Source organism: Vibrio gangliei, from assembly GCF_026001925.1.
Lineage (GTDB): Bacteria > Pseudomonadota > Gammaproteobacteria > Enterobacterales > Vibrionaceae > Vibrio > Vibrio gangliei.
The window spans coordinates 230,686-346,028 of the sequence record NZ_AP021869.1 but is presented as its reverse complement, the minus strand read 5'-3'; the positions used below and the strand labels follow the sequence as shown (position 1 = coordinate 346,028).

Here is a 115,343-nt window from a genome sequence, read left to right as displayed (position 1 = left end):
CTTTTAAAACATAAAGTTGAAACCACATCGGCCGTTTAATCGCCGGTGCCACCTCTTCAATAGGACAAACGGAAACTGTCGATAAAGTAAAAGGGATACCTTTATTACTTGCTGCTTTTGCAGCTTGAACTTCACCACGCCGTGCATACATTCCAGTGAGTCCGACGGGAGCAAGTGCGATTGGCATATTTAAAGCTTCACCAAACAGTTGTGTTTTCAAATCCAACTCAGACATGTTATTCAAAACACGTTGGCGCAAAGCAATATCAGATAAATCATCACTATTACGCCTTAAAGTATGTTCTGAGTATGAACCACCATCAATATAGTGAAATAAAAATGGTGGTAGCTTTGATTTAGCCGCAGCACGGTAGTCAGTCGAAGATGAAATAATCATGGATATATTCCTAATATTAGATAATACATTTTATTTACTGAGTTCAGTCCTAATCGTCTTAACCCATTAATACATCGGTCATACCAAAGCCATAGGCAAGAAGAAGACCAATCAATCCTGTAGCAACAAGGTAATAAAGTGTTGGAATGATCGTTTTACGTAGCGTTGCCCCTTCACGACCTAATAACCCAACCGTAGCTGAAGCTGCGACAACATTATGTATAGCGACCATATTTCCAGCCGCCGCCCCTACAGCTTGTAGAGCAATAACCAAAATACTAGAAATATTTAATGCATGTGCCACTTCAAATTGAAACTGACTAAACATCATATTTGAAATGGTATTTGAGCCCGCAATAAAAGCCCCCAATGCGCCAATTGTCGGGCTAATTGCAGGAAAAAAGTCGCCAACTAAACTTGCAGCAAAATTGGCAGTCATCACAGGCATACTGTCCAAGCCGGACATATTGACGCCGGAGTTAATAAAAATCCTCACCATCGGGATAGTAAAAATAAGGACAAATCCGGCTCCAATCAAAGTCTTCGTTGACTCCCCAAAAGCCTGAGCTAAAGGCTTCGCATTCCGCGCTTGAATCAATACGGCTACTAGAGCTGCGAATACAAGTACCCCGCCAGGTAAATAAAGAGGTTCTATCGAAGCGCTAATTCCTTGCTCACCAAGAATATTATTAAAACTCAAGCTAACGCTTAGCAACCAACCTTTAAAATCTGCATTAACACGGCTTAGCACTAAAACGATACCTAGCAATACATATGGAAGCCAGGCTATAGCCAAGCTCATAGGTTTGCCTTTAATATCGTCTAGTTCCATTTTTAATGAACCTAACCACTCTGCAGGCCATTCTTTTTCTGGGCAAAAATCCCAAGATTTTTCAGGTACTAAAAAGCCTTTTTTGGCTGCAGTCACTACAATCAACAAGCCAAACAAACCACCGGCTAATGATGGGAATTCTGGCCCTAAAAATATCCCGGTAAATGCATAGGGAATGGTAAATGCTACCCCTGCTAGTAGTGAAAATGGGAGAATATCCAATCCTTCCTTCCAACTACGATTTTTTCCAAAGTAGCGAGTTAACATAACAGCCATTAATATTGGCATTAAGACACCAACACAAGCATGAATAATGGCGACCGTAGAAGTGATGTGTTGTAAATATTCCCCCCAATTAGAACCTTGGGAGATTAGAACACCATCAATTTTATGAGTATCAAGCCCCTTATTAATACCCACCAAAATAGGGGTTCCAACCGCACCAAATGATACCGGTGTTGACTGAATCATCATGCCAATAAGAACAGCAGCTAAAGCAGGAAAACCAATAGCAACTAATAATGGAGCAACAATCGCAGCAGGAGTACCAAATCCAGAGGCACCTTCTATAAATGAACCGAAACACCACGCAATGATAATCGCCTGTACACGCCGGTCTGGGGAAATATTGGTAAATCCATTACGAATAACCGTGATCGCCCCTGTATACTTCAGTGTATTTAGTAACAAAATGGCACCAAAAACGATCCATAGCACCGTAACGGTAATACCTAAACCTTGTAGTATTGAAGCAATAACTCGATTGGTTGTCATATCCCAAAAAGTCAGCGCAATCATCACCGTTAATATAAATGAAACAGGCATCGCTTTTTTAGCTGGCCAATTTAGTCCAACAAGTAAAATGGCTGCCACTACGATAGGTGAAAAGGCAGCCAATGCTAATTGAGTTACACTCATGGAATCCATCCTTGTCCTTAAGCCCTGCATCCTTATTAGGATTTAACCTGCAATATGTGAAACAGATTAAATGCTTGAGCCACATTATTGAATTGAAGTGATTGTTATGATTTTGTTTTTATCTGGTTAATATATGTCTTTATTTTTTATGCACATAGATAGATAATGAAATTCATTATTTCCAAAAACGACATAATATAATGCGAGTAGATGACTTAATTTTATTCTCTCAAGTTGTTGAGTTAGGGAACTTCAATAAAGTCGCTGAGAAAAATAATCTTACAAATTCAGCAGTTAGCAAAAGAATTGCCCGATTAGAGGATGATTTGGGAGTTCAATTGCTATACAGAACAACTCGAAAACTCACGCTGAGTGAAGCTGGTAAAGTCTTGCTAACAAAAGCAAAAAGTGTGAGGTATGCCGCGCAAGAAGCAGAAGATGCTGTGGCAGGGTTCGGTGAAAACATCAGTGGTCACATTCGAATGTCGGTTCCGGCTATCTCTGGAGATCTACTATTGGCCGACGCTGTTGCTGAATTTTGTAATAAATATTCTGGTTTAACTGTCGACATGTCTCTGGATAATCGTTTCGTCAATTTAATAGATGAGGGTTTCGACTTAGTTATTCGTACTGGATACTTAGAAGACTCAAGTCTTATCGCTAGACATATTCTTGATTCCCAATGGATTGTATGCGCATCACCCTCTTACATCATTAGAAATACAAAACCTCTCACACCACAAGACCTTGTTAACCATAATTGCCTTCAATATAGTTATCAAACAACAGGGGCGACCGATTGGGAATTTAAAGGAAATGATGGCAACTATATTGTAAAAGTATCGGGAACCTTCACGACTGACAACGCAATGGCATTAAGAAAAGCATCACTTGGTGGCCATGGGATTGCTTATGTACCCAAGTGCTTGGTTTATCACGATTTACGTAATGGAGAATTAATCGATATCTTCCCGGAACAAGTTGGTAAAAAGCTTGGTGTTTATGCTGTATATCCTTTTACTCGGCAACCGCCTCATAAAGTTCGATTATTAATAGAGCATATTCGTAATCGTTACCTTGCAATATCTCATTATTTTGAATAACAAAAAAGGCTCACTACCTAAGCAGTGAGCCTTCAATTTTAAGCGTTTATAGGGTCAGATAAGTGCTGATGTTTAAGCCTAAAGGTGGATTACATCATGCCGCCCATTTATAAAAAACCGAATAAATTCAGATGTTAAAAAACAAAAAACTATTTAACACCCTAAATAACACCCTAAAAAAATAATTAGGGCTCACAAACCATCAACTTAGCTTGCCTTGCCAGCTCTCTTGATTCAATTCTTTCATCTATTGAACGTTTTGTAATATCGATAATCCTTTGTCGTTTAGCTATATCTCTAGGTACTGGAATAATCAGTTCCAGAATGCGTTTCCCTAATGAATCTATAATGTCCTGTGTAAATCTCTTCGACTGAATTTGATCTATAACTAGAGGATTAGATAGGGCGGCTAAAAGCATATAAGGCGACATTACAGCATCATCGTTTATTCTTATCTTGTAAAGATGACTCTGGTACAGCATTTTCGTATCGTATCGTTCAATCTATTTAAGCAACAAAGCCGGCTAAAGTGTAACTGCGAACTCATAAAGCCAATTCATTAAGTATTACGTTTTCCTCAGCAGGAAAGTGAATAGCCTAAGTCCAACTCCCATTATCTAATGGACCGTAAATCGATATTTGTCGCAAGATCAGTCAGCTTACTGGTATCGTAACTTACAACAGGGAGTTTTTGATTCTGGTGATTAATTCCGAAACACAAACATGCTGGTTCACAGAACATCAATATCAACGTTAATGTCTGGGGAGTTTTCTGTTTGCTTAATCTTGTTCATCTTCCTCAAATTCAATTCAGGAAGAGTCAAAAACGTCACGTCGTTCAACTAGAAAATCGCTATCCGCCTTATCAGCATCTTCCGAATAGACCCCAATCTTTTTCACTTGTAGCCGCGAGTTCATCCGAGTGTGCTGTATGACTTGTTAATCCCTCTAAAAGGTCTTTTTCTGACAACCGCTTTTTACTCATAACTTACTTCTCGATTCGAAAATGGCATTAGAAAATTTATTGCATAACGGACCACAAGCCGTAACGTAATATCTGAGAGAAAAGCATCTGGGTTGACCAAATCCGAATTAGACTCATCAATATCATCAATTCGATTAGCCATGAAATCCTCTGAAACCCTTTCAACATCAGAGAAAGGCAACCAATATGGCTTTGTTTCGGGATTGGCAAAAGGCTTAGACAAAAATATATTCAAGCCTTTTTGTTTTTAGGGCGTGATGGCGCTTATTTGAACTGCACAGTAATCATCTGACAACCTAGTTCGATCACACAAAGCGAAATAGCTTGCACCCATCGCTGCTTTTTTTGTTTCTTGGTGGTATGAAAATCACCACTTTATGCTAAGACTTTGGCTTTTCTGCTACTAACTGCCAGAGGCTTGAGTAGCGGCACCATTTTGTTTCCCTTTTCTGTTTTTCTTGCCATTTTGTTCGCTTGAGTGCTTTTGCTTTCTTTTTCCTGCTCGCTATAGTGCTATAGAGCTTTCCAATCATACGAGGTTAGAAAACATGGTGACGATTTTCCTGAACTAAGCCGGAGGTGACGCACTTCCGGTTCAATGCACTGCAATTATCTGTAAGACAAGGCATTAAGAAGGAAAATATCATGTTTGAACGTTGGTTCACTGCGTACTGCTTGGCGCTGCGAACTTGGTGGTTAACCAGTCGCTTTTTAACCTATCAATCACCACTAAGATTATTGTCGCTGTTTGAAGCTTACGAACAGCAAACCCAGTGTCGCAACTTAGCCCGAATTGCGATTGGCGACACCGTTCGCTTAGTGGATCTTGACCGCTCATATCAATATCGCATGACGTTAGTTGATTCACGTAAGAGCCAACCTCTTGCGGGGATGCTAGCTGTTGACTCGTACTTAGGTTCCCGATTGTTGGGACGTTCTCAGGATGATGTCTTAGAACTCGAGATATTCAACCAGCGCCGCTGCTTTGTGATTACCGAAATCATTCATCAATCATAGCCACCGACACCGCATCTGGTGTGTAGCTGTATGTTATGTCAGTAAAATAGAGGTGAAGTCATGAGTAAAAAAGACAAGAAGCAACCCCAGTTAAGCTTGAAAGAAAAACGTAAGTTGAAGCAAGAGAAAGCGGCCGAGCAAGGGATGGTGAAAGCGCGTAAACCATCTCGCAAATAAAAATTGCGGCTTATAAGCCCACCGTAAGAGGTGGGCTTTGTATTGTTGTCGCGTAGGAAAAGCGAGCTTAATTTGAGGTCTTTGATGGCGCGTTGAACGTGCAATTAAGCCGCTGGTTATTGGCAGAAAAAATTGGCTGTTCTCGACAACTGCAAATGGCGCTGAAGCGAGCGCGATGCTTTACAGCATCGTCGAGACAGCGAAAGCCAACGGCCTTATCCTTTACGACTACATAGTCAAGTGCATGAAAGAGCTAGCGAAAGCAGAACCTGATATCAATGCACTCCTGCCTTGGAACTTCAAACATTAGTAATATCGCCCGTGGGTTCATGGGGCAGATACTAAGGTTTAGCCTATGAGTAGACATTAAATAATGTCTACTTCCACCAGAACCCCAAAGTGATCCGATACAACCGGATAAAAATCGTTATTAAAAATCACCTGATGCTGCTTTACCACCATCGTTTGATTACTAAGAACCAAATCAATACGTAGCGCTTGGCTATTTTGTTCCCAACCATCAATATTTTTAATTACAGTAGTTCCGGAGTCTTTTATTTCTGCTATTTCATAACAATCTATCAAGCCGCACTGTAATACATAATCATAACCTTCATTGCGTATATGGCTTGGGTTATTAAAATCACCTAATAGAAAGCTCAACTCTGTTGACAATGTTGCCTTTATTCTGTTGAACTGGTCCTCAAATGAGCTCTCTGAGTCACTCCACCAGCCGCAATGACAATTATAAAGATTGAAATCACCTCGTTGAGAAGTGACCTTAATACGCACTGCTCGCCTATGTTTCCAAAAGCTCACATCATAGTTATCACTTAGGTCAATGACCTCATGTTCTACAATCGGCAGTCGCGTCAAAAATGCCAGTCCCTCTTGATATACATCATAACTTTGATGAACGAAATCCCATGTAAGTTGGTAGTGATAACCGTATTCCATGAGTTTTTTCTGTAATAAATATCCATAGTTATCAGCGAGCACGGTGTGATTAGTTAATATATTGTCATCAACAGCCGGGCTATTTTGATGTTGATTCACTTCCTGTAATGCAACGACATCGCACCCTTGATCGATAATGGCTTGCGCTACCACATCCAACTTTTCTAGTTGTTTCTCTTCTTGCCAACTATGGGTATTTAGCGTCATTAACTTCATTTATTATTCACTTATTAATTGTAGTGAGTTAAACGCAGCGCAAGGCTGCGTTTCTCGAGGATATTTTATCTAAGATAGAGAATGAATTACGCAGATTGTGCTGAAAACTTCTCAACTAATCTAGATTTAATGACATCTACTCCTGGACCATAAATAACTTGTACTCCCTGTTCTTTAATTACAGCACCAAGTGCTCCTGTCGGCTTCCATAATGCATATTCAGCAACCAACTTCGGGTCATTAACTGTAATGCGCAAGCGAGTCATACAAGCATCAATCTCAACAATATTGGCACGGCCACCTAAATTCTGAATAATAATGTCCATCTTCTCATCTTCTGACATGGATTTTGAACTTTCATCGAGGTAGTTACCCATACGGCCCGGTGTTGGCAATTTAAATTTGACAATGAGAAAACGGAATAATCCATAGTTAACACCAAAGAAAACAATAGAAACCAATGCGAAACGAACCAAATCACCACCGATTCCTGCTGAAACCATCATAGGTATACGAGTGAGTAACTCAATCAAACCAAAGGCATGTATACGTAGGTCCATCACATCGACTAACGCAAATGCAACCCCTGTTAATACCGCATGCGCAACATACAAAACAGGAGCAATAAACATAAACATGAATTCAATAGGCTCTGTCACACCGGTTAATAACACAGCAAGACACGCAGATAAAAACATTGGCTTGTATTGTGCACGCTTATCACTATCAACGCAGTGATACATCGCAAGTCCAATACCAATCAATGAAGACGCTGCGATAATAACTTGACCCGCTTTAAAACGTGCTGGATGCACCGTATCTAATAGATGTTGGTAAGTTGTCGGATCGCTTAATTTAAGATTATTTAAATCGCTAACCCAAGCAAGCCATAGAGGATCTTGACCATAAACACTTGAGCCCGCATTCATCCCAGTCAAAAGCTCATAAGTACCACCCAACTCGGTGTAATTCATTGGAATAGTTAAAGTGTGGTGTAAACCAAATGGCAGTAATAAACGCTCTAACGTACCATACAAGAAAGGAGCAGTGATCGGCGCAGTGTCTTTAGAGGTTGCAATCCATTGGCCAAAATCATTAAGTGCACCTTGAATTAAAGGCCATACGATTGATAAAACAAACGCAATAATCATCGAATAGAAAATAACAACAAAAGGTACAAAACGCTTACCGTTGAAAAATGCTAATGCCTGAGGTAAACGAGCGAAGTCATGATAACGGTTAAATAAGTTGGCACCTAAATAGCCAGACATAATACCGATAAACACACCCATATTTAGAGCAGGAGCACCCAAAATATTAGTGAAGAATTGAGAGACTGGTAGCTCAGAACCAAATAGGCTCATCACAACCGCCTCGGGATCACTGAGCATAGTGTTATCCACGCCTAATATAACCCCAGTGATACGGTTAATTAAAATGAAGGCGATCAGTGCGGCAAATGCTCCTCCTGCGCGTTCTTTAGCCCATGATCCACCAATAGCGACAGCAAATAATAGGTGAAGGTTAACTATAATCCCCCAGCCTATGTTTTCCATAATAGCGCCTAGTGTTTCAATGGCACCAATACCACCGGCATACATTGTGACAACTTTACCGAGTGATATCATGATACCAGCGGCTGGCATCACCGCGATAACAACGATAAGGGATTTTCCAAATCGTTGCCAAAAATCAAAAGATAGTAACTGACTCATAAATGATTCCTTGGTTTAAATGCAGGGCACCCTTATCAAGAGCCTGCGATAAATATAATTTAGTGTTTTCTTGCAAATACATAGGCAGCATAAGGTGGGGCAATTTGCGTCGCTATAAAATCTGAGCGAACGTGTTCATTATTGATATTCTGATTATCAAGTATTAACTCGCCTAATTGCATGAGGTCTATATCAACGATGCTCTCTTGTGGACTTAAATTGGTAATAATGGTCCATGTAACATCTTGTGCAACACGTTGATAAGCATAGATATTATGATCGTTAGGTAGCAGTAATTGATAGCGGCCAACCACTAAACTTACATTTGACTTACGCAGAGCAATCAGTTGCTTATAGAAACTCAAAATCGAATTTGGATCTTTCTGTTGTTGCTCAACATTGATATCTGCGTACTGTTGATTGACTGAGAACCAAGGTTGCACCTCAGAAAAACCGGAAAAATCCTGCGCATTCCATTGCATTGGCAAGCGACTGTGGTCGCGAGATACTTGATTTAACAAGGTTAAGATGTCTGCATCGCTTTGACCTTGTTGAGATAACTTTTGAATTAAATTTCTAGCAGACACATCATTAAACTCATCAAGAGAAGTAAACTGATGATTTACCATACCAATCTCTTGGCCCTGATAAATAAACGGAGTCCCTTTCATCAAGAAATAGCAACTCGCTAACGCGGTAGCACTGGCATACCTAGAGTTAGGGTCAGCAAAAGTATCAATGCTGCGAGCTTGATCGTGGTTTTCTAAATAAAGAGCATTCCAGCCTTTACCTTCTAATGCATCTTGCCAACGCGATAAAATGCGTTTGAACTTCACTAAATCTAAAGGCTCGTTGCTTTGCTCTTCCGACCATAGTTTCATGTGTTCAAACTGAAAAATCATGTTGAAAACACCGCCTTGATCGTGCTCGGTCGCTTCAGCAACCCAAGGTAATGCATTGTCGGCAGTCACCCCATTAGCCTCACCAACTGTCACTATATTAAAGGGATCAAACGCCTGCTCTTTTAACTCATGCAGATGCTTTTCAATCCCTGACACATTCATATGATAATCAAACGAAGAGACATACTTTTCACCCTTTGGATTGGGTAAAGAAGGTAAACCTGGTTGTTTCTGAATATGGCTAATTGCATCCACACGAAAACCATCAATACCACGCTCCAACCACCAATGAATCATTTTAAATAGTGCTTGTTTAACTTCAGGATTTTCCCAATTCAGATCAGGTTGTTTTTTTGAAAATAGGTGCAAGTAGTACTGTGCAGTTTTTTTATCATATTCCCATGCACTGCCATGAAAAATACTTTCCCAGTTGTTTGGGTCGCAAGTCGGTTTTTCAGCGGTAGGCTCACAACCATCACGCCAAATATACCAATCGCGCTTAGGGCTATTTTTGTTATCTCGAGATTCAATGAACCATGGGTGCTCGTCGCTAGTGTGGTTGATCACTAAATCCATAATAATGCGAATGCCACGTTTATGAGCAGCACTGATTAGTTCATCCACATCCTCAAGGGTTCCAAAGTCAGGATGAATCGCTTGATAGTCACTAATATCGTACCCGTTATCATCATTAGGTGATGCATAGAATGGGCAAATCCATATTAAATCAATGCCCAAATCAGCAAGATAATCGAGCTTAGCAATGATGCCATTGATGTCACCAATACCGTCCTGGTTTGTATCATAAAAACTACGGGGATAAATTTGGTAGGCGGTTGCTTTCTTCCACCACGCGAGTGATTTTGAGTGCATATTAGGAGCGAGTGTCATCGGTTATACCACATGTGTTATCGTTAACACATATGGTTAAATAGAACCGATTTGGACTCAACACAATTTCAGAGGAATTGTGAGCTTTCTCTCATCTTTATGTCGAATGTGCCTTCAACCGAACTGAAATCGCGCTTGAGCAATTTTTTGACAGCTTGGTAGCCCACTTGATAGTAGTTAAAAGCGACAGTCGTCAGGCTCGGGACTAACAAATCGCTGTAGTCATAGTCACCCATGCCTACAATCCATACGTTCTGACCGATCTTGAGTTGCTGTTCTTTGGCGCGACGATATAAACGAATGGCAATATTATCGGTGGCACAAAAGTAGACATGATTAGGCTGTAATTGAACGGCCTGATAGCCAGCGTTGTCTTCAGAGTTGACTAGGGCTTGTAGTGATAAATCCAACTCAGGGACGATGTCGGTAATCGTGGCTTGCATCGACTTAGTGCGGCTAGAAAGCATACGCTCATCATAAATATAATGTACGGCGGCCAGCGGTGCCTGCTGCTGTTTTAACTGAGCGATGGTGTGGGAGACGAGGGCTTTAATCGCTGCATGATCTGGGTAATATAAACAGCAATGGTGGGGGGTATTTTTGCCAATAAATACCACATTGTCTAAGGTTCGATAAAAAGTCTCTTCGACACTGTGCTTTGACGCAATAATAATCGTGCCCAATGCATTTAAGCCGTTAAACTCTCTCACAGCTTGGCATTCTGACTCATGGTTAAACCCTGAAGCATGAAACAGCATTCGTACTTGTGATTCATTGGCAGCAGCCAGCGCCCCTTTAATCACTAAACTGGTCGTATATGACTCAATACGAGGAGCGATGAAACCAATAATATTGGATTGGCTACGAATGGAGCGAGCAAATATATTAGGAGTGTAATGACTCTCTTTAACGATAGCATCAATTTTAAGGCGGTTCTCTTCCGAGACATAACCGCCATTAAAGTAACGCGACACAGTCATTGTTGAAATTCCAAGCTGCCTTGAAATCTCAGCCATGGTCATTTTTTTACTCATTACCTATTTCCTTCAATAATGCACTATTGCCATATTTCCAAGTGACTTCAAAATACAGGATTCAGAGTTGAGTCACTTGGGCATAGTATCCAATATATTGACTAACAACACAGTAAATAAAACTGGGTGGACGCATGAGTGTTTGATTTTTACTCACAAGATTTAGACAAATATTTTTCATTAGGTATCAGAGTTGAGGTGTCTAGCATAGATTAATGCACAGAAATGAAATTTCAAGTAACTCACTAGATAGTCATATTTCACATTTTTGTTTCAAAACAAGCTGAACGTGATACTGAAGCTCACTGGCTGTAAATAATATCCTTGTGAAAGACGTGATTATACCTCTTCAATAAAAAACCTTATTTTCTATATTTTGTCATAGGACAAATGTCCTACGGTATAGAGTTATTATATCTATTACAGGTCTGTGAAAGAGAATAATACTGGTTGGAATATTCCAACCAGTATTTCTCTTTTTTGGAACGAATTTAATCGTCTAGGTGGGATGTCCTGAACACTCCAGTTGAGCTACCATCCTTTCATTCAGGGGATGGTTTAACAGCCACTCTTTATGAGGTCACCATTAACCTTAGTTAAATCAATAACTAAGAGACAGTCAGCACGACTCTTGTCGCACTACATCATTCCACCCATACCGCCCATTCCACCCATGCCGCCCATATCAGGCATTGCAGCTGAGTCTTGTGGCTTGTCTGTCACCATTGCTTCAGTTGTGATCATTAGACCTGCAACCGATGCCGCAAATTGTAGTGCAGAACGAGTGACCTTAGTTGGATCCAAGATACCCATTTCTAGCATGTCGCCGTATTCACCTGTTGCTGCGTTGTAACCATAGTTACCTTCGCCTGCGCGAACGTTGTTCGCCACAACAGATTCTTCATCACCGGCGTTCTTAGTGATTTGACGGATTGGTGCTTCCATCGCGCGAAGTGCTACGCGGATACCCACGTTTTGCTCTTCGTTATCACCTTCAAGACCTGCCACTTTAGACGCTGCGCGGATAAGTGCTACACCACCACCTGCAACGATACCTTCTTCAACCGCTGCGCGAGTTGCATGAAGCGCATCTTCAACACGGTCTTTCTTCTCTTTCATTTCAACTTCTGTTGCTGCACCGACTTTGATTACTGCTACACCGCCAGCCAGTTTCGCTACGCGCTCTTGTAGTTTCTCTTTGTCGTAATCAGACGTTGCATCTTCGATTTGTTGACGAATTTGCGCTACACGGCCTTGGATCACTTCTTCTTCGCCCATGCCGTCAATGATAGTTGTTGCTTCTTTAGTGATGGTGACGCGTTTCGCTTGACCTAGATCTTCTAGGGTTGCTTTTTCTAGCTCTAGACCAATCTCTTCAGAAATCACAGTACCCGCAGTTAGAACCGCGATATCTTGTAGCATCGCTTTACGACGGTCACCGAAACCAGGTGCTTTAACCGCTGCTACTTTCACGATACCACGCATGTTATTCACCACTAGAGTTGCTAGCGCTTCGCCTTCTAGATCTTCTGCGATGATCAATAGTGGGCGAGAAGCCTTAGCAACTGCTTCTAGTGTTGGAAGCAATTCACGGATGTTAGATACTTTTTTGTCAACCAATAGGATGAATGGATTATCTAGATCCACGCTACCCGCTTCTTGGTTGTTGATGAAGTATGGTGATAAGTAACCACGGTCAAATTGCATACCTTCAACTACATCTAGTTCGTCTTGAAGTGCTTGACCTTCTTCAACAGTGATAACACCGTCGCGGCCTACTTTTTCCATCGCTTCGGCAATGATTTTACCGACTGAGCGGTCTGAGTTAGCTGAAATAGTCGCCACTTGCTCGATTTCAGTGCTGGTTGAGCAGTCTTTAGAAAGACCTTTTAACTCTTCAACTGCTGCCGCTACGGCTTTGTCGATACCACGTTTTAGGTCCATTGGGTTCATACCCGCAGCTACCGCTTTAAGACCTTCAGTGATGATAGATTGAGCCAGTACCGTTGCTGTTGTTGTACCGTCACCCGCTACATCGTTCGCTTGAGAAGCCACTTGCTTCACCATTTGTGCGCCCATGTTTTGGAATTTGTCTTCCAATTCAATTTCACGAGCGACAGACACACCATCTTTAGTGATAGTTGGTGCGCCGAAAGATTTGTCTAGTACCACGTTACGGCCTTTAGGACCTAGCGTTACTTTTACTGCATCTGCTAGGATGTTGACACCCTCTAGCATTTTTACACGTGCGTCGTTACCAAATTTAACGTCTTTAGCTGCCATGTTTTTATTCCTTATAAAATCTAATTGAATGCTTTGGTTTTGAATTCAGAAGTTAATAAGTCAGTACTTATTCTACGATCGCTAGAATGTCATTTTCAGATAGGATCAATACTTCTTTACCATCGATTTTTTCAGACTTAGTGCCATAGCCTTCTGCGAAGATCACTGTGTCGCCCACTTTGACGTCAAGTGGCTGCACGTTACCATTTTCTAAAATACGACCTTTGCCGACTGCTAGAACTTTGCCGCGAGTTGATTTTTCCGCAGCTGAACCAGTTAATACGATGCCACCAGCAGATTTCGATTCTACTTCTTGGCGCTCAACGATAACTCGGTCATGTAAAGGACGAATGTTCATCTGTGCATCTCTCCTGATTAGATGTTCATAGAAAATAATTTAAAGGTACCGAGCAATTCTCCTCGGTCTGTTTGGATATGTGGGGTGAGAGTGGCCAAAACCCAAGCCCTACAATGAAAAAAAGTGTGATAAAGATCAGAAAAAGAAAGTTACGAAAGCCGAATATACCTCGAATCTAGTTTCGGACAGAGGCTCTCCTTCGCTATACAAAACTCGCAACAACCTTGTCCTAACCTAGTCATAAGAAACAAAAAGGCTTATCCTACCCCCTTGCTTATCAATGAAAGATCCCGATGCAAGATAAACACGGCTTACTCACGGCTCCTATCCCCAAAACACTTCAAACCATGACTGTTCCAATGGTTATGGGTTTGCTTGCGATACTCACATTTAACCTCGTCGATACCTTTTTCATTTCACTTCTTGGTACCGAAGCGCTTGCTGCCGTGAGCTTTACTTTTCCAGTCACTTTTAGCGTCAGCTGTATCACACTTGGTATTGGTATGGGGCTTTCTGCCAATGTTGGACGCTTTTTAGGTCAAGGCGATACCAGTATTGCCGCGCGCTTTTCATGTCATGGGCTTATCCTCGCAGTATTGCTGGTGATGAGCGCATCCACTCTTGGACTTTTTACCATCGCGCCTTTATTTCATTCATTAGGTGCCGACGACACGCTTGTACCCCTCATCGATCAGTATATGCAAATTTGGTATCTCACTATCCCATTACTGGTCATCCCTATGGCGGGTAACAGTGTCATCCGCGCAACAGGTGATACCAAAACACCAGCCAAAATCATGATGACGGCTGGCCTTATCAACGGCATGCTCGATCCATTATTGATCTTTGGCTACGGTCCATTCCCTGAAATGGGAATTCAAGGAGCAGCGATCGCTAGTGCGGTAAGTTGGTTTGGGGCATTAATCGCCTCGCTTTATGTGTTAACCAAACGAGAAAAATTACTGGCCCCCCCTAAGCTACAATACATAGCGCAAGATTGGGCGCAAATCTTAAAGATCGGCACACCAGCCGCGTTTTCTAGCGCGATGAACCCATTATGTGGAGCGGTATTAATGATGATGCTCGCAAGCTATGGTACAGAAGCGGTCGCAGCCTATGGCGCAGCGCAGCGTGTTGAATCCATTATGATCATCGTATTGATGTCACTTGGCTCAGTGTTAACGCCATTTATTGCACAAAATATTGGGGCCAATAATCTACAGCGCAGTTTCCAAGCCTTATTCACTGCCATTCGTTTTGCTTTGGTCTTTCAATTTGGTCTCTTTATTTTAATGGTGCCACTGAGTATGCCCATCGCTAGCGCCTTCAGCCAAGAGCCTAAAGTACAAGATCTACTGTGGCATTTCTTAATCGTGGTGCCAATCAGTTACGGATTTCAAGGCACTGTGATGATGCTCGTCAGTTGTTTAAATGCCATGCACTTACCTGTCAAAGCCTTTGGATGGAATTTTTCACGCTTATTTATTTTTACCTTGCCGTGCGCTTGGGTAGGCAGTCAAATGCAAGGCGTTGAAGGGCTGTTTATTGGGATTGCAGTAGGAAATATCATTGGTGGATTGATGGCATATGGGTATGCATTAAGGATGCGACGAAGTGCCTTGTCTCTGGTGTCTAACTCCTAGAAGAAGCAAAACTGTTTCGGGCTGCTAGTTGCATGAACGCTTTGCTCCGTGTTGCTGGTAGCATCTGTTCTATGCAACACGAAACTGTCTTTATCTTATAATGTCTCTAGTACTGTTTCTCCAAAGCCCAACTTCAAATCCCCGCGCCATCTATCAACTTATGACCATTACCATTAAAGTCTTGATCCATATCTTCTGAAGGCTTGGCACTTTGTGGACGACCTACAATACGAGCAGGTACGCCTGCAACAGTTGTGTGTGCCGGTACCGCTTGCAGCACCACAGAGCATGAGCCAATTTTTGCGCCTTCTCCGACTTCTATATTACCGAGAATTTTGGCACCCGCACCGATCATCACGCCTTCACGGATCTTAGGATGGCGATCGCCACACTCTTTACCCGTACCACCCAGTGTCACGTCTTGCAAAATCGAGACATCGTTTTCGACTACTGCGGTTTCGCCAATCACAATACCGGTCGCATGATCGAGCATGATCCCCTGACCAATACGTGCCGCTGGGTGAATATCCACCTGACAAGCTACCGAAATTTGGTTTTGTAGATAAGTAGCCAAAGCATAACGGCCTTTTTTCCATAACCAGTTTGCCACACGATAGCCTTGCAGCGCATGGTAACCTTTTAAATAAAGAAGAGGGGTTGAATACATAGAAACGGCAGGATCTCGGCTCACAATGGCACAAATATCACACGCTGCGCTGTCAGTTATCGAAGGATCATCTCGAAAAGCCTCTTCCACCACTTCACGTACTGTCATCGGAGGCATGGTCGCCGTACGCAGCTTATTCGCTAAAATGTAACTCAGCGATGCCGCCAAACTATCATGATTAATGATGGTGGAATGATAGAAACTCGCCAACATTGGCTCTTGTTCTGCCTGCTGGCGTGCTTCTTCAACAATCGTGTCCCAGACTTTTTGTTTTTTGCAGTGTTTCATATGTGTTCCTAGTTACTGTCCCTAGTGCCTAGCGGGGTAAGTGTTTCGCATAACGCTAAAATATGTTTCGAGTTGAGCGAGCGCTTCATTCCGTGTTACAGCTAAAAGCCCAAGCGGTTGCGTGCTCCGAGTACGCTTCGCTTTTGATTTCTCCAAAACACGCTGTTCGCAACTAGCTTTAACAACGCTCTTTTACCCTTCCGCTTTTTTCTGTCTTGCCAACAAATCTTGCGCCGCTTGTCGAGCGTCTTTTCCTTGATATAACACTTGGTAAATTTGTTCAACAATCGGCATTTCAACGCCCATGCGATCCGCTAATAGCCACACTTCTTTGGTATTACGATAACCTTCAACCACTTGACCGATTTCAAGTTGAGCGGTATCGACATCTTTACCTTGGCCAAGCGCTAAACCAAAACGACGGTTTCGTGATTGATTATCGGTACAAGTGAGGACAAGATCCCCAAGACCAGCCATCCCCATAAAGGTTTCAGCTTGTGCTCCCAGCGCAGCGCCTAGGCGAGACATTTCAGCTAAACCACGGGTGATCAAGGCTGTACGTGCGTTGGCACCAAAACCAATGCCATCTGACATACCGGCGCCAATGGCAATCACATTTTTAACCGCACCACCAAGTTGCATACCAATAAAATCATTGTTGGCATATACACGGAAACTCTTGCTGCAGTGGATGGTCTCTTGCAAATCTTTTACAAATTGCTCATCAGGTGATGCAACAGCAATTGCCGTTGGCATACCCAACGCCAATTCTTTCGCAAAGGTTGGCCCTGATAAGACGGCTAAGGAAATATCATCTCCTAATACATCATGAGCGACATCTTTTAATAAGCGACCAGTTTCTGGCTCTAACCCTTTGGTTGCCCAACAAATACGAGACTCTGGGCGAAGATGGGGTTTTAAACTATTAAGAACGATACCAAACACATGACTCGGTACGACAACTAATAAATCACGCGTTGCAGCGACTGCTTTAGCTAAATCTGGCTCAATGATTAAGGATTCAGGGAAATCAATGCCCGGTAAAAACTCTTCATTGGAACGATCTTGTTCTAGAGACGCCATATGCTCAGGCTCGTGGCCCCACAACATCACTTTAGATCCATTACGAGCCAAGGCAATGGCTAAAGAGGTTCCATAAGATCCTGCGCCGATGACCGTCATTACGATATCATTGTTTGGATTTGAGTTTGGCATGGTTTTGACCTTTAAAATAATGAATAGCGTTGCTCGGATGCTTCGCATTTCGTTGCTCGTGTCTCGAAAAAGATAAGAGCAAGCACAAAAATAGATTGTTAACTATATTCGAGCTTCCAAGAAGCGCAGCGCCCTAGAACAAACAGCGAAGCGGCTGCTCCTAGAAAAAACAAAGAGCGAAACACTAAAACTAGTCTCCGCTCTTTTTCATTTTACTGCAATATCAAAACAGATTAAGCGTCAGCTTGCTCTGCTTGACCAGCTTGTTGCTGTAAGTAGTTCATGAACAATGCATCAAAGTTTACTGGTGCAAGGTTCAATTGTGGGAATGTACCTTTCACTACTAGGCCTGAAATGGTTTCACGAGCGTATGGGAATAGGATATTCGGGCAGAAGGCACCTAGGCAATGCGCCAATTGACCTTGTTCCATGTTTTCAGCAGTGAAGATACCACCTTGTTGAATTTCGCATAGGAAAGCAACGTCGTCTGCGTTTTTAACCGTTACTGTCAAACGTAGAACCACTTCGTACACGTTTTCACCTAATTCACGGCTTTGCGTATCAAGATCCAGCTTCACATCTGGTTCCCACTCTTTTTGGAACATTTGTGGAGAGTTTGGCGCTTCAAAAGAAAGATCTTTTAGAAAGATACGTTGAATTGTGAAGTTTTGTTGTTCTTGAGGTGCTGCTTCAGCCATGATGAATTCATCCTTATTAAATTAAAATATCTATCGATAGAACACTTCGCTACTTGAACGCTGCGCTTCTAGTGACTCGAGTAATGAGGTTCGAGCCATCGAGTACCGTGATTATTTCTTACCTTTCTTACTTGCGGCTTTATCTGATACAAGTGGTAAGTTGTTTTCGTTCCAAGCTGTCATGCCATTTTTAAGCATGTTTACTTTCTCAAAGCCAGCTTTCGCTAATAGGTTGGCACTTTCGTGTGACGTTTGACCTGTTTTGCATAAAACAATGATTGGGGTCGCTTTGTATTTTTCAATAGCTGAAATAGCGCCTGACTTAATGTCTGATGGTAAAATGTGAACTGAGCCCGCAATATGACCACGTTTGAACTCGTCTTTTGAACGAATATCGACCACGACACCATCTTCACGGTTCACTAAATGGGTCAATTGACTCGCAGTAATCGTTTTGTATTTCGCGGTTGATGATTTAAAGATCGTCCCGATCAATGCTGCTAGCACAGCAACCCAAACTAAAGACAAAATCATGTTTTGTTGGAAAAATTCAATATATTCTTGCATGCCCTACACTCATACTGCATTCGCTGGGAAAACCACAGCCATTAATTGGAAAGGCAAGAGTATAGCGGGCAAAGCCGCGAGTGGCGAGAGCAAAGGTAGAAAAGACGATTTAGATAGCAAAAAACTGAAAATAAATGCCTAGTCGCTAGATGGCGAGTTAATACGAAAGATAAGAGCATGACGACTCTAATAAGTATCGAGCCTGATCCATTAACGCTCTTCTTTTCTCGAAACTAAGAGCTAGAGACTCGGAACACGCCCCGCTTTACCACCTATTAATCCCATCGATCATTTCGATTTTCATCTAGACTAAATATTAGGCATAATGGGCCACATCAAGTGAAAGTTAATACCAGATAAATGTGACACCAAAAGGGTGAACGTCAGTTAAATTGATCTTCCCCTACTGTTTAGAGCGAAAAGTGTAGTAAAATTACGCTCAGGTAAGATTTTAAATTCTTTGTATTTTTAAACGAGGTTTGAACATGTCAAATAAGAAGCCAATGGCTCTAGTGATCCTTGATGGTTGGGGTTACCGCGAAGACAACAGCGACAACGCTATCGCTAATGCCAACACACCTGTATTAGACGGTTTGTTTGCTAACCAACCTAATACCTTAATTTCAGCTTCTGGCCTAGATGTTGGCCTACCTGACGGTCAAATGGGTAACTCAGAAGTAGGCCACACTAACATCGGTGCCGGTCGTGTGGTATATCAAGATCTGACTCGTATTACCAAATCTATCGCTGACGGTGAGTTCAAAGAAACGCCAGCACTGGCGAACGCTATCGACAAAGCGGTCGCTGCTGATAAAGCGGTTCACATCATGGGTCTTATGTCTCCAGGTGGCGTACACAGCCATGAAGATCACATCTATGCAGCGGTACAAATGGCTGCAGAGCGTGGCGCTAAGAAAGTATATGTTCACGCTTTCCTAGATGGCCGTGATACTCCGCCACGTAGTGCGAAAAACTCTCTTGAGCGTTTCGCTGAACTATTTGCACAACTGAACCTAGAAGAAGGCCGTATTGCGTCTTTAATCGGTCGTTACTTTGCAATGGACCGTGATAACAACTGGGATCGTGTGCAAAAATCTTACGACTTGTTAACTCAAGCGAAAGCAGAATTCACTTTCGACTCAGCGGTTGAAGGCCTAGAAGCAGCTTACGCTCGTGAAGAAAATGATGAGTTCGTACAAGCAACTGAAATTCGTAGTGAAGGCCAAGCTAGCGCAGCTATCGTTGATGGTGATGCCGTGATCTTCATGAACTACCGTGCTGACCGTGCGCGTGAAATCACTCGTTGTTTCGTGCCTGATTTCGCTGGTTTTGAACGTGAAGTTTTCCCAACTATCGATTTCGTAATGTTGACTCAATACGCAGCGGATATCCCACTATTGTGTGCATTCCCACCAGCATCTCTGGACAACACTTACGGTGAGTGGCTATCGAAATGTGGCAAAACTCAGCTACGTATCTCTGAAACAGAAAAATACGCACACGTTACTTTCTTCTTCAACGGCGGCGTTGAGAACGAATTTGAAGGCGAAGAGCGCCAACTAGTCGCTTCTCCTAAAGTTGCGACTTACGATCTACAGCCAGAAATGAGTGCACCTGAGTTAACCGACAAACTGGTTGCAGCGATCAAGTCTGGCAAATTCGATACCATCATCTGTAACTACCCGAACGGCGACATGGTTGGCCACACTGGTGTCTATGAAGCTGCGGTGAAAGCTTGTGAAGCGGTTGACGAATGTATTGGTCGTGTCGTTGAAGCAATCAAAGAAATGGATGGCCAACTACTTATCACGGCTGACCACGGTAACGCGGAAATGATGATCGACCCTGAAACCGGTGGCGTTCACACTGCACACACTAACCTACCAGTACCACTTATTTACGTAGGCAACAAAGAGTTAGAATTCAAACAAGGTGGTAAGCTATCGGATCTAGCGCCAACCATGCTTGAACTAACCGGTATGGAAATCCCAGCAGAAATGACAGGTCAAGTGATTGTCAATCTGAAATAATTGGGGCAATTTCCCTATCAATTGTATGTTTGTCTGATATATCATTAAACGCTATCAGATTTCATACAGTTTTGAACGAGGCTCATCGCCCAATCGGGTATTTATGGTGAGCCTCATTGTTGGGAAATGTTTCATCTATGACAATGACTCAGTCACCATCGACTTTAAGCGCCAGCGTACGTTTTTCGTTTTCACGATTACTTCACTCTGGCGCTTTTCTCTGGGCGCTATGTGCTAGCCTCCTCATCATCACGAGTACTTCACAAGCCGCGACCAAAGACGAATTGAAAGGCGTTTCTGCTGAGATCTCTCGTCAAACCTCTTCTATTAGCAATCAACAAAAGAAGCTCAACCAACTGCAAAGCGACTTGAAAACCCACGAAATTGCTATCTCTAAATTAGGGCAAGATATTCGTAAAAATGAAAATGAGTTATCGAAAGTCCAATCAAATTTGAATGAGCTAAAGGCGCAAAAACGTCAACTTGAGCAAAAGAAAAAACAACAAACCGAAACCCTTGAACAACTGATCAAAACTTACTACCTCACGAGCCGTAGTAATAATCTTCCGCAAATCATTCAAGGCGGAGATGCTGAAAAAAACGACCGTATTAGCCAATACTTCCAACACCTTGCTAAGGCCCGCACCGAAGCGATTGAAGCCCTAAGTCTGACCCAACAACAATTGACAGAAAAACAACGACAACTGTCTGAAGAAGAAAATCGTCAAGCGAGCTTATTGGCTGAGAAAAAAGCCAAACGAAATGACTTATTAAAAGCGCAGAACCAGCGCAAAGGCACCGTAAACCAAATCCAAAGCAATATTCGCAGCAATCAAAGTAAGCTAGCGGAACTGCGTCGTAATGAAAACCGTTTGAAAGCGGAAATTGCGAAAGCGGCCAAGCGTAATATTTCGCCAATGAACGGACTGGGTTCGTATCGAGGAAAGCTACCTTGGCCATTACAAGGCAGCGTATTGCATAACTATGGCACATCACAAAGTGGTCAAATTACCTGGAAAGGCATGGTGATAAATGCCAAGCAAGGTGAAGCGGTCAAAGCCGTACATTCAGGAAAAGTAGTGTTTGCCGAATGGCTTCGTGGTTACGGTTTGGTGATCTTAATCGATCATGGTAAAGGCGATATGACCCTATATGGTTATAACCAAACGCTGCTGAAAAAAGATGGCGACGTAGTGCGTGAAGGTGAAACCATTGCTCTTGCCGGTAATACCGGAGGTCAATCTCGCCCTTCTTTGTATTTCGAAATTCGCCGCAATAGCCAACCACAAAACCCTAGAAGTTGGTTGAAGTAGTCGCTTTTATATAACAACCATAAATAAACACAACGGGAGATAAGCTAGCTCCCGTTTTTATCCTACCTTTATCATGTTTTCTATGCTTGAAAGTGTTTTTATTTTAAATTCAAATAACTTTATATCCATTTATGATCACCGCATAGGATATGCAAGCAGATGACAGTGAACGTTGTATCAACCGACTCCTCTATCGATGAACTTCATCTACTGCAAGATGATCCCAACTTAGCTCGCGCCATCGTGACTCGCTTTGCGCTCGTATTCACTTTGTTTCTCGTGATCTTTACTGCGCTCACCATTGCTGTTTATCAAGAGTACACCGCCAATTTAGAGCAAAAACTGCTTGCTCAAGAAGAAGCCTTTGTGACTTCATCTAGTAATGTGCTGCAAAAAGAAATGCATACCCTTTGCTGATCTTAAACATGACGTCAAAATCTAAAGTGCTGTCTGACTACCTAGAAACCGGTAACGAGAAAGACAAAGCCGGCTTAGTGAGTTTATTTAAAAACCTAATCATGACCTTTCAAGATTACGATCAAGTCCGTCTACTCGACTTAGATGGCAACGAAAGGATCCGAGTTGACCATACAGAACGCGGTAAATCGAAACTGATCACAACCGGCTTACAAAGTAAAAGAGAACGCGATTACTTTCAGCAAGCACTCAAGCTCAAACCACAGGAAATTTATGTCTCTAAGATGGAACTCAATGTCGAACATGGTAAGGATGAAGTACCCCACTTGCCAACCATTCGCTTCATTACCCCGATCTTTAATACCAATGGGGAAAAGCAGGGGGTACTGATATTAAACTACGATGCTAGAGAATTACTGCAAAATTTTCGCCATCAAATCACCTTGCGCTTTAATGGCCAAGGCATGCTGATCGACCCGCAAGGGTATTGGCTTAGTAATCACGTTCGCAGTAATGAATGGGGCGCCGATTTAGGTCATCCTGATCATCACTTTAAACAAACCTACCCTAACGCTTGGCCGACAATTTCATCTCACGATAGTGGCACTCTGAAAACGCCTAAAGGTCTATTCCGTTATCAGGCGATCTTTCCATTAAACTTCAATAAATTGAAAGCCCACAAAATCAGAGTATTCGCATCAATTTGATATAACACAAAACTCAATTAGCAATACCAATTGGAAAATGGTGATTTTTCTTCCTAACGACACCATTCATGCCCAGTCCTTTTTCTACAAGCCTGGTGGGCAGGTCATCATCGCGATATTGGTTATCTCAATTGCAGCCATTATGTTGCTGTTAATTACGTTATCGGAACAACGAAAATCTCGCGAGAAAAGAAACCGTAAAATAAGCGCGGAAATGAAAGATCTTTATGAAAATGCGCCATGTGGCTATCACTCTCTTAATTCTGATGGCACCATTACGCGCATTAACAACACAGAACTAAACTGGCTTGGCTATTCACGTGAAGAAGTGATTGGTCATTCTTACAAAAAGTTTTTAACGCCAGCAAGCCAAGTAATATTTGATGAATTTTTATCTACCTTGCTCAACAATCAAAATATTGAAGGTACGGTACTGGAAATTCAAACGAAGAGTGGCAAAACCTTCTTTGCTTCCACATCCGCTGTTGTGCTACTCAATGAAGGTAACTTTGCTTTAGCACGAGCCTCAACTTTTGATATTTCAGATCGTATCAAGTTAGAGAAACGATTAGAGTTTTTAGCTAATACTGATGTCCTTACAGGGATCAGCAATCGACGTCATTTCTTTGAACAAGTCGAGCCACTATTTACATCAAAAGTGCAGCAACCGATGTCATTGTTGATGATAGATATAGACTATTTTAAAAAGATAAACGATAACTATGGTCACGATGCCGGTGATGAAGTGCTCAAACAAATCGCCAAAATCATTAAGAAACAGCAACATCATACCGATATCTTCGCACGCTTTGGTGGTGAAGAGTTCGTCATATTCACGAAACAACCTATAGGGCAGGCGGCAGAGTTGGCAGAAAGAATTAACCAATGTGTGGCTGGCTCGCCAATTAAAGTCACCTCAACTCTGACATTACCTGCAACGCTCTCTATCGGTGTAGCTTCTTGCAAAGCACCGGAATGCGATATTGATGACATATTGAAACAAGCCGATATTGCCTTATACAAAGCGAAAGAAAATGGCAGAGATCGGGTGGAAGTGGTGAGATAGGAGTAAAGTCCCTAGACCTAGATTCTGGTTCCTAGGAAAAGCAAACAGCGATCGCTTTGCTCTTCCACGAAACACGCGCTATTCGTAGCAATCTTTAAGCTTTCAAAAGCAAACAATAATGAACTAACAGTTGCTCTAGATCCTGCTTTTTCTGGGCTATAAGGTCTACCACAACCCTCTCACCTTTAATGCGGTAAAGGACTCTAAAGTTATTAACGTGAAATTCACGAAACTCAGTAACACCTAACTCGAGTAAAGAAGGTGAAACACTGACAGCAAAAGGATCGACAGAAATAATTGACTCAAAGCGCTCAATCACTTCCTCCACTCTTTTAATCACCGATACTTCATCCGAGAAATCCGACAAGTATGAAATTAAGTAATCTAATAATTGCTCAAAGGTTTGAGTATAGACAACCTCAATCTTCACGGTTTCTTTCCGCTACATTCTGTTTACGCTGAGCAAGCTTCTCTTTTAATGATTGGCTAGAAAGAACTTTACCCGACAGTTCATCTTCAACCGAAAATGAAAGTAACTTCAACATCGCGACCGCTTCATCTCGTCGTTTTCGAGAAGCATAGCTTTCAATCACATAGGTCGGCACACCATTTTGCGTAATGCACATAGGTTCATTGAGCTCTAAAGTAGCCGCATTCTTTTTAAGATAACTTAACGTTTCAGTCTTCATATTACCCACCTTTTAGTGAGCTAAATATAGTTCATAAAAAGACCGATAGCAAAGGCTGTCGCGAGATCCGAGTGCGCTTCGTGTTTCGAGTAAAAGATCACTGAATCTCGTGGCCCGCTACAATCTTTTCGGCCCCCGAGTGAAACGTACTCGACACTCGGCTCTGACTTTTACACATTTTTACGCTATTCACACCCCGAAACCCGCCACTATATTCTCAGCACTTATACTGTCCAGCCATCACCTGAATAAATCGCTCCAGCTCTTCAACTGGTAACGCATTGATCCCCGCAGCCGCACGTCTTCCACCACCAGTTGCAAACTGATTGCACACTTCATCTGCCCCTTCACGGCGATTTAATGGTGCTCTCACACTCACGGTATAAGAGCTTTCATCTGTATTTAATGTCAGCACAGCACACGCTTTATTCGGCTCTTGATTGGCAAGTTGATTACCAAAAACGCCACTAATACGACGAGCCCAGGCCGCATTAGGCAATAAGTACACTTGGTAACTTTCTTTATTTAAATACGGAGATATCGAAGCTAATTGCTGGTGATCGGATTGATACCCTGAACGCAAAGAATAGAAAAGAGAAGACGTATCTTGCTGAAGTAAGAACGGGTCGGGAAAATTGAGTAATGTGCGAAACACATCAACAGGTGCAATATGCAAGTCATCCAAATTTGCACCATAACCATTGTAATTGAGTAGCGTGCCAAGTTCTTTTAAAAAACCAACTTGAGAATCGCTAAGCCCCGATTGCTCAGACAAAGCTAACGCCCGTTTTGTCATATTGTCGCCAAACGCACCGGCAATGGCCCAAGCCTGAAACTGCCCTTTTAAATGCTGATTAATCAACAAACTCGTGCAGATTTCTGAATCAAGATTAATAAGAGGGGTTAGATAGGGAGATTGAGGAATATCACCACTTTGATGATGGTCGCAATAAAAAACACAAACGCCCTGCTCTAATAATGACATTAAAGCAGGACGATTTTTATCCAGCGATATATCCAGCACAGTAACCGAACTCACATCGCTTTGCTCGGCAACTTGAGAGAGCAATTGAATATCACGCTTCACACCCGTGATCAGCTTACTTGGTTTCGGCTCTGCCAATCTCAACTGTAGTAGCGCTATGATGCCATCTGCATCACCATTGAATACATCGTAATGCATGAAAGTCCTTTTCCATCAAACCGCGACTTGTATCTCGACTGCTTCGCTCCTCGTCTTTCGAGTAACGAGAAGCGTAGCGCCCTAGACTCGAGAAACGTCTATCAGTCCGACCCAAACAAATCGCGAGTGTAAACCTTATCCGAGACATCAGATAGTTCATCCATCATGCGGTTGGATACAATCACATCGGAGATTTGTTTAAACTCATTCAGATCACGGATCACGCGAGAGCGGAAGAAATCATCTTCTTTCAGCACTGGCTCATAAACCACAACCTCAATGCCCTTCGCTTTCAAACGCTTCATGATGCCTTGAATACTCGATGCACGGAAGTTATCGGAGCCCGCTTTCATGATTAAACGATAAACGCCCACCACCTTTGGGTTGCGCTTGATAATAGAGTCCGCTACAAAATCTTTACGAGTACGGTTAGCATCAACAATCGCACCAATGATGTTATTCGGTACAGAGTGGTAATTCGCAAGCAGTTGCTTGGTATCTTTCGGCAAGCAGTAACCACCATAACCAAAAGATGGATTGTTATAGTGGTTACCAATACGCGGATCTAAGCCAACACCTTCAATGATCTGACGAGCATCAAGACCATTCACTTCCGCATAAGAATCAAGCTCATTGAAGTAAGCCACACGTAAAGCAAGATAAGTGTTTGAGAACAACTTCACCGCTTCTGCTTCGGTAGAATCAGTAAACAAAACTGGAATATCTTGCTTAATTGCACCTTCAACCAGTAAATCGGCAAACACTTTAGCGCGCTCAGATTGCTCACCGACAATAATGCGAGACGGGTGTAAGTTATCAAATAGCGCACGACCTTCACGCAAAAACTCAGGTGAAAACATCAAATTATCACATTGCATTTGCTGTTTAATCTCAGCCGTGTACCCAACAGGTACCGTGGATTTAATCACCATCACTGCATTCGGATTGATAGCCATCACATCACGGATCACCGCTTCAACCGAGGAAGTGTTGAAGTAATTAGTTTGAGGGTCATAATCGGTTGGAGTGGCAATCACCACATATTCAGCGTCTTTGTATGCGGCTTCTTTATCTAAAGTCGCAGTAAGATTCAGCTCTTTTTCCGCTAGAAATTGTTCAATTTCAGCATCGACAATCGGTGATTTTTTATTGTTAATCATCTCTACTTTTTCAGGGATGATATCGAGCGCAACAACCTCATGGTGTTGAGATAAAAGAACGGCATTTGAAAGGCCTACATAGCCAGTACCCGCGATGGTGATTTTCATAATTTTCTCAATCAATAAAAACAATACGACCTTTAGGTTTATCATTGATAAACCTAAAGGGATTAAATATAAACTAACCGGATTTGAGGATCTTTCACAACCCCTAATCCCTATAAGGAGCTCTTATAGTTACCTTTATTTGCAGATAACTCTGGATCGTTAGTATGAGTTTCAAGGTTAAACCAAGCTCTTAACTTCGCAGTAACTTTCCATACATAAGAAAGCAATAAAGCATACACACCAAAAAGAGCTAAGAAAGCGTAAAACATCACAGCTTCCGAGATTTGCATCACTTCACCATAAAAACCAAATCCAGCGAATAATGCAGCCAAGCCACAGATAGCTAATAACGTTTGAGTAGGAGAAAGTCCTAATCGTTGGAAAATATGGTGAAGATGTTCACGGTCTGGTTTAAAAGGAGAATCTCCTCGACGAATACGTCGTATCATAATCGCCGCCATATCCATAAGTGGAATGGCAATAAACCATAAAGCAGTAACTGGTCTAATTAGTGGTTCAGGGCTTATTTGACTGGTGCAAAGTAAAAGCCAGACCACCATGAAACCAATCATCATACTGCCTGCATCACCCATGAATATTTTATACTGACGCCCAAAGACCCCTAAATTAAATAAAACATACGGCAACATGATAACAACAATAAGAAGTGCAACATAAGCGGTAGTTGAGCGTCCCTCAGAAAAAAGCAACATAGAAATAGAGCCGAATGTCACCATGGAAAGACCACCTAGTAATCCATCAATCCCATCAACCATGTTGAAAGCATTAATAGCACCTACCACAGCAAAAATAGTGATCAAGTAACCGACCCAGCCTAAATGGATATCACCAAAACCAAGGATATTCCCTAAAGAATGCAACTTCACATCAGCAAAATACATCATGGCCAATGCTAGAGCTCCTTGCACAACAAAGCGTATTTTAAAGCTGATATCAAACTTATCATCTAATGCGCCAACAATAAGAAGAAGAGCAATAGAGGCAGCAAAATGATAAGAGTAAGGAACAGATGTTGGGTTTAATAAAAGATAGTATAAAAAAGTGACCCCAACGGAGATCCCTCCGACTAACGGAACTGCACCCTCATGGTTTTTTCGCCCAGAAGGCCTGTCGACTAAATCGATCTTTTGGGCAATCTTTCTAAAAAAGAACAACACGACAAAAGATAAAAAGAACATCAGTATTAATTCAGTTGAAATCTGGAGCAAAATATTATCCCTATATTCATCCATATTATTCGATAAGCCAGTTTCTAAGAGTATTGCTACCAGCTAGTTTAATTGCACTGCTCGAAACACAATCAAAGATAACTCAGCTCACATAGTAGTTCCAAGTGACGACAGAGCTTTTGACTGGTTTACATTATATCCAATGACTGTAGTTTTTCTTTTACAAATTGATTACTTTTCTACTTTAAATCTCACGCCAACCATCATTGTTTAATTATCATACAGCTAACTATCCAATAGTGGAGAAACATCATGTTTATTCATCAAAAATTCACAAAAAAAAACATCTGTTATTCAAACGAAAACACATTCACCCCACTTATATACCAATCAATCTAGTAAGACTCAAGAAAAATCAGCGCCTTTACAAGCTCACTTAACCCATTGTAAAAACGAGCAACACAAACAGAATCTAGACAAATAGTTACATGGGGATATCTACTTGTTTATTTATCTTATTAGTTCGAGTATTATCGATTTGCAGAATATTTGTACGCATGATATTCGAAAGCTTTCCAACTAAAAACCGCTCATCCATTTTGGGGCGAGAATACCGATAAACTGGTGATGGTTTTATTTGTTTTAATTTGATGACTAGTTGCAACCGCTAGACAAGAACACACGATGGACCGTATGAAAATAACGAAAAAATCACTCCCGCTAATCTTAGCTAGCATATTGCTTTCCGGCTGTACTATGCCAGGCTCCCATTTAAGTCTTTCAGGTAAAAATGTTGTAGAACCTAGCACAAATTCAGACTCTTCAAGTGATGAATCAGATGATGACATTTCAAGTAGAGTCAATGTTTATAAACTGTCACCAAGTACGGTTGTTGGATTTAAATCATCACAAATCTCATCTCGTAGTAATCCAACCCTTGATGAGCAAATCGCCAAATACAAATATTACATTGGTCCTGGCGATATTCTAAACATTACCATTTGGGATCACCCCGAGTTAACCATACCAGCTGGCTCATACCGTAGCTCAAGCGAATCAGGTAACTGGGTTCACTCCGATGGCACTATTTTTTACCCTTATATCGGCACCGTTCATGTTGAAGGGAAAACCGTTACTGAAATTCGTGATGAAATTGCTTCTCGCCTAGCGAAATATATTGAAAGCCCTCAAGTCGATGTCAATGTTGCCGCTTTCCGAGCACAAAAAGCTTATGTCACGGGTGAAATCAAACAACCTGGACAGCAACCTATTACCAATGTGCCGTTAACCATTTTAGATGCAGTTAATCGCTCTGGTGGTTTAAGTCCTGATGCTGACTGGCGCAACATTACATTGACTCGTAACGGCCAAGAAGAAAGCATATCTCTTTACGCGTTAATGCAGCGCGGCGATCTAACTCAAAACCGACTCTTGCAAAATGGTGACATCATTCACGTGCCACGTAATGATGGTCAAAAAGTTTTCGTTATGGGTGAGGTTAACGAGCCTAAGCTCCTGAAAATTGATCGTTCTGGTATGAGTCTCACTGAAGCATTAAGTAGCGTTGGTGGCATTAACCAACTTGATGCCGATGCTACCGGTGTCTTTGTCATTCGCTCAACGAAAAATGATGCAACCCCGTCTTCGGTCTCGTCAGCAAACCAGTCGGAGGGTTCTCAAACAACATCTGTTGAGCCAGAAACATCAGAAAAAGACCAAACGCAAGAAAAACCACCGATTGCGAATATCTATCAATTGGATATCAAAGATGCGACTGCGTTGGTCATTGGTACAGAATTCCAAATGCAGCCTTATGATATTGTCTATGTGACCGCCGCGCCTATTACGCGCTGGAACCGAGTTATCATGAAACTATTACCAACAATTAATGGCTTCAATAACCTATCTGAAGGTCTGAACTACTACACTGACTTGAAATAGTAGATCTAACCACTAGGGCTATGTACGATATATTTCGCCACAGGCCCTTTTGACTTTGGCCATGATATGACGTTGATGGAAAAGTATGTTTGAAAAAATTCTTGTCGTGTGTGTAGGCAATATCTGTCGCTCACCGACTGGAGAAAGGTTACTCCAAAAACATTTACCGCATAAGCACATTGCCTCAGCAGGTATCGGAACAGAAAAAAGTGGACTATCAGGCAAACCAGCAGAGAGCAACGCATCCGAGTTAGCCAATGAGCATAGCCTTTCATTAGAAGGACACTGTGCACAACAGCTTAACCGAGCTCTTTGCCAAGAGTATGACTTGATCCTCGTGATGGAGAAAAGGCACATTGAAGCCGTTTGTCAAATAGCACCAGAGGTAAGAGGGAAAACTCTGTTATTTGGGCATTGGTTAGATCAAAAAGAGATCCCCGATCCTTATAGAAAAAGTCGAGAAGCATTTGAATATGCGTTTGATTTACTCGATAAAGCCGCCAAAAGTTGGGCTGAAAAAATAAAATAATACTCATTGGCTTCTTAATAAGTGAGCCAGTGACTTACTATTCACCTTGATTAGCAGTTGGAATACACATGAGTGTAAATAGCAGCACACAAGCAAAAACAACCGGACAGACCGCCAGTAGCCATAGCGACGTTATCGATCTTGGAAAACTGTTTGGAATTTTACTGGATCATAAATGGTTTATCATCATCACCACCTTCATCTTCGCAGTACTCGGTGTCAGCTATGCCCTTTTGGCTACGCCTATTTATAAAACCGATGCCCTCATTCAAGTTGAACAAAAAAGCACTGGCCTGCCTGCTTTAAATAGCGACATGACGGATCTTTTTGATACCGAGTCGCCAGCAGCCACCGAAATAGAAATCTTAAAATCTCGTATGGTCTTAGGTGAGACGGTCGATAATCTCAATTTAACCACCGTCAGTAATGCAAACCATTTTCCTGTTGTAGGTAAAGGCCTTGCAAGATTATTAGGCGATACTCAGCATATCAAGATCAGCCGTTTCGAAGTACCTGAAACAGAAGAGCCTCAAGCCTACACTCTAACGGTAACAGATCAGGAGCAAGGATTATTCACTTTATCAGATGGAAACGAACACCCCATCCTTGAAGGCAAAGTCGGTGAATTAGCCAAAGGAAAAGGCTACCAACTTTTTGTTGTTGATATCGAGGCAAATACCGATGATAGCTTTACCATTGCAAAAGTCAGCCGTTTAGATGCTATTCAAGACTTACAAAATAACTTATCCGTCAGTGAGCGCGGTAAGCAAACCGGTATTTTGCAGTTATCACTTACGGGTGAAAATCGAGCGGATATTCAAGCTATTTTAAATGATATTAGCCAAAACTATTTCATGCAGAACGTTGAGCGTAACTCAGCTGAAGCAGAAAGTAGCTTAGCGTTTTTGAAAAAGCATTTACCTTCTGTAAAAGAGAAATTAAATACAGCAGAAGATAAATTAAATCATTACCGACAAGCGAATGAGTCTGTTGACCTTACAATGGAAGCACAGTCTACTCTAAATGTAATGGTATCGTTAGAATCTCAACTCAATGAACTTACGTTTAAAGAAAGTGATATTTCAAAGCTCTACACCAAAAATCACCCTGCATATCAATCTTTATTGGCTAAGCGTAAAACCTTGCTAGAAGAAAAAGCTCGCTTGAATAAACGTATTGAGAAATTACCTAAAACACAGCGTGAAATCCTACGCATGACGCGTGATGTTGAAGTTAACCAGCAAATTTACGTGCAACTACTCAATAAAGTTCAAGAGCTTAATATTGTAAAAGCAAGTACAGTTGGCAACGTTCGTATCATCGATGGTGCCCAGAGTTTCTCACAACCAGTAAAACCGAAAAAACCTTTAATTGCCGTTTTAGCAACTTTACTAGGTGGGATGATTTCAGTTGCTCTAGTACTCCTAAAAACGGCTATGCATAGAGGGATAGAGTCAGCAGAAGTTATTGAAGAGATAGGCCTTCCTGTTTATGCATCAGTTCCTCTATCTCAATGGCAGGAAGAATTAGAGAAAAAACAAGAAAAAAGAAAGAAACAACTTTCTATTGAGCAATCTTTGTTGGCAGTTTCACACCCAACTGATTTATCGATTGAGGCTCTTCGCAGCCTAAGAACCAGCCTCCACTTTGCAATGATGGAAGCAAAAAATAATATATTGATGATTTCCGGCCCTAGTCCTTCATTAGGAAAATCATTTATATCAACGAATATGGCAGCAGTTATTGCTCAATCTAATCAAAGAACACTATTGATTGGTGCTGATATGCGTAAAGGACATATACATAAAACCGTTAATTGTAATATATCCCCTGGCCTATCTGATTTCTTAAGTGGACAATCTAGTATTGAAGATATTATTCAGTCATTACCCATAGATAACTTAAGTTGTATTAGTCGTGGTGAAATACCACCAAACCCTTCGGAGTTACTGATGCATCCTAGGTTAGGTGAATTACTTGAATGGGCTTCAAAGAATTTTGATTTCGTCCTCATTGATACACCGCCAATATTAGCTGTAACTGATGCTGCGATTATTGGCAGACATGTTGGAACATCATTGATGGTTGGACGCTTTGAAAGAACAACTGTCAAAGAAACTGAGTTAGCGCTACAACGATTTGAACAAAATGGAATAGAAATAAAAGGCTTTATACTTAACGCTATAGAGAAAAAAGCTGCTGCAGCCTACGGAGGTTATGGTTACTACCATTATGAATACAAAAGTGACAAAGCATAAGCTAATTGTTCGTGGTATTAAAAATAGCACGAACATCACTTTAAGTTCATATATTTGTAACTATCCCATTGGTTGGATACTAAAAGCATTCATACATCAAATATTTTACAACAAAAAACCGTTGCGCTATTTACAATATTCCAAAAAATACACTAAAGTATGTAGTTGTATATTGTTCTAGATGCTTAATCACATCTATACACTTTAATTTGAAAATGTTTATGAGGTAAGGATGAAAAATCATAAATCGAAAATTTTAGCATTGTGTATCACCAGTGCATTGCTATATGGTTGCGGTAGTGATAGTGATGATTCAAGCTCTAACACTATGGAAGTTCAGGCTTATGATGGCCCAGTACGAGGCATGATTGCTAATTATAGCTGTGATGATGACTCAACAGGAACAAGTAAAGCAACCGATGATGATGGTATTGCAGTATTATCAGGCACTTTTGCCGATGCACCAGAGACATGTTCAATCACTTATACCGGTAATAGTGATGCGGTCGATATGGAAAATGGCCGTGATATGTCTGGTGTAAAATATTCAGCTCCTAAAGGCTTATTTACAAAAGGAGAACCAGCAACAGTATCTCCTCTAACATCTCTAATCGATAAGCAATTAAATGGTGCAACATACGATGAGTCAACGGCGCAAGAAGTACTAGCTAGTCTTGGTTTAGATGAAATTGCTAATAATGGCATATCCATTAAAGAGTTACTTTCAGATACGGAAGCTTCCGTGAGTAAGTTGAAGGAAAGCAATAAAACTTTATTCTCTAAGCTAGCTGCGACTAAAATGATTTTATCCGATGCTGTGAATGCACTACCAGATGCAGACCCAAGCAAAATTGCAGCCGTGACTAAAAAGCTCTCTGAAACCTTAGTTAAAAATATCCCTGAGTTCCCTATTAATGATTCAGGTAAAGAAATTGTTGTTAATCTAAAAGAAAAGTTAAAAGAATCAGGCTTTGCCGATAAAGTTGAATCCGGTGAAATTTCTGACGAAGATATTGAGCAAGCTCTAGAAGACAATATTGCCGACGCAACTAAGCCTGAACCAAGTAATCCTGACACCCCTGCGACAGGTGGAACTGGTGGGACAGGTGGAACAGGTTCTACCGGTACTGGCGCATAATCCCCCCCACTCATTTTAATAACATCAACGCCGCACTATTTATGCGGCGTTATTTTCTTTCACTGCATACTGACAAGGAAAGCGTATGGTCATGCAGGTTATTTCAGAGAGATCCGGTCTTCTCTCTCCAATAACGCTATCACTAGCACTGTTATTCACATCTGACTCCATAGCTGATACAACATTCATCAATTACGGTTCGGTCCAACCTTTAGCATCACATCAAAGTTTCACAGGCTTAACCAATACCCCTAACGCCCAAGTTGTACAAACTGGCGATTTTAGTTTCTATTATGGTCAAGGCGTTCCTTACCGTCAGGGTATCGGTGATTTAGATAACTGGGTTGGCAGCTTTGGACTATTTCCAGGTCTAGAAGTCGGTGGTCGTGTGGTCACAAAAACTTATGACTGTAACATTTATACTGAGTCTGGCTGCGGTATACGTGATCTCTCTGCCTCAGCCAAATACCAACTTCCTTTTATTTATGACTACACCGGCTTCAATCTAGCCATCGGTGCTCAAGATATAGGTGGCGCTGCCAATAACTTCCAAACAACGTATATTGTTGCCGACAAAGCCTTCGAGTTTATACCTATGCGTATCAGCGCCGGTTACGGACAATCTAAGATCGCATCAGGCATTATGGACGGCCCATTTGGTGGCGTTGAAATCCAACCACTGTCATTTTTGCAGCTAACCGGTGAATACGATGCTACTGAGTTTAACTCCAGCATCAAAGCCATGACACCTGAAGGCCTGTTGCCTTACGATATTCAAGTCAGCGCTAATTACCAAATTTATACGACTCGAGAAGATACCGATCATGATATTTGGGGGGTCAATGTCACCGCGCCAGTAATGGGATATCAAGACTCTCTGCCGTATCGCTCTAACGATGATAAAAAAACCTCTCCGCAAGACTTAATTGGCGCAGAGCTTTCTACAGCAGACTCAGCGAGCCTCACCCGGCTGACAGCCGTACTAGAAAAAGAAGGGTTTGTTAACATTCAAGTTGGTAAGCGTGGTGAGACCATTATTGTCGCTCTTGAAAACCGTCGCTATAACCGTAACCAAATGGACGGTGCTGGTGTCGCCTTGGGGCTCATTACCGCCAACACCGGGCAAGCATTAAAAGACAGTTTAGATATCCAAACACCGGAAACCACGGTTAACTTGGTTATGCTTAGCAATGGCATACCGATGATGTCAATATCAACTGAAGCCCAATGTTATCGTGAATTTTTAACCACCGGTATCCAATGTAAGCAACTTAGCTTTTCTACAACTGCGCTCAATCACGCCCTCGATAACACCGCATGGCAGCACCATAAAATCAACTCAGGTGTTGGACGAGCGCAAGTGATCGTTTCCCCTGCTACTCGCTACTCACTAGCGACTGAGTATGGTGTTCTTGACTACTCTTTAGCACTCGCGACCAATGCTTATGTGCCTTTATGGAAAGGTTTTGCTGTTGATGTACGCTATTTATTACCGATTGATAATAGCGACGATTATGAAGAAGGCCGTATTTGGGGCAATAACCAGTTTGACAATGAAATCGATCGCGCAGTTGTACACCAAGCATTTCGTCTACCTTTCAACATGATGACCCAATTCTCTGCTGGCTATGTTTATGGCGGTTATTTGGGTGGCGCCAATGAAACCACTTGGGTATCGCCTGAAGGCTATCACTCTGTCAGCTTTCAAGCGAGTCAGTTCACCTACAAAGATGATACGGATGAATATGGTAATGTCATGAAAGATAGGAGCACTTTACTTGGCACTTATTCCTTATCCATCCCACAATTTAATTGGCAACTCGACTTAACCGCTGGCGAATTCTGGCAAGGAGATCGTGGGGTTCGCGCCACCACCAACCACTGGCTAGGAGATGTAAAAGTTTATGCCTCTTACCTAAACAGTGAAGATGAGCAATTTGTTACCGCAGGCGTGTCCTTCCCTCTGACCTTCTGGCGTGACATGAAACCTGGCTATGTCCAATTACGAGGAACCGATGAGTTCAATCTTTCGGTTCAAACCCGTATTGGTGAAACGCATAACCAGCTCAACACAGGTCTAGGCGCCTCATTGGACTTCCAACATAACTTAACAAGGCAGTACTATAATCGTGACCGCTTTACGCCAAGCTACTTTGCAAGCAATAGCATGCGATTAAGAAATGCTTATTTGAGGTACTTGGAAGAAAGGTAAAGTGAAATTTTAAAGGCGTCATTTTTGTTAAAATGGCACCTTTAGTGACTAACTGCTGAGCAAATAACCTATAAATATTTATCTTTGGTTCTTTTTATCCCATTTATCGGCCACGATATACATTACACCGAAAGCGATAAACAAAACGGTAATACCAATGAGTAGTGGTACGAGACCATTTGCAAGATTAATCATATCGACTCCAACCTAATGCACAACAGTATAGTCTCATTCAATACTATAGTTTATCGTAACGATAATTACTAAAGATAAAAAGTGTAGAGTTAACGATTTACCTCATCTGTAGATTTAATCTAGATACTCTCGGGATAAATTTGAGTCATCAGAAACTGGCACGATTGCTCGAGATCAAAGGTCTGAATCATCTATAAGATGAGCAATATTATTGTAACAACTCAGTCATTAACCCCTTGAATTGGGCACATCGTATGGTAAACAGTTTTTACACCACCAGTAATGGATAATACGTTCAAATTATCAATAAAGAATCGGCTAGTCATTGTATGCTTACCGCCATTGATAAAGATCTCGATCACTGACCTATCGACATAAACTTCAATGGTTTGTTTAGTGCTCAACCTCGGTACCTTTCTCATTGTTCCAAACTTTTTCGCATAGAGTTGAGACATTTTACTACGGTCAAGAATGAACTCCTTTTCTGTAGCCCTGAACACGATGTTATCGCCCGCAGCATTGGAAAGTGTTAACTCAAAGTCGTCAATTTCTGTTTCAAGTTGAACCATGAAGCTGGTTGTATCCAATTCAAGCTCGCTCTCAACAGCAAAAGCTTCACCTTGCAACGCTTTCACTTCAGGTAAAACCGACTGCACCAGATAGCCACCTTGAATATGAAGCTCACGTGGTAAAGACAGCATGCCCTCCCACTGATTCTTGTTAGATGGTGTATTAATATCAGGTAAGCCAACCCAAGCAATCATAATACGACGACCTGTATCATCTAAATAAGTCTGTGGGGCATAAAAATCGAAGCCATAATCTGGCTGAGCGATGTCTTGGTGGTTTTCCAATTCCACAGAGTCTAGATTTAAGCGCTCACCTATAATATAAGCTACAGAATATATATTTTTGAAATCGTATGAATTTTTACTCGATACACCTTGTGGAGAGAACAGCATCACCGACTGGTTATCTATTTCAAAAAAATCTGGGCATTCCCACATATATCCAAGCTTGTTATAACGAGTTTGAATAGGGCCTTTATGTTGCCAATTAATCAAGTCACGACTGCTATACAAAACCATTGAACCGATCTCTTGAGGAGTTTGAGCTCCCACAACCATCAAATAATCATCCCCCTGCTTCCATACTTTTGGATCGCGGAAATGTTCGGTGTAATGTTCGTTTTCGATAACAACACCGTGCTTTTCTATTTTACCGTCGCCAGACATCTTGGCTAAACATTGAGTTGGAATTCGTAACCAATGTTCATCACGCTTGTTACCAGTAAAGAACAACAGTACATGATCCTTTTCAACCAACGCACCACCAGAGTAAACGCCATGAGAATCGTAATCTTGGTCCGGGTGTAGGCCTATGCCGTGGTCTTGGAAATGAACGAAGTCTTTGGTTGAAAGGTGGTACCAGTACTTCATACCATGGACAGGGCCAACTGGCGTCCATTGGTAAAATAGGTGGTGTTCACCATTAAAGAAACACAGACCATTCGGATCATTAAGCAGACCAAACTTAGGCGCAACATGGTAGCTTGGATAGCCAGAGTCTTGTTTGCGAAGCTCTACCATCGCATCAATACTCTCTTGAGAAATATCTTCTATACGACGATATCTTTGCTCTACTGTCCAGTTCGAGTTCAAACTCATACGCTCTCCTCTACGGCATTCGTATTTGAAGAGTTTTTTTGAATAAACTGAGTTAGAGCTTCTTGCGTTGGAAGTGCGGTCATTGCGCCTTTTTGCGTTGTCGCCAGTGCACCACACCCATTCGCCCACTGAATTGCAGAATCGACGACTTGTTGATTGTTCCACTCATCATGTTGAGAAAGCTTTGCAAGCAAGCCGCCAACAAAAGCATCGCCTGCACCTGTGGTATCCACTGGCGTCACTGAGCGGCCTGAAATCAACACACCTTGGTTTTCAAATACTCGCCAAACGCCTTTCGCGCCCTGCGTAACCAAAACAAGCGTGTTGTTAAGATCTGCAATGTTAGCCAAGCCTTGTTCCATCGAAGTTGAATCGGTTAAGAAGTCCAGTTCTTCTTCTGAGAATTTAACCACATCCGCCAACTCAACCGCTTTCATGACCACAGACTTAATTTCAGATGGGTTTTGCCACACTTCATCACGAAGGTTTGGATCGAAGCTGATGTAACCGCCCACGGCTTTCATGCGTCGGATGGCTTCGAAGGTGCTGCTTCGGCTTGGTTCATTAGCCAAAGAGATTGAGCAGACGTGCAGCCACTCGTTTTTCTTAAATTCGGGAATGTCTGCAACAGACATAAACTGGTCGGCACTTGGTTTAACCATGAACGTAAAACTGCGCTCGCCTTGGTCATCAAGATCAACCACCACGGTTGATGTGCGTTGTTCAGGGTCCTTCACCAAGCGATCGGTATTCACACCTTCCTTTTGCAGAGTCACTTCCATAAAAGTGCCAAACGGGTCGTTACCCACTCGGCCGAAAAATGCGCTTTTGCCTAAAAGGCGAGAAATCGCTACCGCGACATTAGCAGGAGCACCGCCCGGACATTTCAATAATGTCGAGTCAGACTCCGGAATGAGGTCGACGACGGCGTCTCCAGTTACCCAAACTTGATTCATCTTTCTTACCTTAAAACTGAAAATCATGACAACCGAAAGCAGTAGCAACCGAAAGCAAGGTGAAACTTCACGCTGTCATGTAAAAATATAAAAAGGCTAGCTAAGCCAAATCACCTAGCTAGCACCCCAAAGCTTAGGAAATGAAGTGAAAAGGGGGGCTTCACTTCTAGGGATAAACGTTAAGCTGTTGTTTTAATGTTTTGCTTGCTGCTCTCACGCAAACCTAAAACAAAGGTCAGAGCAAAGGCAGTCACGAACGCGATAATCATACCTACCACGTAGTAACCAATTTTTTCCGGCGATATTGAGATGATGCCAGGAATACCCGCCGCACCCAGTGCTTGTGCTTTCACATTGAACATAGTGATAAACGCGCTTGAAACCGCAGCTGCACAAACCGCAGCAATGAATGGGTAGCGAAGCTTCAAGTTCACACCGAACATTGCAGGCTCAGTAATACCAAGCAAACCGGTCACACCAGAAGGAATCGCGATACCTTTCATTTTCTTATCTTTACTCATGAAACCAACCGCCAGTGCCGCTGCACCTTGTGACACGTTAGACATCGCCGCGATAGGGAAGATAAACGTACCACCAGTTGTTGCAATATCCGCAAGCAACTGAGTTTCAATCGCGATAAAGCTATGGTGCATACCAGTAATAACAAACGGCGCATAAATCAAACCAAACACCGCACCGCCAATGAAGCCAGCACTGTTGTATAACCAATTTAGGCCGTCACCAAGCAGGAAGCCGATATCACGAGTAAATGGACCAACAATCGTGAATGTTAACAAGCCAGTTATGAAAATCGCCAATAGCGGCGTTAGCAAGTTATCCAGAACCGAAGGAATAACTTTACGCAGCCCAAGCTCAACTTTCGCTAGAATAAACGCAGAAACAATAACTGGTAGTACAGAACCTTGATAGCCCACTTTTTCGATTTCGAAACCTAAAATGTTCCAAACGGGAATACTGCCCGATACCGATGCGCCACCGAATCCCCAGCCATTAAGTAGGTCTGGATGCACCATTAACATACCTAAAGCTGCACCAAGGTATGGGTTACCTCCAAATTTCTTACTCGCTGAAAATGCTAATAAAATAGGTAAGTATACAAAAGGAGCATTAGCAAATGTATTGATCATGTTTGCTAAGTCGTTCAGGCCAGGATTAACATCAATTAAAGATTTACCATCCATGAACAAGCCTTGAGCCGTCAATAGGTTATAGATACCCATCAACAAACCACCCGCGACAATCGCCGGAATGATTGGGACAAAAATATCAGACAGCCCTTTCACCGCGCGCTGCAGGATATTTTGGTTATTAGCGCCCGCTGATGCCACATCATTGGTCGACATTTCCGTCATTTCAGTTAGCTTAGCCAGCTCTGTATAAACTTGGTTAACGATGCCAGAACCAAAGATGATCTGATATTGACCTGCTACTTTAAATTGGCCCTTGACCCCTTCTAAGTTATCAATTGCCTGCTCATCAATTTTATCTTGATCTGCAACAGCAAGGCGCAGACGAGTCGCACAGTGCGCGAGCGCAGTGATATTACTTTTCCCACCTAACAGAGAAAGCAGCTCTTTTGCTATTTTCGGATAATTCATTACATACCCCATTGGATTATCATTCTAGTCTTGAACATTCTCGGGAACGTTTGCAAAAAGAAATTCTGCCTAGAAGCAGCAAATGATCAAATATAATGACTCAATACTGTGAAGATGATCTTAAAATTATCTATCTAGGTTCAGAATAGGGGGTTAAAATCTCCTAATAACAAGCAGATTTGATACTCTGTTTGCAAACAATCCCAAAACTAAAAATACGAATGGATAATCAATAATGGCTAGTCTTCATGATGTCGCTCGACTCGCTGGAGTTTCCAAGTCGACGGTCTCAAGAGTAATCAACGATGAGTATGGCGTAAAAGACTCGACTAAAATAAAGGTTCGTAAAGCGGTTGAAGAGTGTGGATATCTCCCAAACCAAGTCGCTAAAGACTTAAAGTCTCAGAAAACCAACCTAGTTGGCGTCATTGTTCCTAGAGTTTCCTCCCACGCCACCTCTCAAGGTGTCGATGGTTTAACCAAAGTATTAGAGCAAGCAGGCAAACATGTTTTATTAGCAAGCACACACCAAACACACCACAAGGAACTTGAATATATTCAAATATTTAACCAGAAACGGGTTGAAGGTATCATTCTGTACGCGACCCACCTTGACAATAAGATCGTCAAAGCAATTAAAGGCTCTGCAGTGCCAGTTGTATTAGTCGGTCAAGACGGTTCAATGTTTGACATCCCAAGTGTTGTGCACGACGACACTAGAGTAGGGTTTGAAGCGGGTAATCGCCTCATCGAGAAAGGTTGTAAGCATATGGGGTTTATTGGTGTACAAGGCGATGATATTGCAGTTGATAAAATGAGATCTGAAGGCTTCACTCAGTCTCTTCAATTCAACAACCTCACACTGCAATTTCACACACGTGGTGACTTCACCATAGAGTCAGGCTACAAGTTGACTAAACAGTCTTTAACTAACTATCCCAAGCTCGATGGCTTGTTCTGCGCAACGGACCGTATTGCAATCGGTGCGATCAGAGCAATTCAAGAAGCGGGCCTCGTTCCAGGAAAGGATGTCTTGGTACTCGGCGTGGGTGATGATGAACTTGCTTCAGTATGCACACCAACGCTGTCTACGTTTAACTATGCGTTTGATAAAGCGGGAGAAAATGGAGCCAAGCTGCTACTCGACCGTATTGAGAAAAAAGGCTTTGAAATGAGCAAGATGGTGTTGACCTTCACCACTATTGACCGAGAGTCTTGCTAGCGATTTATTTCAGAGATCAGGTTATCCCAAGATAAAAAATGCCAACCTTCGAGTTGAAACGATAAGGTTGGCATTTGGTGATGCGACTATCACATCATGAGTAACACTCTCTATCTAAACGATATATCAAGCAATTAGAACCAAGTTTCCATCTGCAGTGCAAACAGAACCTCGCCGCCCTCTCCCATCGTTGCAGCATCTGCTTCAGTGCTGATCGAGTAACCATTTAGGTCTTCACTCCAATCCACATAGCTCACAGCGAAACGCAGTTCTGGTCGGTCAAAGAAACCAGTGCTAGTTGAAAGCTTCAGTGTTGGTGCAACTGTCGCTTTGTAGAAACCGCCGCTCGCTTGCTCTGTCGAGTTGTCTAAATCCATGTATTGCAATGAACCTTCGTAAACCATCTCAAAGTTCTCTGTGAACTCTTGAGCTAATCGAACGTTTAAAGAAGCCCATGTGAACTCGTCATTCTTCTTCAAACGATCTTGGCTATGCTCTGCCATTAATGCAGGTGCTAAGCGCCAGTTGTCGCCAATGCGAGTGACACCGTAGCTAAACAGGCGAACGGCTTTCGCGTCATCCAGTAGATCACCATTTGAACCGATGCCTTTTAGCTCTGCACCTAGGCCGCTACCCACTAACATACCCGTTTTAGAGAAGCCTTCGCTCAGACCAAAGAAGTTGTCTCCATGGTATGCAAACATTGCGTGTACACCGCTTTCAGCTGCGCCATTTAGGCGGCTATCGTTGTCTGCTGAGGTCATACCGCTCAACATCACTTGCCATTGGCCAATACGGTTATTCATGGTTGCAATGTAGTTTTCTACATCTGTTGACGAGCTATCAATCTCACCAAAATCTCGGCCATAAATAGAGAAATTCGCTTTCCAGTTGTCGCTCATCTGAACGTCATAAACGCCCGCACCAGTACCTGATAAGAAGACAATATCCGAATCGAAAAAGTGAATATCAAAGTTGTCACGATCGAATCGTTTACCCGCCCAAAACGTTGCTTCAGAAAACGCTTCAGATTCAGAGAACATGCTCAGACGGTTCAGTTCTGAATACACTTGTCGCACATTCAACTGGCTTTCGCTGGCAGTCCACTCGTTATTTGTCTCAGTACTGTCGGCCAACATGATGCGAAACAAAGCACTAGAGCCATCGTCTGCAAATCGCTTATGAATCAAGTTCGCTTCAACGTAATGATCATCTTCAACACCAAGACGTCCAATTGGAGCTCCAATGGCACCAGCTGTCGTCATGTAAGGTCCAGTGCCTGTCGCGCCATTGAGGTCGTCGTTGATCAATAACCCAGAGCGAGCATAGCCGTGAAACTCAAATGAAGAAGCCTTTTCATTGGCCTCGGTAGAGACCTGCTCTGTTTGTGCAACCCTTTGTTCTAATTCATTAATACGTTGCTCTAATGCTGCAACGTCTTCACTTGCTAATACCGATGTAGTCATTAGCCCCATTGTTACAGCAACCGCTAAAATGTGTCGTTTCATTCTGATGTTCTCACGTTAATTGTTTTGGGTTGTATGCAAACGTTCCCAGAATAATTCGTAAGCGCATTTCGGCTTATACTTTTGATGTATAAGCTCTATATCGAAGAAGAAATAGAAATCAGTCGTGTTGATTACTTCACTTTTGTATCTGAGTGGATGATAGATCGATAATTTCGGGAACGTTACCGGAAATGCATAATTCTGATAACTTTGTCACAAGTGAAATTGATTAATGGGCGAAAAATAGTGTATCGCGCACATTGAAGCCTTTTCGAAGGTTTGAGAAGGGAGGTGCGCTCGGACAAAATAAACAACTTCTGACACATACTTTTCAGTATCAAAGACCGGTGCACTGTGACCAACACTTTTTCAACAAAAAGTTGATTCTCTACACTGTACTTGTCTAATAATTGCTGAGTAACTCACTTTGCTCTAGTGATACTGGTTTATCTAAATCGCCATGAAACATGATAAACGGTAGCGAATTTTCAGTGATGTAATATAGGCTTCAAGTTCGCGAACAGACTAAGCTCTTAAGCTACATTTGCTTGCTGCATTTGTATAGCACTAATTAGACGTCCAACAGCCGGTTTTACCCTAGCATGACGCTGCCTCTATAAGTGCGTTATTTCAAGGGGGAATTTGGATAACTTTTAGTCGGGCAGTTCATATTAACAAGGTATAAATGAGTATTTACTCTGAATGACTTCGGGACAAAGGCGTGTTTGCTATAGTCGGTTCGCATCACCTCTGCCAAGTGAACTGACAGAGGAAAAGTGACAAACTTTATTGTAAGTGATCAGACTTTATTGGACTCGATGAAACTATATTGTCTTCTGACAGGGGTAATTATGTTTGGAGTTAACTGGAAAGCGGCGGGGCTGGCGTTCATGCTGGCTTTGCCTGTGGGTCAGGTGTTGGCGAGCGAGCGGGCTGAGCAGGCTTGGCGGATGATAGATAATGGCGCATTGGTGATTGATGTGCGCACGACGCAGGAATACGCTGACGGCCACTTACCCGAAGCGCGTAATATTCCTCTCAGTGACGTTGGCACTGGCTTTCATGATATCGATAAGCAGCAACCGATTGTGGTGTATTGCCGCAGCGGTGGTCGTGCTGCGATGGCAATGGAAGCGTTGCAAAAACAGGGCTTCACTCACGTGCACAATGGTGGCGGACTGAACGAAATGCAGGAAACTCAGATGAACACCGGGCCGCTGAATTAGCCCTGTTTAGCACAATGATTTGATTTGAACGGGCCAAACCGCCCCGTTTTGGCTTTATCACTCTCCGCTTATCCCGTTACTGCTTTGTGACATGAGCAATCAGCGTTGGCTTTGCTGGCTGCTCCAGGCTTGACCCAGGCGTGCCAGAGCTTTCAGTACTTTAATCAACCAGCTATCACTCCTTATATAACAAAGTAGGTTGTGAACAGCGGTCGCGAGCAGTAGACTTGCACGAGCTAGAACGCCTGACAGTGTCTATCGCACGTTGATATGTCCGGCGTTGAGCAAATCAGAAACGTCCGGTTTAGCGATATCAAAGAGTAAAAGTAAACATTATCCTTTCATTATGCTACCGTAAAATCGATATTAAATTTGATGGAGATAAACAATGAACAGCGGTTGGGCTAACTTCTTTCCGTACTTTGCCGGAGCTCTCAAAATTATCGTAACAGCGATTGGTGCCTACTTTGCGATTAAATGGCATTTTGATGAAGATCGCAGAGTGAAGGAAGCGGCAGGTGTGGTATTTGAACCACAAAGCTCTTTGAAAAAATTGTTAAAGATGCTGGCTATCCCTGTCATTCTGACCGTTCTGGTCGTTGCCGTGGTTTACGCGACGAACTGGTATTTCGACTGACCACCTGTGTGAATACCATCGCTGCTTAGCGATGGTAAGTCGTGTATCCAAAGTATGAGGTAAGGTCCATGAGACATCTTTAGACTGTGACTCATCGTTTGTCAGCTAAATCATTTTTGGACAGAAATCATTTAGAGTCGATGCTCTAAAAAACTCTCTATTCATTACTTAATGTATTCTGACCGAACCGATACTCCCACTAAAGTGGAAGTCAATGATAAATAAATATGCAAAAGGTGAGGTTTCACCTCTTGCCTATATTAAAATTATGCTGCATACCATCCATCAGCCAGCACTTCAGCTTGATCGAGAACTAGCAGTGGCACTTTGGCATGAAGGCCCACATTGGTGTCGATGCCAAGAGTGGCCTGACCCACAGCCTAGTCACCACCGCGGCCAACGAGCATAACCTCAATCAGCTGGGTAATCTGCTGCATGGAGAGGAGCAATTTGTCTCAGCCGATGCCGGCTACCAAGGGGCGCCACAGCGCGAGGAGCTGGCCGAGGTGGATGTGGACTGGCTGATCGCCGAGCGCCCCGGCAAGGTAAGAACCTTGAAACAGCATCCACGCAAGAACAAAACGGCCATCAACATCGAATACATGAAAGCCAGCATCCGGGCCAAGGTGGAGCACCCATTTCGCATCATCAAGCGACAGTTCGGCTTCGTGAAAGCCAGATACAAGGGGGTGCTGAAAAACGATAACCAACTGGCGATGTTATTCACGCTGGCCAACCTTTTCGGGCGGACCAAATTATACGTCAGTGGGAGAGATCTCACTAAAAACTGGGAATAACGCCTTAAATGGCGAAGAAACGGTCTAAATAGGCTGATTCAAGGCATTTACGGGAGAAAAAACGGCTCAAACATGAAGAAATGAAATGACTGAGTCAGCCGAGAAGAATTTCCCCGCTTATTCGCACCTTCATTAAATGACTTATCCTGTTCTGAGCGTGTCAGCGACGGCGCCACTTCTTAATTATAGGTAACCACAAACGTCGCACTCGCATTCGCCTGACCGGCGGTAACCGTCGATTCAGTCTGAATGTATCTTGCCTGATACTGGAAACTGTAGGCCGACTCACTACCTTTACTTCCCGACCAGATTGTCGCAGGTTCATTCAACACTATCGGGACGCTATTTTTTAATACCTGGACTCCAACCCCGGTCGCGGAACTATCATCACCACTATCATCTATTTTTATAATACCGTTTGCCGCGTGATTACCATCAGCCGTTGCATTAAATTGCATAAATATGTTACCAACATTCTCGCAGGTGGTAAGATCTATATTGAACGGTACCATATTGGTGGTACTCCCAGGCCCCATAAATACGGACCTATTGTGTCTTCCCAAATTAACTTTAATATCAGCGTTACTGATTTTGCAGGTTGGGGACTTTACCGTAATGCACAATCCTTTTGCACTAAACTTTAAGGCGTTGACCCCCTCAAGATAAATATCACCGAGATAATCATTCAGGCAATACTGGCCTGGAGGTGGTAAACCGCTGGTATCAGGAATGCGCCAAAAATAAATAGTGGGTTTTTTGCTTTCTGAATTAAAATACCTGCCCCCAGAAAAGGGGCGTGCTGTTGGATAAGGCATAAAAAGGGAATCGAAATCAATACCATCCTGTTCACCCATTTGAAAACTGTAACCAATCCCCGGTAGACGATCGATACTGTAAACATATCCTGGCTTGCTTTGATAAGCCGGTCCAACGGGAGCGCCACCAATACTATTGTAGCCACTCGGTTCTGAACCACTACAAGTTATATTCCATTCCGTATTATTGGTCAGAGCCATGCCGCCATAGGTGAATAATAAATCTCCAGGCTGGCGATTAAGTATATCTACTGTAAAATATTGATTAGCCAGATTGATGCTATATTCAATTGTTTTACCACTGGTCATCACGCATGCAAGTATTGTGGGGATATATCCTAGATACAGGAAAACAGATAACCCTAGTATCATTTCTCTTTTCATTTTTTGTCTTCCTTAATCATCTATTTGCAAAGGTTTCGGCTGGTCTGTTGATTAACGGAATACGCAAGCTGGCAACGCTGAACACTATTGTCGCCCCAGACCACATGTAAAACCCCCTTGATGTCCGGGACTCTGGCATATAGCAGCCCTCCTTGACCCACGGCCCCGATGGCTATTCCTTTGCTGTCAAAGACCTCAGCACCCAATGGCGGCGTATTACCATCACTGAGCGTGACATTGGCAAACCATGGGTAGCCAGTACGGGTCGCAAATTTTACCTTCACGGCCGCGCCTGAGTCAGGAACGACGACCGTGCTACTTGATACGATCTCAACTTGATCGCTAATTCCTTGCGGATCGAGATCCAGCCAGTTTTCTGTAAATGGGTTCAGATAAGGGATAATGGTGTAACCACGATTATCCACTGGACGTCCAATACGGTTGGCCACCGTTGCACCGGCAGCCTTAGGGGCCTGTACAATGGCGAATGTTTCACCAATATCAGGTGTCGCAATCACCCCTCCTTCATGCGCAACTAACGCGCCGGAAGTCCCAAGGGAGAACTGCTGTTGATTCTTGCCGGCGCTGGCGCTCGCATTCAGATAGGCATAATGAGTTCGGTAACTACCGTTTACTCCAATGGAACTCTCATGGCCCCCTTCCTTTGGCATATCGTAACTTGTCGTCAGGCCATAGCTGAGTTCGTTCTTTTCACCCCGACTCCCAGTATAAGTCGCTTGTAACTGGTTGCCGTTATTCTTGTCATAATTGAAATGAGTATGAATATTGCCATTACCGTTAATAGGTATAGAGAAAGAAATTCCGACTATTTGGTTATTTTTATGGTTAGCATCCTGACTTTTCTGTGCATAGATATAGTAGCCCAGGCGTTTATAATTATTCGAATATCCTAGCTGATAGGAGTGATAGGTACCATGCTTCCAGTTTTCACTCCATATGCCATAAAATGACAAGCTACCGCCGCCGATTTGTTGCGATAGATTGGCTGTATACTTTGTCATTTCGCGGTAAGTATAGTTGTCATGGTTATTAGCCGATGCCGCATCACGAATTGAAATATACCTTGCATCGTTACTGTGACTCATTGATAAGGTAACTCGGGTATCACTGGTCAATGATTTTGTTGCCGAAACGCGCCAGCGATATCCATCCAGCCAGTCATTTTCAACAGTTTTCCAGGAGGAACGCGAAACATCGACAGCCAGTGCTCCCCAGTAAGTATTTAATGCACTACCGACAAGAGTGGAGTAATACCCATCGGTTCCATTTACCCCCATATAGCCGCTAATATAGTCATTAAAACCATACTGCAGAGTTAATTCTCCGAATCCCGGACGGTTTGAGATATAGCTGTCATCCAGATATCCCATCGACAAATCGTAATACAGCGCCTCCTTACGAACCAGGCCAGGTATGGAAGCATAAGGCACAGTAAACGTGTCCTGGCTGCCATCGGCCTCATGAATCGTCACGATCAGGTCGCCACCTGAATTCGTTGGATAAAGGTCAGCAAAGGAGAATTTACCTGGCGGAACGGTGGCCTCATAGAGTAAGGAACCATTTTGAGTGACGGTGACGCGCGCGTTTGTCCTGGCGATTCCCGTTACCGTGGGTGCAAAACCACGTCGTGACCCTGGCAGCATCCGTTTGTCAGTCGCAACCCTGGCGCCCACGAAGCTGACGCTGTCGAAGAAGGTGCCATCTGTCCATCCCTGCCCGAGCCTAAGGGTTGAGCTCAAATCGAAAAGGCTTTTCTCGGCGTATGTCGAAATATTATCCCACTGAGTATCGTTATCATTTGCCTGATAATTAGACTCGTGGTAAAAGCGCCAGCCGTAAGCGCGAAAACTACCATCAAGCCCGACATAACTGTAATTATGACTATCGCCATGATTGATGCTCTGATAACTATTCGCCTGATAACGTAATACTGCTGCTGGAACACCAACATCGATACTCTCAGGATTAATCTCGCCTCGATACTTCGGTTTTTGTAACGCCTGCGGGATGGTTAAATTTAACGCATTCTCCCCGACGTCATAATGCCATGAAATGCCAGCATTGATCTGCGATAACGGGAGACATGAAGCCTTTTCTGGCCACGTTTTATCTTTAAGCCTCATCACTCTAAATAATACTGGTGTTATGCAGGGTTCAATTTTTTCTCCCACCTTCTGTAGCTCGAATTCAACTTCGCTCGCATACGAACCATTTAAGTAAAGCTTACTGCGATACTTCCCGACATTCATCGGATTACCATACTTAAATTTCTGGAGATCGATATGTGTCGCGTTATGCAAATGCGCACTATTGAAATTAAATGCGTCTTCTGACCATGCAACACCCCATGGTATTATTATTATTATTAACCCAACATTGATCCCCATGAATTTCATCATAATGTCCTTTACTGAGGATAATTATGAGTCACAACAGCTCCATAATCATTGATGGTTGTGAAGCTGAACTTACCTGGCATGGCTTTCAGTGTATGCTCTTTATTATTTATGCTCATCGTTGAAAATGGCGCCACCATACCAGCAGGTTGTTTATTCCCATTAATCGTGATGCTATCAATGGTGATGTACCATGGAGATGGGTTATTCACAAAGAGTGTGTTATTATCATTGTGAAATTCCCAGGTTAAAGATTTGGCAGCCTCGCTGACATTTCCCTTTAATGTTATCGGACGATAAAATAACTTAATACGTGAACGAATCGATAACTGTAAATAGTTGCTACCTTGACTGTTTTTAGGCTCTGGCGGTATATCCAACATGTTAAACCAGTACAATGACTCACGATCTTGTGGAAGCGCGGCGCCGCTAAAAACCAGACGATAGGTCTGTCCTTTTCCTGGTTCAACACGAATAATCGGCGGCAGAACCACAAAAGGCGCCATGTCTTTGCCTGTATTATTTTGTATTGTGCCACCATCAACCCATACTTGCGTCAGTGACGGCATATCCCCTGAATTAGTGACTCTGACTGATACCTCTTTCCGGTCAGATGGAAAGATCACTCTGGTCCCATCAATGACAATATTTGCATTCGCGAAAGGTATATATACGAATAAAAGAAACGTAAAAAAGTAACGAGTCATATTTCAACACCTCCCTGTTCTCTGAGCAGGCAGCCCCTGCCGGAGCTGCCTTAACGTCTTACGGATAAACGATAGTGAAGTTCACGTAGGAACTCACTTTCCCAGCCTCAGCGGCATTTGTCGCAAAGTAACGTGCATAGAAAGGCAGTGTCGCAGAACCATCGACAGGCGTCACGACCGTTGAGTTACCACCCGTGACTTTTCCGGTCGTTGGATCAATGGTTTGGTTTGCAAGGTCAATTACACCATGATTATTATTCAGTAACTCGATATCAACATTATCCGCGCCACCAGAGACACCAGCAGGAATGGTATTTTTTAGTCGCCCCTCCGTTGAGACATATTCATTCGGTTCAAAATAGACCGAAACACCTGAAGCAGTTGTACAATTTTCAAGACCAATAGTGAAAGGTGTTGTCCCCGCAGTTTGATTCGCGGCAGACAATGCAGACACCTGAACAGTGGGTAGTGTGACAATTTTATCTTTATCACCGCTGATGACAGTACAGGTATTAGTAATAATTTCACCATTGAAGGTCACTTTTCCATCAGCAGCCAGCGCCACTGTTGGAGCAAAGATCATTACTGCCGCTGCTGACGCCATTCCTTTGATGAACGTGTTCATAATTAACCCCTTATCTGTAATTTTCAATTAATTTACCCCTTATCTGTAATTTTCAATTAATTTACGTAACACTCATCATCAAGCCACTTAAAAAACACAGCGAGATCCTCGAGGCATCACATTAAAATATTGAAATACGTAATTTTCATTACCTATGATCCATTTTGGAATATTCTTTGCGTATTCCATTGTAACTTTGTCTCTGGCATTTGTTCAAGGCTAAAAAGTACCCGATTACCACTTAAACTCCACTCCATTGAACTACACTTATTGAGAGTGAGTTTGAAGGGTATCCAGCATGGCGAAGAACAAGGTTCAATTTCAAAAAAAAGCATTTAAATTCATAGGTTTATATTGATGCACGGTAACGAAGAACAATGCCATCATCAAGCTTCTTTGACAGCTGGAACGCTGTTTTCCGCTTCAAAGTTACCGCTCAGAACGTGGTTTTTGGCGATTTACCTTATGACTCAAGGGAAAAATGGTATTTCTGCACTTGAACTTTCCCGTCAACAGTGCACTTATTATCTGAATTTGCGGTTAAAAACTGGCCTAACTATTGTATTGCTACTAGAGTATTAGGCTATCTAATGCATGATCCGCACCAGCAGTTTTGGACACCGAGTTAAGTGAGTACAATCACTAACGAGGTGAAGCATGACAAGCAAGAAAAAACGTATTATCCATTCTCCTGAATTTAAAGCAGAAGCACTGAAGCTAGCAGATAAAGTGGGAGTCGCTGTGGCAGCGAGGCAACTCTCGTTACACGAATCTCAGATCTACGGTTGGCGTAAGGCCGCGAAGAAAGACACCAGTACCAGTCAGCGGGAAAAAGATCTAGCCGCTGAAGTCGCCAAGCTTAAAAGGCAATTGGCTGAGCAAGCTGAAGAGCTAGATATAGTAAAAAAGGCCGCCACCTACTTCGCGAAAAATCTAAAGTAGATTGCTACGAATTTATGCTCGAAGTGGGTTTTATTACTGGATTAAGCACCGCCACAAGGCTATCCAGCGCGAGGCAAATCGCCAAGAGCTTGATATCAAGGTCAAGGAGGCGTTTGACAGCAGCAAAGGCCGAGATGGTGCGAGGCGCATTCAAAAAGAACTGGCTGAGAACGGTAATAGTCATAATGTTAAAACCATTACAGCCAGTATGAAGCGTCAGGATTTGACTCCGAAAGCCGCACGTAAGTTTAAGTGTACAACAGACAGCAAGCATAAAATGCCTGTTGCTCCGAACCTGCTGGCTCAGGACTTCAACGCAGCGGCTCCGAATCAAAAGTGGGCGGGTGACATCACCTACGTTGCCACAAGCGAAGGTTGGCTGTACTTGGCGGTAATTATTGATCTTTACTCAAGACAAGTAGTCGGCTGGTCTATGGATACCAGAATGACTGCTACGCTGGTCTGCGATGCGCTATCAATGGCCTTGTTCCGTCGCGGATTCCCTGAGCAAGTTATCGTTCACAGTGATCGAGGTAGCCAGTATTGCTCAAAAGACTATCGAGACCTCATGACCGCTTATAATCTAAAACAAAGTATGAGTAGAAAAGGAAACTGCTGGGACAACGCTTGTGTTGAGAGCTTCTTCCATTCAATGAAAGTTGAAGCGATCCAATATGAGCCGATCATGACGCGAGACGAGATGCGCCAAGCGATCTTCGAATACATAGAGGTTGATTATAATCGGACGAGAAGGCACAGTGCTCTTGGGTATCTAAGCCCAGTTAACTTTGAACAACAAAATGTCGCTTAATGAAGTGTCCAGTCTGGCTGGAGCAGATCATGGGTTCTCAATTGACAGAACTCAAACCATGTATGGTTCTGATAAATGGGTTATTTCATACGATGGCGATGAAGACGAGCCAGAGTCTCTAAATAATCGAACTAAGCAGATACTAGATCTCGTCATTAAGAAGACGAAGAATATGTATTTCAATGAGTTCATTGATTACGTTTACTCTACATATCCGGTGCAAGCTCAAGATCGTTACTCAAACCTCGACCTAGTAACTCTGGCTGACGAATTTTTAGAAAATGAAAAATAACTAAAACGTGAAAACAAAAGGCTAAGGTGTCTATATGGAAAGACTAGTAATACAAAAATTTTCAGAAGTAAATTTAGATGACCCATTTTTTACTACTCTAAAAGCTGATTACGCTGAGTTCTCAGATTGGTTTTATAAGAAATCTGACAACTTAGCCCTAGTGTTATACAACGAACATAATTTGATTGAAGGTTTCTTATACCACAAGTTTGAATCAGGTCCTGGTGATGATACGAACCCGCTATTGCCAAATACCAATCACATGAAGGTTGGCACATTCAAATTTAACCCAGTGCAAACACGCCGAGGCGATCGATACCTTAAAAAGATATTCGACTACGCGCTTTCGTCTATCCCGAACGTGGATGACATCTATGTGACCGTTTTCGCTGATAAGCACCCACATTTAGTTGCCTTATTCGAAAAGTATGGTTTTACAAAATATGGTACAAAAGTGACACCTAACGGTACTGAACAGGTATTGCTTAGAAATTTAAGTGTCAAACATGGGGATGTTGATAAGGACTATCCATATGTGAAAACAACGGGTAACAACAAGTTTTTACTCAGCATCTATCCCAAATACCATACAGCTCTATTCCCTGATTCTCGTTTATTTACCGAATCTCCTGACATCGTAAGAGACATATCGCATTCAAACAGCATCCACAAAATTTACATTTGCGGAATGGAAGGAGTAATGCAGTTTCAAAGGGGCGATGTGATAGTTATCTACCGAACTGGGGATGGCAATGGTGCGGCAGAATTTCGTGCAGTGGCAACATCTCTCGGTGTAGTTGAAGATGTACACCATATTTCAAAATACGAATCTGAAGCTGATTTCTTAAACTACTGCGGCAAGTTTAGTGTGTTTAGTGAAAAGGAACTCAAAGATATCTATCGCTCTAAAAAGTATCCTTACATCATCAACTTTACCTATAACGTTGCATTTCCTAAACGACCAATCAGACGCTTATTAGCAGATAATGCTGGGCTAAACCGAAATGATTATTGGGGTGTGATGCAACTCTCCGATGCTCAATTTAATGCCATCGTAGATTTGTCAGAGCTAGATAAGAAGTTCTTGTACTAATACTAAAGGCGCCTGTTATGGCGCCTTTTTCTCTATGCTGTAATCCAACTTAGCAATTCGTTCACATCACTACCTGATTCAAAATTAATCAAGGGGATGCTACGTGAACTTGCAAAGTCCTGTGCCCGATTACACTCTGCGACCTGCAAAGTTCGCAGTGTTTCAACACTTAAAGCGTCACCATCTCGAGCTTTCAGCCTTTCATTCACTATTGTCTCGTCACAGGTAACATTCACAATTTTAGCAGGCTTGATAGCATCAAAAGTCTCATAACCCAGTTCAATAACCTGTTCATCTTTCCCGACTAAGCAAAAGTGTCCATCTAATAAAATGACCTCTTCAGTAATCTTGTTTAATCCAGATAATAATGCCAATTGATTTTTCTCAGCGTTAGAAACGACTTTACCTGACTCAATGTAACTAGAGTTCTGCTTTATCAGATCACTACATGCATAAATAGGGTAGCCGACAAGCTCTTTTAAAGAACGACATAGCGTCCCTTTACCAACACCATGAATCCCTGAAACGAAGATGATCTTTGACATATTCCCTAGCCTCTTAATGGATACAAAAAAGCCAAGCATAGCTTGGCTTCGAATACTTTCTAATTAACACAAAGATTGGAAGAAAAATCTAGATACTTAAATGACTGCGGAGCTTTAAAGCCGCTATCTTCTTTATAAGGATCAATTGGTTGCTCATATCGCTTAAGGTCTTTAATTTCAATTGCATAGGCCATATCTCTGTTAATAAAGTATTCATCAAAGAACTTTTTATTGATGCCTGATGCCTGTTTTGTTTGTTCCCACAGCTCTTCTGGATGTTTAGCCCATATATGACCAATTTTAAACTCGCCTACGATTTTTCCTTCTGGCATCGTTGAATAAATAACCACAGTTTGAACCTCTGGTCTTTTAAATACTGCTTTTCTATATTCGAACAATTTTTCACCAGAAAAGATTTTCTCGACAAACTCTGGTTTGATGGAAAGTAGTGCTTTCATTTTAATACTCTGGATTAAATTTTCTAACAGCAAATATTAAACGCATATGCTTTTTTTTTCATCCTCAAAATCGACTTATGCGCCACGAACAAAAATGAACATTGCATATTTGAGATCCAATGATACTGTATATAAACACAGTATCAGGTAAATTATTATATGTCTACCCGCAACTTAAAAGACGGCAGCAAAAAACCTTGGCTCTGTGAGTGCTATCCTCAGGGCAGAAATGGGAAACGCATTCGCAAACGCTTTGCTACTAAAGGTGAAGCAGTTTCCTTTGAACAGTTCACCATGCGCGAAGTTAACGACAAACCCTGGCTTGGTGACAAACCCGATCACCACCGATTGTCTGAGTTAGTCGAATTGTGGTTTAAGCTACATGGCAAGAATCTCAAGTCCGGTGATCACACTCGCCTGCGTCTAGAAAACATGGTTTTAGATTTAAACAACCCGATTGCTTCACATCTTAACTCAAAGCAGCTCGCTACCTATCGTTCTAGTCGTTCCAATAAAGGTCGAGGCCAGCAACACAAAGAACTTTCCATCGCTTCGAATAATGTGGACTTTGGATTGCTAAAGGCGTTGTTCAATAAGTTGATAAAGCTTGGAGAGTGGAAGCTACCTAATCCGGTTGATGGGATTGAGGCGATTAAAAAGCCGGAATCTGAACTCGCTTTCCTGACCGAACAAGAGATTCGTCACTTGTTTGAAATGGCTCAACAAAGCCCGATTGGTGATGAGCTGACGAAGATATATAAAGTGTGCCTGGCGACTGGGGCGCGTATCAGGGAAGCGATTTATCTGAAGGGTTCTAACCTGACGAAATACCGCATTACCTACAACAACACCAAAGGCAAACGGAACAGAACGGTACCGATTTCCGAAGAGTTGTATAACCAAATCTATAAGCCAACGAATGACCGACTTTTCACTTGCGGTTACGGCGTGGCGTACAAATGGTTAACTAAAGCCCTTCCCCACTTACCAGAAGGACAAGCGACTCACGTTTTACGTCATACCTTCGCGAGTCACTTCATGACGAATGGCGGCAACATTCTTGTACTAAAGGAAATCCTCGGTCATCAGCATATCGACCACACGATGATTTACGCCCACTTTTCACCAAACCATTTGAGTGATGCGGTAAGGTTTAATCCGCTTACGGCTCTCAACATCTAGCCGCCAAGAATGGCGACAAAATGGCGACATTGCTCATCAACACCCACCATTTACCACCAACATTCATATATTGGCGATTTCATAAAGCTAGTAATAACAAGGGATAGCTAGGTTTCACGGGGTTTATGAATATCGCCCTACATAATAATATACTACTGTCGCTTGCTATGAGAAACGCGGCTTCGGCCCCACTCGTAGACAAATGAATTCAAATAGCCCTTTCTCTTCCGCTCATAGAGTATTGATTGCAGGTAGCACGTAATAGAGCCACTAGCTATAGTGGCTTTTGTCGTTTCTGGTATTCGTCTTATTCACACCTAAATAGCGAATAGTATTATCGACCTTAACGTGGCCAACTGTACCGCTCGTATATTTTTAGTCTACTATCAACAAGGCTGTTGAGAGGGGTGTATTTAAGCTAAGTAAGTGAGCGTAGCGTAAACCGAGAACAGGGGCATTAGCTCCCGTTTTTTATGCCCTTATAAGCGTTATAACATTTGTTGTCACTCAAGGTTGGTTCATATATACTGTGTTAAAACAATTGTTATAACTGGAAGTCACGTAATGAGAACTCAAGTCCGAAAGATTGGTAATAGCCTTGGTAATATCATTCCATCGGCCATGGTGCGCCAACTGGAGCTGAAAGAAGGCTCTGAGCTAGAAGTAAAGTCAGAAGGTGGCAAGATCATCATTGAGCCAATTAAGCGTCATCGCCCTAAATTCATTAGTGAGGATGAATTGCTTAGTGGCAACATCTACACGGCAGACGACAACCTGTTGCCGACAACACATCTTGATAATGAGTGGATTGATTGATGGCAGGGTACGTACCAGAGCGAGGCGATGTCATTTGGCTGGACTTTGAGCCAACTAAAGGCAAGGAAATTGGCAAGTACCGCCCTGCTCTTGTGTTGTCTTCTAAGCGTTATGCGAGAGAAACGAAGTACGTCATTGTGTGTCCTATCAGCACTTCAATCCGAGGTAATGCCATGGAAGTGCCTATTGATGGGCTAGATCGCCCATCCGCAGTGGTCTCGACAGTGGTTGGCACATACTCATGGAAAGACAGGAAAGCAAAGAAGATCACCAAGGCTAAGCCTCATGTTGTAGACGATGTATTGCTGAGACTGATTCCAGCCATTGGTGCAGAACACCTATTTGACTAAAAAAAGAGCGCCACATGGGCTAATGCCGATCAGTTAAGATAAAAATGATCGGTTGAACGATCCTCCAACTAGTTTATTAAGGCTCTAAGATTTCAAACTTAGAGCCTTTTATTTTGCAACTCACTACAGCCCCCTTCACTCGGCCAATTGCTATGCCCCAAATACAGAGCAACCTGGAAAGTGTAATGATCCACTAATACTGGAGAGTTCTTAAGCCGCTTTTTTCATCTGAATATATTGTTCATGCGGAGCAATATAGTTTAATCCGCTGTGTCACCGTTTGTAATTCTAAAAAGCAATATAACTCTTTACTTCAGATATCACCGCGGGGTGATTGATAAAGCTCAGCATATTTAAATGCTCCGACTTTAATACTCTAAAGAAACGCTCCATGACTGAGTTATCCCAACAACTGCCTCTGTGACTCATACTTTGCTTTATATTTAAAGGACTTAGACGATTCCTATAAGCATGGGAACTATAGTGGCATCCTTGACCTGAATGAACCATTAATTGAGTTGTATTTGGCTTTTTCCTGATAATCGTACCATTACAGTGAACACTGGGCTAATATTCATAAGCAACAGTAGCAAAGTGGTTTAATCAGCAAACAGTGGTGTTGTACCAACCAAAGACGACCAAGTGATCGAAGTTGAATCAGGGCAAGACATCTATCTGATTGAAGATTACGACAAAAAAATCATCGTCGAAGATCGTACTGAACTAGTCGAAAATTAGTTGAATACCAATTCATCGTTCTTAGATAAACAAGCAACGATATGCTATTATAAAATATGAACACAGTCAGCTACTTGATTGGATTTTGAGTCAATCAGAGCAGGGGAGGGCAATGAATAAATACTCAATATTCGTGTAGTCGTTAGATTTTGATACTCGTTTGACTTCATTACATCTTTCTAAGTCTTATAGACCAAGTTCTGTATGATAGTTCACTAATGTAGTAAAACGATATTCGTTGCTGTTTAGTACTCGCTGATCATCTTTTTGAACTGCTTTGATATAACGATTAACATACTTATCAAACTGCTTAGTAATATGGCCTTCTTTTCCTAGCAGCTTTTTACCTACGTCTTTACTTCTCAATACAAATACGTCTTGTGTAACGTGTTTACCATCTCGAATCAACATAGCTTTCGAGTAGTCTAACCCCATACCTTTTACACTTCTATCTCCCGTATTCACTTCTAAAATGAATGAAGCTCTGTGTTTGATATATGAGCGAACGGGGATAGCAAATGTCAGTTTATAGTGATTGAAACGATACCGTGTCCACGAACTTTGTTTCCTGACCATTGTTGCGTTTTATGGTCAAAATCTAATGCTTGTATTATTTTTGGATTATCGTTGTAAAACGATTCATCTAGTTTTTTAAGTTCCATCTTTAACCTTGCAGAAACAAAAAAACCCTGTAAAGACAGGGTTTTTCAGGTAGACAAAATACAGGAATTTAAAGTTTTAACGTGCGGATATTCCTACCACACAAACAAACAGGAATTTGAGCGTTTTACGTGAAGATGTTCCTACTCCACAATCTACAACTTAAATATTACTCTTTTTTAGGAAAAAGTCAAGATCGAAATGCTTGTTATAAAAGGAGCTTTTGAATATGTACTCACAGTCTAATGATTTCCTAGAAAAACTCAACTATTAGCGTTTGACAATAGGTATGTCACACTTTTCCAATAGCTTAGGGCAGGTTCACCAGTCTCAGATCAAGGCATCAACATACTGTTCCTCATCCGATAGAAACATTTTAGTGTATTAGGGATAGCACGTTTCTGTCCAAATGAGTTTAAGAAGACATGCTAACTAACGAAGTAAGAAGCATCAGGCAGTACAAACTACGAAATTTAAGGAGCTTTAACGCCTTTAACAGTAATCCCCACCTAGTTCTGGCGGTTAGATTTTGTCACAGCCCCCTATTCGTATCGAATGATTGATACTTTTGAGCAACGGCGGTGTCTGTATATTCACCATCTACAGAGTTTTCTATACTTTGACCATCTAAACCACGAATACCATTTATAGATTCCACCCAAAGATCTCGATCTCGATCTCGATCTCGATCTCGAGTACCACCTATAAACTGACATAAATAGTTATCCAAAAGCCCTTTTGATGGGGACTCAATTTCAGCACTTAAGGCTCTTAAGTAATCCGTTTTATTAGTTTTATGCCAATCAATTGAAAAACCTGCCCGATGACAAAGTTCATTATGAATAATTAACATAGTACGTCCGTTCCCATCAAGAAATGGATGTCCATACGCAAAAAAGCCCATAACCTCACCAGGACGCTGACGCATAATCTCTGCATTATTCCCGAGACGCAGCCCCTGCCCACGGATAGAATGCTTCGAATAATATCTTATGAACTTCCAAGAAATCTTCATAACAATTTTCATTGACCGCTACACCAAAGACAGATAAGGCATCCATGTATTTTTTCATCTAACTTAACCACCGCCAAGACAGCACGGTATAAAAAACCACCTGAGACAGTTTGATCAAAAGGATCACGAAAATGAGACGTTTTCGATCTAATTAAAACCTATAAAAACAGGCGCTTACATTAAACCCACAATAGTGACGCCCATTGGGAGAGCCTCCCCCTATTCCTTTCCAGCCTTTATCCACCAAGCCTTCCCAGCTTTCCACTCCATCCCCTTGAGACAGAAAAATCACTCAAATCAGAACAATGAGACGCACTGGGCCGAAAAAATCTGAGTATGCATGTGGCAAAAATGGCATATCTACGCCTTGATTGGTTTGATCACATCACTCACTTTAAACTAAAAATGCCAAAGATTTTTTGCGTCCTTTTTCATTGTTTTGTTAGCCGATTTTCAAGTCTAGCTGAAAGTTTTTAATCATTTTTTCATCTAAACAACTACGCAAAAATTTATTCATTGGTTCCATATTATTACTAGCGTAAAAATCTAGCATCAAAGTATTAAATTCTTGTTGACGTTTTGCTGGAACATTAATAATAGGAAATCCATGAGATAGCAGAATGCCATTCATCATAAAACGACCTGTTCGTTTATTCACATCCCAGAAAAATTGAGCTCTAGCCATTTGAAGAAATGCTGTAATTGCACAATCGTAAACATCCGTACAACGTTCAACCGAAGTTTCTAATTCATTCCAAATTGTATCTAATTCTTGAGGTGCAGGCGGTTCATATTCAGAACCTGTAATAGAGACATAACCAGAGCGAAACTTGCCCCACTCAAGTATTTCTTCTTTACCTGCGATGCTATGTAATAGCAACGCAATTTCTTTTTTGAAAGAAAACTGGCCTAAATCAACTAACTCGAAAATACGCTCCCACGTTTTTGCTTGGTTCAGGGCCATATTTTGGTCACTAATACGATGACCACCAACGGTAATACCATCTAATATAGTTTGAACTTCAGGGAGTGTCATAGCGACTCCCTCAAGGTTAACCGCATCATAAACCAATGCAGGAACATCTCGTTTAGCTAGTTGCTTTGCCAAAGGAATATTTGGTTTCATTCCCCACTTTGATTCAATAAACATTGTTGAACATCCGTCATAACTAAATGACAAAAGTATACACTGCTCCAATCGTGTTAGAAAAACTCAAATTGGCTGCCCTTATTGGCTAACAATTTAATTTAATAGACGGGTAAAATCCGTATAGTTAACCAAAGCCTCTCAAGGATCTTGTTTAACCAACTGTCAATGATAAAGACTTTATGTTGCCTATATTCGTCTATTCATCCCATTTTTAATTGCCCCACTTATGCAAAAATTTATATACGTTCTCAGCTCTCTTGTACTGCAGTGTAATATAGTGTTTACCATCACGATTTTTGAGATGGATCTTATCCGTTTTATTATCAAATCGAATCCAAGCTCCATCAGAAAGAAACCTTAACATTTCATTCAAAACCGGAGCGTTAATCAATATGCTGACATCATCGTCAAACCATGGTGTTGGTGTGATCAACACTTCACTGGCCTTAGCTTTACCCTTCTCTATCGCTAAATGAACTTGTGTAGGCGCTTGATGACTGTACTGTAAGCTGAGAGCATTTTGTTCATTTGATTCAGTAATATCTAAACGAATTAGCGATTCTAATAAAGCCTTAGGTTCATCGACTTTCACAAATAGATCAAACAACCGACATCGTCGATCCTCTGATTCTAAGTTACGCTGAGTAATCGATAACACTTTAAAACTACAAGACCAGCCTAAACGCCTTACGACTAGCCTATCCTCATGCAGATCTAATGTGATGATGTTCTTTACTTGAGTAAGCAAGCCAATTAAATGATTTAAATGAAAGTCATTTAAATGGCATCGCTCAACTTGCCCAATTGAACTCTCGACCTCCATTTCATAACTCACGAAACTTTCCCCTTTTAGGGATAAAAGTTTCATTACCTTATTTTTATCTGTACTACTGTCATTGCCATCAAGCCCGAAAACGAAGGAAGTGAAATCCTCATTTATTCCTGAATTCGATAAATTGCTTATCACTTTGATAGATTTTAAATACTCCAGCAATATCGATGATTTGATGCTTACGGAATGTATTGGCCTCTTTATATCATAGCGATATTCATTGCTTATACCATCTTTGGAACTCGGCACGATTAATGAGTATGTAATCTCATTCACAGGAATAAAAGCGGCTGATGATCGCTCCCTAAATAAATCCCCCTGCTCGGAGCTCGGTTCATAAACAGACTTAAATTGGAATGTATCTGTTTTTATTTGTATCAGCTGTATGTGACCACCAAATAACATCAGCTTATCAATAAGTGAGTAAAAACTTTTGGCTGGCACTTCGATATTCATATCAGTCGTCATTGTTGAATCAATAATTGGCCAGATATAACTAGCATGCATACCTGATAAACACGCAATATGATTCGAGATATGAAGCTCACTTTTGTTCGGCTTAATGGTTAGTAATAAATGGCAATGATCCTCATCTTTCTTATCAACCAAGACATTTGCAATGAACTTAATAAACTTATGTCGGCCATTTTTATCTAAAATCACCCATGATCTAGCCATCATAGAGCCTCCTCGTGAGAAAGAAGGTTCATACTGTTTATCAAGCCATTACCATTACTCGCTTTCCTGGCATTAAACTGTACATAGGAATGATATGCTTGAATGTGCTGAGCGATACCTAAGAAGTTGTCCCACAAGGGCCAGCGATAATTATAGGGTCGTAACAACGCCTTTAAACACTTATCATCCTCAGCAACCCAATGCACAGAGTGACCTTTGCTTTCAATAAGTTCCTGCCAACTTTGAGCCTCTCTTGATTTCAAATCATCGCTAATAATTTTGACTGTACAGCGACTCATTCCAAGGGTTTCATAAAATACGAGAATACTTCGAAGATCAGATTTCTTAGATATCGCTTTATCCTGAATAAAATAGCGAAGAAATTTCATTGATTGAGCAGAAAGGCGCTTAAATCTATCCCCATTTCGATTAGAAATAGAATCCAGTTGCTGACACAAACGCAACCAGGGCGCTCGTTGGTTAACTTTTATAGTAATCGATTCTGGAATCGTCGGGGCTTGTTGGCACCAATCAAGTAGATCCTTATGAACGGCTTTATCATGAGCACCTTGCTGCAACCAACTTATTTGATAAACAAAATCAGAAAAAGTCAGATCACTTTCAATATTCCATTGCTTATCCAACCCTTTAGGCTCTAAGACTTTAAAGCACTGTTTATTCAGAAGCTTACGTTGAACAAATTCAGCTACCTCCTGTGATAAAAGTAAGGCTTTCTCTGGCTTATCTTCACATGGTGAGCTTAGGGATTTAAGGAGTTCGTAACCATAATTAGAATCGCTCACCCACTGCACAAGTAATGACTTGGATAGTGGGCGCTCTGCTGATGATATCTGCCATTCAACCCAGTCAATCAGATGCAAGTAAACCCCAAACATCGTTGATGGACTTGCATGTCCAATCTTGTCACTCACCCAATCCAATATAGGAAAATAAGGCGATAATGGTTGGTTAAATGACTGGAAATACGCCTTAACTTGCTTTCGTTTTTCTTCAGAAAATAAGGCATGCTTTAGAAAATATGGTACGGTTTCCATTGGTAAATCAAAGCTAACCAACGACAACAAAATCACCCAATTATTGGCAGCGCAATGTCGAAAGATATGAGTCACAATGCGTGGATCTTGACAATGCTTGCGACAATGCCCAATAAACTGATTTTCCAGATTTTGATAGACATACCTTCCTCCATCCTCATTCCAAGACTGAAAAAGATAAGCTTGTTCACCGTGCCGCTGAGATACGTGTTCACAATGCTCAAGACATAGCGTCAAAGCATCATCTGGCAATAAAAATAATGGGATTTTACGAACAGCATGAGAGGTCTTGCGTTTCTTTTCATCGGTTATATACAGCATTCCGGTATCGCAATAGATATCACGGCACTTTAAATGAAGGGCTTCATCTTCACGAAGGCCTGCGTAGTAACACAGTACCATAAACACGATAAGCTCCTTTTCAAGTACCCCTTTACCCTTCAGGAAACTTTGACAGCACTCATCAAACATGAACGGAGGAAGGTAATTAACTCGTACCTTTCCAGAGGCATTGACCAAGTCAAAGATGTCTAAATCAATAGCTGGAAAACCGTTGTATTTTAAGCAATACCGTAAGAAGCGTGCCACTGTATATTGGCTATTAATATCCTCAAAGTGATCAATTCCAATCTGACAAGCTTGAGTAAATGTCTCGAGATCTGTTTCAAGTATGGATAAATCAGACCAAGCATATTTTATGAAGGTTTTGATCCGAGAGTGGTAGGTCAGCAAAGAACTTATCGCAAGCTTTGCTTTCCATGCTGAACCATGAATGAATAAAGATATGAGCCAATCAACCAATAATCGGCTTCGCCATGAAAGTGGCCTTTCTGACAACGCTAGCATCTCTTTCTTAGCCATAGAAAAAGCTAAGGATTTTCTCGTTTCTTTAGGATCGGACTCTCGGTAACGCTGTAATATATCGAGTAATTGCGTATGGTATTGTGCCTCGTGAACCAATATTGGATCCGTTGTTTTCACGTTATCTTTCTCATTATCGGCCTTTATCACAGACCCAATACCTAGATCTTGCTGATGCTCAATCGGATCATTAAAACATTTATTATCAATGAGTTGACTATCGCTATAATCATGATGCTTGATGACTTTCCCTGTCATGGCCCGAATAAATGACACTTCATCTAAAGCATGGTTATATCGCCATAACTCTTGTAGCCCAACACTATGGTGAAGCAAGCCAATGCTTTTCAGTACAGCAGACTCTGTTACCACTAAATCTCCAGCAAAGTTCTCTTCGCTCCTTGATTCACAAGCGCATACAACCCACAAATTTAATGCACTTTTAATCCACTTATTGAGCTTCGATTCCGTTAATGTTTTAACACTGGCGCACAAGGGGAGTAATGATTTCCATGCGAGTAATGACGTTCCATGCAGGTATAACCTACGGTGACAAGTGGGTAAATACACACTAACAACAGCCAAATCAGCAATTGAAGTCGCTGTATCATGATGAACTCTCACCAATTCATACAGTTCATTTAACTTTGTTAAACCCGTTTTATAAGCCACCATCAACAAGAGCTGTCCAGCGTAAGCGGAAGGTGCTTCTATTTCTCTATTCGATAGATAACTTTCTGGCATTAAAACGGGCTCCTTTAACTTTTCATGTAACATCTCAACCAACATCTCAATAAAATAAACAGGCAAATGATTGGTATTGAACACCGGTTTTTCTCGAGGCAAGGGCATCCGAACAACAGGAGCTATTAACGTATTACGACGTTGGACATGCTCTTCAAATAAGCCATCTAAAATGGCTGTTGTCACTTCAAGTTCAGCTCTGCTTTGTACCGCTAACGACAGTGGTTTACTTTGGGATGAAATGGCTGAATCTGACTTCAAGCGTTTTTCCTCAAGCAAAGCAGGACATTGACTATCAATACGAGTGAGCACAGTAAGCACTGCGTCTTTATGAAGCTTTGAAGGAAAGGTAAGGCGATTTTCAAAAAAATTAACCCATTCATGAAATAACATATCGTCCCTCCTCAGTCATTTTCTCTAGGCTCTCAATGATTTTCTTGTCAGTTCTAGTTGAAAAAAGCGTTGAAAACTCCCTCTCTAACACTCCTTTTTGGATCTCTGCTAGTTTAGGAATAGAAGAAAGCTGATAAGACGATATAGGACTTTGCCCCCGCTCAAAGTGGTTCATTAAGACATTCAATTCTGTTTGCGAAAAATCATTGTCATGCTTGGCGTTCGCCCCTTCAAACACCATTCGTGCAGAGACATGACGGAAGGTACCTGGATCTAAATCGCTTAGATAAAGCTTGAATAAACGCGCAACTTGTTTTGGCTCTAATGGGCGCCAACATTCACCATCAAAAACCATCACAATAGGTTGTGCTCGCCGTTCTTGTGAAGAGGCACTCATAAGCTGAAAAGCCGATTGAAAACGCCAATAAGCCATAGCGAGTGCTTTTAACGGCTCGCTTAATATCAATAACCTCCATTCATCTTTATGATGACTCCGCTTATCTTGCACCGTCCATAACCCAACCTCATGCGCACAATCTTTCATGCAAGGATATGGCGATTTGACTGGACGGAGGCCAAGTTCAGTGGCGCACCGAATGTGTACATACAAGGCTGTTATTTCGCTATATTGGGATAAACAGGTGGCTATCGCTGAGTTTTGGTGAATGGTTTGGCTAGCATAACCATAAAAGGCAGTCTGTAGTTTTTCAGTCGCGTTATGACTTAACTGCGCCAATCTTTCAGATACACTCTGATGAATTTCTTTACGCAGTGTGATCGCCGAACCAAATTGCTCGTGGTAGGTTTCACTATTTATGGTGATGAATGTATTTTCCGAATTCCATTCCTGCAATTCCTTGCGACCTAGAGCTTCTAAAAATGTAGACCAAAAACGATGGATAAGATTTGGCATGACCTCGAGTTCAGCATTGATGTAATGCATTTGAACACTGCCTTGCTCAGATAAATAATCCAGTAAGACATGTGGTGCTTTATCACCACAAAATCGATGGAATGTCTGAAACAACCGACTACCAGTCACTTTAAAAGGGAATACATGCCTAGATCTAGATAACCGCTCTCTTAACCATTTTTTGTGATCTTCTTCTGTGATCCGAAAAGCTTCTAGTAACGATACCTTATGGCGCTTTTGTGGCGGAATATCTTGTACAATCAACAGAAAAAGTGATTGCATTGGCCAAGGTAATGGCAGCTCTAAAGCCCCTTTTGAAACCGTTTTTGAAGAATAATATTGCTTCGAATCCATCGGTGGCTGCTTACCTTTAAACAGATCACACGGTAAAAGTATCCCACAACTCCCCTGACGTTTATTACGCTCATAAACAATTTGCTTTGATGTTTCGGCACTAGGCTTTGTCGCTTTTCGGTTGATAAGCTCCCAAGCAAAATCTTTAATTCCAAGTACTTTGAGAAAAAACAAGAACCAATGCTTTCTCTGAGCTTTATCTAAATTTTGTAGCTCCTCAGTCATAAACTCTGGTGCGTTATAATTTAGCCAACTAGAAAACTCATCGACGGTTAAAACTAGGTTATCCATCGGTAGTCTTTTGTTCGCCCGTCGACAAGCATTTGCCATCCCTGCGGTTTCAACATGAAATTTTAATCTTGCTTGCTTAGTCGTGAGCTCTTCTTTATTGATAGCCGTTGCAACTGATCCTTCAGCTATTGAAATGGATTGCTCTGAATACTCGCCATCGATATCGGTTGGGGTATGTATATTGACCTCATATCCATCTATCATCATATTTCTCTGGTGCTGATTAATCGCCTGATAAATGGGCCGATTTTTATTGCGAATAGTTTTCGGCTTTACCTGAAAATATCCCGCTATATCGACCAGATCTGGATTTGCTTGGCAAAGTTGAAATAACTCATTTAGTGAGGCGTCCTTCAATACTGATAAAGGTATTTTTTTCCAAATTAAAGGCTGGTTTTGCCGAGCTTTATCAAAAGATAAACACAATGGATAGTGCAGATCTGCACCGCACTCTTTTAACCTTGCTAACAGTAGAAGCCACCACTGTACATCTGGCTGGTCTAACAAAGATAAAACTTGCTGATGCCCTAAAGACGCTTTCGCTTTGAGCTCCTCACGATTAAATACAATGAGTAGCAAAGTCGAAAATAGTGGGTATTGAGTAAGAGAAGAATGCAGATCCGCTCTTTTAATATACAAGCTGTGGGTATTTACTATCCCCTCACCTTCTAATGAAGTCGACGGCGATATATAACGATAAAAATGTCTAAATTTATCTAGTGCAAAGATAATTTTTTTATTAATACGCTTTTCAAGAACGTTACTTCTGTCAGATATCCCAGTTACGACTTGGTGCCACTTTTTCAATACTTGATATGACAAACGTCTTGATAATAAATCAGAAGTTAAAGGACATAAGTCATTTACGGCTTTAACACCTTCTCGCCAACTCTCAAGGCTAATAGAAAAATCATCTATCTTTAATACCGTTAAATAAGAATAAAAATCTTCACAGAAAATCGATAAATCCTGATTTTTTAACTTAGTCGCTTCATTACTCATGTTCACCACCCGAATTTTCAACAGATTGAACAAAAAGATCTGGTATATGCGAAGTCAGCGAATCCCATGAGAAGTCCGTGTCCAGATAACTGTTTAGAGCTAAATCTTCATCTAGTTTTTCATTGTTCTGCAAGCTAGAAACAAACGACTCAATCTCTCGGCTTTCTCTCGATAACGTAGATCGATTACATCCTAGTACTTTGGCGTAATCTGATTGGGACATGAGGGGATGGTAATTAAATGCTTCCTGCCAATATTTTTCCAAACCATATAGAGCTTTTGATCCATAAGACGAACTTGCCTTGAAATAAAGGTGGCCAACAATACGTGTTTGGATCTCATCCAGTGTTTTCGCCTTACCAAGGATAGCAACCTCACATTGGCAATCGGGCTCTACTTGGCTCAACAACTCCAACTCTGAAAGTGACTCTAACGCATACATTTCTCTTTTATGTACCAGTACTTTTACGGGAAATATGCTCCGCTTGATCCTGACGATCAATTCATCACATCCAACCTTCCTATGGCATCGCATTAAATAATTCAACTGCTCAGGATCTGGATTCAAAAGGGTTAAGCGCACTACTTTTGAAATGAATATTGATTCAACTGCTATTTGATTAACCATATAACCTCACTTTTTTTTTCGGCTCTTAATATGGGTAATGGTCACATCAGAATTTCGACCATCAAAAACGCCAGTCGAAATGTTACAAAATATTTCAAATACTCAGTGGGCAACGAAAAATAAGACAATAAGAGGACAATCAATAAAAACTAAATCATTAAAAATCAATCAATTACACAAGAAAAGACGATAAGGAATTAATTATAAACATGAGCTTTTAGCGAAGACTTGCAAGAAAAAAAAGGCGGGTAGGATGAAAGCGTAAGTAAAGAAAAAGCAGTTGAGACAAAGGGGCGGCAACCCCTCTGCCTCGTACTAGCTGCTAAAGCGTTTAACCCAGTCAAGCCAGTGTGAGTATTTTACCGAACTCCATTTGGCAGAAACAACTCTAAATAATGGAGACTTTATATGGCTAATTACCGTATCCGACCAAATGGCATCATTCAGTATGATCTACATGTATTTGGTGTTCGCTTTCGCGAAACGTCAAAAATGCCTGCCACCCCCAAAAACATCAAGATTGCGAAAGCGACAGTGAAACAAATAAATGCGGAGCTTGAACTTAATACCTTTGAATACCGTGATTTTTTCCCTAATAGTAAAAAAGTCGCCAAATTTGAGGCACTGCGTCGAGAAAAAAGCCCAGATATGCTTTATCCCTATTTCGATGACTACGCCAGTGAATGGATAGAGCGTCAAACCCATCGCTGGTCTAGCTCTTACGCCAAAGCCATCTCAGGTGATATTCATCGCTACCTTATCCCATTTTTTGGCAATACATTGATTAATGAAATCACCTTGAAGCAGGTTGAATATTTTCGAGAATCTTTGGCCAATAAAGAAAGATCGGACGGTAGTTCCTTACTTAGCAATAAACGAATTAATGCGCTCGTTGGCCCTTTAATTTCGATCATAAGTGTCGCTTCTGAAGAGCTGAAATTTGACTATCCATTTCGACGCTATAAACGATTACGAGAAACGGCTGCTGAATCTAGCCCCTTAACCAAAGACCAACTACAGAGCTTTATGGAACATGTGGATCCACAATGGTATGACTACTATTTAGTTCGCTTTTATACCGGCATGAGAAGCTGTGAGATCCATGGGCTTCAAGTCAAACATTTAGACTTTGAGCACCGGCTTATAAAAATTCGACAAAACTGGGTCCAAGGAAAGTTCTCAGATGTGAAAACATCAAAATCACGCCGAGAAATAAAAATGACTGATCAGGTATATCTGGCATTAAAAAGAGTGGTTGAATACAAGAATTATCAAAATGATGTGGTGTTTACCGACTTAAAAGGGCGTCCTTTAAGCTGTCATTATGTGGCGAGAAATATCTGGTATCCGACGTTAGAAAAAGCAGGATTGGAAAGGCGTCGTCCTTATGAAACAAGGCATACTGCTGCGGTATTACATATGGCGGCACTTGAAAACCCTGTTTATATCTCACGAATGTTAGGGCACAGCAACACGAAGATGCTGTTTGATATTTATGCGCCTTATGTTGTCAATGCGACAGGTAGAGATGGTTCGGCTTTTGCCCGATTGATGGCGGGGGAATAGATGATGGATAAACTACAACTCACAACGCTAAAACAGCAAATATCGAAATTAGAAAAGAGATTAAGTGTTGATTCTCGCAATATAAATCTTATCGATAAAGTAGCTTTGGGCTTACTCAATGAAGAAGTGCAAGCCATTTGGTGGAAATCAGAAGTGCCCTTTTCTGATCAACCGAGTCCATTATTGCAAGATGAATTATCGCTATATGCTCAACATACTTGGCAACGTTGGAGAGATAACCCATCCTTATTGGAAGCTCTATCTGAAAGCATAAAAATATATCATCAACACGAAATTGAATATCAATGGGATCTAACTTTACATCAGGAATACCCTGAGTTGTCATTATTGAAATTTTGGTTGGCTTCGGTAAATTTAATCTATAAACAGAGAAATATGAGCCAAACCGACTTATGGTTCAAACATCTGAAGCTGACACACTCACTCCTATTAGCGCAACATCAACAAGCCCTAAATCCAAACTGCCTCGTTGGTTATGCTGAGAATAGAGTTGTTATAGTGGACTTAGAAAGACGAAAATGCGCCATCGTAAGTAAAGATGCATTTTCCACCTTCCAATCCAGTGGCATGATGTTTATGCATTATCCATATCCGGCCTAAGTAAGTAGACTATTCTGCATTAAAACTTAGTGAGAGCGGGGACATCCCGCTCATATAAAATATCAAAACTGCACCATCTGGTCTAATCGATCTGGATACCTGGATTATGCAATACCCCCACTAGAGATAATGCCTCATTTATACCTTACAGGGTATAATATGGACTATATCCTCTAGTGGGGATATACTTTTATTTATCCTTATTAAAGGATAAATACATATATTTCAGCCTATCTAACGCTATCTAGAGAGCAAGAACAAATGATATATAGTCCAAAACAATTAGCAGATATGATGCTACTGATACGTCAGAAGAATGGGTGGACACAATCAGAACTGGCAAAAAAAGTTGGTATCAAGCAAGCGACGATCTCGAACTTCGAAAATACACCTAACAAAACAACGCTTTCGACTTTCTTTAAGATTGTTCAGGCTATGGATCTAACATTGAGTATCCAAGAAAAATCACAGGCAGCTTCGTTAGATGAAAATGATGAGAGTTGGTAATGCAGAAACTAATCGCATACATGAATGGTGAACTTGTTGGCACTTTAGAGAAACATAATAATGGTGCTCACACGTTTCAATATGATAAAAACTGGATAACCAATGCAGCGAGTCGCCCATTATCATTGTCTTTAAAGCTTCAATTACCAATCATCACCTCCGATGCAGTGATAAACTTTTTTGACAACCTTCTGCCAGATAGCCCTCAAGTCAGAGATAGAATCGTTGCAAGGTACAAGGCGTCATCTAAACAACCATTTGATCTCCTAAAAGAAATTGGAAGAGACAGCGTTGGTGCCATCGCTTTACTTCCACCAGAATTGCCTTATATAAAAGAACCTCTTAGATACGAAGAAATTGAAGACAAAAAACTAGAATCTGTTCTTTGTGCATACAAATCTGATATTCCGCTTGGGATGCTCGAAGAAGAAGAAGACTTTCGGATCTCAGTAGCAGGAGTTCAAGAGAAAACAGCGCTACTACTCTTTAATGGGCGATGGTGTCTCCCCAAAGGTAACACGCCGACAACCCACATTATCAAATTGCCTATTGGGGAAATTCAGCAAGCTAACGCGACACTCGATCTTAAAGATAGCGTAGAAAACGAGTACCTCTGCATCGAGTTAGCTAGAGCGATGGGATTCACCGTTCCCAACGTTAATATAATCCAAACAGACAGCATTAAAGCTTTAGCTGTGGAACGATTTGATAGGCGCTGGACAAAAGACAAAAAAAAATTACTACGCTTACCTCAAGAAGATATTTGCCAAGTATTTGGAATGCCATCGTCTATTAAAAATGAATCTCAAGGCGGCCCAGGGATAGCACAGATAATGGCGCTGTTAATGGGGTCAAGCAATGCCATAGAAGATCGCTATAACTTCATGAGATTTCAAGTATTTCAATGGCTCATTGGTGCCACAGATGGACATGCTAAAAACTTTTCGATCTATATTGAGAAGGGAGGGAGCTATAGACTCACACCATTCTACGATATTTTATCAGCCTACCCACTACTGGGAGGAAAAGGGCTCAATATCAGAAAGCTAGAGCTGTCGATGGGATTGAAAGCAACAAAAGGCAAGAAGAATGAAATCAGTAAAATCCTGCCTCGTCACTTTTTGGATACCGCTAAAGCAGTCAATTTTAGCCAAGATATGATGCAAGAGATCATGGATGAAATGAAAAGTGCCTTACCGAAAGCGATATTGCAAGTAAGTGCTGCATTGCCTGAAGACTTTCCTAAGCATATCTCAAGTTCTATTTTTGATAATACTCAGAAAATGATTAAGAAGATCTAGATAAGAAGTCTGGGTTCTGCATTTTAGGTTACTTGGGTATATACCCAATCAACTTGAAGTTGCAGGTTTCAGAACCTGAAAATTGTCGTTAATTCGAGTCGTAATCGAGCCTGCAACTTTTGGTAAAGTCACATCAAATGCCAATAGTTCAATTTCTTGACATTTTGAGTCCGAGCCAAGCAAATAACCATTACGAACCGAGGTAGTGTCATTGACTGTACCACTACAATCAAAACACTCCGCATTATCCCCAAAGCCTAAAACAAACTACGGTCACCGTTATTATTACATTTAACCACAGAAATACCTGCCAACTTTGTGAGGTGAGGTTAGATTAATGATGCGCAAACGGCAAAAAGTCGTTAGTGTCATAAGACATAAGATCCAAAAGACGCGTATTAACAAATAGTGTCTCTCGACCAGCAACCTTTGACTCCAAAACGCCTAATTCCTCGAGAGATTTAAGACTGGCTATTGCAGCTTGTCTAGATCGATAAAAGCCCCTATCGATGAGATCTTTTGTTCTCAAATAAGGCTTCTCAAATAAAAGCTGAACTAACTCATAGGAATACGTTTTTTGGGCAGATATTTTGATGTGCTCTGACGTTTGTTTTTGAAGTTCAAGAATCGCATTGACCTTATCAATTGTCCATTGAGAGGTGATCGTGATAGCATCAAGCATAAAACAGATCCAAGACTCCCAATCGCCGTTTTGGGTAACGTTCAACAATAATCGATAGTAATCTTCTTTGTTCTGCACTATGTAACGGCTCAAGTAAAGGATCGGCTGTGAGAGTAACTCATTCTCAATAAGAAATAGAATGTTGAGTATTCGCCCAGTTCGACCGTTACCATCTAGAAACGGGTGAATGGCTTCAAATTGATAGTGAGCAACCGCTAAGGCGATAAGAGGGTCTACATCATGCTCATGGAGATAATATTCCCAATTAGACAGCTTATTCCTAATATTTTCCTCTCCCACAGGTGGGGTGTAAATGACTTCGCCAGTACGTTGATTCTTTAAATTTGTTCCTGTGATCTTACGGACATCCACTTTTTTGTCGATAAGCTGGCTACAAATATCGATTGCCGTATTGGTATTTAAAGGCCGTGCATTGTTACCAGAGATAGACTCAAACCCAAGAAACAAAGCCTTTTTGTACCTCAGCGCTTCTTTAGTTGCAGGATCGGCACCTGACGAGTCCGATTCGTGCTTAAACAGTGCGTCTGTCGTGGTCACAATATTTTCGATTTCAGAACTAGACTGAGATTCTAATATCGGGATTAAGTTAACCAATAAATTTTGGTTTGCGAGAAGCCTAGCAACCTGATTCAACGCCGATAGAGCTCTGGCAGCAGGGGTCAATTTCTTCAGTATTTTAACCGTTTCGATCCCATCGATAGGTAGCAAAGGGATATCGTAAGGGACTTCTGGGTTAAACATGTAAACCACCTAATGTAATGTTGTGAACTTAAGCGAATAGGTTAATTTTTCACAAAAAAAATAACATGTAATGGATTATAGGTTATGCAGACTAACAGATAAAGAAGATAGGTTAATTTTATTGATAATTTTTAACGCTTTTAGAAAAACACAAATCTTACTGACTGATGGAAGATGACAGCATAAAGGAAATCAGACTTAAAACTTATCAATATTCAGGCTGAGTAATGACAACCTCAACCGTTCATTTTCTACTCTATCACTGCCGAAGATGTTTACACTTCCGAGATGAACTTAACACTACTATTGTCCAAAACTGCCGGTGCGGATCAGTGCTGAGACGTCCATCACATCATACACATCCCTTTCAGGTTTAGTTCCACCTAATTACGCCCCCTGTAACTTAACCAAATCCTTTTGTAACAATCCACAAATATCAAGTTTACAATTATACCACCTTTTAGTGTCATAAATGTGAACTTGTACCACACCGCAATTAAGTCTACAATTATGACACATTTAAATATCACTTTGGATAACTAGAGGTATACAGTGAAAAGAACAGAGGCCATTAAAAAGCTCTTAGAATATGACAAGCGTGGTCGTTATATTTTTACTAATTCAGATCTGGCCAAGATCTTTCACCAAGATAATGAAAGAGCATTGAGGGCAGGAATTAAACGTTTGCAAGATGATGGCTTACTAACTCGAGTCATTAATGGTGTGTACTTATACAATTTAGCGCAGTCGAAAGGCAGCGATACCTTGGAGCAAATTGCTAAAACTATTCGACGTGGAGAATATAACTACATTAGCTTGGAATCTGCACTTTCTGAGTTTGGTGTTATTTCACAGATTCCAGTAGATCGCTTAACGGTGATGACAACAGGACGTTCTGGTGAATTCAAAACACCTTTGGGGACAATTGAATTTACACATACGAAACGAGCTCCAATCGACATTATAGAGAATACCAAGTTAGTAGGTAGACCGCTTAGGTTAGCAACAAAACAAACTGCATACAGAGACTTAAAACGTGTTGGCCGAAATACACATTTAGTAATCAAGGAGGAGCTAAATGAAAATTGATCAAGAAAATTTTGCGCAATTGGTGAATAAAGCAATGCAGCTTGAACATGTATCGCACATGCGTTCAGTCATTACCATCTGCAATTAGAAGAAATACATAGAGTAGATAGCGATTTTTCATCATCACAACGGGTTAGAATGCACTTGCCGACTATAGTACCAAAACCGTCTCATACAAGATCAATCGAGCCCATTACGAGCAACACAAAATAAATAATAATCAATAAGTTAAAACAAATCAAAACAGAACTAAAGATCCCAATAGTTTGTAAAGGATCACCGGTTAGGATCTAAAAAACTGGCTCAGTACTGTCTCACCGCTGAGACATAAGGGCTTGTAACCAACTAACAAAAATAGAAAAAAGGATCTAAATTGGATCTTGTTCCAATATGGGTACTCTTGGGCATTGCTTATTATAGAATTCGAGTGTGTAAATAAACTCGGCTACGCAGTCAGTGAACTTAAACAGACATCAAGCGTTGCCCGATACCCACGCACGATTGGTGTGCGATGCGTAGCTTTCAAGTATTTCAAGATACCGAGAACTAACTCTTCATCGCCATTACAGATGTAATAGTAAGTTCAGGGGAGTTAACCGCTAGACTAAGTAAACCAACGCGGCATCAATATCGATAAACGAAACCTAAAGCCGACAATCCGGCATTATACACTTATTTATATTACCTAAAATTCTTGTAAGCCCACTTTTTTACTGAAGTTGGAGCTATTCTAAGTAAAAATAGATTTAAGGTATGGATAACATTACTTAACGTCAAAACATTTAATTTTCTGAAAGCATAAATTCGAGAGTTTAAATCATTCATTGCTTTCTTGAATCCACGCCTAGTATGAAAGGAATCATTAATCCTAAACTTTAAAAGAGGTTCATTTACATTAGCAAACTTCTTTTCAGCAGCTAGCAGATCAACCCATAAATAGTAATCTTGAGTATTCATAAGCTCTGGTTTGTAACGAAAACCTTCCTCAAAGACAGACATTCGGAACATGACAGATGGATGATTAAATGGACATTTCTTAATGATTTTTCTTGCAAGCTCGTCATGAGAAGCATACATTTTTTTATAAAAAAGATCCTCTCCATTTTCAGATATTTCTTGAACATCAGAACCTACAACCGAAATATCTGAATTATTAATCAAAAATTCGACCTGCTTTTTAAAACGATCAGGATGACAAATATCATCAGCATCCATTCTTGCTAAAAATTGATATTTCTTTTCAACCAGAGACTTTTCAATAATGTCATTTAACCTAGTTGCCAGACCTTTATTATCTGCATTAAAATTTACGACAATACTTTCATTGTTGTTATACTCTAATAACATTGATCTTAGCTCAATATTGATAGGGCCATCAACTTCAATAAAAAGATCTAAATTAAAATATGATTGGGAAAGTATACTGTCAATTGCCTCTGTAACATATTCTACCGTATCAGTCCTATAAACAGACATCGCTACAACAAGTTTTTTATTCACTAGTCACTACCTTTACATATTGTGTAGACATTGCTACATCACTAAAATACTTGTTAGCAATATCATAGTTGTTATTTTTTAAAGAAAAATCTATTAATTCTATATTAGTCTTTAAACTATCAACATTACCAACATCAAACAATGACATTGATATATTAGGTATATTATTCAATTCTTTAAATATGGGAATATTAGAACAAATAGGGTACAAGTTTGAAAATAGAGCTTCAATAAATGCCATTGGCATACCTTCTGTTAATGAAGGCATAATAAAAAAATCAGAAACGGCCATATATTCGCTTACGTTACTTACACGCCCTTTTAATATGAGATTATCATTATCACTTATCATATCTTCTTTTAAAGGGCCATCACCTAAGATAATAAAATCATATTGAGGAAAAAAAACAGATAATTCTTTAATAATTAAAGGTTGTTTTATTTCTGTGAGATGACCACAAAAAATAAATCTCTTTCGATTAGGTGATAATTTTAATTTACTTTCCAACTCTTCCCTAGAGAAAGAGTTATTATTATAACCATCAGATATTACACCGTTATAAATAGTTAAAACATTATGCGCTCCGTTTTTTTCCAGACAAGTTTTAACATTATTAGAAACAGCAACCTTACAAATTCTTTTACTTTTAAAAACTTGGGAATGACAAAGCAACATTATTTTAGACAAAATACCATCATATCTAGATGTATAGTCCTCATATGGGACATTATGTATAGTCGAAATAATTTTATTTTTAACAAACTTACTTATTAAAAGTAGAGCAACATCAGCTCTAATACCATGGCTATTAACTACATCAGGATTATGAAGTTTTATTTTTTTATATATAAAAGTAATTAAATTATCATTTTTCCCCATACATTCAACAGAAGCTCCCAAGGACAAAAGCTTCTCTTTGTATAATGGATCTTCTCGATTTCTTAACCCACAAACAACTGTCTCAATACCTATTTTATTCAAACCACTAACTAGTGAAAGAATAACATTATTTGGTCCAGAAAATTTCAATTCAGATGTAAAAATTAAAAACTTCATCTAAAAACCTTACTTAATCGCCATTTAATAACATGATAAAAAATAGAAATAATATTAAAAAGACCAAATTTACCATCAAAAAGAAATGAAAATAATAATTTAAACTTCTTAGTTATTATACAAGCACTAAATATATTTTTCGAAATATATGATACTTGTGCTTTTGGTGTCATATACTTTTTATACTCTAAAAACCATTCTATAAAAAACTCAGGGGTTGCTTTCTTTTTTAAAAATCGATTTGAGCTTGCATCTTCAACTCTCCAAAATGAAGTAGGTGTATCATCTTGAATTATTGAATATCCTAAAGATTCAGCTCTTAATAAAAAATCATAATCCTGATGACGAGGTAAATTAGGATTAAACATGACTTCTTTTGCTATGTCAGAGGACATAAAAAAAGTACTCGTTTGAATAAGTTTACTATTAACAAATAGCGCTTCAGAGACTGGCTCAGAATCAAGCTTTACTATTTTAGGTAATACATCTGCACTATTTATATCACCACCTTTCTTAACTTTAGATGTCAATATTGTTCTTGGTGTATATATTTTCAATTGTTCTTTTATTTTATTAGGAAGCCAAATATCATCTGAATCTAAAAAGCAAATAAAGTCTCCAGCAGAAGCATTAATTCCTAAATTTCTTGCTTGCCCACCACCAACATTAACTTCATTTTTAATAAAAATTAATTTATAAAAAGAATCAGAAAACATATCTAAAATATTTTCTAGTTCACTTGTATCATCTGAATTATCATCAATAACAATCACTTCCACACTCTCATTATAATCCTGAAGAAATATGCTATCTAATGTATCTTTTATATAAAAAGATGAATTATAACAAGGTATAATAATAGATACCAAAGTGTTCATCGTATAGAACTCCGTCGAAAGGGCTTAATAATAAAGCTAGCGAAAATTATAATCATTAGAAAAACCATTAATGCTTGGATATATAATATATATTGATTAAACCAACCATGAACAATATAAGAAATAGTGAAATACCAAGATAACTGTTCCGTTGCCGAATTATTATGAGAAAGAACTTTTGTTAATTGTGTACTTAAGAATACTAAAATTAATGTGTAGAAAAAATAAAAAACACATAACAATGGTGTAATAAACATCCAGGCAAAATATCCTATATGAGTTTGCCATTGAAAGTGAGGAGATATTTGATATGCAATCTCCCTCTGTACATAATCTTGAGTTATATCAAATATAGGGTACTGTGAGAAAATCTTTTCAATTGTTTGAGGTATCCAGTGATATAAATAAAATGGAAGAAACTGATGAGCATTATACAAATCATTAATTAACTTTGAATTTTCAATTATATAATAAGTAATAGACACTGATTCAAATCGTTCTATAACTCGTTCAAAATATATGAAATATAAATCAAAAAAGTTATTTACATTACTTATTGTATATAAAAGATTTAAACTATCAAAAAAATCAAGATCACCACTAGATAATAGCCCTCTTATAATAATATTTTTCAAAATTCTAATTATGGGAGACATTAAAATTGCAAGAAAAAATATAACTAACAATGTTTTTATATTAAGCTTACCATTAAAGTAAAGTCTATAAATAAACAAAAAGCCTATATGTAAAATGGGCCCAGTAAACCCTTTATATATGGATAATGCTAAAAAGATGGCCACATTCAAATAGTATATTTTATTCTTTGAAGAAAAATTATAGAATAAATATATTTCGACAACTAAAATAGGAACTAAAAACTTATTGAAATATAATACAAAAAAAGGCGAAGATTCAGAATCAAAGCCTATCCTTCCATAACCATAAACTATTGAAAATAAAAAACTTATTATTAAAAATAAAAGAGCGATAATATCTAAAACATTAGACTTATAGTTAACTGAACCAATATTAATCTTAGGTATATGTATTCTAAAACAAATTCTATGAAGACTACTGACAAATAAGAATGAAAAAACCACAAGAGATACAGAAAGCAGCAAAAGAAATGGCTCATTAACTATATACTCGGATAGTTCTCCACCTAAAGTTAATCTATTAAAAAATATAAATCCTAAAAAAATATTACAAAAAATAAAAACAAAAAAAACTATTTTTTTGTTTGGTGAATCTAATCCTAAAAAATTCAAACTAGCTTCTCCATATAACAACTCCAAAAATTTATTTAGGAAAAATCAATTAAAAACATTAAAAATTTCATTATATTAAATCATGCTTTATCTCTTTAATGAATTTTAATGTTTTTTCTTTTATTATCTCATCATTATATAAACTATAGGCAAGTTTACGATTATTGGTCATATCTTCTGTTGATAACGGAATCATAAAAGAGTCATATTGAATATCATCAATAAGATAAATAATAAACCCTAAATTTTTAAGCTCAAAATATAGAGGATTATCTTTTTTCAGAAAAACTTTTGCACCTAATGAAAGCATTACTATAATATTGCCTAATGCCTGCTGGCGTATATGATTCATCACTACATACTGACAACTAAGTAGCATATTAAAATAATCATCTATAGGCATGAAACTATCAATAACATTGAAGTTTAGATCAAATTTTTTAATTTCATTTTTTAACCACTCCTTATAATCATTACTACCATAGGATAATGGCATGATAATCTTCTTATCACCAACTATATCTTTGATTAAATTAAGTGCTGATATATGATTATTTGTCTCTGTAGCACTATTTCCTAACAAAATCCCATCACCAAAAATCTTTTTATTTTTTAAAGAATTTAAAGTAGAGAATGTAGAACCATAGTCCCAATCTATATATTTTGCCTCTAGTTTCATTAATTTTTTAAATATAGAATATTCAGATTTAATAACTGGCGAAAAATAGTCTATTTTATAATGCGCACCATCCAAGTTAATTATTTTCTTTATGAATTTGACACAAAATAATCTCAATCTCCCCTTAGAATTCAAAGGATTAACATAGTTGTCAGTAATAACTTTTTGTTGACTATAATTATAATAATCAAAACCAAACCCTATCCAGACAATTTTTTGACCATGTCTTTTATGTAATAATCTTAATATTATTTTATGTTCAGTAGTCAAACCATGAAAAATAATAACGTCATACTTATAAAACTCTCCTAATAAACAACTTTTTATAAGTTTTGGAAAGCTATACAATACAACATCATCTTTATTAGATATATATTTCAACCCCTTAGATAAAATGATAAATGTATTATTTATTTCATCGAAGCTTTTGAATGTTTCTATCGCTTTATCTATGAATTTTTCATCTCTACTAATATGTAATATTTTCATCTAATTTAATCTTTTTATTGCAAGTTCCTTACAAACGTATATATTCTCTTCAAATTTAAGAAGATTAGATGATACAGATTCTCCATCTAACCATGCTTTTAATAGTTTAGTAAAATCAAAACCAACAGCATGACTAATAGGGTAATGCCCAGAAATTCTACAATTCATTTCGGTTACATAGATATCACCATCAACATCAAAACAATCGACAGATAAAATTCCTTTATGGCTAATACTATTAGCTAGAAGTTTACTTATTGATTCAAAAGGGCCATTATTAACCGTTAGACCAAGATCTGTTTCTCCCGCTCTCATTCTAACTTTTTCTTTTGCAAAACAAGTAACATAGTTACTATTTAGATCATTAACAACATCCACTCCAAATTCTTTTCCAATTAATAATTCTTGTATTAATATTGGAGATTCTTTTGTTAACTCCGATTCATATTTCAAATAAGAATTGAATATATCCTTATATGATTTATTATAAAATACTCGAAGTTCATTTTCATCATCTGCAATATATATCCCCATAGATGCCATTCCCCATCTAGGTTTTAATATAACAGGAAAAGATAAATTTCCATCTGAAATTTCATTTAATACACTATCTACATCTAGATATGTTTTTGGCGTTTTAATGTTTTTACTTTTCAAAAATTCATATGTTAACCATTTATCATTGCATATTTCGACTGAATGTTCTGGAGCTAATATAAGTGTGATGTTATTTTCTTGGAAAATATTTTCATTTTTAGCTAACACGAATAAATCTATATCAAACAATGATAATACTACTGATATATTTTCTTTTTTACAAAAATCAATAATGGTTTCTACATAATCATTTTCATAGATCAAAGGGGTAATTAAATACCCATCTGATTGTTTCATTGTATAAGTTAACTCACTATTACTAGTGTATATTTTCCTTTCATTCTTAAATGTTTCTTTAAAGTAATCAACCAAGTAACCTCTACGACCTACAGATGTTAGAAGTATATTCATCTTATTTCTCCAAATTTAATTCATTTATAATATCTTCTATATTTGATGAAGATATTATATCAAAATTATCTTTAATCACTTTAGGTGGTAAATCCCACCATTTTAATTCTAATAACAATTCAATAATTCTATTATCAAAACGATATTTAATTACTTTTGCAGGGCTACCTACTACGATAGAATAGGGAGGAACATCTTTTGTTACAACAGCATTAGCACCAATAACTGCACCATCACCAATGCTCACCCCTCGACAAATGGTTGCATTAGTACCAATCCAAACATCATTACCGATAGAAAGTGGTTGTTCAAATCTGTCATATGCAACTTTATTATTATTAATGTCGTAGCTTTGGTTGTATAAAAAATCATGAGTAGTTATTCTATTGTAATCATGCTCACCCGCACCAATCGTTACGCCCCAAGAAATAGAACAATACTTACCAATTTTACAATGCATAATAACGCTAAATTGACCAGTATAAGTATAATCACCCAACTCAGAATGCAAAATAAAATTATTTCTATCTATTCGTACATTTCTATTAAGTTTTGATTCATATACTCGACTAAAATTACCTATAATGCAGTTATCTTGCACTTCACTATCTTTTAATATTGATCCTGAATAATTATTAAAATTACGCCCATGAGAAGAATTTATAATTTCAGGTATCATTTTATTACCATCATGATTTTTTCTAAGTCATTTGTCTTAAGATCGTTATGAATAGGTAAACATATTACCGTATTAGAAACATTTTTCGCTAAAGGATACTCTTCTATTACATCTTGATAAGGCTTGAAGTCTGTAATTAATGGATAAAAGTACTTTCTTGCTAAAATATTATTCTCTTTTAATTCATTAAATAATTGATCTCGTGATTTTCCATACTCTTTTTCATCAATTACGATAGGAAAGTATGAATAATTGAGTTCGACATTACTTTCAGGCTTAAGTACTCGAATGCCTTTAATTTGTGTAAGATTCTCTTCATAATATTTGGCAATTTTCTTTCTTTTATCAATTGCCGCATCTATATGACCCAATGTTGCTAACCCAAATGCTGCTTGGACTTCATTGAGTTTTGCATTCATTCCACATAAAGACATTTCCGTTTCTGATTCAAAACCAAAATTCTTTAGTCGATCTAACTTTTCTTTCATTTCCAAGGTATGGCAAACAATCGCCCCTCCCTCAATGGTTGAGTAGGCTTTGGTTGCATGAAAGCTCAGCATCGATAACTCACCCATGTTCAATATTGAGCTATTATTTTGCTTAACACCAAAGGCGTGAGCAGCATCGTAAACAACTTTTAGATTATGTTTTTTAGCTATGGTTTGAATGGCTTCATCATCACATGGATTTCCGTATACATGTACGGGTAAGATTGCGCAGGTTTTATCGGTTATTGCCGCTTCAATCTTTTTCGGATCGAGATTAAATGTGTCTGGATCGATATCAACAAAAACTGGGGTTAAGTTCGCCCACTTAATGGCGTGCGCAGTCGCGACAAAACTATAAGGTGTCGTAATCACTTCACCTTCCAACTCCAGTGCTTGCAAAGCAGTAATTAGGGCTAATGTTCCATTAGAAAATAAACTAATGTATGGAACCCCTAAGTATTTACACAGCTCGTGTTCTAACAGTTGATGATAATGACCACTATTTGTTAGCCATTTCCTAGACCAAATATCTTCCAGATAAGGGGTTAATTCATTGAGTGGTGGAAGAAGTGGAGACGTTACCGTTATTTTATCCATGCTTTAAGCCAACTTTTTGAGAAAAATTACCGAAATAATACGTTGATAGAGATCTTGTTGTAGTAATCGAATACTCAGTACATAACTGACTATTGCTATTGTCACTACGGTTACGATAGTGATGATATCGTGATTTGGATTTATTTGATTCGCTACCCACCAGCCCAGAAGGCAACAGATGGCACTTAACGCCCAGATTGGCACCAATGCTTTACATTGTTTCATTTGGGATAATGCGGTTAAGCGTCCGGTATAAAAGGTATTTAGCCATAAGCTTAAATAGGACTGAATTATCATCCCTATACATATGGCTTTTATACCTAATGGGATAGTGAGCACTAAAATGATGGTTGTAATAATCTTTTTAATAATCTCTAACTTTAAAAATAAATCAGAGCGTCCCTTAACTTGCAATAAATTCAAATTGATTGCATGAATGGGGTACAGTAAAAAACCAATGGATAAAATACTCACTAAAGCTGCTGCTTGCTGCCAGCTATCCCCTAATACAACATTGATAAGTGGCTGAGCGACCACGGCTAGGCCAAACATTAAGGGGAAGATCACAACCGCAGATAACCTTAAGGTTAATAGATAGGCCGCTTCTAATTTATCTTCGCTATGTTGCAATTGACTCATCATAGGGTAAGTCACCCTTTGAATAATGGTGGTCATTGTCATTGCAGGCATACTAGATAATTGATTCGCTTGCGTAAATTGCCCGACTTCAACGGCTGAGAACTGTTTACCGATCACTATTTGATAAATATTTTTGAAAATTGTATCAAGTAAGCCTGATAGCAACAATTTAGAACCGAAGCCAAATAAATTCCTAAATGATTCCATAGAAAAGGAGCGCTTAGGTAACCAAGGGTGAATAACATTTAAGATTAATGTATTACAGGCTGCCATGCTTAGGGTTTGAGCGACGAGAGCCCATACACCGTAGCCATTGGTTGCTAAAAAGATAGCAACAAATGAACTAATACCAACACTTGCTAGGGAAGCCTTTGCTTGGGTTTTAAAATCCATTTCAATGGTTAATTTCGCTCTTTGAACCAAAGATAATGAATTTATAAAGACGGTAAGGCCAAGCACTCGCGTTAAATCAATAAGCGCCGATTGCTGATAAAAATCTGCAATGTAAGGTGCACCAATAAATAATGCTGCGTAACACACTAAAGATACAGCAATATTGAAGTAAAACGCGGTAGAAAAGTCGGATTCTGTTCGATCTGTCTTACGAATTAACGCCGAGCTAAAACCACTATCAACAAATACTTGGCACACGGCAATAAAGACCGCCAGCATACCTATCAAACCAAAGGCATGAGGCCCTAGCATCCTTGCTAAGACCAACATGATAATAAGCTGGATAGCTTGTGTGGCTAGCCGCTCAATCGCACTCCATTTTAAGCCGGATGTGGTTTTCTTTTGAAGATCAGACATCTTATGCTTTTAGTAATTCTGATAGGTATTGACCATAGCTATTTTTCGCCATTAATTTTGCTCGTTCTTCAAGAGATGCGCGACTTAACCAACCTTGGTTAAACGCAATTTCTTCTAAGCAGGCAATTTTGTAACCTTGACGTTTTTCAATTGTTTCTACAAATTGAGCCGCTTCAAGTAAACTTTCGTGTGTGCCTGTGTCTAGCCATGCGTAACCACGCCCTAACATTTCTACATTTAGTTTACCTTGCTTTAAATACATTTCATTTAAAGTAGTAATTTCAAGTTCACCACGTTCACTTGGTTTTACTTGTTTAGCGAGTTCAACCACTCGGCTATCATAAAAATATAGACCTGTGACCGCATAGTGGCTTTTAGGGTTAGTGGGTTTTTCTTCAATAGAAATCGCTCTATGTTGCTCATCAAACTCCACAACACCAAAACGCTCAGGATCTTTTACTTGATACCCAAAAACGGTCGCCCCATGACCAGACTCAGCATTCTCAACAGCGTGTTTCAGTTTTGGTGAAAGACTTTGCCCCCAAAAGATATTATCTCCTAGTACCAAGCAAACATTATCATCACCAATGAAGTCTTCACCAATAATAAAGGCTTGAGCTAATCCATCTGGGGATGGCTGAATTGCATACTCGAGCTTAATTCCAAATTGGCTTCCATCGCCGAGTAAGCGCTCAAAGCTACTTTTATCTTCGGGTGTAGTAATGACTAAAATTTCACGGATACCCGCTAGCATTAAAATAGAAATCGGGTAATAAATCATAGGTTTGTCGTAGACAGGTAACAGCTGTTTTGATACACCCATCGTAATAGGATAAAGACGAGTACCTGACCCACCCGCTAATACAATCCCTTTCATACTACTGATTACCCTCAACTTCCAATGTGCCTAAGCGCTCACGCTGATACGAGCCATCTTGTACGCGTGTACACCACTGAGAATTATCTAAGTACCATTGAACCGTTTTTCTTAAACCTGTTTCAAATGTTTCTTCTGGAATCCAATTTAATTCGTTTTTCATCTTGGTTGAATCAATTGCATAACGGCGGTCGTGACCTGGACGATCTGTGACATAGGTAATTTGTTCAGCGTATTGAGTTGCTTTAGGACGAATTTCATCTAGGATTGAACAGATAGTCTCGACCACTTCAATATTTTGCTTCTCATTATGGCCACCGATATTATAAGTTTCACCAACCTTACCTTCTGTTACTACCTTATAAAGCGCACGGGCATGGTCTTCGACATACAACCAATCACGGATTTGATCACCTTCACCATAGATAGGTAGCGGTTTTCCTTCTAGTGCGTTAAGAATAACTAATGGGATAAGTTTTTCAGGGAAATGATATGGACCATAGTTGTTTGAACAATTGGTCACGATAGTTGGTAAACCATAAGTTCGAAGCCACGCACGAACTAAATGATCACTTGATGCTTTTGATGCTGAATAAGGGCTACTTGGTGAATAAGAGGTTTCTTCCGTAAAGAGAGGAAGCTCTCCTTCTTGCTCATCAGGGTGTGGCAAGTCGCCATACACTTCATCTGTAGAAATATGATGGAATCTAAATGCTTCTTTTACGTCAGAGTCCAAACCATTCCAATATTCGCGTGCGGCTTCTAATAAAGTATATGTACCAACAATATTGGTTTCAATAAATGCAGCAGGACCAGTGATAGAACGATCCACATGAGATTCAGCAGCAAGATGCATCACTGCATTTGGTTGATATTTCGCAAAAACTCTATCTAGTTCAGCGCGATTACAAATATCGACATGTTCAAACGCATATCGCTCATTACTTGCAACTTGTTCGAGGGACTCAAGATTGCCCGCGTAAGTCAGTTTATCAACATTCACCACGCTATCTTGAGTATTTTGAATAATATGGCGAATCACTGCTGAGCCAATAAAGCCTGCGCCGCCAGTCACTAAAATCTTCATTATTTCCCTTGATAAAACTGGTTAAACCACTTCACAAACTCATCCACACCTTGCTTCACATCCACTTTTGGTTGATAGCCGGTAGCTTCAAAAAGTGCTATGGTATCGGCATAAGTTTGATAAACATCACCAGGCTGCATCGGCATAAAGTTTTTCTTAGCCTCGATGCCAAGTGATTCTTCTAATGCTTTAATGTAATCCATTAGCTTCACAGGCTTGCCGTTACCAATATTGTATACACGGTATGGAGCAGAACTGGTCGCCGGAGAGCCTTCTTCAACAGTCCAGCTTGGATCTGATTCAGGGACTACATCTTGAATTCGGATAATGCCTTCGACAATATCATCTATGTAGGTGAAGTCTCTTTGCATATCACCATTGTTGTAGATGTCGATCGGCTCACCATTCACAATTTTGTGTGTGAACTTGAGAAGAGCCATATCTGGTCTGCCCCACGGGCCATAAACAGTAAAGAAACGCAATCCAGTGGTAGGCACATTATATAAATGGGAGTAGGTATGCGCCATCAACTCATTAGATTTCTTGGTGGCGGCATAAAGTGAAATAGGGTGATCGACTGAATCATCGGTACTAAACGGCACTTTGCCATTTAATCCGTAAACGGAACTTGAAGATGCATAAACGAGGTGTTTAACCTTGTTGTGGCGACAACCTTCTAAGACATTAAGATGCCCTACTAGATTGCTATCGGCATAGGCAAGAGGATTATCTAAAGAATAACGAACGCCAGCTTGGGCCGCTAAGTGGATGACCTTATCAAACTGCTCTTCTTTGAACAGTTCAGCCATCCCTTCTCTATCTGCGATATCCATTTTTTCAAAAACAAAAAGAGGATGTTCAATACGCTCAAGTCGCGCCAACTTTAAGTTCACATCGTAGTAATCATTAAGATTATCCACACCGACGACTGAGTGTCCCATTTGAGTTAAACGCTCAACCACAGCACTACCAATAAATCCGGCAGCGCCAGTCACTAAATACTTCACTTTTTACACCCTTTTGATCTATTAAACATGCTTACCTTAAATCATAAAACCAAACGCAGTGCGTTCTAAAGCACGAGCTACAACCACAAAAGTAAACGATTGCTTGGCGTGCTTACAAATAAGAGATGAAGAATACACTAATGAGATTGATAACTGATTTTATAGTAGGCAGGCTACCGCACAGGGATGTGTAACGAAGACTCCCTGTCTCATTGAATATCTTGTTGTAGATGATACGCACTGAGCGTGACAACTTTAAGACAAACTACCATGTATTCAGCCCAATCCATTGAACCAAATCAAACTCGCGATACTTAGCTGTAGAAGAAAGCATCACTGCAACATTCATTACATAAACCTCATGAATGCATGGGGTTTGAATTATGCGGTTACAGTTTACTTAAGCACACAAAAAATCCCAGTCTTTTTTTGAAAATAATTTTCGTTTACATGTGAAGCTCGATACTCGGACAAATTTCAACCACCAATAATCGAACAAGATGGCTCAATTGCTACTCTAATTTGCTCTAAAATTCTCGAAGGACATGGACATTTTCGGTGTGAGAATGGGGAAAAAATGATGGGTTTATCGCTTTGCCTAAGTGGCATTTTTGCCACATAGGCTCTCAGGTTTTTGAAAGGGGTGAGACAATTTTGTTTCAGTTTGAGACGGTTAAAATGGCAGGAGGGCTTGTAGAGCCTAGGTTTTACTTAAGTTTAGGTTTTTCATCCCAATAGGCCCTAAAAAAAAAAGAAAACTGTTCTCTTTTGCCAAAAAGTTCACTTCACCCGATCTCCTGCACCGCTGCCCGTAACCGTTGCTAAGATATACTTAAAATAGTCTTTAACGGTGATTGTTTGGATCATTTTGGCATCTAACTCTGCCAATTTTACAGGCGTAGACATGTCCACCTCACTGATTTGGGCAAGGCCTGTTATACCAGGACGCACGTTATATACCCCTCTTAATTCTCGCTCATGTATCAGTAACTCTTGGCTAAACAAACCTGGCCTTGGCCCAACTAAGCTCATTTCCCCTTTTAACACATTAATCAATTGAGGTAATTCATCTAACTTGGTTTTTCTCAAGAACCTACCTAGCTTTGTAATACTTGTGCGATCAACTTCATGTGTAGCAACCGATGCCGTTTCAACTGCCATGGTCCTAAATTTGATCAAGGTAAATGGCTTTTTGTAACGCCCTACTCGAGTTTGACAAAATATTGGAGAACCGGTGTCGAAATAGCCCAAAACGGTAATAATCAAAAGAAAAGGCCACAAAAAAAGCAAACCAAAGAAAGAAAAGCAAAAATCCAGTAATCGCAGCATGAATGCAGTACCTAGTGTGTGTTTTTATTATTGAGATAGAATAAAACCGTTTTAGTGATCCCCTGCTCCCAAGAAATCGGCGGTTGCCAGTTTAACTGTTTTTTTGTATGAGAGATATCGACCTGTAATGATCCACATAGGCGTTGAGCTATTTGTGGCTTATTGAGCAGTTTGGCTGCAATAGTAAAGATCTTCATTGGTACAGGAATAAGCCAGGTTGAAGAATTCGCTGCCTGTTTAATTTGAGAAAGCAACTCACTGGTCGATATATCATGATCATCAGACACCAAAAAAACCTCATTTATAGCTTCATTGTGCTGCGTACAGGTTAAAATCAAATCAACTAAGTTATCAAGATAAACCATACTTCGCTTATTATGTATCGCCCCTAATGGCAACGGTATACCTCGGCAAACCCACTTCATCATAGCTTGAAAGTTCGCTTTTACTCCTGGCCCATATACCAGAGGCGGACGGATAATGACAACATCAAGTCCCGAGTCTTTAGAAAGTGTTTGTAAAGCCTGTTCTGCTTTATATTTACTGAGGCCATAAGGGTCTTCTGGCTCTTGTTCTACTGTACGTGTAAACGGCTCGTTTAACTCAGTGCTTTCACCATTAACTTTAATGGAACTTAAAAAAATAAACCGTTTAACACCAACTTGTTGAGCTTGGTGCGCTAAGTTTAAAGTTGAACGAAAATTGGCATCATCATAGTTTTTTTGTGCTACAGAGGCATCTTCATTCATTTGATGAACACGGGCAGCACAGTGGATCACGCAATCAACTCCATCTAGGCAAGAACTCCAATCAAAATCGGGCGTTAACTCACCATGATGCCACTCAACTTGAGGTAAACTTTTCTGCTGGGTGACGAGCTTACTATTACGAGCAATAGCAGAGACTTCCATCTCCTTCTCTAATGCTTTTTCGACCACTTTCTGCCCCACAAACCCTGTGGCACCTGTTACTAAAATTTTCATAATTGAGGGTCTTTTCTTGATGAAGTACCAATAATTTTATCGATTTTATCGTAAACTCATGTGAGTAAAAACAAATAGCATAGTAAAAGTGTATAAAGCAGTTTACAATTCACTTGTCCATTCAAGTTGCCTTAAATCTATGTATCAAACTCTTAAAAACTTGTTGAAAATCAGACGCCGCGAAAAACGCATTATTAATGCCATTTACGATATTGCAGCCATCACCTTTTCTCTCTACTTTGCGGTGGTTGTACGTTTAGGTCATTATCACTTTCCGATTGGTACTCCTGAAATTTTAAGTTGGGTTGTTACCGTTATCGTAACCATAGCTGCTTTCATCAAACTTGGTATGTACCGAGCGGTGATTCGTTATATGATGGTCGCTGCACTTGGGCACATATTCTTAGCAGTGATGCTCTCAACTATTGCTCTGATGATCTCTAGCTTTTATTTCCATTCGTTTGTACCACGTAGCGTTCCACTAATTTTTGCTGGTTTTGCTGTGGTTACTTTAGGCGGACCTAGAATTCTAATTCGTAATTACTACCATCAGTTTTACCGCCGTAATAAACCCAATGTCTTCATTTATGGAGCAGGGGCAACCGGTCGAGACCTTGCATTTGCCCTATCGTCAGGTGAGGAATATAACCCTGCCGTTTTATTTGATGATGACCCGAAAAAAATTGGCCAGGTTATCTACGGTTTACGTGTACATCCAAGCTCTGATTTCGATAAACTCAAATCGCTATACCAGCCCGTAAAATTATTACTAGCAATTAATAACATCAATAAGGGTGAGCGCTTACGCTTAGTCGACCGACTATCGACTTGGCCTATTGAGCTTCAATCGGTTCCTTCAGTTGAAGATATTGCCACTGGCCGCGCTCAAATTGGAGAAATTAAAGACCTTGATGTGGCCGATTTACTTGGCCGAACTCAAGTCGATCCGGTTCCAGAACTATTAAGCCAAAACATCACCGACCAAAATATCATGGTTACTGGGGCCGGTGGTTCTATAGGCTCAGAACTATGCCGCCAAATACTCGCCCAAAAGCCCAAATGCATTGTGTTATTTGAGCTTAATGAGTACAACTTATACAAAATAGACCAGGAGCTACAATCAGCGAAAACTCACCTTAAATTTGATACAAAAATCATTGCTGCTTTAGGCTCGGTTCAGCGTCAAAACCATGTTGAAAAGCTCATGATTACACACAAAATTGATACCGTGTATCACGCGGCAGCTTATAAGCATGTTCCCCTTGTTGAAGATAATATTGTTGAAGGAATTCGCAATAATGTCTTCGGTACTTTATCGGTAGCGGAAACGGCAATTAACACAGGTGTAAAAAATTTCACTCTTATTTCTACCGATAAAGCGGTTCGACCAACCAATGTGATGGGAGCAAGTAAGCGATTAGCCGAGTTAGTGCTACAAGCTTTATCCGATCGCCAGTCTAACACCTGCTTTACTATGGTTCGTTTTGGTAACGTACTTGGTTCTTCAGGCTCTGTTGTTCCATTATTTAAACAGCAAATTAGAAAAGGTGGACCTGTTACCGTTACCCACCCTGATATTACCCGTTTCTTTATGTTAATCCCCGAAGCAGCTCAACTCGTTATTCAAGCTGGGGCTATTGGTCATAATGGGCAAGTATTTGTGCTAGACATGGGAGAGCCTGTGAAAATTCTCGACCTAGCTAAACGTATGATTCATTTGATGGGGATGACAGAACACAGCATCAGTGATACCAATAAAAGAGATGATGACAAAAAAGAAGGTGATATAGAGATTCGCTTTACCGGCTTACGCCCAGGAGAAAAGCTCTATGAAGAACTGTTAATTGGCGAAAATGTTACGGGAACTTGCCACCCTAAAATCATGACTGCTTGTGAAGAAAGTTTAAGTTGGGCAGAAATGGAAACCGTTCTACAGCAACTTGATGCCTGTTGTCACGACTTTGACTTGGAATGCATTAAGCGTATTTTGTTGGAAACGCCGACTGGGTATAGAGTGAAAAATAAAAACGAGTAATATTATTCCATCAATAAGCTTACTAGCTCGTTAATAATACAATTTTGACGTAACTGATATGAAATCTAATTCAGTTACAGTCAATGACTTATAAAAATTCCCCACCAAAGGTACTTAAATGTCAACTCAAAAAGAACGTTTCGACTCCCTTGATAGTCTAAGAGGCATATTTGCTATCATGGTTGTGCTTTACCATCTAAGATGGGTTGGAAATATAAAAGAGATTGAATTCGTCGCTCATAGTCGTATATTTGTCGATTTTTTCTTTGTTCTGAGTGGTTTTGTTCTGTCTTTCAAATTTAGCAAATCACATACAATTAAATTTAAAGATTTTTTCACTAATAGATTTAAGCGTATTTATCCACTTCATATTATTACATTACTAGTGATAGTTGGAATACAGGTTGCACTCTTAGTTTTATCTCACCTAGGGTTCAATATTGGAAAAGATGCTTTTTCTGGTAAAACTGCATTAAATGAATTACTTCCAAATATTTTATTACTTCAATCCTGGTTTAGTCACTTTAACCACCTTTCATTTAATTATGCTTCATGGAGCATAAGCATTGAATTTTACATTTACTTAGCATTCTTTTTAACTGCAATTTCGAATAGATTTAAATGGTTATTTTGGATAATAGCCATTTTCATCGGTGGATTAAACCTTATCAAGGATTATGGCCTAACCATACAAGCAGCTAGAGGAATCTATGGGTTCTTTCTCGGGGTTATATCTTTTTACATTTATAGATCAGAAAAGTCTAAATTTGAGAAATTATCCTTCGTCAATATCATTCTGATTCCAGCACTGATCTATGCAACTATAATATTGAGTCCAAAGCCATCAATATACCCTAGCTTAGTTTTTTCCATATGCATAATACTGGTTGCTGCTGATAAAGGAGTTTTAAATCGCGCACTTAACATTCGCCCACTATTAAAAGCAGGTGAGCTTTCATACTCTATATATTTAACACATGTTCCAACGTTATATTTTATCTTTGCAATATTTTTAGTGCTACCAAAGGTTTTCCACATTCCTTTTTCGAGGGCAATCATAGAAGAACCTACCATCATCGCATATGGTTATATTGTCACCTGTTTGATTACTGTTATATTTGTATCTACGTTAACAAAAACTCACATTGAAGATCGATTTTATAAATCTAGCCGTTAGAGGTAGGGTTCAGTAATAACCTTTGTCATAAAGGCCTATACTACGACACGCCCCCCTGGCAGCCATCACTGGGAAGAACTCCCCCTCCCTTTTCCCCTGTGTTCAGTCCTTGAAGTGCTTTGAATGTATACGCCCCATGGGTTCATGGGGCGTATACTGGCAAACTTGTAGTTTTGTTGAATCAATAAAAGCGATACCAGTCGGTTTTGATTTTCTTTGAGTAAGAAAAGAGCTTAACGACACAAGCACAGATTGAAGTAATTTAAGCATTCTTGTGTAACTTACGAGGGAAGGAAGATCTTTATTCCAATATTTAATGACATGATTTATATAGAAAGTTTTGAAATCACGGTATCCAGACTGATGAAAAGCGATGACAATCGTCATTACTTCGCTTTCGCTTAACTTAGAAGGCCTTCTTCGTTGCTTAAGCCCTGATTCAATTAAGTGGGCTTCCCATTGAGGAATAAAGAGTAAACAAAAATCATCGACATCAGTATAAATAGCTTCTAAATTAATCATGCCCAAATCCTTGCGATTGATAATTCTCGACAAGCGATCTGAGCGCGACTTGGGCATTTAGTTCATTTCTTATCCGCAGCTCAGATTATTTAATGTCTGTATAAATCTATCTCCAACTGCATCAGTAGAGTAATTCTGAGATACCTCTTGAAGGCAGTTTTTACTAAGCTTCATTCTTAATATAGGATCACTTGCTAATTTTAACACAGAATTAGCAAACATCTCTATATCAAATGCCTGTGACTTTAAGCCTGTTATTTCATTTTTTATCAAAGTTTTTGGGCCATAGTCAATGTCAAAGGATATTACAGGAACTCCACAAGCATATGCTTCAATGATCACCATACCAAAAGGCTCAAAACCAGAGCTTAAAAGAAATGCTGAATAATTAGGTAACACAGAGTATACATCAGTTACAGGCTCAAAAATGAAGACATTATGTTGCAATCCTAACTTTAATATCATCATTTCTAGTTCAGGCTTTAGGGGACCATGGCCAAAAATATCTAATTTACATTCTGGATCATTGTTCACCACGACCTTAAATGATTCGAGCAATAGATCTAAGCGTTTTTGTTCTACAAATCTAGCAAGCGTTATAAATCTTTTTTGATTATCACAATTAAAATCATCTATCTCCTGCAACAACTCTGTCCCGTTTGGCTGCACGGATAGGCGGTTCGGTTCCATAAAATTTTTATACTTACTCAAATCATCATCAGTTAATACAGTTAAATGATGAAGCCTAGGGTACGATTCAACCACACATTTCTGAAGTGAACCATTATGGGCATCGAAAAATTTATGTTCTTGACCAACAATTTTAACACTATCATTAGTATATTTAGGCGCAATAATATTAAAACTAGGGATGGTTGTGACTAAAATACAATCTTTTAAAGACCTTAACTTTCTAATTATCTGTAAATCTGTAAACAACGAAAACATCGTAAACAAATCTTCCTCTTTATGAATCAAATAACTAGAAAATCTAGATAATAACCGAACCGGTATACCTTTCAAACCTTTTATTATACTGTTATTTTTAAATTTATATTTTGTACCTTTCTGTCTAGCATCAAATAGCACAGATATTTTTATACCTGGATCTAAACCAAGATCTGGATTAAATTTAGTACGACGAACGGATATTATCTCAACTGGAACTCCTTTAGCATATAAATAATTTGCCGTATTTGTAACTGTTTTAACAGTACCACCGATACCATAGATATTATAAACCATAAAATACACTTTTTTAGGTATCGAATTTATCTCATTAAAAATACGCTGACAAAATCCATTATTGGCATCGTGAGGAATTATATTATGGGTATATTTATTAAGATTACTCAGAATAGAATTTCGCAACTCAAAAAAGTCATGACATACATCTCCTGGCCAATCCTCATCTGAATTACAGTAGCCTTTTCTGCTAACATTAAAGTCATCCTTATCGAAATGATAAAAAATAATATCTTTATTTAAAACCTTAAAGTCCCAAGCAAGACTTGAGTAATCTGTAATTAAAAACTCAGAATCCAATATCATTTTTGATATATTACCACACACAAAATCGACATGTTTTTTGGAATGCTTGAATAATGGCATGAACTTTAACATTTCGGGATGAAGGTGAAACTTTATTTTATAACCATTGGCTTCAAGATTTTCTCTCAAACAATCGTCTGTAATTAATTCATTATAATTCTTATAAAAATCGCTATCTTTGAAGTCCACTTCAGAAGCATTTTTTAATTTATCTCTCCAGGTAGGAAAAACTAATATATACTTACCTGAAGACTCATGACTATTATGCCCCTCAATGAGATTATCATGCCTAGCTAAACCAGTAATAGGAACGCTACCTATTGGAAATCCAATTCTTTTCTTTATTTCACTTAACTTATCCATTGTAGATTCAGAATAATTATATAGATCTACGTATTCTTTTAGATATGAAAATTCTTTTGATAAATTCTTGTCCATCAACTCATAAGACTTCAACTTAAATAAATTGAAGTTATAGTTATGTTCATCTTTTTTGGACATCATCTGATTGCAGATTATATTTTGCTCATCAGAATTCGATACTAAAAACCTGACAATATTTTTATTATACGATAATTTTGTGAAGTGAATTTTCTTAAATTTAACAACACCATGCTGAAGGTATACTATTGGCTTTATTTTAGATTTAAATTTATAATATATCAGATTTGGCACACCATCTCTAGCGCCATGAGATACTATAACATATTTACACTTATTGTATAAAATAAAATGCTTTAATGAATTCAGCTTAATACAATTCTTCCTATACTTTGCTAAATCACTACTTAACAGCATATCATCTCTATAAACAAAATAATATTTATCATTATCAGGTTGGCGCTCCATTAAATATTTAAAAAAGTAAAACCCATTATCACTAGCTGATTCTCCAAGCCTTTCACCGATGATCCACTTTTCATTAATATTAGAGAAGAACATGGATGAAATAATATATTTAATCATGTCTAATAAGTTTTTTATCTTTTTCATTTTAAACCTTTAATTATATAAATCAAAAATTTCACAAACACTACCATCAGCAATCACTCGTCCTTTATCTAAATAAACTGCACGATTACACATACTTCTTATATCCGAATCTGAGTGTGAAACGATAATTATCAAACGAGATTCCTTCATAATCTCATTCATTCTCTTTTTACACTTTTCTCTAAAGTATTTATCACCTACACTCAATACTTCGTCAATGATCAAAATATCACTGCGATAAGTAGTCGCAATCGAGAATGCTAGTCGAGAAACCATACCACTTGAGTAAGTTTCAATAGGTTTATGAATGGACTCTTCTAACTCGGAGAAATTAATGATTTCTTCAATTTTCTCTTCAATTTCTTTTTTGTTTTTACCTAATAAGGCACCAGCTAGATAAATATTGTCTAACCCGCTTAACTCTTTAGCAAAAAAAGAGTTTAGAGAGAGTAATGAACCCACATCAAGCTTCGAGTAAAATTTACCACTGGTCGGTTCTAGTACACCCGATAAGACCTTACAAATAGTAGACTTACCGGCACCGTTACGCCCGACAATACCAACAATATCTCCCTCATAAAACTTTAAAGACACATTGCTCAAAGCTGCTTCGCGGTTAGCATTGGAATTTGAAACCACTCTCTGTCTTTCATGTTTAGACAAAAATAAGCGTTTAAGGTTAAAGCTCGTACTATTAGCATACTTTAATGTCACATCATCAAGCTCGACGACTAAGTTTTTTTCATTACTCATGTTAAACATTCCTGATGATTTGTGGAGTAAGTCGCTTACAAATACGTATCAAAGCGATCAATACCACAGATGAAGCCACTAATGCGTACAGCATATGGCTATAACTGACCTTATCGGTATATATCAATGCATTGTTATAAAAGCTAATTAAGTGAGCGAATGGATTCAATTCAACCAAAAATCGCAAACTATGCGGAACACGGCTGGCAGGATAAATAATTGGAGTAATATAGAATAAGATTCTAAGACCGAAGCCAACTAAAAAAGCGGTATCACGAACAAATACATTTAACATCGCCCAAAATAGCGATATAGCACTTACAGCGATCATTGTAATGACAAAGGTTAATGCAAGTGCAAATATATCGGGTATATAACCAAGAAACAACAATACTGTTTGTAATATCAAATAAGCAAAGCAGAACATGTAGCTCTCACCACATACCTCGGATGTAGGCAAAATTGGTAAGGGCATCTTTACTTGGCAAACGATACCTTTATAACGCCGGAATGATGTGGTCGAAATTGACATGCTCGAACTCCACCATTTCCATAGTGTAACACCAATTGCAATCATTAAGATTTGATCCGCTCCGCGGTGCCCAAAAATCACTCCAACCACATAGCTATATAAAGCGATAAGCATCATTGGTTCGATAATCCACCATAGATATCCTAAAAATGTACCACGAATATTGGCCTTTTTTTTCAAGTGAGCCAATGTATACAGAATATATAGATTTCTAGATATTGCTTTGGTATTCAAACTATTAGCCTTCATCTTGTTAACTTTCAGTAAGTTGAAAGATTAATTGTGCATTTTGCTTTGCGTGTTGGTCTTGAACAACATTCAGCCAGTCATTGGCATCTTTACGTTCAGTAGCAAAATAACTTTCATTATTCAGCAGTTCACTGATTTCATTTATAAACTGCTTTTGTGTTTTGGGTTTTGGGCCTGGAGTCGCTTGCTCATAAGGAATAGTAAAACCTATTTTATTTTTGTACTTTTCATAATCATAGGGCAGAAATAGTATAGGTTTTAGCGTTAACAGAAAATCTAAGTAAATGCTTGAATAATCAGTAATCAATAAATCAAACTGCCCAAGTATTTCGTTGATATCAGTAACACATTCACGCGAGAGAACACTAACATTTTTCATGTTCTTTACTTTACTAGGGATCCCTGTTTCAAAGTTAGGATGGACCCTTAAATGCAAAGTGCAACCTTGCTGCCCAAGAAACAAGTCAAGCTGCTCAGCATTAAAATCTAAAAATGGAAAAATCTCTGTATCATCAAAAGGCCTCCACGTAGGGGCATAGAGAATGTGCTTTTTTTCTTTTTGCAATTGAAGCACATGGGTAGCATGTTTATAGTTCACATCCAATGCATCGTTTCTTGCTTGGCCAGCAATCACTACCTGTTCATGTTTTAAATTAAGACAAGCTCGCCAAGTTTCAGAAAAAGCCTTTGATGTTGAAAAAAAGTAACTAAAATTCCCTTTAATTAGGCGATAATACAATGCCTTTTTCCAGTTCAGATATTTTTCAGCCCGCCCAATACATTTCAACGGCGCCCCGTGCCCCAGGTGAAATACCTTTCGCTTGTAAGATTGGGCGAAACCACCAATAGGTGTTTCTAAAGATGACGTTATCCAAGTTGCCGCCTTTAAAACATACAGCCTATTTTTAAAACTATATGTATCAATAAAGTATGGACCTATCGACTGGTTTAGTTGTTTTTGCTGTTCTAAATCATTAATGACAAACTTTATGTCAAAGTCGGGGTAATGCTTTAAAAAGTATAAAAACAGATACTTAGAATTATGGTTAAACTCTGTATTGAATTCTGAATTAAAGATAATCCGTTTTTTATCTCGACCAATAAAAAAGCCAAAAATAGAAAAAAGCATGCCTTTAATAAAAAGCACGCTTCTTAGCTTTAAATATCGATTCTTATTCACAACAACCGCACCAAACAAGATTAGATATTCTTTGCAATTTCAATAACTTCTGAAGTTGAAATTGATGGTGTTCTTGGGAAGTAGATGACTTCACAGATATCAGAAAACTCATCAAACTTCCCCTTCCAATCATCACCCATCGCCAGTACATCTGCTTTGTAGAACTCAATGTATTCACGCTTTTTCTCTAGAGAGTGCTCAACAAAAACTTCATCAACAAAAGATAATGATTGGATTATCTTCATTCTATCTTGTTCAGAATAAATCGGGTTACGTTGCTTTTTTGAAAAATTCAGTGCATCACTTGATACGCCAACGATCAAAGTATCACCTAAGGTTGCACAACGTTCTAAAATATTTACATGCCCTACATGAAAGACATCAAAAGTTCCAAAGGTAATTACGCGTTTTGACATTATTGATTACCTAAAATTTGTTGAATAACACGAGATGCCGATTGACCTTTCTCGTATGGATTATAGATAGCATTGAACTGAGCTATTGAATGACTTCTTTCACTAGCATGCATCTGCTTTAACAGGTCTTTTTGTGATTCTACCACAACCCCAGGCATATCCTTACTTACATCCAAGTAAGTGCCTCGCAAATGGTTAAGGTATTTATCCTTATCATACATATAAAAATATATCGGTCTTTCTAAAATGAGATAATCAAAAAACAGGCTCGAATAGTCAGTGATCAGTTCATCTGCGATCAGCAGTAAATCATTAATTCTTGAGTAGCCAGACACATCTAAAAAAAACTCATCATTGTTATCTTTCACTTGAGCAAAGTAATGCCCTCGAAATAAAAACTGAACATCACTTCCAAAATGAGTTTTAAATTCATCATTATCTAGTCGATTAGATGCTACATGCTTTCCATGCTCAAAATCATCATCCCTGAACGTTGGAGCATAGAGAACCACTTTTTTATCTGTATCTATACCGAGCTTTTTCTTGATCATATTTTGATAATCAAGGTTGTCTTTATAGAGAAACAGTTCATCATTTCTTGGGTAACCAAGCTCTAGTAATTGCTCATCCTTAAGAGCGAAAGAGCTTTTAAAACACCGTGAAGCATAAGCGCTAGGGGATAAAAAATAGTCACACCGCTGACCCTCCCACTGATAAGCAAAATGCATAGCTTTTAAACTAGATGTTGGATGATTTTCTATCATGATATCTTTACCTAGCTTTTTCAAAGGGGTGCCATGCCAACATTGCACTAGAGCCTGTTGTTTAGAAGGAATCAAACGGTATGGAAGACGACAGTTGACAATCCAATACTGACTTTCTGCGTAAGCCCTAAAATAAGCAGCCGAACCCCGCTGAACAATCGTAGTGTTCTTCTTTGACTTAAGCCTTAAAGCATCAGGGTCATTAATTTTGTCAAAGACCCATATAAATTTATATTCAGGTTTTGTTTTCTGTAACTCTAGATATAGAGCGTATGGTGAATCTGAAGCTGATTTTCCCTGAAATGATTCAAATACAACCTGATTAGGCTCAACTTTTATCCTAAAGTACTTAACTTTATACACAATCACTGTGAGATAAATGTACAGCTGCTTGACATAAAAATCGAATACACCGGTCTTCGATAGCAACTGCTTGATAAACATTTTAATTTTCTTTTTCACACAGATTGACCTCTAAAAATTCGATGCAAATTCTACCACCTAGCTCACACTTTCGCGAGCCTAGGTAGGACAAATCTTAGTCAAGACCGCGTTCTTATTTGTGACACATACATAACATTTATAAATAAAAACAGTTAACTGCATCGAAAGCATGATTAGTTGCGCAAACTTTACACACTATAAACGTTATTCTGCACTTATGTTCTTACGATTTAATGGCTAGGTTTATGACTTTAGAGCAATATCAACTTCATCCGCAGCATGACTACTACCTAACCCACCACGGCGCAAAAGATACCGTTACCGGCTCTTGTCATGAGTTGCGCATTAACGACATTAATTTGCTTATCGATTGTGGCTTATTTCAAGGTAAGGATAGCCAACCATTAAACATTGAGTTTGATATTGATCATATTGATGCGCTGTTAATCACACACGCGCATATTGATCATATCGGCCGCTTACCTTGGCTACTAGCTGCCGGGTTTGATAAACCGATTTATTGCACACAAGCGACCGCCGAACTCATCCCTTTAATGTTAGATGATGGATTGAAACTTCAACTGGGTTTAAATCAAAAACAACGTGAAAAAGTGTTAGCACATTTGAAAACATTGATTGTGCCTTTGGAATATAATCAATTGAAAAACATTAAGGGAAGACAAGTTCCTAGTTCCTGGTCCCTAGGTAAAGAGCACGAACATACACGCGACTTCCTTTCATTCTGTTTTAAACCTGCTGGTCATATTTTGGGTTCGGCTTATATTGAAATCACGCTACCAAATGATGAAATTATTGTGTTCTCAGGTGATCTTGGGCCGCGTAACACACCACTTCTTCCTGACCCTATATCACCCAAACGTGCAGATTATTTGGTCATTGAAAGCACTTATGGCAATAAAACTCATGATGATGTCGCCACTCGCTCTAAACGCTTAGAAGTCATTGTTGAAAAATCGCTACTAGATGGTGGCGTGATACTTATTCCGGCTTTTAGTGTGGGGCGTACGCAAGAGTTATTATTTGATATTGAACGACTCATTGAACACAGCATTGAAACAGAATCGACCGATGACGACTATTGGCAACAGTTGCCTATTATTCTCGATTCACCGCTGGCCATTGAGGTGACTGAGCAATATATGAAGTTTCATGAACTATGGAATAAAGAAGCGCAAGATGGATTATCAGTGGGAAGAAAACGTCACCCAATGGCGTTTGAGCAATTTGTGATGGTTGAATCTCACAAAGATCATATGAGGCTCGTTAATCGCTTAACCTCCACCAATGAACCCGCTATCGTGGTTGCCGCAAGTGGTATGTGTAACGGTGGCCGCATCATGAATTATTTAAAAGCTCTACTTCCCGATAAAAGAACCGATGTCATTCTAGCGGGCTATCAAGCTCAAGGAACACTAGGTCGAGATCTGCAAAATGAGTATAGCTATGTTGAAATTGATGGAGATAAAGTAGAAGTAAACGCTCACATTCATTCTATGTCTGGGTATTCAGCCCATGCAGATCGTGATGATTTATTGGAGTTTATTGAGGGGATTGAGTCGGACATTAAGCAAATTCATTTGATTCATGGGGAGCCGGAGACGAAAGCTGAGTTTACTGATGTTTTAGTTAAAAAAGTAAATGCTGAAGTTATTGTTTGAATTTTACGATTCTGAGTAGGCATTTGTTCACAGGACGCTGCATGTAGATCCTCGATGTCGCTTAGGCTCCTCAAGGAGGACGACAGGGTTTCATGCTGTCGTTCTACTTAGGAAAAGTAGCCTAACTATCTCAGCAACTTAATGTCTGCTAAGCTATCGTTAACTAGGTAAAGAAAAGAATGCAATATGATGCATACGGTTCATTTAGATAAATTGAAATACAACCTATTAAAAGCATTGGAAAATACACTGCCAGGTCAAGTCTCTTTCGCCTATTTATTTGGCTCACAAGCAACAGGTCAAGCACGCCCAGATAGCGATATCGACTTGGCTATTTTTCCAGAACCGAATATCCCACCAGAAGAAATCTGGAATGCAGCTCAATCTCTTGCTAGTCAGTTAAACTGCGACATTGACTTAATCAACTTGCGAGAAGCCAATACTGTTCTACGTTTCCAAATTATAAGTGAAGGTAAACTACTGTTCGATAAACACAATCAAGCGCCCGGGTTTGAAGTAGACACCTTTCGCATGTATCAAGATTTACAGTACAATCGTAAAGATAACATCAATGGCTTATTAGAACGCTGGAATGAGCAGGAGGAAATCAATGGATGATGTAATTCTCAATAAAGTATCAATTATTGAACGCTGCTTAAAACGAATTGATGAAGAATATCAACATGATGACGTTGAGTTTCGTCGTAATTTCACTAAGCAAGATTCCGTTATTTTAAATCTACAACGTATCTGTGAAGCCTGCATTGACATTGCCAATCGACTATTAAGGCTCAATAACGGCCCTATTCCACAAAGCAGCCGCGATTCATTTCAGCAACTTCACCAACTAGGTTTGTTGGATGAAAACACTTCAAATGCAATGCAAAAAATGGTGGGCTTAAGAAACATTGCGGTACACGATTATCAAAACCTCAACATAGATATTGTCATCGCGGTATTAAACAAACACCTCACTGATTTTAAACTATTTATTCATTCAACCTTATCCATATAAAAAATTCCTATGACCAAACTCAGCATTACCGCTCAATCATTAAAGCAAAACAATAAAGGCCTGGTCAATAAACGATGGCAATCCATAGAAAAGAAAAAATCTCGCAATGAAAAATTAAAGCAAAAAATCAATCTATTCGCAGAACAATTTAAACTTCGCATGCTGTCGAGTGAGCAGTTGATGTGTGATACCAGTGAAGCTTTTATTCTGCATTTATTAACTTTTATTAATAAGAAAAGCATTAAAGGTTATCAACGAGATGCCTTGTATGATTGGATTTCGGATGAGCTTCAAACCTTGGAAGCAAATCCGTTTCGAACCAATGATACATCCGCATTACGAGAGCAATTTCACCAAGCTATGGTGAAGTTTGAAGAAGATACCAATGGCTTCCATCCACAGGACAATACCGACGTTGATATTGAACAGCTCTTGATGATGCGAGCCATGCTTGAAGAGCTGACAGGACAAAGCATAGATGCTTCAGATGAAGAACTACAAGAATTAATTAAAGATCCAACTAATATGGAAAAAAATCTTCAGGACATATTTGCTCGCTTAGACAATGAGCCGTTAGAAGATGATAGCTTTGAAGAGGATATTGATTGGGGAAGTTCAAAGACTAGCCAACAACAATGGGAACAAGAGAACTCACTTCAGACACCTGAGCTATTTAAACAATCAGAAATCACCAAACTATACCGCCAACTTGCCAAAACTTTACATCCAGATAAAGAGGCGGATGCAAGTCAAAAAGAGCATAAAAAAGAACTCATGCAGCAATTATCGCAAATGAAAAAAGATCAAGATATCTTTGGATTATTGCAAATGGCTCAACAATGGCTGCCTGATACAGCAATAAACTTAGATAAAAAAGCCACCAAGCAACTAGAAGAGCATTTACATCGACAAATCAGAGAGCTTGACTATGAGTACGCAGACATCAAATCAAGCCATTCTTTTGAAGGGTATATTTGGCAACGTTTCGGCGGTAAGAGTAAACGAGAGCAAGAAAACAACCTCAACCAATATGAAGCGCACTTAAAAACAGAAATCAATCAATACCAATCAATGATTAAAAACATCAAAACCGTTAAAGTAATGCAACTACAATTAAAAGAGCGGAGTCATCCAAGATTTGCTCAATTTGATGATGATATGCTATTCGATTTAATGAATATGATGGCAGAGCATGATTAATTTTCATGCACAATAAAACCATGAAAGAGGGAACCAACAGCACCATTTAAGGTTTTCTCTCTCAACGAGTCTTCTGCTATACTCGTCCGGTCTTTGTTTCAACTCTCTAGGAAGTGAATATGATTATCGTTACTGGCGGTGCTGGCATGATTGGCAGCAACATTATTAAAGCATTAAATCAAGCTGGTTATAACGACATATTAGTAGTCGACAACCTAAAAAACGGTAAAAAGTTCGTTAATTTAGTCGACCTAGACATCACAGACTACATGGACCGTGATGACTTCCTAACGCAAATTATGGCCGGTGACGATTTCGGCCCTATTGAAGCGATATTCCATGAGGGAGCCTGTTCAGCAACAACCGAGTGGGATGGCAAATACATGATGCTCAACAACTATGAGTATTCAAAAGAACTCCTACACTACTGTGTTGATCGTCAAATTCCGTTCCTTTATGCCTCTTCAGCGGCAACTTACGGCGCACAAGACAAAGAGTTTATCGAAGAACGTGAATACGAAGGTGCTCTAAACGTTTACGGTTATTCAAAACAGCAGTTTGATAACTACGTACGTCGCTTATGGGCTGATGCTGAAGCGCATGGTGAAAAGCTATCGCAAATCACAGGCTTCCGTTACTTCAATGTTTATGGGCCTCGCGAGCAACACAAAGGCAGCATGGCTTCAGTCGCATTCCACCTAAACAATCAACTGCTTTCTGGTGAAAACGCTAAATTATTTGAAGGTAGCGATGAATTTAAACGCGATTTCATCTACGTGGGTGATGTATGTAAAGTGAACCTTTGGTTTATGGAGCATGGTGTGTCTGGCATCTTCAACTGTGGTACAGGTAAAGCTGAAACGTTCCGTGCAGTGGCAGAAGCAGTGGTAAAACATCACGGTAAAGGCAGTATTGAATCGATTCCTTTCCCTGACCATTTAAAAGGCGCTTATCAAGAATACACCCAAGCCAACCTAGATAACTTACGCGCAGCTGGTTGTGACGTTGAGTTTAAAACGGTTGCTGAAGGTGTAGCTGAGTATTTGGCTGAGATTAATAAGTAACTAGACGAATAAAAATATTAACCACGAGTAATACATAATTATTACTCGTTAATTTCTGTAGAGCTGTATGTCTTCTTGCCTTAAAAATTACACATCAAAATTACTGAACATACTGATTTATTTACCTTTTATATGGTTAGGAACCGGCCTTTGCTTAGTCGAGGGTGGCCGTTCTATTATGACCAAATTAATGGTGATAGCCATCGTCTCTCTTCTCATTTGTTATAAAAAAGAAGCATGGTCTTGGGTACATAAAACTCGCCAACAGTTGTATACCTCAACTGCAATGCTCACTTTCGTAGTTTATTTGGTGCTACTACAAGCATATCACGGCGCTGATGAAGGGCTTATTCGAACCCTAGGCTTGCTCACTTTGTATTATTATTTATTCCCTTTGCGCTTATTCAATAACCGATGGGTAATCGCAGCCTTACTCATCAATGCCATTGGTTTAGCCTATCTCATTTATCAAAATGCATACCTAGTTAATGTTAACAGACTCGTAGTTGATGCAAAATTAATGAACCCAATTCCATTTGCAACCTATTGTATGATAGCGGCAATTACTCAAATTTATTTTGCAATCAAAGTTCAACCTGTTTATTTGAAAATATTATGCTTAATGGCCTCCATTGTTTCTATTACGGGTATGCTGCTCACCGACACTCGAGGAGTTGCTCTAGCGCTAACTATCATTGCGGCGTTAATTATAGTAAAGTTATTAATATCGAGATCGAAAACTTTCATTACTATCTCTATATTATTTTTTACTGTGTCAACCGTTCTTATTGGAACATTACTAAAAGATACGTTTATAACTCGTTATAAACAAACACAGAATGAAATACATCAAATCAAAAATGGCAACTTAAATACTTCAATTGGTATGAGATTCCAAATCTGGAATAGTGGTGCTCATACTTTAATTGAAAACCCATTGATAGGCATTGGCAGCAAGAACTTTCGTCCTGAATTTAAAAAGCATGTTGAGCAAGGAATTATATCTAAAAATATCATGTACTTTAACCCTATGCACTACCATAACCAATTTATCGATATAGCAGTAAAAAATGGTTTAATCGGGCTAGTTTTGTTTTTAGGAATATTCGCTGTTTTCTTACTGAAACAGAGCAAGCTCACCATATATTCACTTGGCAGTATTTATACTATTGCTATTTTTATTTGTGGTTTAACCGATGTGCCATTTGCCCATTTAAGCGTTGTTTACTTTTTCATGCCTCTATTTTTATTCTCTAGTTGCATGGAGCAATTTTTCACTCAACGAGATAATGAATGAAGGGTTGATAGCAATCGCTGATAAACTCTCTCATTAGAAAAAGGTAAGTAACCCAATTCTGAAATCGCCTCTTTGGGAGCTTCTAACACTTGTTGAATTTTATTAGCAATCATTTGTTCGTCATAAGAATCGACTAAGTATTTAGATAATTCATCGGTTAGAATTTCACTCGGTCCTGAAGGACAATCGACACTAACCACAGGGGTTCCTATAGACAAAGCTTCAATTAAAACAGTGGGTAACCCTTCAAAGTCAGAGGTCAAGGCTAACAGACGGGCTTTACGGATCCAGGGGTAGGGGTTTTCAACAAAATCATGAAAGAAAACTTGTTGTTGTAAACCTAGTTCATTCACTTGCTGCTGAATATCAGATTTTAAATCGCCTTCACCTAAAATCATTAACTGAACTTGTGAGCCACTCAGTAAAGCAAATGCGTTCAATAAGCGATCTAAACGTTTTTGTTTTTCGATTCTCCCTACAAAAATAATATAATTTTCAGGGCAAGGTTCTAATATTGGATCTTTAGATTTTTTCTGAATAAAATCAAAATCAAAAGGGTTATGAATAGTGTGTATAGAACGAAGATTCTGCTCACCACAACATGTTTTAATAAAATGATGAATACTGTCTGATACACAAAAAACATGCTTACCTTTAAGCTTACGCTTTAATTTAAATCGATACTTATATCGTTTAAAAACATTTCTAGATAGGTATGAGCATTCATCCGAGTTATGAATATAAGCAATTAATCGAGGATCACTAATTTTAGAGATAAGCTTAATTGTTTCACTATGTGAAGCTACCAAAAAGTCAAAAGATGATGATTGATACCAATTCAAAAACTTTTGCTTAATAAGTTTATTTTGTTTTTTTAAGTTATAAGACTTTTTTATCGACAACGAGTAAACAGGAACCGCACCATCAATAGGTAATTGGGTATCATCAAATAAGGTTACGATTTCCACATCATGCCCATGCTCTACCAATAACTTCGCCATTCTTAAAGTCACAACCTGAACGCCTTCAACCTTCAAATCACGTATCAGAAATTTTATTTTCATGAATCAACTCTATTAGTGCAACAGACTTAGTTATACTGTGTTGTAATCGCCCATTATCTGCTTGGCTTTGTTTTATAGCAGACTTTGTGATTGTCTTACATCCAGCGGTGACTTACAATTTGTTCTTAAAAAATTTTCCAAGATTTAAGACCATTCGAGTTTAGTCTTAACTCTAGACAAAGTGAACTGGTGGTAATTGAATACATGACTCAACAACGAAACGATTTTGATGAACTTGCCTATAACCCTCACTTTAAACTTAACTTTTTGGCACCTAGTTACTGGGCTACTTGGCTAGGCATTTTTGTAATTTGCTTAACTAGCTTTTTACCTAAGAGACTTCAGTCTTACATTGCTAAGCTCTTAACGTCCATCATCATCAAGTCAAAATCGGGAGCAACTAAACGAGCCCGTGTTAATTTAGCAATGTGCTTCCCCGAAAAAAGCTCAAAAGAACAAGAAGCTATTCTTTATCAAATGTATATAACTGCAGCGATGTTCATGATGAACTTTGCCTCTTTAAGTCTTAGAAATAAAAATTGGCTAGAGCGCCATACTGAGATTCGCGGGTTTAAGAACATTCAAAAAGTACTTGATGAAGGCGAAAATGTGATACTACTAGTTCCCCACACTTGGGCTATTGATATTCCTGCAGTTTTATTTGCTTCTAGAGGGTTTCCTGTATCTGCAATGGCAAAAAGCCAAAAAAACCTTCTTGCGGATTGGTTGATGCACAAACAGCGGGTACAGTATGGTGGCCGAGTTTATGATAGAAGTGTAGGGATTAAACCTTTTATAAAGTCGATAAGAAAAGATAACTACTTAGGCTACTATCTGCCTGATGAAGATTTAGGCAAAGAACACAGTGTTTTTGTTGATTTTTTTGCCACCCAAAAGGCGACTATTTCAGGATTGGGACGACTGTCTAAACTCAGTAAAGCAAAAATTGTTCCTTTATTTGCCATGTTCAATAGTAAAACAGGTCAATTTGAATTAGACGTATACCCAGCACTCCCCTTTCCAACAGAAAATGAACACAAAGATGCTAGAATAATGAACGAGTGTATCGAAAACTATGTAACCCAAACTCCCGAACAATATATGTGGATACTGAGACTACTTAAAACACGTCCTAACAATGGGATAAACCCTTATAAAAACAACTATTAAGAATAAAATTTAGGATTAAATATCAAGATGCCACATATGAACAATACATTAAAATATTTAATGTATAGAAAAAATATTTCATTTAAAAGTGGAACTGGCCAGCTAATCCGCATGCAGGCCGAACACTTCAGAAAAAATAGCCTTCAGTGGGAGGTTTTTTGTAGTTCAGGCCGGTTAAAAGCTTTATTTAAATTAAAATCCATGCCTAAAAAAGCTAAAGTTATTAATTCTAATCTAATAACAAATAAAAATCACTTCATTATAGATCATGATGCTAGCCTATTGAACTCAGACATGACTTTTATTCATAATATTTCAGATGAGATGTTATGCAATGCATACTTCAATCAATTAAATAAAAGTCAATGTCACATTATTTCAAACTCAAAAATAGCATCAAATATACTTATTAAAAACAACTTCAACCCTAATAAAATATCAATAGTATACCCAGGTTATAACGATAAAAAATTCAACGAAAAGACAAAAATATTAAATAGAGAAAAAGCAAGAAAACTTTTATCCTTCCCTGATGAAAATAAAGTAATTGGATTCATCACATCTGGAGACTTTAAAAAAAGAGGTCTTGACCGATTTATAGAAATCTGTGAACGCTTAAACAACACCCATGAAAACTTAAGTTTCTTTATAATGGGTGCAAAAAGCTTACCAAAAAAATACATTAACCATCCATTATTAAAGAGCTCAAAACTAGTTTATAAAAAAAGAAATAACAAACCTGAATTTTGGCTAAGCTCTATTGATATTTTTTTATATCCTGCGTTATTTGAAGAGTTTGGAATGGTGATTCCTGAAGCTATGGCATTAGGAATTCCCATATTAACAACAAGAAATGTTGGCGCATCTGAAATACTACCGAAAGAATATGATAACTGGATAGCTAATCAATATGATGAAGATTTTTTCATTCAAAAGATTTCTACATTAATAAACAACAAAGAAGAATATACTCAATTGGTAAAAGCTTCATTATTAGCCATTAGCTATAATAGTCAAAACTATGCTGAGCGTGTCATGTCTATAATTAACGATATAAGTAAAAGAGAAAAGCCATGAATATTCTTATTTTTAGCTCTTACAACGATGCTTGGAATAGTGTTCGCCCCGAAGCAGAAATGTTCATTGAAATGGTAAAACTTGGTCACCAAGTCACTATCGTAACGCAAGGTAACTCTGAATATGTTACCCGATTCAAAGAATGCGGCCTTAAAGTCATTGATTGTTACCCAACAAAAAAGATCTGTTATAAGACTATAAAAACTCTACGTAAAGAGTTGTCTTCTACGCATTACGATATTGTGTATGCGATGAACTCAAAAACCATTCCTAATGCGGCTTTTGCCTGTATCGGTTTTAAGAAAACCAAAATGGTCACCTATCGAGGAACAGTCGGGGGATTGTATCGTCATGATCCTAGTGCTTATCTGACCCACTTACACCCACGTGTCAATGGTATTAGCTGCGTCGCTCAAGCGGTAACTGATGATGTGAAAAAACGAGTTTGGATGGATTCCGATAATGTAGTTACAATCTATAAAGGGCACGACCTCTCTTGGTATCAGGCTCAAGCTATATTTCGTTCAGAACTTAACCTCCCAGATGATGCTATTATTGCAACTTGTATAGCCAATGCTCGCCCAAGTAAAGGCGTTCACGTATTATTGGAAAGCGCCTCCAAGATAAGCGATATAGTGCAATTACATATTCTTTTAATTGGTCGTGATATGGATACTGAAGCTAACCTTGCACTCGCTAAAGCAAGTGGGATGAAAGAACGAATTCACTTCCTCGGTTATCGAAAAGACGTTCCTGAAATTCTCGCCACTAGCGATATGCAAATTCAACCTTCTGTCAGTGGAGAGGGATTACCGAAGACTATTATTGAAGCAATGGCTATGGCCGTTCCTTCCATTGTTACTACTACTGGTGGCAGCAAAGAATTACTCATTGATGGTGAATCTGGTTATGTTGTTCCAGTTAATGACAGTACGGCTATCGCTGATAGAATGCGTCAGCTCTGCAATTCAAACGAGACTCGCAAAGAAATGGGATTATTAGCACAACAGCGTGTAATTAATAATTTTTCTCTTCAAGGTACTGCCCAGCAGCATATCGAATTTTTTCAAATCTTACTTCAACAATAAACAATGGCTTTCTTCTATTATGATAAAGACTCTTAAAGCCCGAAATCGCGCCATTAGAAACAAAATTAAAGATTGGAAACTGCACCGTATTTCGAAAAAGTACGATAAAGATCCCCTTGCTGGAAATCCACCTAACATTAAAAATGTTCGCTCTATTGCAATATTGCGCTGGGATAACAAACTCGGTGATGCCATTATGTGTGGTGTTTTTATTCAAGCTTTACAGCAATACCGACCAGATATAAAAATAACCCTTATTTCACCTAAATTGTGTGCTGATTGGGTAGAAAAAGCGACTCATTGTGACATCCTTTTATGTGATAAAAGAAGCCAAAAAACCGCGCTCAATTTCCATCAATACCAAGGAAAGTTTGATGCTGTTGTCGAATTGGGCAGTAGTTTTGACTTTAAAGAGTTAATCGCTTTACATCGACTCGGTGCGCCCATTAATATTGGATATAACAAATCAAAGCATCCAATTTTTAATATTAATATTGACTCGAATGCAGTTCATTTTAAAAACCGCTATTTAATGGCCGCTCAGTTGTTTTGTCTAGATGCTCAATTGACGGATATAACAATTCCAGTCATTCCATTTAAAGAACAAGTAGCCTTACCGACTCTGTCAAACTATCACAACATTGCGGTTAATCTTTTTGGTTCAAGTAAATACCGTCAATTCTCAGAATCCGAAGCTATTAAATTACTCACTCGTTGGTTGAAAGAATTTCCAGACGATCACCTTTATCTTATGCCAGTACCTGATAAGGTTGCTTTATTACAAGACATCGTTAAGCAAATCAATCACGATAGACTTTCACTCATCTCTGAGACTCCCTCACTTGAATTAACATTAAAGTTACTCTCTGAGGTTGAGCTATGCTTTACCCCTGATACATCTGTTGTACATATGGCGAGTGCCTTGAATACACCGACATTAGCAATTTATGCTGACGACCCTAAGAATTTAAAAGAGTGGCACCCTTTATCATCCCAATATGAAGTGATATTAAACCCTAAGGCAAAAGATAGTATCGATCGTGTCTATGTTTACGATTTTAAATGGCAAGATCTAAAAGAAAAACGCCTAAAACTTTTACAAGAATAACTGGATTACATTATGAGAATTCTAATCATCGGCCCATCATGGGTTGGCGATATGGTGATGTCGCAGTCGTTATACATCACATTAAAGCAACAGCACCCTGAAGCGTTGATCGATGTGCTTGCGCCTGCGTGGTGTAAACCTATCTTAGAGCGTATGCCTGAAGTCAACCAAGCCATTGAAATGCCACTTGGTCATGGGGAGTTTAATTTACTAGGTCGTCGAGCCTTAGGCAAAGAGTTAAAACATCAAGATTATACTCATGCTTTCGTTTTACCTAACTCAGCAAAATCTGCGCTTATCCCATGGTTTGCAGGCATTCCCGTACGCACTGGTTGGAAAGGTGAGATGCGCTATGGCTTGTTAAATGACCTTCGCCCTAATAAAAAATCCTTTCAATACATGGTTGAACGCTATGTTGCGCTTGCTCACCCTAAAGCAGAAATGATTGATTCATCATCTCTACCTGGGTTAGAAAACTTGCCTAAACCTAAGCTGCATATTGATTCATTATGCAAAAAAAATACCATTGAAAGGTTTCAACTCAACCAAGACAGAATCGTAATTGGTTTATGTCCGGGGGCTGAGTTTGGGCCGGCAAAACAATGGCCGATTGAACACTACGCCGCTGTCGCAGAACAAATGATCCAAGATGGAAAGCAAATCTGGTTGTTTGGCTCCCCTAAAGATCAGCCAACAACAGAAGCTATAAAGCAGGCTGTTAGCATCGAAAATCAACAATACATCTATGATCTTGCAGGCAAAACGAGCTTAATCGAAGCTGTTGATTTATTAGGTGCATGTGAAACTGTCATCAGTAATGATTCAGGCTTAATGCATGTTGCTGCCGCAGTTGGCTGCAAAGTTATCGGTGTTTATGGCTCGACATCTCCTCAATATACACCACCACTAGCTAAAAAATTAGCTATTGTGCATACTGATATTAAATGCCGTCCATGTTTTAAGCGCGAATGCCCACTAGGACATTTAAAATGCCTAAAAGATCTCGCACCCCAGCGTGTACTTGATGCATATAAAACCTTGTAAGGTGTGTTTGTGATTCGTTATTTCTATACTTTACTGCTCTTTTTATTGTCTCCAATTTTATTGCTGACTTTATATAAAAAAAAGCCCGGCAAGCCTAGTTTTGGTGCTCGCTGGAAAGAGCATTTTGGTGTCACACCACCATTAAAAGATCAATTACAATCCCCTATCTGGATTCATACTGTTTCGGTTGGTGAAACCATTGCTGCCACTCCTTTTATTCGAGCGCTTAAACAGAAATATCCAAACATTCCTATCGTTATTACTACCACCACCAGCACTGGGGCAGAGCAAGCATCTAAGCTAGCGGATGTTGCAGAGCATCGATTTATGCCGATTGATCTACCTTTTGCTATCAAGGGCTTTCTTCGTGCCATTAAGCCTCAACAAATGTTGATTATGGAAACAGAGCTTTGGCCTAACACCCTACATTATGTACATAAGTATGGAGTATCTATCACCGTAATTAATGCTCGTTTATCTGAACGATCAGCGCTACGTTATAAAAAATTTCAACCTATCTTCAATTTATTATCTGAAAATTTAGATAAGGTATTATGTCAGCACCAAGAGGATGCAGAGCGATTCATTCGTTTAGGAGTTACTCCTGAGAGAGTGAAAGTCACCGGCAGCCTAAAA

The 115,343-nt window shown here is 39.6% G+C and carries 97 protein-coding genes and 7 pseudogenes (2 of these 104 only partly in view); 44 read left to right on the top strand and 60 right to left on the bottom strand.

Annotated elements, in window-relative coordinates; genetic code table 11:
- A protein-coding gene (gene lldD, locus Vgang_RS01580; protein ID WP_105902541.1) for an FMN-dependent L-lactate dehydrogenase LldD crosses the window boundary here: on the bottom strand, positions 1 to 397 show its 5' end (the start). It extends 743 nt beyond the left edge of the window; the window shows 397 of its 1,140 coding nt (coding positions 1-397); its start codon is at positions 395 to 397; its stop codon lies beyond the left edge, outside the window.
- A 58-nt stretch (positions 398 to 455) separates the two neighbouring features.
- Positions 456 to 2,147 (bottom strand): L-lactate permease, encoded by a 1,692-nt coding sequence (locus Vgang_RS01575; RefSeq protein ID WP_105902542.1) that lies wholly within the window; start codon positions 2,145 to 2,147, stop codon positions 456 to 458.
- A gap of 200 nt (positions 2,148 to 2,347) precedes the next feature.
- On the opposite strand from Vgang_RS01575, the gene Vgang_RS01570 reads away from it, so the two are divergent.
- The 3 genes and pseudogenes from Vgang_RS01570 to Vgang_RS01560 all read left to right on the top strand — a co-directional run.
- The gene (locus tag Vgang_RS01570; protein ID WP_105902543.1) at positions 2,348 to 3,250 is read left to right on the top strand and encodes a LysR family transcriptional regulator; all 903 of its coding nucleotides are present in this window, start codon (positions 2,348 to 2,350) and stop codon (positions 3,248 to 3,250) included.
- A gap of 1,630 nt (positions 3,251 to 4,880) precedes the next feature.
- Positions 4,881 to 5,252 carry a GreA/GreB family elongation factor gene (locus Vgang_RS01565; RefSeq protein WP_105902546.1) on the top strand — a complete coding sequence of 124 codons (372 nt, stop codon included), beginning with the start codon at positions 4,881 to 4,883 and terminating at the stop codon, positions 5,250 to 5,252.
- A 265-nt stretch (positions 5,253 to 5,517) separates the two neighbouring features.
- Positions 5,518 to 5,739: pseudogene (locus tag Vgang_RS01560) on the top strand (transposase domain-containing protein); the annotation flags it as partial.
- A 56-nt stretch (positions 5,740 to 5,795) separates the two neighbouring features.
- Here the strand turns inward: Vgang_RS01560 and Vgang_RS01555 are convergent.
- The 6 genes from Vgang_RS01555 to Vgang_RS01530 form a co-directional block, all read right to left on the bottom strand.
- A complete protein-coding gene (locus Vgang_RS01555) occupies positions 5,796 to 6,602 on the bottom strand; it encodes an endonuclease/exonuclease/phosphatase family protein (protein WP_211294046.1) in 807 nt (268 codons plus the stop codon).
- A gap of 86 nt (positions 6,603 to 6,688) precedes the next feature.
- The gene (locus Vgang_RS01550; RefSeq protein ID WP_105902547.1) at positions 6,689 to 8,317 is read right to left on the bottom strand and encodes a PTS transporter subunit IIBC; all 1,629 of its coding nucleotides are present in this window, start codon (positions 8,315 to 8,317) and stop codon (positions 6,689 to 6,691) included.
- A gap of 59 nt (positions 8,318 to 8,376) precedes the next feature.
- A complete protein-coding gene (locus Vgang_RS01545) occupies positions 8,377 to 10,110 on the bottom strand; it encodes a glycoside hydrolase family 13 protein (RefSeq protein ID WP_105902548.1) in 1,734 nt (577 codons plus the stop codon).
- A gap of 68 nt (positions 10,111 to 10,178) precedes the next feature.
- Complete coding sequence (locus tag Vgang_RS01540) at positions 10,179 to 11,144, bottom strand: LacI family DNA-binding transcriptional regulator (protein WP_105902549.1); 966 nt, start codon at positions 11,142 to 11,144, stop codon at positions 10,179 to 10,181.
- 639 nt (positions 11,145 to 11,783) lie between these two features.
- Positions 11,784 to 13,427, bottom strand: a complete 1,644-nt coding sequence (groL, locus tag Vgang_RS01535) for a chaperonin GroEL (protein WP_105902550.1) — start codon at positions 13,425 to 13,427, stop codon at positions 11,784 to 11,786.
- Between the two features lie 67 nt (positions 13,428 to 13,494).
- Positions 13,495 to 13,785 carry a co-chaperone GroES gene (locus Vgang_RS01530; RefSeq protein ID WP_105902551.1) on the bottom strand — a complete coding sequence of 97 codons (291 nt, stop codon included), beginning with the start codon at positions 13,783 to 13,785 and terminating at the stop codon, positions 13,495 to 13,497.
- Between the two features lie 293 nt (positions 13,786 to 14,078).
- On the opposite strand from Vgang_RS01530, the gene Vgang_RS01525 reads away from it, so the two are divergent.
- Positions 14,079 to 15,428, top strand: coding sequence for an MATE family efflux transporter (locus Vgang_RS01525; RefSeq protein WP_105902552.1), 1,350 nt, complete (start codon positions 14,079 to 14,081; stop codon positions 15,426 to 15,428).
- A gap of 133 nt (positions 15,429 to 15,561) precedes the next feature.
- Here Vgang_RS01525 and cysE read toward each other — a convergent pair whose 3' ends face one another.
- The 4 genes from cysE to Vgang_RS01505 form a co-directional block, all read right to left on the bottom strand.
- Entirely contained in the window at positions 15,562 to 16,383 is an 822-nt protein-coding gene (gene cysE, locus Vgang_RS01520) for a serine O-acetyltransferase (RefSeq protein ID WP_105902553.1), read from the bottom strand.
- A gap of 192 nt (positions 16,384 to 16,575) precedes the next feature.
- Positions 16,576 to 17,598, bottom strand: coding sequence for an NAD(P)H-dependent glycerol-3-phosphate dehydrogenase (gpsA, locus tag Vgang_RS01515; RefSeq protein WP_105902554.1), 1,023 nt, complete (start codon positions 17,596 to 17,598; stop codon positions 16,576 to 16,578).
- A gap of 233 nt (positions 17,599 to 17,831) precedes the next feature.
- Complete coding sequence (gene secB, locus Vgang_RS01510; protein ID WP_105902555.1) at positions 17,832 to 18,296, bottom strand: protein-export chaperone SecB; 465 nt, start codon at positions 18,294 to 18,296, stop codon at positions 17,832 to 17,834.
- Between the two features lie 111 nt (positions 18,297 to 18,407).
- A complete protein-coding gene (locus Vgang_RS01505) occupies positions 18,408 to 18,863 on the bottom strand; it encodes a rhodanese-like domain-containing protein (RefSeq protein ID WP_105902556.1) in 456 nt (151 codons plus the stop codon).
- 485 nt (positions 18,864 to 19,348) lie between these two features.
- On the opposite strand from Vgang_RS01505, the gene gpmM reads away from it, so the two are divergent.
- The 5 genes from gpmM to Vgang_RS01480 all read left to right on the top strand — a co-directional run bounded on the left by gpmM (position 19,349) and on the right by Vgang_RS01480 (position 24,396).
- Positions 19,349 to 20,893, top strand: a complete 1,545-nt coding sequence (gene gpmM, locus Vgang_RS01500; protein WP_105902557.1) for a 2,3-bisphosphoglycerate-independent phosphoglycerate mutase — start codon at positions 19,349 to 19,351, stop codon at positions 20,891 to 20,893.
- Between the two features lie 137 nt (positions 20,894 to 21,030).
- Positions 21,031 to 22,206 carry a murein hydrolase activator EnvC family protein gene (locus Vgang_RS01495; protein ID WP_245879938.1) on the top strand — a complete coding sequence of 392 codons (1,176 nt, stop codon included), beginning with the start codon at positions 21,031 to 21,033 and terminating at the stop codon, positions 22,204 to 22,206.
- Between the two features lie 159 nt (positions 22,207 to 22,365).
- Positions 22,366 to 22,623, top strand: coding sequence for a hypothetical protein (locus Vgang_RS01490; protein ID WP_105902558.1), 258 nt, complete (start codon positions 22,366 to 22,368; stop codon positions 22,621 to 22,623).
- Positions 22,624 to 22,631: 8 nt separating this feature from the next.
- Entirely contained in the window at positions 22,632 to 23,330 is a 699-nt protein-coding gene (locus Vgang_RS01485; RefSeq protein WP_105902559.1) for a cache domain-containing protein, read from the top strand.
- Positions 23,331 to 23,367: 37 nt separating this feature from the next.
- The gene (locus Vgang_RS01480; RefSeq protein ID WP_105902560.1) at positions 23,368 to 24,396 is read left to right on the top strand and encodes a sensor domain-containing diguanylate cyclase; all 1,029 of its coding nucleotides are present in this window, start codon (positions 23,368 to 23,370) and stop codon (positions 24,394 to 24,396) included.
- Positions 24,397 to 24,490: 94 nt separating this feature from the next.
- Here Vgang_RS01480 and Vgang_RS01475 read toward each other — a convergent pair whose 3' ends face one another.
- The 5 genes from Vgang_RS01475 to wecA all read right to left on the bottom strand — a co-directional run bounded on the left by Vgang_RS01475 (position 24,491) and on the right by wecA (position 28,789).
- Complete coding sequence (locus Vgang_RS01475) at positions 24,491 to 24,826, bottom strand: type II toxin-antitoxin system RelE/ParE family toxin (RefSeq protein ID WP_245879939.1); 336 nt, start codon at positions 24,824 to 24,826, stop codon at positions 24,491 to 24,493.
- Positions 24,816 to 25,085 (bottom strand): type II toxin-antitoxin system Phd/YefM family antitoxin, encoded by a 270-nt coding sequence (locus Vgang_RS01470; protein ID WP_105902561.1) that lies wholly within the window; start codon positions 25,083 to 25,085, stop codon positions 24,816 to 24,818. The genes Vgang_RS01475 and Vgang_RS01470 overlap by 11 nt, the downstream gene beginning before the upstream one ends.
- Before the next feature lie 217 nt (positions 25,086 to 25,302).
- The gene (locus Vgang_RS01465; RefSeq protein WP_105902562.1) at positions 25,303 to 26,268 is read right to left on the bottom strand and encodes an acetyltransferase; all 966 of its coding nucleotides are present in this window, start codon (positions 26,266 to 26,268) and stop codon (positions 25,303 to 25,305) included.
- Positions 26,269 to 26,369: 101 nt separating this feature from the next.
- Positions 26,370 to 27,536: a nucleotide sugar dehydrogenase gene (locus Vgang_RS01460; protein ID WP_105902670.1), complete on the bottom strand. Its 1,167-nt coding sequence runs from the start codon at positions 27,534 to 27,536 to the stop codon at positions 26,370 to 26,372.
- A gap of 110 nt (positions 27,537 to 27,646) precedes the next feature.
- Positions 27,647 to 28,789, bottom strand: a complete 1,143-nt coding sequence (gene wecA / locus Vgang_RS01455) for a UDP-N-acetylglucosamine--undecaprenyl-phosphate N-acetylglucosaminephosphotransferase (RefSeq protein ID WP_211294048.1) — start codon at positions 28,787 to 28,789, stop codon at positions 27,647 to 27,649.
- Positions 28,790 to 29,419: 630 nt separating this feature from the next.
- Between wecA and Vgang_RS01450 the strand changes: the two genes are divergently transcribed.
- The 5 genes from Vgang_RS01450 (at position 29,420) to Vgang_RS01430 (ending at position 36,804) form a co-directional block, all read left to right on the top strand.
- Positions 29,420 to 30,667, top strand: a complete 1,248-nt coding sequence (locus Vgang_RS01450; RefSeq protein ID WP_105902672.1) for a polysaccharide export protein — start codon at positions 29,420 to 29,422, stop codon at positions 30,665 to 30,667.
- A gap of 85 nt (positions 30,668 to 30,752) precedes the next feature.
- A complete protein-coding gene (locus Vgang_RS01445) occupies positions 30,753 to 31,196 on the top strand; it encodes an arsenate reductase/protein-tyrosine-phosphatase family protein (protein ID WP_105902563.1) in 444 nt (147 codons plus the stop codon).
- Between the two features lie 68 nt (positions 31,197 to 31,264).
- Positions 31,265 to 33,454, top strand: a complete 2,190-nt coding sequence (locus Vgang_RS01440; RefSeq protein ID WP_105902564.1) for a polysaccharide biosynthesis tyrosine autokinase — start codon at positions 31,265 to 31,267, stop codon at positions 33,452 to 33,454.
- A 232-nt stretch (positions 33,455 to 33,686) separates the two neighbouring features.
- Complete coding sequence (locus Vgang_RS01435) at positions 33,687 to 34,592, top strand: excinuclease ATPase subunit (RefSeq protein WP_105902565.1); 906 nt, start codon at positions 33,687 to 33,689, stop codon at positions 34,590 to 34,592.
- A gap of 85 nt (positions 34,593 to 34,677) precedes the next feature.
- The gene (locus tag Vgang_RS01430) at positions 34,678 to 36,804 is read left to right on the top strand and encodes a YjbH domain-containing protein (RefSeq protein ID WP_245879940.1); all 2,127 of its coding nucleotides are present in this window, start codon (positions 34,678 to 34,680) and stop codon (positions 36,802 to 36,804) included.
- A gap of 416 nt (positions 36,805 to 37,220) precedes the next feature.
- Here the strand turns inward: Vgang_RS01430 and Vgang_RS01425 are convergent, their stop codons facing one another.
- From Vgang_RS01425 to Vgang_RS01415, 3 genes are all read right to left on the bottom strand, one after another.
- Positions 37,221 to 38,666 carry a sucrose-6-phosphate hydrolase gene (locus Vgang_RS01425; RefSeq protein WP_105902566.1) on the bottom strand — a complete coding sequence of 482 codons (1,446 nt, stop codon included), beginning with the start codon at positions 38,664 to 38,666 and terminating at the stop codon, positions 37,221 to 37,223.
- Positions 38,663 to 39,622 (bottom strand): aminoimidazole riboside kinase, encoded by a 960-nt coding sequence (locus Vgang_RS01420; RefSeq protein WP_086960294.1) that lies wholly within the window; start codon positions 39,620 to 39,622, stop codon positions 38,663 to 38,665. Before Vgang_RS01420 ends, Vgang_RS01425 begins: the two co-directional genes overlap by 4 nt.
- Before the next feature lie 179 nt (positions 39,623 to 39,801).
- Positions 39,802 to 41,241 carry a sucrose-specific PTS transporter subunit IIBC gene (locus Vgang_RS01415; protein WP_105902567.1) on the bottom strand — a complete coding sequence of 480 codons (1,440 nt, stop codon included), beginning with the start codon at positions 41,239 to 41,241 and terminating at the stop codon, positions 39,802 to 39,804.
- A gap of 235 nt (positions 41,242 to 41,476) precedes the next feature.
- Between Vgang_RS01415 and Vgang_RS01410 the strand changes: the two genes are divergently transcribed.
- Positions 41,477 to 42,463, top strand: coding sequence for a LacI family DNA-binding transcriptional regulator (locus tag Vgang_RS01410; RefSeq protein ID WP_105902568.1), 987 nt, complete (start codon positions 41,477 to 41,479; stop codon positions 42,461 to 42,463).
- A gap of 134 nt (positions 42,464 to 42,597) precedes the next feature.
- Here the strand turns inward: Vgang_RS01410 and Vgang_RS01405 are convergent, their stop codons facing one another.
- Both Vgang_RS01405 and Vgang_RS17090 read right to left on the bottom strand, forming a co-directional pair.
- Positions 42,598 to 43,971, bottom strand: coding sequence for a carbohydrate porin (locus tag Vgang_RS01405; RefSeq protein WP_065675314.1), 1,374 nt, complete (start codon positions 43,969 to 43,971; stop codon positions 42,598 to 42,600).
- 403 nt (positions 43,972 to 44,374) lie between these two features.
- Positions 44,375 to 44,440, bottom strand: a complete 66-nt coding sequence (locus tag Vgang_RS17090; RefSeq protein ID WP_406708299.1) for a hypothetical protein — start codon at positions 44,438 to 44,440, stop codon at positions 44,375 to 44,377.
- 382 nt (positions 44,441 to 44,822) lie between these two features.
- Between Vgang_RS17090 and Vgang_RS01400 the strand changes: the two genes are divergently transcribed.
- From Vgang_RS01400 to Vgang_RS01390, 3 genes and pseudogenes are all read left to right on the top strand, one after another.
- Positions 44,823 to 45,197: a rhodanese-like domain-containing protein gene (locus Vgang_RS01400; RefSeq protein ID WP_038149449.1), complete on the top strand. Its 375-nt coding sequence runs from the start codon at positions 44,823 to 44,825 to the stop codon at positions 45,195 to 45,197.
- A 388-nt stretch (positions 45,198 to 45,585) separates the two neighbouring features.
- Complete coding sequence (locus Vgang_RS01395) at positions 45,586 to 45,834, top strand: hypothetical protein (RefSeq protein ID WP_105902569.1); 249 nt, start codon at positions 45,586 to 45,588, stop codon at positions 45,832 to 45,834.
- 317 nt (positions 45,835 to 46,151) lie between these two features.
- Positions 46,152 to 46,618, top strand: a pseudogene (locus Vgang_RS01390) (IS5 family transposase); the annotation flags it as partial.
- 192 nt (positions 46,619 to 46,810) lie between these two features.
- Here Vgang_RS01390 and Vgang_RS01385 read toward each other — a convergent pair.
- The 4 genes from Vgang_RS01385 to Vgang_RS01370 are packed head-to-tail and all read right to left on the bottom strand — an operon-like array spanning position 46,811 to position 51,579.
- Entirely contained in the window at positions 46,811 to 47,830 is a 1,020-nt protein-coding gene (locus Vgang_RS01385) for a fimbrial protein (RefSeq protein ID WP_105902570.1), read from the bottom strand.
- Between the two features lie 20 nt (positions 47,831 to 47,850).
- Complete coding sequence (locus Vgang_RS01380; protein WP_211294050.1) at positions 47,851 to 50,250, bottom strand: fimbria/pilus outer membrane usher protein; 2,400 nt, start codon at positions 50,248 to 50,250, stop codon at positions 47,851 to 47,853.
- A gap of 8 nt (positions 50,251 to 50,258) precedes the next feature.
- Entirely contained in the window at positions 50,259 to 50,954 is a 696-nt protein-coding gene (locus Vgang_RS01375; protein ID WP_105902572.1) for a fimbrial biogenesis chaperone, read from the bottom strand.
- Between the two features lie 58 nt (positions 50,955 to 51,012).
- Positions 51,013 to 51,579: a fimbrial protein gene (locus tag Vgang_RS01370; RefSeq protein ID WP_105902573.1), complete on the bottom strand. Its 567-nt coding sequence runs from the start codon at positions 51,577 to 51,579 to the stop codon at positions 51,013 to 51,015.
- A gap of 298 nt (positions 51,580 to 51,877) precedes the next feature.
- On the opposite strand from Vgang_RS01370, the pseudogene Vgang_RS01365 reads away from it, so the two are divergent.
- From Vgang_RS01365 to Vgang_RS01350, 4 genes and pseudogenes are all read left to right on the top strand, one after another.
- Positions 51,878 to 52,092 (top strand): annotated as a pseudogene (locus tag Vgang_RS01365) (IS1595 family transposase); the annotation flags it as partial.
- A 144-nt stretch (positions 52,093 to 52,236) separates the two neighbouring features.
- Positions 52,237 to 53,332 (top strand): annotated as a pseudogene (locus Vgang_RS01360) (IS3 family transposase).
- 58 nt (positions 53,333 to 53,390) lie between these two features.
- Positions 53,391 to 53,624, top strand: a complete 234-nt coding sequence (locus Vgang_RS01355) for a hypothetical protein (protein ID WP_157946025.1) — start codon at positions 53,391 to 53,393, stop codon at positions 53,622 to 53,624.
- Between the two features lie 34 nt (positions 53,625 to 53,658).
- Positions 53,659 to 54,717, top strand: a complete 1,059-nt coding sequence (locus Vgang_RS01350) for an N-acetyltransferase (RefSeq protein ID WP_105902575.1) — start codon at positions 53,659 to 53,661, stop codon at positions 54,715 to 54,717.
- A 32-nt stretch (positions 54,718 to 54,749) separates the two neighbouring features.
- Here the strand turns inward: Vgang_RS01350 and Vgang_RS01345 are convergent, their stop codons facing one another.
- Positions 54,750 to 55,262: an ATP-binding protein gene (locus Vgang_RS01345; RefSeq protein ID WP_105902576.1), complete on the bottom strand. Its 513-nt coding sequence runs from the start codon at positions 55,260 to 55,262 to the stop codon at positions 54,750 to 54,752.
- A 59-nt stretch (positions 55,263 to 55,321) separates the two neighbouring features.
- On the bottom strand, positions 55,322 to 55,720 hold the full coding sequence (locus Vgang_RS01340; protein ID WP_105902577.1) for an ASCH domain-containing protein: 399 nt from the start codon (positions 55,718 to 55,720) through the stop codon (positions 55,322 to 55,324).
- 159 nt (positions 55,721 to 55,879) lie between these two features.
- Between Vgang_RS01340 and Vgang_RS01335 the strand changes: the two genes are divergently transcribed.
- The 3 genes from Vgang_RS01335 (at position 55,880) to Vgang_RS01325 (ending at position 58,068) form a co-directional block, all read left to right on the top strand.
- Positions 55,880 to 56,902, top strand: a complete 1,023-nt coding sequence (locus Vgang_RS01335; RefSeq protein ID WP_105902578.1) for a phage integrase — start codon at positions 55,880 to 55,882, stop codon at positions 56,900 to 56,902.
- Positions 56,903 to 57,466: 564 nt separating this feature from the next.
- The gene (locus tag Vgang_RS01330) at positions 57,467 to 57,718 is read left to right on the top strand and encodes an AbrB/MazE/SpoVT family DNA-binding domain-containing protein (RefSeq protein ID WP_105902579.1); all 252 of its coding nucleotides are present in this window, start codon (positions 57,467 to 57,469) and stop codon (positions 57,716 to 57,718) included.
- Positions 57,718 to 58,068, top strand: a complete 351-nt coding sequence (locus tag Vgang_RS01325; RefSeq protein ID WP_105902580.1) for a type II toxin-antitoxin system PemK/MazF family toxin — start codon at positions 57,718 to 57,720, stop codon at positions 58,066 to 58,068. Before Vgang_RS01330 ends, Vgang_RS01325 begins: the two co-directional genes overlap by 1 nt.
- 210 nt (positions 58,069 to 58,278) lie before the next feature.
- Here Vgang_RS01325 and Vgang_RS01320 read toward each other — a convergent pair.
- From Vgang_RS01320 to Vgang_RS01280, 9 genes and pseudogenes are all read right to left on the bottom strand, one after another.
- Positions 58,279 to 58,593: pseudogene (locus Vgang_RS01320) on the bottom strand (integrase core domain-containing protein); the annotation flags it as partial.
- Between the two features lie 399 nt (positions 58,594 to 58,992).
- Positions 58,993 to 59,382 (bottom strand): type III toxin-antitoxin system TenpIN family toxin, encoded by a 390-nt coding sequence (gene tenpIN, locus Vgang_RS17085; protein WP_406708290.1) that lies wholly within the window; start codon positions 59,380 to 59,382, stop codon positions 58,993 to 58,995.
- A complete protein-coding gene (locus Vgang_RS01310) occupies positions 59,328 to 59,468 on the bottom strand; it encodes a hypothetical protein (protein ID WP_245879942.1) in 141 nt (46 codons plus the stop codon). Before Vgang_RS01310 ends, tenpIN begins: the two co-directional genes overlap by 55 nt.
- Positions 59,469 to 59,998: 530 nt before the next feature.
- Entirely contained in the window at positions 59,999 to 60,493 is a 495-nt protein-coding gene (locus Vgang_RS01305; RefSeq protein WP_211294058.1) for a Fic family protein, read from the bottom strand.
- Between the two features lie 430 nt (positions 60,494 to 60,923).
- Positions 60,924 to 61,631: a Fic family protein gene (locus tag Vgang_RS01300; RefSeq protein WP_211294066.1), complete on the bottom strand. Its 708-nt coding sequence runs from the start codon at positions 61,629 to 61,631 to the stop codon at positions 60,924 to 60,926.
- A gap of 211 nt (positions 61,632 to 61,842) precedes the next feature.
- The gene (locus Vgang_RS01295; RefSeq protein ID WP_105902582.1) at positions 61,843 to 63,144 is read right to left on the bottom strand and encodes a hypothetical protein; all 1,302 of its coding nucleotides are present in this window, start codon (positions 63,142 to 63,144) and stop codon (positions 61,843 to 61,845) included.
- Positions 63,141 to 66,194, bottom strand: a complete 3,054-nt coding sequence (locus Vgang_RS01290; protein WP_105902583.1) for a tyrosine-type recombinase/integrase — start codon at positions 66,192 to 66,194, stop codon at positions 63,141 to 63,143. Before Vgang_RS01290 ends, Vgang_RS01295 begins: the two co-directional genes overlap by 4 nt.
- Positions 66,181 to 68,754 (bottom strand): hypothetical protein, encoded by a 2,574-nt coding sequence (locus tag Vgang_RS01285; RefSeq protein ID WP_105902584.1) that lies wholly within the window; start codon positions 68,752 to 68,754, stop codon positions 66,181 to 66,183. The genes Vgang_RS01290 and Vgang_RS01285 overlap by 14 nt, the downstream gene beginning before the upstream one ends.
- Positions 68,747 to 69,382, bottom strand: coding sequence for a hypothetical protein (locus Vgang_RS01280; RefSeq protein ID WP_105902585.1), 636 nt, complete (start codon positions 69,380 to 69,382; stop codon positions 68,747 to 68,749). Before Vgang_RS01280 ends, Vgang_RS01285 begins: the two co-directional genes overlap by 8 nt.
- 408 nt (positions 69,383 to 69,790) lie before the next feature.
- On the opposite strand from Vgang_RS01280, the gene Vgang_RS01275 reads away from it, so the two are divergent.
- The 4 genes from Vgang_RS01275 (at position 69,791) to Vgang_RS01260 (ending at position 73,377) form a co-directional block, all read left to right on the top strand.
- Positions 69,791 to 70,948: a tyrosine-type recombinase/integrase gene (locus Vgang_RS01275; RefSeq protein WP_105902586.1), complete on the top strand. Its 1,158-nt coding sequence runs from the start codon at positions 69,791 to 69,793 to the stop codon at positions 70,946 to 70,948.
- Between the two features lie 3 nt (positions 70,949 to 70,951).
- On the top strand, positions 70,952 to 71,569 hold the full coding sequence (locus Vgang_RS01270) for a hypothetical protein (protein WP_157946026.1): 618 nt from the start codon (positions 70,952 to 70,954) through the stop codon (positions 71,567 to 71,569).
- 261 nt (positions 71,570 to 71,830) lie between these two features.
- Positions 71,831 to 72,076, top strand: a complete 246-nt coding sequence (gene hipB / locus Vgang_RS01265; RefSeq protein ID WP_105902588.1) for a type II toxin-antitoxin system antitoxin HipB — start codon at positions 71,831 to 71,833, stop codon at positions 72,074 to 72,076.
- Positions 72,076 to 73,377, top strand: a complete 1,302-nt coding sequence (locus Vgang_RS01260; RefSeq protein ID WP_105902589.1) for a type II toxin-antitoxin system HipA family toxin — start codon at positions 72,076 to 72,078, stop codon at positions 73,375 to 73,377. The genes hipB and Vgang_RS01260 overlap by 1 nt, the downstream gene beginning before the upstream one ends.
- A gap of 334 nt (positions 73,378 to 73,711) precedes the next feature.
- Here the strand turns inward: Vgang_RS01260 and Vgang_RS01255 are convergent, their stop codons facing one another.
- Entirely contained in the window at positions 73,712 to 74,821 is a 1,110-nt protein-coding gene (locus Vgang_RS01255) for a Fic family protein (RefSeq protein ID WP_105902590.1), read from the bottom strand.
- Between the two features lie 552 nt (positions 74,822 to 75,373).
- Between Vgang_RS01255 and abiEi the strand changes: the two genes are divergently transcribed.
- Positions 75,374 to 75,910 (top strand): type IV toxin-antitoxin system AbiEi family antitoxin, encoded by a 537-nt coding sequence (abiEi, locus tag Vgang_RS01250; RefSeq protein WP_105902591.1) that lies wholly within the window; start codon positions 75,374 to 75,376, stop codon positions 75,908 to 75,910.
- Between the two features lie 681 nt (positions 75,911 to 76,591).
- Here the strand turns inward: abiEi and Vgang_RS01245 are convergent.
- From Vgang_RS01245 to Vgang_RS01180, 14 genes and pseudogenes are all read right to left on the bottom strand, one after another.
- Positions 76,592 to 77,410 (bottom strand): glycosyltransferase, encoded by an 819-nt coding sequence (locus Vgang_RS01245; RefSeq protein WP_245879943.1) that lies wholly within the window; start codon positions 77,408 to 77,410, stop codon positions 76,592 to 76,594.
- Positions 77,403 to 78,467: a glycosyltransferase gene (locus Vgang_RS01240; RefSeq protein WP_105902592.1), complete on the bottom strand. Its 1,065-nt coding sequence runs from the start codon at positions 78,465 to 78,467 to the stop codon at positions 77,403 to 77,405. Before Vgang_RS01240 ends, Vgang_RS01245 begins: the two co-directional genes overlap by 8 nt.
- Complete coding sequence (locus Vgang_RS01235; protein WP_105902593.1) at positions 78,464 to 79,345, bottom strand: glycosyltransferase family 2 protein; 882 nt, start codon at positions 79,343 to 79,345, stop codon at positions 78,464 to 78,466. Before Vgang_RS01235 ends, Vgang_RS01240 begins: the two co-directional genes overlap by 4 nt.
- Entirely contained in the window at positions 79,342 to 80,613 is a 1,272-nt protein-coding gene (wzy, locus tag Vgang_RS01230; RefSeq protein ID WP_105902594.1) for an oligosaccharide repeat unit polymerase, read from the bottom strand. Before wzy ends, Vgang_RS01235 begins: the two co-directional genes overlap by 4 nt.
- Positions 80,614 to 80,683: 70 nt before the next feature.
- On the bottom strand, positions 80,684 to 81,781 hold the full coding sequence (locus Vgang_RS01225; RefSeq protein ID WP_105902595.1) for a TDP-N-acetylfucosamine:lipid II N-acetylfucosaminyltransferase: 1,098 nt from the start codon (positions 81,779 to 81,781) through the stop codon (positions 80,684 to 80,686).
- The gene (locus tag Vgang_RS01220; protein WP_105902596.1) at positions 81,782 to 82,789 is read right to left on the bottom strand and encodes an ATP-grasp domain-containing protein; all 1,008 of its coding nucleotides are present in this window, start codon (positions 82,787 to 82,789) and stop codon (positions 81,782 to 81,784) included.
- A gap of 159 nt (positions 82,790 to 82,948) precedes the next feature.
- Positions 82,949 to 83,084, bottom strand: a pseudogene (locus Vgang_RS17080) (DapH/DapD/GlmU-related protein); the annotation flags it as partial.
- A 380-nt stretch (positions 83,085 to 83,464) separates the two neighbouring features.
- Positions 83,465 to 84,553, bottom strand: coding sequence for a DegT/DnrJ/EryC1/StrS family aminotransferase (locus tag Vgang_RS01210; RefSeq protein ID WP_105902598.1), 1,089 nt, complete (start codon positions 84,551 to 84,553; stop codon positions 83,465 to 83,467).
- Between the two features lie 3 nt (positions 84,554 to 84,556).
- A complete protein-coding gene (locus tag Vgang_RS01205; protein ID WP_105902599.1) occupies positions 84,557 to 86,002 on the bottom strand; it encodes a lipopolysaccharide biosynthesis protein in 1,446 nt (481 codons plus the stop codon).
- Position 86,003: 1 nt separating this feature from the next.
- On the bottom strand, positions 86,004 to 86,879 hold the full coding sequence (rfbA, locus tag Vgang_RS01200; RefSeq protein ID WP_105902600.1) for a glucose-1-phosphate thymidylyltransferase RfbA: 876 nt from the start codon (positions 86,877 to 86,879) through the stop codon (positions 86,004 to 86,006).
- A 1-nt stretch (position 86,880) separates the two neighbouring features.
- Positions 86,881 to 87,966 carry a dTDP-glucose 4,6-dehydratase gene (gene rfbB / locus Vgang_RS01195; RefSeq protein WP_105902601.1) on the bottom strand — a complete coding sequence of 362 codons (1,086 nt, stop codon included), beginning with the start codon at positions 87,964 to 87,966 and terminating at the stop codon, positions 86,881 to 86,883.
- Positions 87,966 to 88,973 (bottom strand): NAD-dependent epimerase, encoded by a 1,008-nt coding sequence (locus tag Vgang_RS01190; protein WP_105902602.1) that lies wholly within the window; start codon positions 88,971 to 88,973, stop codon positions 87,966 to 87,968. The genes rfbB and Vgang_RS01190 overlap by 1 nt, the downstream gene beginning before the upstream one ends.
- A gap of 780 nt (positions 88,974 to 89,753) precedes the next feature.
- Complete coding sequence (locus Vgang_RS01185) at positions 89,754 to 90,302, bottom strand: sugar transferase (RefSeq protein WP_105902603.1); 549 nt, start codon at positions 90,300 to 90,302, stop codon at positions 89,754 to 89,756.
- An 11-nt stretch (positions 90,303 to 90,313) separates the two neighbouring features.
- On the bottom strand, positions 90,314 to 91,285 hold the full coding sequence (locus tag Vgang_RS01180) for a UDP-glucose 4-epimerase family protein (protein ID WP_105902604.1): 972 nt from the start codon (positions 91,283 to 91,285) through the stop codon (positions 90,314 to 90,316).
- 139 nt (positions 91,286 to 91,424) lie between these two features.
- Here Vgang_RS01180 and Vgang_RS01175 point away from each other — a divergent pair, with 139 nt between their 5' ends.
- A complete protein-coding gene (locus tag Vgang_RS01175; protein WP_105902605.1) occupies positions 91,425 to 93,320 on the top strand; it encodes a polysaccharide biosynthesis protein in 1,896 nt (631 codons plus the stop codon).
- 118 nt (positions 93,321 to 93,438) lie between these two features.
- A complete protein-coding gene (locus tag Vgang_RS01170) occupies positions 93,439 to 94,497 on the top strand; it encodes an acyltransferase family protein (protein WP_105902606.1) in 1,059 nt (352 codons plus the stop codon).
- A gap of 159 nt (positions 94,498 to 94,656) precedes the next feature.
- Here the strand turns inward: Vgang_RS01170 and Vgang_RS01165 are convergent.
- From Vgang_RS01165 to Vgang_RS01135, 7 genes and pseudogenes are all read right to left on the bottom strand, one after another.
- Positions 94,657 to 95,019: pseudogene (locus Vgang_RS01165) on the bottom strand (IS982 family transposase); the annotation flags it as partial.
- A 69-nt stretch (positions 95,020 to 95,088) separates the two neighbouring features.
- Positions 95,089 to 97,563: a glycosyltransferase gene (locus Vgang_RS01160; protein ID WP_105902607.1), complete on the bottom strand. Its 2,475-nt coding sequence runs from the start codon at positions 97,561 to 97,563 to the stop codon at positions 95,089 to 95,091.
- A gap of 9 nt (positions 97,564 to 97,572) precedes the next feature.
- Positions 97,573 to 98,316, bottom strand: coding sequence for an ABC transporter ATP-binding protein (locus Vgang_RS01155; RefSeq protein ID WP_105902608.1), 744 nt, complete (start codon positions 98,314 to 98,316; stop codon positions 97,573 to 97,575).
- A 1-nt stretch (position 98,317) separates the two neighbouring features.
- Positions 98,318 to 99,082, bottom strand: coding sequence for an ABC transporter permease (locus Vgang_RS01150; RefSeq protein WP_245879944.1), 765 nt, complete (start codon positions 99,080 to 99,082; stop codon positions 98,318 to 98,320).
- Positions 99,083 to 99,101: 19 nt separating this feature from the next.
- Positions 99,102 to 100,277 (bottom strand): CDP-glycerol glycerophosphotransferase family protein, encoded by a 1,176-nt coding sequence (locus tag Vgang_RS01145; protein WP_157946027.1) that lies wholly within the window; start codon positions 100,275 to 100,277, stop codon positions 99,102 to 99,104.
- Between the two features lie 20 nt (positions 100,278 to 100,297).
- Entirely contained in the window at positions 100,298 to 100,693 is a 396-nt protein-coding gene (locus Vgang_RS01140) for an adenylyltransferase/cytidyltransferase family protein (protein WP_105902611.1), read from the bottom strand.
- Complete coding sequence (locus tag Vgang_RS01135; RefSeq protein WP_157946028.1) at positions 100,693 to 101,919, bottom strand: CDP-glycerol glycerophosphotransferase family protein; 1,227 nt, start codon at positions 101,917 to 101,919, stop codon at positions 100,693 to 100,695. Before Vgang_RS01135 ends, Vgang_RS01140 begins: the two co-directional genes overlap by 1 nt.
- Before the next feature lie 227 nt (positions 101,920 to 102,146).
- Between Vgang_RS01135 and Vgang_RS01130 the strand changes: the two genes are divergently transcribed.
- From Vgang_RS01130 to Vgang_RS01105, 6 genes are all read left to right on the top strand, one after another.
- Positions 102,147 to 103,580 (top strand): MBL fold metallo-hydrolase, encoded by a 1,434-nt coding sequence (locus tag Vgang_RS01130; RefSeq protein ID WP_105902613.1) that lies wholly within the window; start codon positions 102,147 to 102,149, stop codon positions 103,578 to 103,580.
- 186 nt (positions 103,581 to 103,766) lie between these two features.
- The gene (gene mntA, locus Vgang_RS01125; protein ID WP_211294071.1) at positions 103,767 to 104,198 is read left to right on the top strand and encodes a type VII toxin-antitoxin system MntA family adenylyltransferase antitoxin; all 432 of its coding nucleotides are present in this window, start codon (positions 103,767 to 103,769) and stop codon (positions 104,196 to 104,198) included.
- Positions 104,191 to 104,595 carry a type VII toxin-antitoxin system HepT family RNase toxin gene (gene hepT / locus Vgang_RS01120; protein ID WP_105902614.1) on the top strand — a complete coding sequence of 135 codons (405 nt, stop codon included), beginning with the start codon at positions 104,191 to 104,193 and terminating at the stop codon, positions 104,593 to 104,595. The genes mntA and hepT overlap by 8 nt, the downstream gene beginning before the upstream one ends.
- 9 nt (positions 104,596 to 104,604) lie before the next feature.
- Positions 104,605 to 105,795 carry a hypothetical protein gene (locus Vgang_RS01115; RefSeq protein ID WP_105902615.1) on the top strand — a complete coding sequence of 397 codons (1,191 nt, stop codon included), beginning with the start codon at positions 104,605 to 104,607 and terminating at the stop codon, positions 105,793 to 105,795.
- A 119-nt stretch (positions 105,796 to 105,914) separates the two neighbouring features.
- Positions 105,915 to 106,859, top strand: a complete 945-nt coding sequence (gene rfaD / locus Vgang_RS01110; RefSeq protein ID WP_105902616.1) for an ADP-glyceromanno-heptose 6-epimerase — start codon at positions 105,915 to 105,917, stop codon at positions 106,857 to 106,859.
- Positions 106,860 to 107,037: 178 nt separating this feature from the next.
- Positions 107,038 to 108,156 (top strand): O-antigen ligase family protein, encoded by a 1,119-nt coding sequence (locus tag Vgang_RS01105; protein WP_157946029.1) that lies wholly within the window; start codon positions 107,038 to 107,040, stop codon positions 108,154 to 108,156.
- Here Vgang_RS01105 and Vgang_RS01100 read toward each other — a convergent pair.
- Complete coding sequence (locus Vgang_RS01100; protein WP_105902618.1) at positions 108,138 to 109,220, bottom strand: glycosyltransferase; 1,083 nt, start codon at positions 109,218 to 109,220, stop codon at positions 108,138 to 108,140. The two genes, Vgang_RS01105 and Vgang_RS01100, sit on opposite strands and share 19 nt — an antisense overlap.
- A gap of 204 nt (positions 109,221 to 109,424) precedes the next feature.
- Between Vgang_RS01100 and lpxM the strand changes: the two genes are divergently transcribed.
- The 6 genes in view from lpxM to waaA are tightly spaced (at most 36 nt apart) and all read left to right on the top strand, a layout consistent with a single transcriptional unit that may run on beyond the window.
- A complete protein-coding gene (gene lpxM / locus Vgang_RS01095; RefSeq protein ID WP_105902677.1) occupies positions 109,425 to 110,390 on the top strand; it encodes a lauroyl-Kdo(2)-lipid IV(A) myristoyltransferase in 966 nt (321 codons plus the stop codon).
- 36 nt (positions 110,391 to 110,426) lie between these two features.
- Positions 110,427 to 111,467: a glycosyltransferase family 4 protein gene (locus Vgang_RS01090; RefSeq protein ID WP_157946030.1), complete on the top strand. Its 1,041-nt coding sequence runs from the start codon at positions 110,427 to 110,429 to the stop codon at positions 111,465 to 111,467.
- Positions 111,464 to 112,555 (top strand): glycosyltransferase family 4 protein, encoded by a 1,092-nt coding sequence (locus tag Vgang_RS01085; protein ID WP_105902620.1) that lies wholly within the window; start codon positions 111,464 to 111,466, stop codon positions 112,553 to 112,555. Before Vgang_RS01090 ends, Vgang_RS01085 begins: the two co-directional genes overlap by 4 nt.
- Before the next feature lie 19 nt (positions 112,556 to 112,574).
- Positions 112,575 to 113,663 carry a glycosyltransferase family 9 protein gene (locus Vgang_RS01080; protein WP_105902621.1) on the top strand — a complete coding sequence of 363 codons (1,089 nt, stop codon included), beginning with the start codon at positions 112,575 to 112,577 and terminating at the stop codon, positions 113,661 to 113,663.
- Between the two features lie 12 nt (positions 113,664 to 113,675).
- Positions 113,676 to 114,707, top strand: a complete 1,032-nt coding sequence (gene waaF, locus Vgang_RS01075; protein ID WP_105902622.1) for a lipopolysaccharide heptosyltransferase II — start codon at positions 113,676 to 113,678, stop codon at positions 114,705 to 114,707.
- A gap of 9 nt (positions 114,708 to 114,716) precedes the next feature.
- Positions 114,717 to 115,343, top strand: partial view of a lipid IV(A) 3-deoxy-D-manno-octulosonic acid transferase gene (waaA, locus tag Vgang_RS01070; protein ID WP_105902623.1) — the 5' portion only. Its footprint extends 645 nt past the window's final position; 627 of the gene's 1,272 nt are visible here — the first part of the coding sequence; the start codon lies at positions 114,717 to 114,719; its stop codon lies beyond the right edge, outside the window.

Bases quoted from the DNA above. Each gene is read 5' to 3' on its own strand.
- Vgang_RS01550 (WP_105902547.1), bottom strand. From the start codon at position 8,317: ATGAGTCAGTTACTATCTTTTGATTTTTGGCAACGATTTGGAAAATCC.
- rfbA (WP_105902600.1), bottom strand. From the start codon at position 86,879: ATGAAAGGGATTGTATTAGCGGGTGGGTCAGGTACTCGTCTTTATCCT.
- Vgang_RS01295 (WP_105902582.1), bottom strand. From the start codon at position 63,144: ATGATGGCTAGATCATGGGTGATTTTAGATAAAAATGGCCGACATAAG.
- Vgang_RS01460 (WP_105902670.1), bottom strand. From the start codon at position 27,536: ATGAAAATCACCATCGCGGGTACTGGCTATGTAGGCCTTTCAAATGCC.
- Vgang_RS01505 (WP_105902556.1), bottom strand. From the start codon at position 18,863: ATGCAAGAATATATTGAATTTTTCCAACAAAACATGATTTTGTCTTTA.
- Vgang_RS01375 (WP_105902572.1), bottom strand. From the start codon at position 50,954: ATGACTCGTTACTTTTTTACGTTTCTTTTATTCGTATATATACCTTTC.
- Vgang_RS01160 (WP_105902607.1), bottom strand. From the start codon at position 97,563: ATGAAAAAGATAAAAAACTTATTAGACATGATTAAATATATTATTTCA.
- Vgang_RS01340 (WP_105902577.1), bottom strand. From the start codon at position 55,720: ATGAAAGCACTACTTTCCATCAAACCAGAGTTTGTCGAGAAAATCTTT.
- Vgang_RS01255 (WP_105902590.1), bottom strand. From the start codon at position 74,821: ATGTTTAACCCAGAAGTCCCTTACGATATCCCTTTGCTACCTATCGAT.
- Vgang_RS01435 (WP_105902565.1), top strand. From the start codon at position 33,687: ATGAAAAATCATAAATCGAAAATTTTAGCATTGTGTATCACCAGTGCA.
- Vgang_RS01440 (WP_105902564.1), top strand. From the start codon at position 31,265: ATGAGTGTAAATAGCAGCACACAAGCAAAAACAACCGGACAGACCGCC.
- Vgang_RS01130 (WP_105902613.1), top strand. From the start codon at position 102,147: ATGACTTTAGAGCAATATCAACTTCATCCGCAGCATGACTACTACCTA.
- lpxM (WP_105902677.1), top strand. From the start codon at position 109,425: ATGACTCAACAACGAAACGATTTTGATGAACTTGCCTATAACCCTCAC.
- Vgang_RS01275 (WP_105902586.1), top strand. From the start codon at position 69,791: ATGGCTAATTACCGTATCCGACCAAATGGCATCATTCAGTATGATCTA.
- Vgang_RS01355 (WP_157946025.1), top strand. From the start codon at position 53,391: ATGTATGGTTCTGATAAATGGGTTATTTCATACGATGGCGATGAAGAC.
- Vgang_RS01555 (WP_211294046.1), bottom strand. From the start codon at position 6,602: ATGAAGTTAATGACGCTAAATACCCATAGTTGGCAAGAAGAGAAACAA.
- Vgang_RS01495 (WP_245879938.1), top strand. From the start codon at position 21,031: ATGACAATGACTCAGTCACCATCGACTTTAAGCGCCAGCGTACGTTTT.
- Vgang_RS01140 (WP_105902611.1), bottom strand. From the start codon at position 100,693: ATGTCAAAACGCGTAATTACCTTTGGAACTTTTGATGTCTTTCATGTA.
- waaF (WP_105902622.1), top strand. From the start codon at position 113,676: ATGAGAATTCTAATCATCGGCCCATCATGGGTTGGCGATATGGTGATG.
- Vgang_RS01305 (WP_211294058.1), bottom strand. From the start codon at position 60,493: ATGAAAATTGTTATGAAGATTTCTTGGAAGTTCATAAGATATTATTCG.
- Vgang_RS01235 (WP_105902593.1), bottom strand. From the start codon at position 79,345: ATGAACACTTTGGTATCTATTATTATACCTTGTTATAATTCATCTTTT.
- Vgang_RS01410 (WP_105902568.1), top strand. From the start codon at position 41,477: ATGGCTAGTCTTCATGATGTCGCTCGACTCGCTGGAGTTTCCAAGTCG.
- groL (WP_105902550.1), bottom strand. From the start codon at position 13,427: ATGGCAGCTAAAGACGTTAAATTTGGTAACGACGCACGTGTAAAAATG.
- Vgang_RS01285 (WP_105902584.1), bottom strand. From the start codon at position 68,754: ATGAGTAATGAAGCGACTAAGTTAAAAAATCAGGATTTATCGATTTTC.
- Vgang_RS01090 (WP_157946030.1), top strand. From the start codon at position 110,427: ATGAACAATACATTAAAATATTTAATGTATAGAAAAAATATTTCATTT.
- Vgang_RS01345 (WP_105902576.1), bottom strand. From the start codon at position 55,262: ATGTCAAAGATCATCTTCGTTTCAGGGATTCATGGTGTTGGTAAAGGG.
- Vgang_RS01465 (WP_105902562.1), bottom strand. From the start codon at position 26,268: ATGCATTACGATGTATTCAATGGTGATGCAGATGGCATCATAGCGCTA.
- Vgang_RS01175 (WP_105902605.1), top strand. From the start codon at position 91,425: ATGTATCAAACTCTTAAAAACTTGTTGAAAATCAGACGCCGCGAAAAA.
- Vgang_RS01480 (WP_105902560.1), top strand. From the start codon at position 23,368: ATGGTGATTTTTCTTCCTAACGACACCATTCATGCCCAGTCCTTTTTC.
- mntA (WP_211294071.1), top strand. From the start codon at position 103,767: ATGATGCATACGGTTCATTTAGATAAATTGAAATACAACCTATTAAAA.
- Vgang_RS01490 (WP_105902558.1), top strand. From the start codon at position 22,366: ATGACAGTGAACGTTGTATCAACCGACTCCTCTATCGATGAACTTCAT.
- Vgang_RS01330 (WP_105902579.1), top strand. From the start codon at position 57,467: ATGAGAACTCAAGTCCGAAAGATTGGTAATAGCCTTGGTAATATCATT.
- Vgang_RS01485 (WP_105902559.1), top strand. From the start codon at position 22,632: ATGACGTCAAAATCTAAAGTGCTGTCTGACTACCTAGAAACCGGTAAC.
- Vgang_RS01425 (WP_105902566.1), bottom strand. From the start codon at position 38,666: ATGAGTTTGAACTCGAACTGGACAGTAGAGCAAAGATATCGTCGTATA.
- secB (WP_105902555.1), bottom strand. From the start codon at position 18,296: ATGGCTGAAGCAGCACCTCAAGAACAACAAAACTTCACAATTCAACGT.
- rfbB (WP_105902601.1), bottom strand. From the start codon at position 87,966: ATGAAGATTTTAGTGACTGGCGGCGCAGGCTTTATTGGCTCAGCAGTG.
- Vgang_RS01105 (WP_157946029.1), top strand. From the start codon at position 107,038: ATGACCAAATTAATGGTGATAGCCATCGTCTCTCTTCTCATTTGTTAT.
- gpmM (WP_105902557.1), top strand. From the start codon at position 19,349: ATGTCAAATAAGAAGCCAATGGCTCTAGTGATCCTTGATGGTTGGGGT.
- gpsA (WP_105902554.1), bottom strand. From the start codon at position 17,598: ATGCCAAACTCAAATCCAAACAATGATATCGTAATGACGGTCATCGGC.
- cysE (WP_105902553.1), bottom strand. From the start codon at position 16,383: ATGAAACACTGCAAAAAACAAAAAGTCTGGGACACGATTGTTGAAGAA.
- Vgang_RS01405 (WP_065675314.1), bottom strand. From the start codon at position 43,971: ATGAAACGACACATTTTAGCGGTTGCTGTAACAATGGGGCTAATGACT.
- Vgang_RS01380 (WP_211294050.1), bottom strand. From the start codon at position 50,250: ATGATGAAATTCATGGGGATCAATGTTGGGTTAATAATAATAATAATA.
- Vgang_RS01420 (WP_086960294.1), bottom strand. From the start codon at position 39,622: ATGAATCAAGTTTGGGTAACTGGAGACGCCGTCGTCGACCTCATTCCG.
- Vgang_RS01280 (WP_105902585.1), bottom strand. From the start codon at position 69,382: ATGGTTAATCAAATAGCAGTTGAATCAATATTCATTTCAAAAGTAGTG.
- Vgang_RS01415 (WP_105902567.1), bottom strand. From the start codon at position 41,241: ATGAATTATCCGAAAATAGCAAAAGAGCTGCTTTCTCTGTTAGGTGGG.
- Vgang_RS01545 (WP_105902548.1), bottom strand. From the start codon at position 10,110: ATGACACTCGCTCCTAATATGCACTCAAAATCACTCGCGTGGTGGAAG.
- Vgang_RS01290 (WP_105902583.1), bottom strand. From the start codon at position 66,194: ATGTTATTTCATGAATGGGTTAATTTTTTTGAAAATCGCCTTACCTTT.
- Vgang_RS01565 (WP_105902546.1), top strand. From the start codon at position 4,881: ATGTTTGAACGTTGGTTCACTGCGTACTGCTTGGCGCTGCGAACTTGG.
- Vgang_RS01385 (WP_105902570.1), bottom strand. From the start codon at position 47,830: ATGAAAAGAGAAATGATACTAGGGTTATCTGTTTTCCTGTATCTAGGA.
- Vgang_RS01270 (WP_157946026.1), top strand. From the start codon at position 70,952: ATGGATAAACTACAACTCACAACGCTAAAACAGCAAATATCGAAATTA.
- wecA (WP_211294048.1), bottom strand. From the start codon at position 28,789: ATGGATGAATATAGGGATAATATTTTGCTCCAGATTTCAACTGAATTA.
- Vgang_RS01225 (WP_105902595.1), bottom strand. From the start codon at position 81,781: ATGAAAATATTACATATTAGTAGAGATGAAAAATTCATAGATAAAGCG.
- Vgang_RS01260 (WP_105902589.1), top strand. From the start codon at position 72,076: ATGCAGAAACTAATCGCATACATGAATGGTGAACTTGTTGGCACTTTA.
- Vgang_RS01085 (WP_105902620.1), top strand. From the start codon at position 111,464: ATGAATATTCTTATTTTTAGCTCTTACAACGATGCTTGGAATAGTGTT.
- Vgang_RS01470 (WP_105902561.1), bottom strand. From the start codon at position 25,085: ATGAAGACTGAAACGTTAAGTTATCTTAAAAAGAATGCGGCTACTTTA.
- Vgang_RS01430 (WP_245879940.1), top strand. From the start codon at position 34,678: ATGGTCATGCAGGTTATTTCAGAGAGATCCGGTCTTCTCTCTCCAATA.
- Vgang_RS01185 (WP_105902603.1), bottom strand. From the start codon at position 90,302: ATGCTGCGATTACTGGATTTTTGCTTTTCTTTCTTTGGTTTGCTTTTT.
- Vgang_RS01240 (WP_105902592.1), bottom strand. From the start codon at position 78,467: ATGAAGTTTTTAATTTTTACATCTGAATTGAAATTTTCTGGACCAAAT.
- Vgang_RS01115 (WP_105902615.1), top strand. From the start codon at position 104,605: ATGACCAAACTCAGCATTACCGCTCAATCATTAAAGCAAAACAATAAA.
- Vgang_RS01300 (WP_211294066.1), bottom strand. From the start codon at position 61,631: ATGTTTATTGAATCAAAGTGGGGAATGAAACCAAATATTCCTTTGGCA.
- Vgang_RS01450 (WP_105902672.1), top strand. From the start codon at position 29,420: ATGAAAATAACGAAAAAATCACTCCCGCTAATCTTAGCTAGCATATTG.
- Vgang_RS01400 (WP_038149449.1), top strand. From the start codon at position 44,823: ATGTTTGGAGTTAACTGGAAAGCGGCGGGGCTGGCGTTCATGCTGGCT.
- Vgang_RS01350 (WP_105902575.1), top strand. From the start codon at position 53,659: ATGGAAAGACTAGTAATACAAAAATTTTCAGAAGTAAATTTAGATGAC.
- Vgang_RS01180 (WP_105902604.1), bottom strand. From the start codon at position 91,285: ATGAAAATTTTAGTAACAGGTGCCACAGGGTTTGTGGGGCAGAAAGTG.
- hipB (WP_105902588.1), top strand. From the start codon at position 71,831: ATGATATATAGTCCAAAACAATTAGCAGATATGATGCTACTGATACGT.
- Vgang_RS01170 (WP_105902606.1), top strand. From the start codon at position 93,439: ATGTCAACTCAAAAAGAACGTTTCGACTCCCTTGATAGTCTAAGAGGC.
- Vgang_RS01325 (WP_105902580.1), top strand. From the start codon at position 57,718: ATGGCAGGGTACGTACCAGAGCGAGGCGATGTCATTTGGCTGGACTTT.
- Vgang_RS01525 (WP_105902552.1), top strand. From the start codon at position 14,079: ATGCAAGATAAACACGGCTTACTCACGGCTCCTATCCCCAAAACACTT.
- Vgang_RS01310 (WP_245879942.1), bottom strand. From the start codon at position 59,468: ATGGAACTTAAAAAACTAGATGAATCGTTTTACAACGATAATCCAAAA.
- Vgang_RS01080 (WP_105902621.1), top strand. From the start codon at position 112,575: ATGATAAAGACTCTTAAAGCCCGAAATCGCGCCATTAGAAACAAAATT.
- tenpIN (WP_406708290.1), bottom strand. From the start codon at position 59,382: ATGGTCAGGAAACAAAGTTCGTGGACACGGTATCGTTTCAATCACTAT.
- Vgang_RS01540 (WP_105902549.1), bottom strand. From the start codon at position 11,144: ATGAGTAAAAAAATGACCATGGCTGAGATTTCAAGGCAGCTTGGAATT.
- rfaD (WP_105902616.1), top strand. From the start codon at position 105,915: ATGATTATCGTTACTGGCGGTGCTGGCATGATTGGCAGCAACATTATT.
- Vgang_RS01335 (WP_105902578.1), top strand. From the start codon at position 55,880: ATGTCTACCCGCAACTTAAAAGACGGCAGCAAAAAACCTTGGCTCTGT.
- Vgang_RS01570 (WP_105902543.1), top strand. From the start codon at position 2,348: ATGCGAGTAGATGACTTAATTTTATTCTCTCAAGTTGTTGAGTTAGGG.
- Vgang_RS01210 (WP_105902598.1), bottom strand. From the start codon at position 84,553: ATGGATAAAATAACGGTAACGTCTCCACTTCTTCCACCACTCAATGAA.
- Vgang_RS01370 (WP_105902573.1), bottom strand. From the start codon at position 51,579: ATGAACACGTTCATCAAAGGAATGGCGTCAGCAGCGGCAGTAATGATC.
- Vgang_RS01100 (WP_105902618.1), bottom strand. From the start codon at position 109,220: ATGAAAATAAAATTTCTGATACGTGATTTGAAGGTTGAAGGCGTTCAG.
- Vgang_RS01395 (WP_105902569.1), top strand. From the start codon at position 45,586: ATGAACAGCGGTTGGGCTAACTTCTTTCCGTACTTTGCCGGAGCTCTC.
- Vgang_RS01205 (WP_105902599.1), bottom strand. From the start codon at position 86,002: ATGTCTGATCTTCAAAAGAAAACCACATCCGGCTTAAAATGGAGTGCG.
- Vgang_RS01575 (WP_105902542.1), bottom strand. From the start codon at position 2,147: ATGAGTGTAACTCAATTAGCATTGGCTGCCTTTTCACCTATCGTAGTG.
- Vgang_RS01155 (WP_105902608.1), bottom strand. From the start codon at position 98,316: ATGAGTAATGAAAAAAACTTAGTCGTCGAGCTTGATGATGTGACATTA.
- Vgang_RS01445 (WP_105902563.1), top strand. From the start codon at position 30,753: ATGTTTGAAAAAATTCTTGTCGTGTGTGTAGGCAATATCTGTCGCTCA.
- Vgang_RS01220 (WP_105902596.1), bottom strand. From the start codon at position 82,789: ATGAATATACTTCTAACATCTGTAGGTCGTAGAGGTTACTTGGTTGAT.
- Vgang_RS01530 (WP_105902551.1), bottom strand. From the start codon at position 13,785: ATGAACATTCGTCCTTTACATGACCGAGTTATCGTTGAGCGCCAAGAA.
- hepT (WP_105902614.1), top strand. From the start codon at position 104,191: ATGGATGATGTAATTCTCAATAAAGTATCAATTATTGAACGCTGCTTA.